The 113964-nt window shown below is 58.4% G+C and carries 109 protein-coding genes and 1 tRNA gene (1 of these 110 only partly in view); 46 read left to right on the forward strand and 64 right to left on the reverse strand.

All coding sequences use genetic code 11. The features are described 5' to 3' along the window. The first annotated feature begins 302 nt into the window (after nt 1–302). A complete protein-coding gene (locus IG617_RS06995) occupies nt 303–845 on the forward strand; it encodes a hypothetical protein (protein ID WP_192108537.1) in 543 nt (180 codons plus the stop codon). 1 nt (nt 846) lies between these two features. Continuing rightward, nucleotides 847–1602 carry a phosphoadenosine phosphosulfate reductase domain-containing protein gene (locus IG617_RS07000; protein WP_254170482.1) on the forward strand — a complete coding sequence of 252 codons (756 nt, stop codon included), beginning with the start codon at nt 847–849 and terminating at the stop codon, nt 1600–1602. 247 nt (nt 1603–1849) lie between these two features. Here the strand turns inward: IG617_RS07000 and IG617_RS07005 are convergent. Beyond that, nucleotides 1850–1926, reverse strand: a tRNA-Met gene (locus IG617_RS07005). 113 nt (nt 1927–2039) lie between these two features. Further along, a complete protein-coding gene (mnmA, locus tag IG617_RS07010; RefSeq protein ID WP_192108539.1) occupies nt 2040–3218 on the reverse strand; it encodes a tRNA 2-thiouridine(34) synthase MnmA in 1179 nt (392 codons plus the stop codon). A gap of 342 nt (nt 3219–3560) precedes the next feature. Here mnmA and IG617_RS07015 point away from each other — a divergent pair, with 342 nt between their 5' ends. From IG617_RS07015 to flhA, 9 genes are all read left to right on the forward strand, one after another. Further along, a complete protein-coding gene (locus IG617_RS07015) occupies nt 3561–5615 on the forward strand; it encodes a flagellar hook-length control protein FliK (protein WP_192108540.1) in 2055 nt (684 codons plus the stop codon). Between the two features lie 45 nt (nt 5616–5660). Further along, nucleotides 5661–6320, forward strand: coding sequence for a flagellar hook assembly protein FlgD (locus IG617_RS07020; RefSeq protein ID WP_192108541.1), 660 nt, complete (start codon nt 5661–5663; stop codon nt 6318–6320). A gap of 297 nt (nt 6321–6617) precedes the next feature. Beyond that, the gene (gene sciP, locus IG617_RS07025; protein ID WP_008194991.1) at nt 6618–6893 is read left to right on the forward strand and encodes a CtrA inhibitor SciP; all 276 of its coding nucleotides are present in this window, start codon (nt 6618–6620) and stop codon (nt 6891–6893) included. Between the two features lie 429 nt (nt 6894–7322). Next, nucleotides 7323–8885, forward strand: coding sequence for a flagellar basal-body MS-ring/collar protein FliF (gene fliF / locus IG617_RS07030; RefSeq protein ID WP_216859563.1), 1563 nt, complete (start codon nt 7323–7325; stop codon nt 8883–8885). Nucleotides 8886–8887: 2 nt separating this feature from the next. After that, nucleotides 8888–9937: a flagellar motor switch protein FliG gene (fliG, locus tag IG617_RS07035; protein WP_192108543.1), complete on the forward strand. Its 1050-nt coding sequence runs from the start codon at nt 8888–8890 to the stop codon at nt 9935–9937. 33 nt (nt 9938–9970) lie between these two features. Next, a complete protein-coding gene (locus tag IG617_RS07040; protein WP_209008338.1) occupies nt 9971–10669 on the forward strand; it encodes a FliH/SctL family protein in 699 nt (232 codons plus the stop codon). Further along, complete coding sequence (gene fliN / locus IG617_RS07045) at nt 10666–11004, forward strand: flagellar motor switch protein FliN (protein WP_192108545.1); 339 nt, start codon at nt 10666–10668, stop codon at nt 11002–11004. Before IG617_RS07040 ends, fliN begins: the two co-directional genes overlap by 4 nt. A 16-nt stretch (nt 11005–11020) precedes the next feature. After that, nucleotides 11021–12379 carry a sigma-54-dependent transcriptional regulator FlbD gene (gene flbD, locus IG617_RS07050; protein WP_192108546.1) on the forward strand — a complete coding sequence of 453 codons (1359 nt, stop codon included), beginning with the start codon at nt 11021–11023 and terminating at the stop codon, nt 12377–12379. Nucleotides 12380–12529: 150 nt separating this feature from the next. Further along, on the forward strand, nt 12530–14611 hold the full coding sequence (gene flhA / locus IG617_RS07055; protein WP_246542052.1) for a flagellar biosynthesis protein FlhA: 2082 nt from the start codon (nt 12530–12532) through the stop codon (nt 14609–14611). A gap of 34 nt (nt 14612–14645) precedes the next feature. On the opposite strand, the gene IG617_RS07060 is transcribed toward flhA, so the two are convergent. After that, entirely contained in the window at nt 14646–14915 is a 270-nt protein-coding gene (locus IG617_RS07060; RefSeq protein WP_192108548.1) for a flagellar biosynthesis protein, read from the reverse strand. A 143-nt stretch (nt 14916–15058) separates the two neighbouring features. Here IG617_RS07060 and IG617_RS07065 point away from each other — a divergent pair, with 143 nt between their 5' ends. Then, on the forward strand, nt 15059–15676 hold the full coding sequence (locus tag IG617_RS07065) for a GNAT family N-acetyltransferase (RefSeq protein WP_192108549.1): 618 nt from the start codon (nt 15059–15061) through the stop codon (nt 15674–15676). 26 nt (nt 15677–15702) lie between these two features. On the opposite strand, the gene mtnA is transcribed toward IG617_RS07065, so the two are convergent. Next, nucleotides 15703–16803 (reverse strand): S-methyl-5-thioribose-1-phosphate isomerase, encoded by a 1101-nt coding sequence (gene mtnA, locus IG617_RS07070; protein WP_192108550.1) that lies wholly within the window; start codon nt 16801–16803, stop codon nt 15703–15705. Nucleotides 16804–17052: 249 nt separating this feature from the next. Here mtnA and IG617_RS07075 point away from each other — a divergent pair, with 249 nt between their 5' ends. Next, the gene (locus IG617_RS07075; RefSeq protein WP_192108551.1) at nt 17053–17637 is read left to right on the forward strand and encodes a hypothetical protein; all 585 of its coding nucleotides are present in this window, start codon (nt 17053–17055) and stop codon (nt 17635–17637) included. A 34-nt stretch (nt 17638–17671) separates the two neighbouring features. Here IG617_RS07075 and IG617_RS07080 read toward each other — a convergent pair whose 3' ends face one another. Continuing rightward, nucleotides 17672–18592, reverse strand: coding sequence for a metallophosphoesterase family protein (locus tag IG617_RS07080; RefSeq protein WP_192108552.1), 921 nt, complete (start codon nt 18590–18592; stop codon nt 17672–17674). Nucleotides 18593–19017: 425 nt separating this feature from the next. On the opposite strand from IG617_RS07080, the gene IG617_RS07085 reads away from it, so the two are divergent. Beyond that, the gene (locus IG617_RS07085; RefSeq protein ID WP_192108553.1) at nt 19018–19509 is read left to right on the forward strand and encodes an NUDIX domain-containing protein; all 492 of its coding nucleotides are present in this window, start codon (nt 19018–19020) and stop codon (nt 19507–19509) included. A gap of 3 nt (nt 19510–19512) precedes the next feature. Here IG617_RS07085 and IG617_RS07090 read toward each other — a convergent pair whose 3' ends face one another. Further along, nucleotides 19513–20487 carry a glutathione S-transferase family protein gene (locus IG617_RS07090; RefSeq protein WP_192108554.1) on the reverse strand — a complete coding sequence of 325 codons (975 nt, stop codon included), beginning with the start codon at nt 20485–20487 and terminating at the stop codon, nt 19513–19515. A gap of 367 nt (nt 20488–20854) precedes the next feature. Between IG617_RS07090 and IG617_RS07095 the strand changes: the two genes are divergently transcribed. Continuing rightward, complete coding sequence (locus IG617_RS07095; RefSeq protein WP_192108555.1) at nt 20855–21352, forward strand: GNAT family N-acetyltransferase; 498 nt, start codon at nt 20855–20857, stop codon at nt 21350–21352. 27 nt (nt 21353–21379) lie between these two features. Here IG617_RS07095 and IG617_RS07100 read toward each other — a convergent pair whose 3' ends face one another. The 4 genes from IG617_RS07100 to IG617_RS07115 are packed head-to-tail and all read right to left on the reverse strand — an operon-like array spanning nt 21380 to nt 28280. Continuing rightward, nucleotides 21380–23455 carry a hypothetical protein gene (locus IG617_RS07100; protein WP_192108556.1) on the reverse strand — a complete coding sequence of 692 codons (2076 nt, stop codon included), beginning with the start codon at nt 23453–23455 and terminating at the stop codon, nt 21380–21382. Nucleotides 23456–23471: 16 nt separating this feature from the next. After that, nucleotides 23472–26294 carry a DUF4159 domain-containing protein gene (locus tag IG617_RS07105; RefSeq protein ID WP_192108557.1) on the reverse strand — a complete coding sequence of 941 codons (2823 nt, stop codon included), beginning with the start codon at nt 26292–26294 and terminating at the stop codon, nt 23472–23474. Nucleotides 26295–26296: 2 nt separating this feature from the next. Next, the gene (locus tag IG617_RS07110) at nt 26297–27232 is read right to left on the reverse strand and encodes a DUF58 domain-containing protein (RefSeq protein ID WP_192108558.1); all 936 of its coding nucleotides are present in this window, start codon (nt 27230–27232) and stop codon (nt 26297–26299) included. A gap of 22 nt (nt 27233–27254) precedes the next feature. Beyond that, on the reverse strand, nt 27255–28280 hold the full coding sequence (locus tag IG617_RS07115) for an AAA family ATPase (RefSeq protein ID WP_192108559.1): 1026 nt from the start codon (nt 28278–28280) through the stop codon (nt 27255–27257). A 266-nt stretch (nt 28281–28546) separates the two neighbouring features. On the opposite strand from IG617_RS07115, the gene IG617_RS07120 reads away from it, so the two are divergent. The 5 genes from IG617_RS07120 to IG617_RS07140 all read left to right on the forward strand — a co-directional run bounded on the left by IG617_RS07120 (nt 28547) and on the right by IG617_RS07140 (nt 32583). Further along, nucleotides 28547–29140, forward strand: a complete 594-nt coding sequence (locus IG617_RS07120) for a DUF1285 domain-containing protein (protein WP_420826141.1) — start codon at nt 28547–28549, stop codon at nt 29138–29140. Nucleotides 29141–29231: 91 nt separating this feature from the next. Beyond that, the gene (locus IG617_RS07125; RefSeq protein WP_254170489.1) at nt 29232–29813 is read left to right on the forward strand and encodes a CoA pyrophosphatase; all 582 of its coding nucleotides are present in this window, start codon (nt 29232–29234) and stop codon (nt 29811–29813) included. Beyond that, nucleotides 29813–30073, forward strand: a complete 261-nt coding sequence (locus IG617_RS07130) for a DUF6111 family protein (protein ID WP_153768035.1) — start codon at nt 29813–29815, stop codon at nt 30071–30073. The genes IG617_RS07125 and IG617_RS07130 overlap by 1 nt, the downstream gene beginning before the upstream one ends. Before the next feature lies 1 nt (nt 30074). Further along, complete coding sequence (locus tag IG617_RS07135; RefSeq protein ID WP_192108560.1) at nt 30075–31298, forward strand: CCA tRNA nucleotidyltransferase; 1224 nt, start codon at nt 30075–30077, stop codon at nt 31296–31298. A gap of 151 nt (nt 31299–31449) precedes the next feature. Then, a complete protein-coding gene (locus IG617_RS07140; RefSeq protein WP_192108561.1) occupies nt 31450–32583 on the forward strand; it encodes an HD-GYP domain-containing protein in 1134 nt (377 codons plus the stop codon). A 77-nt stretch (nt 32584–32660) separates the two neighbouring features. Here IG617_RS07140 and hemF read toward each other — a convergent pair whose 3' ends face one another. Continuing rightward, the gene (hemF, locus tag IG617_RS07145) at nt 32661–33587 is read right to left on the reverse strand and encodes an oxygen-dependent coproporphyrinogen oxidase (protein ID WP_192108562.1); all 927 of its coding nucleotides are present in this window, start codon (nt 33585–33587) and stop codon (nt 32661–32663) included. Between the two features lie 62 nt (nt 33588–33649). Continuing rightward, nucleotides 33650–34114, reverse strand: a complete 465-nt coding sequence (locus IG617_RS07150; RefSeq protein WP_192108563.1) for a tRNA (cytidine(34)-2'-O)-methyltransferase — start codon at nt 34112–34114, stop codon at nt 33650–33652. Between the two features lie 183 nt (nt 34115–34297). Between IG617_RS07150 and IG617_RS07155 the strand changes: the two genes are divergently transcribed. The 8 genes from IG617_RS07155 to IG617_RS07190 all read left to right on the forward strand — a co-directional run bounded on the left by IG617_RS07155 (nt 34298) and on the right by IG617_RS07190 (nt 43384). Then, nucleotides 34298–36178 carry an ABC transporter ATP-binding protein gene (locus tag IG617_RS07155; RefSeq protein WP_276529813.1) on the forward strand — a complete coding sequence of 627 codons (1881 nt, stop codon included), beginning with the start codon at nt 34298–34300 and terminating at the stop codon, nt 36176–36178. Nucleotides 36179–36270: 92 nt separating this feature from the next. Then, the gene (locus tag IG617_RS07160; RefSeq protein ID WP_192108564.1) at nt 36271–36684 is read left to right on the forward strand and encodes a DUF2177 family protein; all 414 of its coding nucleotides are present in this window, start codon (nt 36271–36273) and stop codon (nt 36682–36684) included. A gap of 382 nt (nt 36685–37066) precedes the next feature. Further along, nucleotides 37067–37507, forward strand: coding sequence for a hypothetical protein (locus IG617_RS07165; RefSeq protein ID WP_192108565.1), 441 nt, complete (start codon nt 37067–37069; stop codon nt 37505–37507). Then, nucleotides 37491–39329: an ABC transporter ATP-binding protein gene (locus IG617_RS07170; RefSeq protein ID WP_192108566.1), complete on the forward strand. Its 1839-nt coding sequence runs from the start codon at nt 37491–37493 to the stop codon at nt 39327–39329. Before IG617_RS07165 ends, IG617_RS07170 begins: the two co-directional genes overlap by 17 nt. 316 nt (nt 39330–39645) lie before the next feature. Next, nucleotides 39646–40206, forward strand: coding sequence for a ubiquinol-cytochrome c reductase iron-sulfur subunit (petA, locus tag IG617_RS07175; protein ID WP_153768044.1), 561 nt, complete (start codon nt 39646–39648; stop codon nt 40204–40206). 24 nt (nt 40207–40230) lie between these two features. Continuing rightward, the gene (locus tag IG617_RS07180; protein ID WP_192108568.1) at nt 40231–41496 is read left to right on the forward strand and encodes a cytochrome b; all 1266 of its coding nucleotides are present in this window, start codon (nt 40231–40233) and stop codon (nt 41494–41496) included. A gap of 29 nt (nt 41497–41525) precedes the next feature. Beyond that, complete coding sequence (locus tag IG617_RS07185; protein ID WP_192108569.1) at nt 41526–42365, forward strand: cytochrome c1; 840 nt, start codon at nt 41526–41528, stop codon at nt 42363–42365. Nucleotides 42366–42508: 143 nt separating this feature from the next. After that, entirely contained in the window at nt 42509–43384 is an 876-nt protein-coding gene (locus tag IG617_RS07190; protein WP_192108570.1) for an S-methyl-5'-thioadenosine phosphorylase, read from the forward strand. Between the two features lie 13 nt (nt 43385–43397). Here IG617_RS07190 and IG617_RS07195 read toward each other — a convergent pair whose 3' ends face one another. Beyond that, entirely contained in the window at nt 43398–43598 is a 201-nt protein-coding gene (locus IG617_RS07195; protein ID WP_192108571.1) for a hypothetical protein, read from the reverse strand. 97 nt (nt 43599–43695) lie between these two features. Here IG617_RS07195 and IG617_RS07200 point away from each other — a divergent pair, with 97 nt between their 5' ends. The 3 genes from IG617_RS07200 to IG617_RS07210 all read left to right on the forward strand — a co-directional run bounded on the left by IG617_RS07200 (nt 43696) and on the right by IG617_RS07210 (nt 45544). Next, nucleotides 43696–44244, forward strand: a complete 549-nt coding sequence (locus IG617_RS07200) for an adenine phosphoribosyltransferase (RefSeq protein WP_192108572.1) — start codon at nt 43696–43698, stop codon at nt 44242–44244. 3 nt (nt 44245–44247) lie between these two features. Continuing rightward, nucleotides 44248–44904, forward strand: coding sequence for a 5,6-dimethylbenzimidazole synthase (gene bluB, locus IG617_RS07205; protein ID WP_192108573.1), 657 nt, complete (start codon nt 44248–44250; stop codon nt 44902–44904). Between the two features lie 160 nt (nt 44905–45064). Then, the gene (locus IG617_RS07210; protein WP_192108574.1) at nt 45065–45544 is read left to right on the forward strand and encodes a GNAT family N-acetyltransferase; all 480 of its coding nucleotides are present in this window, start codon (nt 45065–45067) and stop codon (nt 45542–45544) included. Here the strand turns inward: IG617_RS07210 and IG617_RS07215 are convergent. Both IG617_RS07215 and IG617_RS07220 read right to left on the reverse strand, forming a co-directional pair. Continuing rightward, on the reverse strand, nt 45541–46023 hold the full coding sequence (locus IG617_RS07215; protein ID WP_192108575.1) for a MaoC family dehydratase: 483 nt from the start codon (nt 46021–46023) through the stop codon (nt 45541–45543). The genes IG617_RS07210 and IG617_RS07215 overlap by 4 nt on opposite strands. Continuing rightward, on the reverse strand, nt 46020–46478 hold the full coding sequence (locus tag IG617_RS07220) for a MaoC family dehydratase (protein WP_192108576.1): 459 nt from the start codon (nt 46476–46478) through the stop codon (nt 46020–46022). The genes IG617_RS07215 and IG617_RS07220 overlap by 4 nt, the downstream gene beginning before the upstream one ends. A 201-nt stretch (nt 46479–46679) precedes the next feature. On the opposite strand from IG617_RS07220, the gene IG617_RS07225 reads away from it, so the two are divergent. Next, nucleotides 46680–47702: a methyltransferase gene (locus IG617_RS07225; RefSeq protein ID WP_192108577.1), complete on the forward strand. Its 1023-nt coding sequence runs from the start codon at nt 46680–46682 to the stop codon at nt 47700–47702. 57 nt (nt 47703–47759) lie between these two features. Here IG617_RS07225 and IG617_RS07230 read toward each other — a convergent pair whose 3' ends face one another. Then, complete coding sequence (locus IG617_RS07230; RefSeq protein ID WP_192108578.1) at nt 47760–48674, reverse strand: NAD-dependent epimerase/dehydratase family protein; 915 nt, start codon at nt 48672–48674, stop codon at nt 47760–47762. A 232-nt stretch (nt 48675–48906) separates the two neighbouring features. Here IG617_RS07230 and IG617_RS07235 point away from each other — a divergent pair, with 232 nt between their 5' ends. Further along, nucleotides 48907–50883, forward strand: coding sequence for an alpha/beta fold hydrolase (locus tag IG617_RS07235; RefSeq protein ID WP_192108579.1), 1977 nt, complete (start codon nt 48907–48909; stop codon nt 50881–50883). A 17-nt stretch (nt 50884–50900) separates the two neighbouring features. Here the strand turns inward: IG617_RS07235 and IG617_RS07240 are convergent, their stop codons facing one another. After that, nucleotides 50901–52676 (reverse strand): SLC13 family permease, encoded by a 1776-nt coding sequence (locus tag IG617_RS07240; protein WP_192108580.1) that lies wholly within the window; start codon nt 52674–52676, stop codon nt 50901–50903. Nucleotides 52677–52908: 232 nt separating this feature from the next. Between IG617_RS07240 and IG617_RS07245 the strand changes: the two genes are divergently transcribed. Next, the gene (locus IG617_RS07245; protein WP_192108581.1) at nt 52909–53454 is read left to right on the forward strand and encodes a PilZ domain-containing protein; all 546 of its coding nucleotides are present in this window, start codon (nt 52909–52911) and stop codon (nt 53452–53454) included. Between the two features lie 46 nt (nt 53455–53500). Here IG617_RS07245 and ychF read toward each other — a convergent pair whose 3' ends face one another. The 12 genes from ychF to lgt form a co-directional block, all read right to left on the reverse strand. Further along, nucleotides 53501–54601, reverse strand: coding sequence for a redox-regulated ATPase YchF (ychF, locus tag IG617_RS07250; protein ID WP_192108582.1), 1101 nt, complete (start codon nt 54599–54601; stop codon nt 53501–53503). A gap of 136 nt (nt 54602–54737) precedes the next feature. Beyond that, the gene (locus tag IG617_RS07255) at nt 54738–55547 is read right to left on the reverse strand and encodes a mechanosensitive ion channel family protein (protein ID WP_192108583.1); all 810 of its coding nucleotides are present in this window, start codon (nt 55545–55547) and stop codon (nt 54738–54740) included. A 244-nt stretch (nt 55548–55791) separates the two neighbouring features. Continuing rightward, entirely contained in the window at nt 55792–56820 is a 1029-nt protein-coding gene (locus IG617_RS07260; protein WP_192108584.1) for a ribonuclease T2 family protein, read from the reverse strand. A gap of 136 nt (nt 56821–56956) precedes the next feature. After that, nucleotides 56957–58144 (reverse strand): serine hydrolase, encoded by a 1188-nt coding sequence (locus IG617_RS07265; protein ID WP_192108585.1) that lies wholly within the window; start codon nt 58142–58144, stop codon nt 56957–56959. Between the two features lie 24 nt (nt 58145–58168). Then, nucleotides 58169–58933 (reverse strand): aminoacyl-tRNA hydrolase, encoded by a 765-nt coding sequence (gene pth, locus IG617_RS07270; protein WP_192108586.1) that lies wholly within the window; start codon nt 58931–58933, stop codon nt 58169–58171. Nucleotides 58934–59109: 176 nt separating this feature from the next. Next, nucleotides 59110–59724 (reverse strand): 50S ribosomal protein L25/general stress protein Ctc, encoded by a 615-nt coding sequence (locus tag IG617_RS07275; protein ID WP_192108587.1) that lies wholly within the window; start codon nt 59722–59724, stop codon nt 59110–59112. Nucleotides 59725–59962: 238 nt separating this feature from the next. Continuing rightward, nucleotides 59963–60895: a ribose-phosphate pyrophosphokinase gene (locus IG617_RS07280; RefSeq protein ID WP_153768063.1), complete on the reverse strand. Its 933-nt coding sequence runs from the start codon at nt 60893–60895 to the stop codon at nt 59963–59965. A gap of 236 nt (nt 60896–61131) precedes the next feature. Continuing rightward, on the reverse strand, nt 61132–61644 hold the full coding sequence (locus tag IG617_RS07285; protein ID WP_192108588.1) for a hypothetical protein: 513 nt from the start codon (nt 61642–61644) through the stop codon (nt 61132–61134). Nucleotides 61645–61741: 97 nt separating this feature from the next. After that, nucleotides 61742–62899 carry a M24 family metallopeptidase gene (locus IG617_RS07290; protein ID WP_192108589.1) on the reverse strand — a complete coding sequence of 386 codons (1158 nt, stop codon included), beginning with the start codon at nt 62897–62899 and terminating at the stop codon, nt 61742–61744. Between the two features lie 2 nt (nt 62900–62901). Beyond that, nucleotides 62902–63669 (reverse strand): peptidoglycan editing factor PgeF, encoded by a 768-nt coding sequence (gene pgeF / locus IG617_RS07295; protein WP_192108590.1) that lies wholly within the window; start codon nt 63667–63669, stop codon nt 62902–62904. A gap of 3 nt (nt 63670–63672) precedes the next feature. After that, a complete protein-coding gene (locus IG617_RS07300) occupies nt 63673–64773 on the reverse strand; it encodes a class I SAM-dependent methyltransferase (protein WP_192108591.1) in 1101 nt (366 codons plus the stop codon). Beyond that, entirely contained in the window at nt 64770–65594 is an 825-nt protein-coding gene (gene lgt, locus IG617_RS07305; RefSeq protein ID WP_192108592.1) for a prolipoprotein diacylglyceryl transferase, read from the reverse strand. Before lgt ends, IG617_RS07300 begins: the two co-directional genes overlap by 4 nt. 243 nt (nt 65595–65837) lie before the next feature. Here lgt and IG617_RS07310 point away from each other — a divergent pair, with 243 nt between their 5' ends. The 5 genes from IG617_RS07310 (at nt 65838) to IG617_RS07330 (ending at nt 68974) form a co-directional block, all read left to right on the forward strand. After that, the gene (locus IG617_RS07310) at nt 65838–66134 is read left to right on the forward strand and encodes an accessory factor UbiK family protein (protein WP_192108593.1); all 297 of its coding nucleotides are present in this window, start codon (nt 65838–65840) and stop codon (nt 66132–66134) included. 280 nt (nt 66135–66414) lie between these two features. Next, nucleotides 66415–66915, forward strand: a complete 501-nt coding sequence (locus IG617_RS07315; protein WP_153768070.1) for a type III secretion system chaperone family protein — start codon at nt 66415–66417, stop codon at nt 66913–66915. Then, nucleotides 66912–67730 carry a pyrroline-5-carboxylate reductase gene (gene proC / locus IG617_RS07320; RefSeq protein ID WP_192108594.1) on the forward strand — a complete coding sequence of 273 codons (819 nt, stop codon included), beginning with the start codon at nt 66912–66914 and terminating at the stop codon, nt 67728–67730. The genes IG617_RS07315 and proC overlap by 4 nt, the downstream gene beginning before the upstream one ends. Before the next feature lie 113 nt (nt 67731–67843). After that, nucleotides 67844–68539, forward strand: coding sequence for a TetR/AcrR family transcriptional regulator (locus tag IG617_RS07325; RefSeq protein WP_192108595.1), 696 nt, complete (start codon nt 67844–67846; stop codon nt 68537–68539). Between the two features lie 84 nt (nt 68540–68623). Then, nucleotides 68624–68974, forward strand: coding sequence for a tRNA-binding protein (locus IG617_RS07330; RefSeq protein ID WP_209008339.1), 351 nt, complete (start codon nt 68624–68626; stop codon nt 68972–68974). A gap of 31 nt (nt 68975–69005) precedes the next feature. Here the strand turns inward: IG617_RS07330 and IG617_RS07335 are convergent, their stop codons facing one another. The 3 genes from IG617_RS07335 to IG617_RS07345 all read right to left on the reverse strand — a co-directional run bounded on the left by IG617_RS07335 (nt 69006) and on the right by IG617_RS07345 (nt 71739). Next, nucleotides 69006–70298 (reverse strand): ATP-binding protein, encoded by a 1293-nt coding sequence (locus IG617_RS07335; protein ID WP_254170491.1) that lies wholly within the window; start codon nt 70296–70298, stop codon nt 69006–69008. Between the two features lie 154 nt (nt 70299–70452). After that, nucleotides 70453–71145 (reverse strand): response regulator, encoded by a 693-nt coding sequence (locus tag IG617_RS07340; RefSeq protein ID WP_192108598.1) that lies wholly within the window; start codon nt 71143–71145, stop codon nt 70453–70455. Between the two features lie 12 nt (nt 71146–71157). Next, nucleotides 71158–71739, reverse strand: a complete 582-nt coding sequence (locus tag IG617_RS07345; protein WP_192108599.1) for a MarR family winged helix-turn-helix transcriptional regulator — start codon at nt 71737–71739, stop codon at nt 71158–71160. Between the two features lie 255 nt (nt 71740–71994). Here IG617_RS07345 and IG617_RS07350 point away from each other — a divergent pair, with 255 nt between their 5' ends. Next, entirely contained in the window at nt 71995–72897 is a 903-nt protein-coding gene (locus IG617_RS07350; protein ID WP_192108600.1) for a branched-chain amino acid aminotransferase, read from the forward strand. An 85-nt stretch (nt 72898–72982) separates the two neighbouring features. Here the strand turns inward: IG617_RS07350 and IG617_RS07355 are convergent, their stop codons facing one another. From IG617_RS07355 to IG617_RS07405, 11 genes are all read right to left on the reverse strand, one after another. Continuing rightward, nucleotides 72983–74230: a multidrug effflux MFS transporter gene (locus IG617_RS07355; RefSeq protein ID WP_246541893.1), complete on the reverse strand. Its 1248-nt coding sequence runs from the start codon at nt 74228–74230 to the stop codon at nt 72983–72985. Between the two features lie 177 nt (nt 74231–74407). Continuing rightward, the gene (locus IG617_RS07360) at nt 74408–74881 is read right to left on the reverse strand and encodes a molybdenum cofactor biosynthesis protein MoaE (RefSeq protein ID WP_192108601.1); all 474 of its coding nucleotides are present in this window, start codon (nt 74879–74881) and stop codon (nt 74408–74410) included. A 3-nt stretch (nt 74882–74884) separates the two neighbouring features. After that, entirely contained in the window at nt 74885–75145 is a 261-nt protein-coding gene (gene moaD / locus IG617_RS07365; RefSeq protein WP_338109952.1) for a molybdopterin converting factor subunit 1, read from the reverse strand. 25 nt (nt 75146–75170) lie between these two features. Next, nucleotides 75171–75743, reverse strand: a complete 573-nt coding sequence (gene pgsA, locus IG617_RS07370; RefSeq protein ID WP_192108603.1) for a CDP-diacylglycerol--glycerol-3-phosphate 3-phosphatidyltransferase — start codon at nt 75741–75743, stop codon at nt 75171–75173. Nucleotides 75744–75860: 117 nt separating this feature from the next. Continuing rightward, nucleotides 75861–76151 (reverse strand): HlyU family transcriptional regulator, encoded by a 291-nt coding sequence (locus IG617_RS07375; RefSeq protein WP_192108604.1) that lies wholly within the window; start codon nt 76149–76151, stop codon nt 75861–75863. An 89-nt stretch (nt 76152–76240) separates the two neighbouring features. Then, the gene (locus IG617_RS07380; RefSeq protein WP_192108605.1) at nt 76241–77917 is read right to left on the reverse strand and encodes a tetratricopeptide repeat-containing sulfotransferase family protein; all 1677 of its coding nucleotides are present in this window, start codon (nt 77915–77917) and stop codon (nt 76241–76243) included. Between the two features lie 284 nt (nt 77918–78201). Then, entirely contained in the window at nt 78202–78786 is a 585-nt protein-coding gene (locus IG617_RS07385) for a thymidine kinase (protein ID WP_192108606.1), read from the reverse strand. Between the two features lie 98 nt (nt 78787–78884). Next, complete coding sequence (locus IG617_RS07390; protein ID WP_192108607.1) at nt 78885–80027, reverse strand: endonuclease/exonuclease/phosphatase family protein; 1143 nt, start codon at nt 80025–80027, stop codon at nt 78885–78887. 77 nt (nt 80028–80104) lie between these two features. Continuing rightward, nucleotides 80105–82090: an excinuclease ABC subunit UvrC gene (uvrC, locus tag IG617_RS07395; RefSeq protein WP_192108608.1), complete on the reverse strand. Its 1986-nt coding sequence runs from the start codon at nt 82088–82090 to the stop codon at nt 80105–80107. A gap of 89 nt (nt 82091–82179) precedes the next feature. Further along, entirely contained in the window at nt 82180–82944 is a 765-nt protein-coding gene (locus IG617_RS07400; protein WP_192108609.1) for an SDR family oxidoreductase, read from the reverse strand. A 53-nt stretch (nt 82945–82997) separates the two neighbouring features. Beyond that, nucleotides 82998–84002 (reverse strand): calcium/sodium antiporter, encoded by a 1005-nt coding sequence (locus tag IG617_RS07405; protein ID WP_192108610.1) that lies wholly within the window; start codon nt 84000–84002, stop codon nt 82998–83000. A gap of 323 nt (nt 84003–84325) precedes the next feature. Here IG617_RS07405 and IG617_RS07410 point away from each other — a divergent pair, with 323 nt between their 5' ends. From IG617_RS07410 to IG617_RS07420, 3 genes are all read left to right on the forward strand, one after another. Further along, entirely contained in the window at nt 84326–84991 is a 666-nt protein-coding gene (locus IG617_RS07410; protein ID WP_192108611.1) for an outer membrane protein, read from the forward strand. Between the two features lie 231 nt (nt 84992–85222). Then, nucleotides 85223–86740 carry an efflux RND transporter periplasmic adaptor subunit gene (locus tag IG617_RS07415; protein WP_192108612.1) on the forward strand — a complete coding sequence of 506 codons (1518 nt, stop codon included), beginning with the start codon at nt 85223–85225 and terminating at the stop codon, nt 86738–86740. 2 nt (nt 86741–86742) lie between these two features. Continuing rightward, on the forward strand, nt 86743–89934 hold the full coding sequence (locus tag IG617_RS07420; protein WP_192108613.1) for an efflux RND transporter permease subunit: 3192 nt from the start codon (nt 86743–86745) through the stop codon (nt 89932–89934). Between the two features lie 85 nt (nt 89935–90019). Here the strand turns inward: IG617_RS07420 and IG617_RS07425 are convergent, their stop codons facing one another. The 7 genes from IG617_RS07425 to IG617_RS07455 all read right to left on the reverse strand — a co-directional run bounded on the left by IG617_RS07425 (nt 90020) and on the right by IG617_RS07455 (nt 95823). Then, entirely contained in the window at nt 90020–90667 is a 648-nt protein-coding gene (locus IG617_RS07425) for a glutathione S-transferase family protein (protein WP_192108614.1), read from the reverse strand. A gap of 130 nt (nt 90668–90797) precedes the next feature. Further along, nucleotides 90798–91481, reverse strand: coding sequence for a ribonuclease T2 family protein (locus tag IG617_RS07430; protein WP_192108615.1), 684 nt, complete (start codon nt 91479–91481; stop codon nt 90798–90800). A 23-nt stretch (nt 91482–91504) separates the two neighbouring features. Continuing rightward, on the reverse strand, nt 91505–91954 hold the full coding sequence (locus tag IG617_RS07435; protein ID WP_209008340.1) for a hypothetical protein: 450 nt from the start codon (nt 91952–91954) through the stop codon (nt 91505–91507). Nucleotides 91955–92040: 86 nt separating this feature from the next. Continuing rightward, the gene (locus IG617_RS07440) at nt 92041–92889 is read right to left on the reverse strand and encodes a 23S rRNA (adenine(2030)-N(6))-methyltransferase RlmJ (protein ID WP_192108616.1); all 849 of its coding nucleotides are present in this window, start codon (nt 92887–92889) and stop codon (nt 92041–92043) included. After that, entirely contained in the window at nt 92886–93413 is a 528-nt protein-coding gene (locus tag IG617_RS07445) for a GNAT family N-acetyltransferase (protein WP_192108617.1), read from the reverse strand. The genes IG617_RS07440 and IG617_RS07445 overlap by 4 nt, the downstream gene beginning before the upstream one ends. Nucleotides 93414–93657: 244 nt before the next feature. Continuing rightward, on the reverse strand, nt 93658–94506 hold the full coding sequence (locus IG617_RS21530; protein WP_192108618.1) for a cold-shock protein: 849 nt from the start codon (nt 94504–94506) through the stop codon (nt 93658–93660). A 222-nt stretch (nt 94507–94728) separates the two neighbouring features. Continuing rightward, a complete protein-coding gene (locus IG617_RS07455) occupies nt 94729–95823 on the reverse strand; it encodes a DUF1176 domain-containing protein (RefSeq protein WP_192108619.1) in 1095 nt (364 codons plus the stop codon). Nucleotides 95824–95990: 167 nt separating this feature from the next. Between IG617_RS07455 and IG617_RS07460 the strand changes: the two genes are divergently transcribed. Together IG617_RS07460 and IG617_RS07465 are read left to right on the forward strand one after the other, a co-directional pair. Further along, entirely contained in the window at nt 95991–96665 is a 675-nt protein-coding gene (locus IG617_RS07460; RefSeq protein WP_209008341.1) for an MBL fold metallo-hydrolase, read from the forward strand. Between the two features lie 114 nt (nt 96666–96779). Further along, complete coding sequence (locus IG617_RS07465; protein WP_192108620.1) at nt 96780–97073, forward strand: hypothetical protein; 294 nt, start codon at nt 96780–96782, stop codon at nt 97071–97073. 3 nt (nt 97074–97076) lie between these two features. Here the strand turns inward: IG617_RS07465 and IG617_RS07470 are convergent, their stop codons facing one another. The 6 genes from IG617_RS07470 to IG617_RS07495 form a co-directional block, all read right to left on the reverse strand. Beyond that, nucleotides 97077–98030 (reverse strand): DUF1402 family protein, encoded by a 954-nt coding sequence (locus IG617_RS07470; RefSeq protein WP_192109115.1) that lies wholly within the window; start codon nt 98028–98030, stop codon nt 97077–97079. 312 nt (nt 98031–98342) lie between these two features. Further along, complete coding sequence (locus IG617_RS07475) at nt 98343–98798, reverse strand: hypothetical protein (RefSeq protein WP_209008342.1); 456 nt, start codon at nt 98796–98798, stop codon at nt 98343–98345. 125 nt (nt 98799–98923) lie between these two features. Further along, a complete protein-coding gene (locus tag IG617_RS07480) occupies nt 98924–99286 on the reverse strand; it encodes a DUF6665 family protein (RefSeq protein WP_192108621.1) in 363 nt (120 codons plus the stop codon). A gap of 37 nt (nt 99287–99323) precedes the next feature. Beyond that, the gene (locus IG617_RS07485) at nt 99324–100616 is read right to left on the reverse strand and encodes an MFS transporter (protein ID WP_192108622.1); all 1293 of its coding nucleotides are present in this window, start codon (nt 100614–100616) and stop codon (nt 99324–99326) included. Between the two features lie 20 nt (nt 100617–100636). Beyond that, nucleotides 100637–101254: a chalcone isomerase family protein gene (locus tag IG617_RS07490; RefSeq protein WP_209008343.1), complete on the reverse strand. Its 618-nt coding sequence runs from the start codon at nt 101252–101254 to the stop codon at nt 100637–100639. A 155-nt stretch (nt 101255–101409) separates the two neighbouring features. Next, nucleotides 101410–102858: a coiled-coil domain-containing protein gene (locus IG617_RS07495; protein WP_192108623.1), complete on the reverse strand. Its 1449-nt coding sequence runs from the start codon at nt 102856–102858 to the stop codon at nt 101410–101412. A 1078-nt stretch (nt 102859–103936) separates the two neighbouring features. Here IG617_RS07495 and IG617_RS07500 point away from each other — a divergent pair. Next, complete coding sequence (locus tag IG617_RS07500) at nt 103937–104311, forward strand: GIY-YIG nuclease family protein (protein ID WP_420826142.1); 375 nt, start codon at nt 103937–103939, stop codon at nt 104309–104311. Between the two features lie 335 nt (nt 104312–104646). On the opposite strand, the gene IG617_RS07505 is transcribed toward IG617_RS07500, so the two are convergent. From IG617_RS07505 to IG617_RS07540, 8 genes are all read right to left on the reverse strand, one after another. Continuing rightward, nucleotides 104647–107187, reverse strand: coding sequence for a DEAD/DEAH box helicase family protein (locus tag IG617_RS07505; protein WP_192108624.1), 2541 nt, complete (start codon nt 107185–107187; stop codon nt 104647–104649). 98 nt (nt 107188–107285) lie between these two features. Then, nucleotides 107286–107468: a hypothetical protein gene (locus tag IG617_RS07510; protein ID WP_192108625.1), complete on the reverse strand. Its 183-nt coding sequence runs from the start codon at nt 107466–107468 to the stop codon at nt 107286–107288. Beyond that, complete coding sequence (locus IG617_RS07515) at nt 107465–107665, reverse strand: hypothetical protein (protein ID WP_192108626.1); 201 nt, start codon at nt 107663–107665, stop codon at nt 107465–107467. The genes IG617_RS07510 and IG617_RS07515 overlap by 4 nt, the downstream gene beginning before the upstream one ends. Further along, nucleotides 107665–111000: an excinuclease ABC subunit UvrB gene (gene uvrB / locus IG617_RS07520; RefSeq protein ID WP_192109119.1), complete on the reverse strand. Its 3336-nt coding sequence runs from the start codon at nt 110998–111000 to the stop codon at nt 107665–107667. The genes IG617_RS07515 and uvrB overlap by 1 nt, the downstream gene beginning before the upstream one ends. 97 nt (nt 111001–111097) lie before the next feature. Further along, complete coding sequence (locus tag IG617_RS07525; RefSeq protein WP_192108627.1) at nt 111098–112000, reverse strand: HNH endonuclease; 903 nt, start codon at nt 111998–112000, stop codon at nt 111098–111100. 187 nt (nt 112001–112187) lie between these two features. Further along, a complete protein-coding gene (locus IG617_RS07530; protein ID WP_192108628.1) occupies nt 112188–112472 on the reverse strand; it encodes a DUF1344 domain-containing protein in 285 nt (94 codons plus the stop codon). A gap of 109 nt (nt 112473–112581) precedes the next feature. Next, nucleotides 112582–112848, reverse strand: coding sequence for a hypothetical protein (locus IG617_RS07535; protein ID WP_192108629.1), 267 nt, complete (start codon nt 112846–112848; stop codon nt 112582–112584). 304 nt (nt 112849–113152) lie between these two features. Then, nucleotides 113153–113964, reverse strand: the final stretch of a protein-coding gene (locus IG617_RS07540; RefSeq protein WP_192108630.1) for a methyl-accepting chemotaxis protein. 1699 nt of this gene lie beyond the right edge of the window; the window shows 812 of its 2511 coding nt (coding positions 1700–2511); its start codon lies off the right edge, out of view — the gene reads right to left on this strand; the stop codon is at nt 113153–113155.

Below are 113964 nucleotides of genomic sequence, written 5' to 3' on the forward strand. Positions count from 1 at the left end.
ACCCGCCTCATGCTCGGCGAGGATCCCGATGATCTGCTCGTCCGTGAATCTTGTTCGCTTCATTGTCCGTCCTCAAATTGGGTCGGACTCTAATCGACAGTGGAGGAAAAATCCCGTGGCAGGTCAGTGGGGCAAGCCAATTCAATGTGCCTCAGCGCTTCCCATCCAAGTTCCCCAGCAAATGCGCGCCCCCTTGCAACCCAAGGCGTGCTAATCCTTGAGTGCGACCCCATTCTTGTGGAATGGACGCCGACCATTTAGCAGGAATACAGTGCTGAAATTATTGGGCTTGGGGTTACTTTGTGACTGATATCAAATTTGAAAAAGCGCGCGCCTGTTACGATCAAAACTTCGAACAGTTCCGTTCTCTAAATCAACAACTTATCAGAATACCACAAGTCTCCGTGACGGTTACGGGCGGCATCTGGTTCGTTGTAGGATCAGCGCAGACCCTATCAGAAACCGTTGCTTTTGTATTCCTGCTTTTTACTTGGATTGTGAATCTAGGGCTAGGCGCATCCTGCTTTCGCATCCGCGATGTGATGGAAAGCTACGCAGAGAAGATTGAACAATTTTCGCCGGAAAACTTTGTTAGCGGAACACCCAGGAAGCCCACTTTCCGCCTCTCACAGAAATACTCAATGATTAGGATCTACGTATTCTTGATGTTTATTGCAGGTTTGGCATCAGGGCTCATTGCAGTTCTAAGTTATTTTCCGATTAGTGAAAGTTGTATTTATGGGCCAACTCTTAGATGGATGGCTCTTTTGTCGTGCCTCACGATTTCAGGGTATGCCTTCTTTGAATTTTTTCTCAACACAAATACCAAAATGAGCCAAAAGTAACATGGCCCGATATGTTTCGTGGTTTTCATGTGGAGCCCCAAGCGCGGTGGCCACAAAGCTGGCTATAGCCTCAGGAATTAAACCTAAAATATTCTATTGTGAGGTAAAAGAGGAGCATCCAGATAATATTCGCTTCCTTAGAGATTGTGAAAACTGGTTTGGCGTAGATATAGAAATCATAGGAAAGGACGAGTACTCAAGGTCAGCTGATGTCGTGTTTCGCAATACGAAGTTTCTTGTGGGTCCGTCAGGTGCGAGATGCACGGCTGAGCTCAAGAAATCGCTTAGATGGAAGTACGGAAAGCCCGATGACATTCTAATTATGGGGTACACCCTCGATGAAGCAAAGCGAATTGAACGGCTTTTGGACGCAGAGCCGATTCTGAGGATTTTGCCTATATTAATTGAAAAGAAGCTCACAAAACGTGATTGCCTTAATATGGTTGAACGTGCAGGCATCAAGTTGCCAAAAATGTACGAACTTGGATATCGCAACAACAATTGTATCGGTTGCGTCAAGGGGCAAGCAGGTTATTGGAACAAGATCCGAATTGATTTTCCAGAACGATTCAAAGAGATGGCTAAAATTGAGAGAGAACTAAACCGAAAAATCTGTAAAATCGAATGGCGAACCAATGGTTCAAGGCACTTGCGTCGGGTTTTTTTAGACGAGCTCCCCGATGATGTTGGCTCATATAAATCTGAACCAGAGTCAGAATGCGGGATCTTCTGTCAGGCCGCTGAGGCAGAAATCTAGATCTGCACCCCACGTAAAACGATACCCTAACACGCAGAAATTACTGCCTCAATTTTGGCGTCATAAAACGACACCTGGCGTCAACAAGCGGTATGAGGTGCGCGACCAATTGCTGCCCGGTCTGCACCTGCATGTCTCGGGCACAGGTGAGAAGGTGTTTGGAGTTAGTATCGTATCAATAGGCTCTTCGCGCGCAGACGCACCCGCCGCGGGCGAGAGATAACTATTGAAAATTTATCGGGAAAAATGGTAGCGGGAGAGGGACTTGAACCCCCGACACGCGGATTATGATTCCGCTGCTCTAACCAGCTGAGCTACCCCGCCACGCACATTGCGCTTTCGCGAATGTGGGGTGCTTATAGTGACCGGGAGGGGGCGATGTCAAGCGCCGCAAAGGGCTTTTTCAAAAGCCAATGCGGCGCGCGAAATCCAGGCCCTCAAACAGCTGAAACCTGCGGTTCCTGCTGTGGAGAATCCACCTGCCAATCGCCGACGCGTTCTGTCCTTGCGATCCATCCGCCGCCCAGGACGCGGGCTTCTTCGGTGTCGCTATCGAAGAAGACACAGGCCTGCCCTGGCGCGACGCCGGCCTCGCCCGATGTAAGTTCAACGGTCGTGGTGCCATTCTCGACACGCACGATGGCAGGTGCGGGCGGCCGCGTCGAGCGGACCTTGGCGAATATTTCGAACTCTGCGCCTTCGTCGAGCAATGTATCGCCGATCCAGTTCACTTCACGCAGGAAAACCTTCCGGGTTGCCAACGCCTCGCGCGGCCCCACGATCACGCGCTTGGCGTCCGCGTCCAGGCGGACAACATAGAGCGGTTCTCCGGCGGCGACGCCAATGCCGCGGCGCTGGCCAATGGTGAAATGAATGATGCCTTCGTGTTTGCCCAGGACACGACCGTCAATGTGCACGATATCTCCAGGCTCAGCCGCGTTCGGGCGGAGCTTTCGGATCACTTCGGCATAGTCCCCGTTAGGCACGAAACAAATATCCTGACTGTCCGGCTTGTCCGCGATTGACAGCCCAAACTCATGAGCCAGTTCGCGGACTTTGGATTTCGGCATGCCGCCGAGCGGAAAGCGCAGGAAATCAAGTTGCTCCTGAGTGGTTGCAAAAAGGAAGTAGCTCTGGTCGCGGTCGAGATCTGTCGGCCGGTACATGGCGCGCTTATTGCCGGATGCCGACGAACGCACATAGTGACCGGTCGCTAGGACGTCGGCGCCCAGGTCCTTTGCGGTCTTCAGGAGGTCCTGGAACTTGACGGTCTGATTGCAGGAAACGCAGGGAATCGGTGTTTCTCCGGCGATATAGCTGTCGGCGAAACGATCCATGACGGCTTCCTTGAAGCGGCTTTCATAGTCGAGCACGTAGTGCGGGATGCCGATTTTTTCAGCTGCCCGGCGCGCATCATGGATGTCCTGTCCGGCGCAGCATGATTTCGCGCGGTTGACCGCGACGCCATGATCATAAAGCTGAAGCGTTACGCCGACGACATCGTAGCCCTGCTGCTTCATCAGCGCGGCTACAACAGAGCTGTCGACGCCGCCGGACATTGCCACCACAACGCGGGTGTCTTCAGGGCGTCCCGGAAGATCCAGACTGTTATGCATACAAATTCACCTAGGGTTCGCTCGTTGGCCGGATTTGACCGGCTTCTTGTCTGGATCAAATCCCCGAAGCAAGCCGTCTTCGCGCTTGCGCATGAGCGTGTTGTTCAAAGTTTCCGGCACTATACAGAAGTAGGTGCGTCAAGCCAATTGCGCCAGATGCATACCCGGCAAGCTTTGCCGTGTCGGTAAAGGATTCCGATGGCGCTGGCTATTGCGATGTTATTCAGTTTTTTAAGCCATTGGAAACAATGAGAAATTTATCTCTCATTATCTGGCGCGCGACTTGCTTTGAGGTGAGTGGTCTTTCAATGCCTTCAAAAAAGGCGAGTGTGTGGGGCGTAGATGCTGCCGATTGGGATGTTCACCGATGTTTCTGCTGGTGCGCTTGATAGCGCGGCCGGTGTCGTGCCGTTTTCAGGTGCCAAAGAGGTTGCCGGTGCGTTTCGGTCTTTTCTCGCCGAGGGCGAGGGCAATGCTTCTCCAGAGACCGCGTCGCTTGCTTCTTCTCTCGAAGGTCGGCCAGCCCCTGCAGATGGGCAGTCTGCAGGGGTGGTGGGAGGTAAGTCCTTCGGCGAACAGGCGTTGGGGCCGGAGCTTTCAGCTCTTCTCGGCGAAGGTGACGCGCCTGTTGCTGGCGAGATAGATTCTGCCGCAGTGCCTGAAGACGTTGCTCTTAACGAAGAAGAGCGCGCCGATATTGCGCCGGAAGACCCCGTCTTTTCGGCGGATGTGCCTCGGGTCGGTGAAGAGCTTTTGCAGGGACCGCCAGCTGCGGCACTAGGCGGAGCTGTTGTTCCGTCCAGCGTGTCAGTTGCGCGATCTGGAGATGCCGCTGATGGCAGGCGTGTTGGTCTGGTGGGAGCGGATGCCGCTGGTGCGGGTGCTCTCGGAACAAATCAATCCGCTTCCGGAGATGCGGGAGCCCAACGCCCAGGCTTGGCTTCGTCGGCCGGCCAGGTAAGCACTAGTACCTCGGGTGACTCTGGGAAGGGCTCCTCCCTGCCAGCGCAGGCGGAACGTGTTGCTGTCTCGCCGGACGGTCGACTGGTGAATGAGCGCGAGGGTCGCGTGGACAGCGTATCTTCGGCGACCGCGCTGAAAGATCAAATTGCCCGCCAAGGCAATGGAAGCACGCGATTCGAGGCTGGAAACGGCTCATTGTCTTCGGCGGAAGGCAAAAGTGATGTGCCGGCTGCAGCGCGGGCCTCGGCCTCTGCGGCAAGCGCGGCTGCAGGTGATGAGCCGCTGTCTGCGGGTAAGCCTGCAGAGCTCCAAACGGCTGCGGCGGTGGCGACGGAGCCTGTCGCGCGCCGTTGGAAAACAGATCTTCCTGAAATCTCGCGCGCAAGCAAAGCGTCTCAGGCCGTGGCTGGGGCTGTTTCGCCTCAGCCGAAATCTGCATCTTCTGCAGCTGCGTCTGATCCCGTCATTGTGCCCGCAGCACTGGTGGAGGATGGTGCGCTTGCCGAGGTTGATCTGCGCGCTTCGGGCGAGGTTTCGAAAGCAGCGGGCCAGACTAATGCAAACGTCAACGAGATGATTGCGGCAGGAAGTCCTGCACCGAAAGCCTTGGGAGCTGAGACAGCTGTTGCAGGCAATGGTTCTGCGTCGGCATCTGCTTCAGATGAAATGGCTCAGGTGTTCGATGTCGAGGCTGGGTTCGACGAGAGCGGGCGTGATCTTTCCGCACGGCAGCAGGTGGGCGAAACCCGAGCGGACAGCGCAACGCGTGCTAACGGCGCGCCGCCGCCGGCAGGCAACACTCCTGAGAGCGGTGTCTCGGGCGCCACGGCGCAGTCTTCCGCTGCACTCGCTACCGCTGCTGCCGGGACGCTTGGCCTGGAGCAAGAGGCTGGCGGTGATGAAGAGCTCGACCTTGCTTTCGATGTAAAGAGTTTCGCAAAGGGTGAGCTGACCGGGAGCACTCGCGCGGACAGCGCGCAGGCAACGAGCCGGATGACGAACAACCCGGTCGCCGCGCAGGTGGCGGGCGCTATTGCGCGTAACCTTCAGGATGGACATACGCGCTTTCAAATGCGCTTCGATCCACCGGAGCTTGGCCGCGTTGATGTGAACATGAAGATGGCCGCGGATGGCAGTGTCCAGGCTCATCTGATTGTCGAGCGTCCAGAGACGCTGGACATGTTCATGCGGGATCAACGTTCACTAGAACGCGCGCTTGAAGCTGCAGGGCTGAATGCCGACTCAGAGAGCCTTCAGTTCTCCTTGAAACAGGAGGGCGAGCAGGGCTTCGCATCCTCTCAGGGCGACGATGGCGGTTTTCCTGAGGGACGAGGCGACAACGAAGAGGCCGCGACTGCTGAGGATGCGGCAACTGAGCAGGTAACCCAGATTTACCTCGCGAACAACACGTCGGGACTCGACATCAGAATTTAGGCTGGTGGCGTCCTGAAGGCAGACAAGGTCAAGGAGTTTTAAGGTATGACTGAAGTTGGAAACACCACGTCGACGTCGAGCACATCTAGCTCCGCGACCTCGAGTACTGGGCTTACTGGTAACTACGAGCTTTTCTTATCGCTCCTGACGACCCAGATCCAGAACCAGGATCCTCTCGACCCTCTGGATTCTGCTGAATATACCAATCAGTTGGTTCAGTATTCCTCTGTCGAGCAATCGATCCAGACGAACGCAAATCTGGAAGAGATGCTGGCGACGTTGAAGTCCAATGAAGCGTCTTCTTACGTGAGTTATCTCGGCTCCGAGGTTACGGCGGCTGGCGGTACGACAATGTTGTCGGACGGAGAGGCCTCATGGTCCTATTCCATCAATGAAGCCGCAAGTGGAACGATCGAGGTCCGCAATGCGTCCGGGGCGGTTGTCTATTCGGAAGAGGTGTCCCTCGATGCGGGGGCAGGGACATTTGAGTGGGATGGTGTTGGCGACTCTGGTTCAGCTTCCCCGGAAGGGGCCTATACGATCGGCTTCAATCTGAAAGACAGTTCGGGCAATGCCGAGGCGGCATCGGTTGAAATCAGCGGCGTGGTCGATGGGGTCGACATGTCTACAGGGTCGACCTTCCTGAAGATTGGCGACGTGAGCGTGCCGGTTAGCGCTGTCAAAGAGGTCTATAGGGCAACTTAACGCTACAATTTATCGATGGCTCGCAAGCCATTGGCGCTTTTTGATAATTTGGCGCTAGAAAGCCTTATGGTAAGCAAATCGTTAATTTGTTGCAGCCTGCGAGCAAAGCGCCAGTTGGTTAATAGAATTACGTCTTTCGTTAAATTTTAATCTCGAATTCAAGAAATTGAATTAATACTCGTTTATGAATTCGCGTTTTTATAGTTAACAATACCTCTATGGCTGCTTAGGTAAATTTTAAACAGCTGTCTGTACTCTCAAACTCAGCCTTGGTCATGGTTTTAGTGTGAGAGTACAATGACCGAACAAATTCGTTCGCGTGTAAAATATGTCATCGGACCTGATGGCAGCCCTTTAACAATCGCGGATCTTCCGCCAACGTCGACAAAGCGTTGGGTGATCCGTCGAAAGGCCGAAGTGGTTGCAGCCGTTCGCGGTGGTCTCTTGTCCCTTGAGGAAGCCTGTCAGCGGTACACGCTGACTGTCGAAGAGTTCCTGTCCTGGCAGAGCTCGATCGAGAAGCATGGATTGGCGGGCCTACGTGCGACCCGGATCCAGCAGTATCGAAACTAGGCTTTCTTAACCAGCGGCAAATATCGGCCCCGAAAGGCGTTTGGGGCTGTCGGAGTGGGGTGGCCGCAGGCCGCCCTTTTTTCGTTTGCGAGTCGCGGCTCTAGCGCCAGCGTCGAATAAGACTTCGAGCTCCGAGCTTTCGAAGTTTGCCGTCCTTCTCAAAGTCTTAACGAGATAGGCAGTTTTTCCCCACCTCAGTTGCATATTGCATAAATGAGAATGGCGGAAATCTGCCGTGCCGTTCATGCTTGCTCTTGAATGTTAACGTCTTGTTAACCTTCTGAGCGGCAAATTTTGCCTATTGGTTAACAAGTGTGTTGCCAATGCGAATCCGAAAGGCGGATTCTTTGAGGGGCTATCAATGCGGGCGGCAACGTGAACGGGCTTATCGAATTTATCAGAACGCTTGGTCCAACCCGGATCGCGGCTATGGGTGCGGTCGCGGCAATTCTGGTCGGCGTCTTTGCTTTCATTATCTTCCGCGTCACGGCTCCCCAGATGACGCAGCTTTATTCCGATCTGACGCTCGAAGATTCCGGGGCAATCGTTAATCAGCTCGAATCTCTCGGTGTGCAGTACGAACTGAAGCGCGATGGCAGCACGATCCTGGTGCCTGGTGAGCAGGTGGCGCGGTTGCGGATGAGGCTCGCCGAGGATGGCCTGCCGACAGGCGGTTCGATCGGTTACGAGATTTTCGACAGGACGGACACGCTCGGGGCGACAAGCTTCGTTCAGAACATCAACAAGCTTCGGGCCATCGAGGGTGAGCTTTCACGTACCATTGCATCTATCGATCGGATCAATGCGGCTCGTGTGCACCTGGTTATTCCTGAGCGGCAACTGTTTCAACGGGATCGTCGTCCGCCTTCCGCATCGATCGTCTTGAATGTTCGCGGTTCTCTCGGAACGGGCGAGATCAGGGCTGTCCAGCATCTTGTCGCGACCGCTGTTGATGGTCTTAGCCCCGAGCGGGTTTCGATCGTTGATGAAACAGGGCGTCTGCTTGCCTCAGGGGCGGACAGCGATGAAGACGGGGTGGTCTCAACCTCGCTGCAGGAGCGTGTCGTGGCTGTGGAGTCCCGTCTGCGCAATCAGATCGAGGAAATTCTCAACAGTGTCGTCGGGCCAGGACGTGCTCGTGTGCGGGTTGCCGCTGACGTGGACTTCAATCGCACGACAGAGACCATCGAGACTTTCGATCCCGAGGGGCAGGTTGTTCGTTCCACGCAGACGAAGGAAGAAGCCACCAGCAGTGTTAGTGGTCAGGACGAGGTGACCGTCGGCAACCAGCTGCCGAATGGCGGCGAAGGCAACGGCGAAAACGGCGACCGGGATGACTCCAGTCTGACCGAAGAGATCGTCAACTACGAGATCTCGAAGTCGACCCGCACTGAAATCGTCGAAGCGGGTCGGATCAAGAGGCTGTCTGTGGCGGTGCTGGTCGATGGTCTCTACGAACCCAACGAAGACGGTGACGTCACCTATTCACCGCGCGCTCAGGAAACGCTCGACCGGATTGCGGTTCTTGTTCGCTCCGCCGTTGGTTTCGATGAGACACGTGGCGACGTGGTCGAAGTTGTCAATCTTCAGTTCGCGATGGCGCCCCAGGGCGATCTGATGGCTGAAGGCGATGGTCTCTTCGAATTCACCCGACAGGACATCATGCGGTTCGCGGAGCTCGGGGTCCTGCTGCTTATTTCTCTGCTGTTGCTGCTCTTCGTCGTACGCCCGCTGCTGCGCCGAATCGTGACGCCGGAGGAAAAGACCCCGCAGGAACTGGTTATTGGTCCGGACGGTATGTTGGTGGCGGAGACCGAAGTGCCTGCGGATGCGACTGATGAGGATGATGAGTTCAGGATCGAGTGGCTTGAGGAGGCAAAGGCTGAAGGAGCGCTCCAGGCGAGCTCCATCCAGAAAGTTGGCGAGATGATTGAAGAGTATCCAACCGAAGCGGTCACCATTGTTCGCGGTTGGCTGGATGAGGCAGCTTAAGAATGGCCGGTGACTCCCTCCAGCAACATCTGGCCGTCAGCGCGGATTCTGAAGATCGCGATCTTAAAGGGGCCGAGCGTGCCGCAGTTCTTCTGCTGGCACTGGGCGAGAAACATGGCAAGCCGATCTGGGACAAGCTGGACGAGATCGAAGTCCGTCAAGTGTCCGCCGCGATGGCAAATCTCGGGCCCGTTACGCCGAGTATGCTGGAGGCCCTGTTCGTCGATTTTGTTCGGAAGATCACATCCAAGGGCTCTTTGACGGGCAACGTCGATGCCACAGAGAGGCTTCTGGGCTCCTTCCTGTCTGGCGATCGTGTCGATATCATCATGGAAGAAATTCGCGGCCCTGCCGGCCGCAATATGTGGGAGAAACTGTCGAACGTTCAGGAGAACGTTCTGGCCAACTATCTCAAGAACGAATACCCTCAAACTGTTGCGGTCGTCTTGTCCAAGATTAATTCAGATCATGCTGCGCGTGTTCTGGGTATCTTGCCGGAAGAGCTGGCTCTTGAAGTTGTGAGCCGCATGCTCAGGATGGACGCGGTCCAGAAGGACGTTCTGGAGAAGGTCGAGCAGACGCTCCGTGTCGAGTTCATGTCCAACCTGACCAACACTTCGCGGCGAGACAGCCACGAGATGATGGCGGACATCTTCAACAACTTCGATCGGCAGACCGAGGCTCGCTTCCTGGCCGCGCTTGAGGAAGAAAACCGCGAAGCAGCGGATCGCATCAAGACCTTGATGTTCACCTTCGACGATCTGTTGAAGCTGGATGCCGCGAGTTGTCAGACGTTGCTGCGCAGTGTGGAAAAAGATCGCCTCGCGATTGCGCTCAAGGGTTCTACAGACGCGGCGAGGGAATTCTTCTTCGGCAATATGTCTTCGCGTGCGGCCAAGCTGCTGGAAGACGATATGGAGGCGCTTGGTCCGGTTCGCCTTCGTGATGTCGATGAAGCTCAAACCGGCATGGTGAATACGGCCAAGGATCTCGCGGCCAAGGGCGAGATCCTGATCTCCAAGTCGAAGAGCGATGACGAGATTATCTACTAACGCAGGAAAGCAACACTTCAGAGTATGGGTAGAATGACGAACCCGGCGAAATTCCTGTTTGATGTCGATTTTTCGGAACCGGAGGAGCCGATTGTGGAAGCTCCTGTGGAGCCCGAGATCCCGATGATGCCTGTGGCTGAGCACGAGACGTTGCTTGCGGCCGCGCGCAAGGCTGCGTTCGAAGACGGACGGACCGAGGCGCTCAAGGATCTGACCGGCACACAGGAGAAACTGCTGACGGACGAGGTACAGCGACTGGTGCAGGTCTGTACGAATGTGCTGGACCAGCTCGATGAGGAGCAGGCAAGTCAGGAAAAGGACGCTGTCAGCCTTGCGTTTCTTGTCGCAAGACGGCTTTGCGCCCACCTACTGGCGCGTCAGCCGCTGGCGGAAACAGTGGCGCTCGTTTCCGAGTGTCTCGGGCCGCTTCGCCGGGCACCTCATCTTGTGATCCGCGTCGCCGAGAAGGATGTCGAGGCGCTCAAGACGCGGGTTGATCCTATCGTTCATGAAAAAGGTTTTGACGGTCGTCTCGTCATTCTGGGCGAGGCTGACATGCCAAGGGGCGACTGCCATATCGAATGGGCTGACGGAGGCATCTTGAGAGATCGCAAGGCGCTCGAGAAGCAAATCGACGGCAGCATTCGCAACTATCTTCAGGCTCGTTCGAACAAGGCGAGCAAGACGCAGGAAGCCACCGGTGTGGCGGCTGCAAAGGAAGCTGACGCATGAGTGACGAACAAGATACCGGGATTCCGCTTGATGAACTCGAAGCTCCGGCTCGAGGCGAGACAGACGGCAGTGAAGGGCCCATTCCACAGTCCGCCGGTGATCTGGAGGCTGTGTTTGATGTTCCGGTTCGAATTTCGGCTGTTCTCGGCCATTCAAAAATGCATGTTTCCGACCTTCTCAAGCTGGCTTCGGGCACTGTACTGGAGCTCGACCGGAAGGTCGGTGAGGCGATTGATATCTATGTAAACGATCGGCTTGTTGCCCGTGGGGAGGTTGTGCTCGTGGAGGACAAGCTCGGCGTGACCATGACCGAAATCATCAAGACTGATCGCTAAGGAATAGGAACGGGTCATGAGACTGCTGATTGTTGGCACCCTTGGAGGTCAGCTTACCGTTGCGAGCCAGATTGCGATGCAACGCGGTGCGAAGGTCACGCAGGCTGACGACATCGAAAGCGCGATGAAGGTGCTCCGTTCCGGCCGAGGTGCCGATCTTCTTATGGTCGATGTCGGGCTCGACATCGCCGGCATGCTGGCCAAGCTTCAAAGCGAGCGGGTTCACGTGCCGATCGTTGCCTGCGGCGTGGAAACGGATGCACAGGCTGCTGTTTCTGCCATTCGGGCCGGCGCGAAAGAGTATATCCCGCTGCCGCCTGATCCGGAGATGATTGCTGCTGTTCTGGCCGCCGTCGCGCAGGAACGTGGAGATCTCATCTACCGGGATGACGCCATGGCGTCCGTGGTTCGTCTGGCAGAGCAGGTGGCTCCATCAGACGCATCTGTCCTGATCACCGGTGAGTCTGGTACCGGTAAGGAAGTCATCGCGCGTCACGTCCACAAATCGTCCAATCGTGCCAGCAAGCCGTTTATCTCGATCAACTGTGCTGCAATTCCGGAGCATCTGCTTGAGTCCGAGCTTTTCGGTCACGAGAAAGGCGCCTTTACCGGGGCCGTTGCGCGGCGGGTCGGCAAGTTCGAAGAAGCAGATGGCGGCACCCTTCTTCTGGACGAGATCTCCGAGATGGATGTTCGTCTTCAGGCGAAGCTCCTCCGTGCCATTCAGGAACGCGTCATTGATCGCGTTGGTGGCACACGGCCTGTGCCCGTGAATATTCGTATCCTTGCGACCTCCAACCGGGATCTTGCCGAGAGCGTCCGGCAGGGTACTTTTCGGGAGGATCTGCTGTTTCGATTGAATGTCGTGAACCTCAAGTTGCCGCCTTTGCGGGAACGTCCAGCAGACATATTTGAGTTGGCGAAATTCTTTGTCGATCACTATGCCCAGGCCAATGGGGTGCCTGCGAGGCCCTTGTCCGTAGAGGCCCGTCAGGCACTTTCGGCCAATCCCTGGCCTGGTAACGTGCGTGAGTTGGAAAACACCATGCACCGTGCAGTCCTGCTTGCGCAGGGCGAGGAAATCGGGGCGGAAGCGATCCGCATGCCGGACGGCAGTCCAATTGCGGTGAGCAAGGGACCTGCGGAGCGCGCTGCGCTGACGGCCGAGGCGGTTTCTCGAAACTTCGTCGGCCGGACCGTCGCTGATGTGGAACGGGATCTGATCCTCGACACGCTGGATCATTGTCTTGGCAACAGGACCCATGCTGCAAAGATCTTGGGAATATCGATCAGAACGCTGCGCAACAAGCTGAATCAATATACGGATGAGGGTGTACGCGTTCCCGGTCCGGGTGAAGCCCGTCCGGCAATGTGAAAGGCGCTAAGGCTGTTTGTGATACAAGACGCCGCAAATGAAAAACGCGGTCAGGGGCAATAGATGTCGGATACGACGGCGGGGAATAATCAGCAGGTGAGTGAAGTGCCTGCCACGGGCGTGCCCGCCCAGGCGAGCAGCGCGCCAGCCATGCCGTCGCTCACAGAAATCATCTCTGTTGTGAAACGGGGTGACACGGGTCTAGCCGTTGGCGTTCTCGTCATTCTGACCCTCATGATTTTGCCGATGCCGCCGGTCATGCTGGATCTTTTCCTGGCAATCTCGATTATCTTTGCTGTTCTGGTCCTGATGACCAGCCTGTTCATTCAAAAGCCGCTCGAGTTCTCATCCTTTCCGACGGTGCTTTTGATCGCGACCATGTTGCGGCTCGGCCTGAACATTTCTTCCACCCGCCTGATCCTTGCCAATGGACACGAGGGCACAGCCGCTGCCGGAAACGTCATCCAGTCCTTCGGTAACCTGGTCATGGGCGGCAACTTCGTCATCGGCATCATTGTATTTGCGATCCTTGTGATCGTGAATTTCGTCGTTATTACAAAAGGTTCCGGCCGTATCGCGGAAGTGGCAGCGCGTTTCACCCTTGATGCAATGCCCGGCAAGCAAATGGCAATCGATGCCGACTTGTCTGCGGGTCTGATCGATGAAACCGAAGCGCGGACACGCCGCCGGACACTTGAAGACGAAAGTTCGTTCTTCGGTGCCATGGATGGTGCTTCCAAGTTCGTTCGCGGCGATGCGATCGCGGGCCTTCTGATCACCTTTATCAATATTCTGGGCGGTATCTTCATCGGCGTTGCGCAGATGGAACTCTCGTTCTCAGAGGCCGCAAACAACTACACATTGCTGACCATCGGTGATGGACTGGTTTCTCAGATTCCGGCCCTGATCGTTTCCACGGCCGCCGGTTTGCTCGTGTCCAAAGCCGGTGTTCAGGGCGCTGCAGACAAGGCGCTGGCGAGCCAGTTCACCGGCTATCCCAAGGCGCTGGGCATGTCTGCCGCGGTCATGATCATTCTGTCTTTCATGCCGGGCATGCCGATGGTGCCATTTCTGGGACTTGCGGGGGTGGCGGGATGGCTGGCCTATAGCACCACGACGAAGAAGAAGGCTGCGGCCGCTGTCGTCGAGAAGAAGAAGGCCGTCGAGGCTGCTCCCAAGCCACCGCCCGAGCCGCCGATCACGGATGCGCTCAAGATGGACGAGCTGCGCATCGAGCTTGGCTATGCCTTGTTGCCATTGATCAATGGCAAGGATCAAAGTGGTGGCGACCAGCTGACGGAACAGATCAAGGCCTTGCGCCGCCAGATCGCAGGCGACATGGGCGTGATCATGCCGCCGGTTCGAATTCTGGACAATATCCAGCTTGGGGCCAACGACTACGTCATCAAGGTGAAGGAAGTCGAGGCCGGGCGTGGTCTCCTCTATCCCAACCATTTCATGGTCATGGACCCATCTGGCGGACAGGTTAAGTTGCCGGGCACGCATACAACCGAGCCGACCTTCGGCTTGCCGGCCACATGGGTGGAAAGCCAGTACCGAGAAGATGCTTCCTTGCGCGGGTATACCGTTGTTGATCCGGCGACGGTTCTTTCGACCCATTTGACAGAGACCATCAAGGGCAACGTCAGCGAGCTGCTCACCTATGGCGACGTCCAGAAGCTTCTCAAGGAGCTGCAGGGCGAGCAGGCCAAGCTTGTCGATGACCTCATTCCGTCACAGGTTACGGTTTCCGGTATCCAGCGCGTGCTTCAGACGCTGCTCGGCGAGCGCGTTTCCGTTCGCGACCTTGGGACAATTCTGGAAGGTGTTTCCGAAGCGACCGGCATGACGCGAAACACCAATACGATCGCAGAGCACGTGCGCAGCCGGTTGGGCCGGCAGATCTGTGCGGCGAATCTGGCGCCGGGCGGTTACCTGCCGCTCATCGCGCTTTCGCCCCAATGGGAGCAGGCTTTCATCGAGGCGATCGTTGGTGAAGGCGATGAACGGCAGCTCGCCATGCAGCCGAGCAAGCTGCAGGAGTTTGTCGGCAAGGTGCGTGATGCCTTTGAAGCTGCCGCCCAGCAGGGTGAAGTCCCTGTGCTTCTGACGTCACCGCAGACGCGTCCTTTCGTGCGATCCATTGTCGAGCGTTTCCGCGCTCATACGACTGTCATGAGCCAGAGTGAGGTTCACCCACGGGTCAAACTGAAGACGATCGGATCCATCTGATTTTCCAGGGTAGATCGACTACGAGCGCCCTTTTTCAGATCAGCATATTGATCCGCGACATCACGGTTGTCGTGCTGGCATATGGACCCGCGGCACCCTGATTTTGAAATGTGAGGGACGTGGCGGCTTGGGTCGCCTGGGAGTTGATTATGGTGAAGTTGTTGGCGACCGCGCGCAGCTGGCTGGCGCGCTCTTTAGCTGCGGCCCGTTTTTCCTTCCAGGACTCGTTGTAGTCGGACCAGGTCGATTTCCTGGTCGAACTGGAGTTGTAGTCACGCTGAACGTAGTTCCCAGTCTTGGGCATCGTTGCATCTCTCCTGGATACAATCGGAACCTTGACAAAACAGCGTTAACCAACCGTTAAGACGATGCTTTTTGCGAAAACGCTTGGTGCGACAAGGTCCAGCTGCTAAGGCCTCTTGGCAAGAGTGGAAATGGAGATTTGTCATGTCGGACTTGGTGCTTGACCTGAATGGGTACACGGATCTGCCTGCCGGGAAAATCGCCTATGTCGTGACCTTTCTCGAGATGACGCAACCGGCGTCTGTGAACCTGTCTCAGCCTGCTGCGCATCCCAACGTCGAGCTTGAACGCTGGACAGATCCCGACCCGCAAAGTTTCAGGGACCTGTTTAGGGAAATCGGTGAAGAGTGGCTGTGGTTTTCGCGGTTGGTCATCCCGGAGAGCCAGCTCAAGGGCATGCTGAATGACCCCTTGCGCGAGATTCATGTTCCAGTCGTTGATGGCAAGCGTTCCGGGCTGCTTGAGCTCAACTACCAGGATCCCGCAAATCCGGAAATTTCCTATTTCGGCCTTGTGCCGACGGCGACGGGCGGTGGCATGGGGCGATGGCTGATGGCAAATGCCGTCAGCATGGCCTGGGCCCGCCCGGAAACGACACGGCTATGGCTTCATACCTGCACCGGAGACAGCCCGCAGGCGATCCACTTCTACCAGGCCTGTGGCTTCAAGCCCTACAAGCGCGCGATCGAAGTCTGTGATGACCCGCGGCGCACAGGTCACCTGTCGCGCGAAAGTGCCCGGCACGTGCCTATTATCGAGTAGGCTGGGGGCGCTCTCGGTCGCTGCGTTTAGGCCGAAATCCTGTCCGGGAAGGCCGTCGCAATCGCCTTTCCATTTGCCTCAAGAACACCTCGTTCGGTGATGAGGCCGGTGATCAGCCGTGCGGGCGTGACATCGAAGGCCGGATTGGCCACGTCGGAACCACTGGCGACAATCTCGATGGTTTCGACGCTTCCAGCGGCTGTGCGGCCGGTCATCGCCCTGACCTCATCGCCGCTTCGCTCCTCGATCGGGATCTGTTGCAGTCCGTCCGACAGCGTGAAATCGATTGTTGGGGACGGGAGGGCGACATAGAATGGAACGCCGCAGTCCTTGGCCGCCAAGGCTTTCAGATAGGTTCCGATCTTGTTGCAGACGTCACCGGTTGCCGTGGTGCGGTCGGTTCCGACGATGACGAGATCGACCTCACCCTGCTGCATGAGGTGACCTCCGGCATTGTCGACGATGACCGTATGAGGAACACCGTGTTTGCCAAGCTCCCAAGCGGTGAGAAACGCGCCCTGGTTCCGTGGGCGGGTTTCGTCAACCCAGACATGAAGGGGCACGCCGCCGTCATGGGACATGTAGATCGGAGCGGTTGCCGTGCCCATGTCAACTGTGGCCAACCATCCTGCGTTGCAATGGGTCAGGATATTGACCCGTTCTCCGGCCTTTTTGGTTCGGGCGATGTTGGCAATGATTTCCGCGCCGTGAAGGCCGATGGCCATGTTGGTCGCGATATCTTCATCGCAGATCTGGTTGGCCAGGGTATAGGCGGCTGCCGCTCGCTCTTCAGGATGAAGGGGCAGAAGCGCCTTTCGCATCAGATCCAGCGCCCATCTGAGATTGACCGCTGTCGGACGGGTTTCAAGAAGGGTTGAACAGGCCTCCATCAGCGATACGTCGGACGCATCAGCACGGAGCGCAAGGCAGATGCCGTAGGCCGCAGTCGCACCGATCAGGGGCGCTCCGCGCACCTGCATGGAGCGAATGGCATGAGCTGCATCTTGCAGGTTTTCCAGTCTCGTGGTTTCGAATGAATGCGGAAAGCGCGTCTGGTCGATGATTTCAACCGCCCAGCCATCTTCGGCAAGCCAGATTGTTCGGTATTTCTGACCGTCTACATTCATTTCGTATGGCCTCCCGTCTGGCGCCGACTTGTCCGGAACTCTTCCTGACTAGCGGATCCCTTCCGCTGCGGCCAGTCTTGCATTGCTGGTATTAGAGACCAAAATAGCTTAATAATCGTTAACCATTTCCGCCGGAATGCCGGTGGATGAAGAAGGCGCGCCGACGCTGAGCGCTTTCGCCTTGGTAAGAATTGATTAAGAATGTTCTCGATTGCAAGATTTTAACGGGTAGATGGAGCCGGACGGCCGATGTCTGAAGTGCAGGATAATGTGGTGCCCCACACTCGGGTGCGGTCTCTTCGGGAGGCGATCCGCAAGGTTCAGCTTGGCGAAGTTGAGCGCTCTGATGTGGTGGTCGAGCTGCAGGACACCGAGCGCGCCCGGCTGGAGCTTCTTGCCGAGGAAATGAAAGACGTCTTCAAGGAAATTCCGGAAGACGACGATCAATTCTCCCTGCAAATCGTTGCAGGCTCAACACCACGCTTCTGGATCGATGTCACCAGTCACGTGGTTGTTGGTGCGGACCGCAAGACCTATCGCTTCTTGAAAGACACCCGGCTTGGGCGAGTGGTCGTGCTCGAAACGGCTGAAATTGACGATATGGCAGATTGTCTGACCGAATATATCGCCGAGCGGATCCTTGAGCGCGAGAAAGCTCTTGAAGGGGACTGGCTGAACAACCGCTTGCGCCAGGTCGCGGTCGAGGGAATGTCGGCGAAAAAGCCGCGGAAGGCTTGGCATCCGTTTCTGGTGTTTATCCTGGCATTTGCTATCGGCCTCTTGGCAGGGATCGGCAGCCTCGTGGCATACGCCTGGTTCGCAAACCCGCTCTAAAGAGTGCCTGATCGACAAGTCGCCTAACGCGCGCTCAGCAGGCCGGTATAGACAGGCTGCCTTGCACGATTGTGGAAATGGGCTCGTCCTTTTCGGTGAAGCCCCGTTCTTCCAAATCGCACTGCCAGTGCCCGTTCTGCCGTGAAATCGAAAAGAGATTGTAGCGGGCGCCGGGTTTCTTGCCGCCGGGCGCGCTCGTGGCGGATGGCACTCCGATAACCGGGACAGGGCCGCAGGGGCCGTCTATCTCAGCTCGGCTGTCGATATGTGTGTGGCCGTGGAGCACGAGTTCTGCGCCGGCCTGTTTGATCACGGCGCGAACACGCGAAGCATCCGAGAGACGTTTGTGCCAGTGGGTTGCCTTGTGGAAGGGCGGGTGATGAATCAAGATCACCCTGAACAACTCCCTGCGGCCCAGGTCCTCCAGGACCGAGCGCAGCCGTTTCGCCTGAGTGCTGCCTACGCGGCCTGTCGCGAACCAGGGGGCTGTCGCTCTGGCTGTCGAGACACCAACGAGTGCAACATTCTCCCGAATGCGGACGTAGGGAAAGCCGGCCTCACCATCTTTGCTCGAGGCAGCGTCGCTGCCATCGCTGACCATATAGTCAAGCCATTCGGAGCGCGCCTTCTTGAGCGCACCGGGAACATAGGCGTCATGGTTGCCTGGAACCACGGATACGTGTTCGCCATCTCCGAGCTCTTCAAGCCAGGTGCGTGCGCCAATGATTTCCAAGGGGAGGGCGATATTGACCAGATCGCCGGTAACCGCGATGTGGTCCGGGGCGTGGGCCTTCATATCGGAGACCAAGCGCTCCAGATGGTTTCCGGTCATGGAGCTGGAGCGATTCCGCTTCCAGTTCAGGTATCCGAGAATTCGCTTGGAAAAGAGCTGTAGCAGCTTTGGATCTGGCAGAGGCCCAAGATGGGGATCAGACAGATGGGAAAGTTTCAGCATCGCGGGGCATCTCCAAGACAAAAGGCGCGGCGTTAAGTGATAACGCTGCGCCCGTCAATTAGCGACACCCTGAGCACACGAATGTGCGGGGTAAATCAGTTGCCTGCGAAAGTCGTCAGAGCTGCGGCAATGCGCGGGTTGCTCAGATCAACTGCTGGCTTCCAATGGTAAGCGCGACGACGACGACGGTTTGAAAAATAGGCACGAAGCATGATCTCTACTCTCGGTTGGCTTCCGTCGGCCTGTGGCTGGCGGCAATGCTGTTGCATCATTTTTATTCACTGTGCGCAATACATATGCAGTTTTCGAAATTTGAGTAGCGCGATTTTCGCCAGTGCTGCCCTGCGTGCGCCGCATACCTCTTGAAACGCCTCGTTAAACTCTTGTCATCTTGATCAGGTCGCTTTCTGTCGCGATAAGGAGGAATGCTGAAATTTTTCTCTTATTTGCCCAAGGGGCTGACCAAGCGCCTCGTTCAGGGACAGGCCCTGCTGCGCAATCCTTACTGCCTTGGCGTCAGGGTGCTGGTCCGCAACGCCGACGGTGCGGTTCTGCTTGTGCGCCACAGTTACCTGCCGGGCTGGTATCTGCCCGGTGGCGGTGTCGACAAGGGCGAGACCATGGCGACGGCGGCTGCACGGGAGCTGGTGGAGGAAGTAGGAATTCGCTGTTCTTCACCACCAAAGCTGTTGGGTGTCTATCTCAACCGCGAAGCTTTTGGCCGTGATCACATCGGGTTCTATGAAGCCGTGAGTTGGACGGAGACCGATGATTTCATGCAGCCGAACGAAGAGATTCTGGAGGCAGGTTTCTTTGCTCTGGATCAGCTGCCCGAGGCGACTACGGCTGCCACTAGACGCCGCCTATCCGAACTGGCCAGGGGTGTGCTTGGCGCGACGGAAGACGGCATCTGGTAGCGCTCAGGCCGCCTCGAACAATTGGTTCCGGTTGTGCGCGCGGTCAAAGTCCAGGTCCGGTCCGACCGGCACGATGCGTGTCGGATTAATGGTCTCGTGAGAGCCGTAGTAGTGATTCTTGATCACATCCATCTTGACGGTCTCGGCAACGCCGGCGGTTTGATAAAGATCGCGCATGTAGTTGGATAGGGACGGATAGTCCTCGATACGGCGGATGTTGCATTTGAAGTGGCCGACATAGACCGCATCAAACCGAACGAGGGTGGTGAAGAGCCGCCAGTCCGCTTCGGTCGGCATGTCGTCAACCAGGTAACGCGACTGTTCAAGGCGCTGCTCGAGCAAATCAAGCGTTTCAAACAACGCATGAACAGCTTCCTCGTAAGCTTCCTGACTGGTCGCGAACCCGGCCTTGTAGACGCCGTTGTTCACGGTGTCGTAGATGCGGTCGTTGATCTCGTCGATTTCCGCGCGAAGGACCTGCGGATAGTAATCAGTCTGCGATCCGGTCAGCCCATCGAATGCGCTGTTGAACATGCGGATGATTTCGGAAGATTCGTTGGAAACGATGGTTTTCTTCTTCTTGTCCCACAAGATCGGCACTGTTGCTCGGCCGCTGTAGTTCGGGTCGGCCGCGGTGTAGATCTGCCAGGCGTAGCTGGCACCATTGAGTGGATCCGGTTCTGTAAAGGTCCAGCCGTTATCCAGCATCAGCGGTTCAACCGCTGTGACGCCGATCAGCTCTTCGAGCCCTTTCAGCTTCCGGAAAACGAGTGTCCGGTGCGCCCAGGGGCAAGCGTAGGATACATAGAGGTGATAGCGTCCAGCTTCCGCCGTGAAGCCCCCTTCGCCGCTCGGTCCTGGGCTGCCATCATCGGTGATCCAGTTGCGAAACGAAGACGCCTTGCGGACAAAACGGCCTCCGCTGGATTTGGTATCGTACCATTGATCCGTCCATTTGCCGTCGACCAAGAGACCCATGATTTTCTCCTTTGTGCTTCAACCTATCTAGGGTGCAATCGGTTCCGAAACAGCGATGTCGCGATAGATACACTGTTCACTGGCAATGGACGGCGATCATCGTGTGAAGAATGCGTTTTTCAAATATGGCGTAGAAAGTGGCTGGACCTTTCGCATCTTTGCGTGCTATCGGCTTTTCAGCGAGCTCAAAAGAGGCGCGCGATCAATGAGTAGCAGCTGATGCCAGCCGGTTTGACATTGCGACGACGAAGCATCCGACGAGAAATCTCTCGTCTGTTTTCGCGCGTCTGACCGGCCTTCCCATTGATTTTAAGGACCAGGGTGCCTGCGGACGCGAAGGTTCGTTCGCATATCAGGTACCATGGTCATGAAACCCTCCAATTGGTTTATTCGTCTCGAAGAAGCTGCTGACGCGGCTGACATCGAAAATCTGCAGGCCGAAGCTTTCGGTCCGGGTCGCTTCGCGCGGACGGCTTTCAAGATTCGCGAAGGCATAGCGAGCGATCCGCGGCTTTCTTTTGTCGGCATGAGCGGAGCCGATCTTGCGGGATCGGTGCGGCTTACCCCGATCATGATCGGCAATTCACGTGGCATGTTGCTGGGTCCGCTGACCGTTTCGCCCCGGTTCAAGAACAGGGGTCTTGGAAAAGAGCTCTTGAGAACGTGCTTGAGCGCAGCGGCGGATGCCGGCGAAACGGCAGTTCTTCTGGTCGGTGATGCGCCTTACTACGGTCCGCTGGGCTTTGAGCCGGTGCCAATGGGGCAGATTATCTTGCCCGGACCAGTCGATCCGGCGCGTCTTCTGGTGGCCTGCCTCAATGGGTCCGAGATGCCATCCGGCCTAGTGCGTGGCGGAACTGACTGAGAGCTTCCCGCAGCGCCGATTGTTCCCTTACCGTCCCTCGCGGAACCAGGTCAGGGACAGGAAGCCGAGAAGCAGCGACAGTCCAAGCAGGCCCATGAGCAGAGGGTATCTGTCGACGCCATTCAGAACGCTGGCATCGGTGGTTTTAAGCCCGATCCAGCCGCTTCCGGCATACTGAGCTGCGCGCCGCAACGGCACAACGCGCGGAACGGAAACCTCTCCGCCGACATCGGAGAGGCGTAGTGCTTGACCACCTGTTGCCGATGAAAGCCCCGCAAGCTTTTCCGGTGTCGACAAGACATCAGTGTACTCGCGCGGGTTTTGTGGGCCCACATGAACGAGGGCAGTCTTGTCGCTTTCCGTCACTGTGAAAAGGCCCGTCTCGGCGGTCGGCGAGGAGCCCTGCCACAAGCCCGGTTCCGATTCATTCATCGCGAGCCTCGACGTCTGGCCGGAAGGGGATGTCACGGTAACATCGCCAATCTCGTCAGCAAGTGTCTGCCGCTCGACCATCAGCTCTGGTCCGCGCAGGGAGACACGGAGCGCTTCCTCGTCCAGATCAGGTTCCTGCATCAACCAGTGACCGAGCCGTCTGAGCAGCGGTACATGCGGACCACCGCCTTCGAAGCCGCGGGCCCAAAGCCAAACGTGATCTGAAAGAAGCATGGCGACACGGCCTTCGCCCTCCCGGTTCAAAACCAGAAGGGGCTTGTCTTCCGGACCGGTCATCAGCGTCTGCCCCGCGTCCAGCTCTGTTTCAACCAGGCGGAACCAGCGGCTCCAGCCCGGAGGATCCAGACGTGCTCCCGGCAGGCCTCGCGTGACAGGATGGCGCTCACCGATGCTGGCGAGCGTGGCGTGGAAAGGCTGTTCGAGAATGGCACCTGTCGGGCGCGCCGGAAGGATCGGCGCCAATGGGGTGCGGAACAGGCTTCCAGCCTCCGCATAGTCCGGGCCGCCTGCGAGAAGGACGGCCCCGCCGGCGCGAACATACCTTGTGATGTTGTCGAAATAGAGCATGGGCAGAACGCCACGGCGCTCGTAGCGGTCGAAGATGATCAGGTCGAATTCGTCGATCTTTACCGAGAAGAGCTCACGGGTCGGAAAGGCGATCAAGGAGAGCTGGTTGATCGGTGTTCCGTCCTGTTTTTCCGGCGGACGCAGGATCGTGAAGTGGACCAGATCCACCGACGCGTCGGACTTGAGCAGATTGCGCCAGGTCCGCTCGCCTGCATGTGGAGAGCCCGACACCAACAGAACCCTCAGATTTTCGCGAATGCCGTCTATGGTCACCACGGCGCGGTTGTTGAGCGTGGTCAGCTCTCCATCGAGCGGAGCGGCTTCAAACTCAAAGATATTGTCGCCGCCGTGTGCGATTTCGACAGGGATGTCGATGGTCTCGCCAACGCTCGCCTGGCGCTCACTGATCAATGTGCCGTCGCGGCGAACACGAAGGGTGACACGGTTGCCAGGTCCCGTGCCGGGTCCCTGCTCGACGATGCGAACGGAAACAACCTGCTCGGAGCCCACAAGACCAAACCGCGGTGCCTTGTGTAGAACCAACCGGCGATCGCGTTCGTCCGGTTTGCCTGTGATCAATCCATGGACGGGCGCGTCGAAGCCAAGTGCGTCTGCCGTTTCCGGTATGTCGTGAATTTGGCCATCAGTGACGAGAATGGCTCCGCCGATGCGGTCCGGTGGCACGTCTGACAGGCCGTTGAGAAGGGTCTGGAACAGTTCGGTTCCGTCGCCTGTGCTGCTGCTGGTGTTCTCGAGGACGCGCACCTCAAAGCCCGGCAATGCAGCGAGGCGCTCGCTGAGTGTCGCAACCGCCTCGTCGGTGACAGCCGAGCGATCGGCGAGCAGCTGACTTTGGCTACGGTCCGCAACGACCGCGACGACGCTGCTGAGTTGTTCACGGTCCTCGCGTTCGATTGCGGGATTGGCAAGAGCCAGGGCGACCAGCGCCATGGTCAGGGCGCGAAGCACCCAGCCCCGAAGGCGCATGAAACCTGTCACAAGTGCGATGATGAGGATCGCAATGCCAAGAAGGCTGAGGGCCCATAGTGGAACGAGCGGATCGAATGAGAGGGACCAGATCATCGTCGGTTTTCTCTCCTCATTGCCCGAGCCGTTCCAGCAAGGCGGGAATGTGCACCTGGTCAGCCTTGTAGTTGCCGGTCAGGCTGTACATGACCATGTTGACGCCGGCGCGGAAGGCGTAGTCACGCTGCACCGGATCATCGGGTATCGTCGGGAAAAGAAAGCTGCCCGTGGAATCAATTGCCCAGGCAGCCGCAAAATCATTGGCCGTGATCATGACCGGCGATACGCCGTCGCCCGCACGAACCGGCCGTTCCGATGTTGCGACGCGCTGTTCCAGGCTCTCGACCCAGAGCGGGCTGGTGGCATAGCGGCCGGGGAACGTGTCGAGGATATAGAAGGCCTTCGTCAGGACATGATCGATCGGCACGGGCTCCAGCGGTGGAATATCCAGATCTTCGAGAATTTCCCTTAGCTTCAGGGTCGCCGGTGTGGTGCCAAAACCGGTTGTGGCGGCGGAGATGTGATCGCGCGTGTCAAAGAGAATCGTTCCGCCATTGCGCATGAATGTGTCTATGCGCGCCATTGTCCGGTCGTCGGGCTTGTCAGCGGTCGGCTCGATCGGCCAGTAGAGCAGCGAGAAAAACGCAAGCTCGTCACGCGCTATGTCGACGCCCATCGGTGCACCCGGTTCGAGAGCCGTTCGTTCGGCAAGGAACTGACTCAAGCCGAAGAGCCCTGCTGCACTCGTGTCGTCTACATCGGGGGTTCCGGTCAGGACGTATGCGAGATGGGTTTCCTGCGAGGCTTCCAGTGCTCTCAGATCATCAGAGTTTGACTGAGCTTTTGCGTCCGGCGCATGGAGCACGGAGCCCAAAATCAGAATGACTGCGGCGCCGGCTGTGACCTGGCGCATGCGCAAGCGGCTGAGGCCGCCTGCCAGAAGGATCACTGCGATTGCATCGAGGATGAGCAGGCCAAAGGCCAATGCAAAGAAGGCTGCTCTCAGATCCAATGTGTCGTTGGTTGGATAGGGCTGAAGTGTCGCGATGTCTTCAAGCGGAGAAAAATCCAGCTGTTCAAGCTCGTCATCAGGACGCATCAAGTTGAGTGCTCGAAACCCGTCATCATTGCCATAAAGCCCCGGTGGGCTCTTCCGACCGGCACTGGCTTCGCGGAAGGCAAGATCCGTCATTGGCGGCACATCTGCTGCTGGCGATCCGAAGCGTCCGTAGCCGTCGAGAAGCCGCAACGGTGGCAATATGCTCTGCGTGATCGCTCCCGTTTCCGCGTCAGTGCCTTGGGTCGCAGGTTCTGCCGTGTTGGAAACGGCGAGAATTCTTCGCAGCATATCGAGGAAAATCCCTGAAAGCGGAAGGTTCGACCACGCGGAGTCGGCCGTTACGTGAAAGAGGACAATCGTCCCGCGCCCGAGCCGGTCTGCTGTGACAAGGGGTGTCCCATCTTCGAGCATGGCCCATGTGCGGTCCGGAAGATCGGCGGTCGGGTCGGCGAGCACCTGCCGGTTGACCGTGACTTCTGGCGGAACCTTCAATCCGGCAAAAGGCGAGCTTGCGGAAAAGTCGGCGAGTTTTTGCGGTTGTTTCCACGAAAGGCTGCCGCCGAGAGACCGGTCTCCGGCTCTGAGCGTCACTGGTATCAGTTCATCCGTGCCGCCGGCGGTCCTCGGTCCTGCAAATCGCACCAACATGCCACCGCCCTCGATCCAGTCCGACAGGGCCGCGACAGCGCTGTCAGGAAGGCGGCCGACATCGGCCAGAACGAGAACGGAAAGACCCTGGTCCAGCAATTCAGGCACCGCAACACCCAGGTCGCCGTTGCGTGACAGGCGGATATCTGAGAAAGGGCCAAGGGCGCGTTGCAGATAATAAAGTGGTGACAGCAGCGGTTGTGCCAGGTCTCCGGATTGACCGGAGAGAAGCCCGACGCTCCGGCGGCGCCAACTGTCGTCGACCAGTTGGACAGCGCCTGCGGCGTTTTCACCGACCACTTCAACGCGGGCGATATCGTTGCGCAGCTCGCTCGGCATTTCGAAGCGTGCTTCTGCCAGATGACTGTCAGTGTCGAAGGAGACGTCCGTTTGTCCGAGCATCAAACCTCTTAGATCCAGCGCACGAACGGTGACAGCGTTCCGATCGCTGTCAGGATGACGGAGGACCGATACGGTAAGTGCGTCGGCATCGTTCGAAATCGCCTTCAACGCAAAGGGTGTTTCGATCCCGGAGTAGATCGTCACCGGCGCTCCGCCAGCGATGTTGGCCAGGTCCGTCTGAAAAGAGGCGCCTTCGGAAGATTGGGTTCCGTCTGAAAGCCAAACAACGGCACCAGGACGTACCGCGCTGGCACTCTTGCGTAGTGCCGTTGTCAATTCGCTGCGCTTCGAAGGCCACGCACGGGGTTCCAGCGCCCGCAAGCGTTCAAGAGCTGTCGTTGCATCCGTCGGTGTCAGGGGCTGACCCGGACCATCCGCAGTTGCCGCAAACAGCACCGGTTGGCCTGCAGCCTCAGCCAGGGAAAGTAATCGTTCTGCAGTCTCAACCTGGGTTGTCCAGTCACGTGCCGATGTCCAACCGTTGTCCATCAACATCCACATGGTGCCTTCGCCGGACGCAACCTCCTCCGCAGGCCGCCAGATGGGGCCAGCCAATGCCAGGATCAGAAGAGCGGCAAGCGTGAGCCTCAAAAGTGTCAACCACCAGGGGCTTCGCTGAGGTGTTTCCTCGTGCTTGTCGATGTCGAGAAGAAGCCGGGTCGGCGGGAAGTCGATTTCCTGAGGACGGGGGGGCGTCAGCCGCAGCAACCACCAGATGGCCGGGAGCAGCAGCAAGGCTCCAAGAAGCCATGGCGTTGCGAAGGCAAGAGGAAGAAAACCGGCCATGGTCAAATGCCTCCCGTTCCAAGTGTTTCGGCCGTGCCCGACAACGCGCTGTGCAGCACGAGCAACGGTTCGGCTGGCGATCTGTCCGTGTGATGGAGAGAATAGGTCCAGCCTGCGCGACGGCAGATGTCGCGAATTTCGGCCCGGTGACGCTCCATGCGCCTTTGATAGGCTTCGCGCCATGATTCCGCGCGGCCTGTGGTCAGGCGCGTGCCGCGTTCCGGATCATGAAATTCGACCCGGCCATCGAAAGGAAAGGTTTCCTCGATGGGATCCAGCACCTGAATGACGTGGCCTTTGGCGCCTGTTCCGGCGACCCTGGCAATCCAGTCGGCAATCTCGTCGACCGGGTCGAGCAGGTCCGAAATCAGAACCACGTCGGAAAAGCGCTGCACCGAGGCTGTGTCCGGCAAGGCGCGAGGCTTGGCCATATGAGTGAGCGCGTCTGCGATGCGCTCGGCTGCCTTTCTGTCCGAAAAAGGGCGTGTGACCCCCGGCAAACCGATACGCTCCCCCGTGTAGGCGAGCATGTCTGCCAGGGCGAGCATCAACACGATTGCCCTGTCTCTCTTGGAGGCGTTGCCAAGCCGCGATTGAAACACCATCGAGGGTGAGAGGTCCGCCCAGAGCCAGACCGTATGGGCTGCTTCCCATTCGCGTTCGCGAACATAAAGATGATCGTCGCGCGCAGAACGCCGCCAATCGATCCGCTTTGCAGGTTCACCCATGTTGAAGGGGCGGAACTGCCAGAAACTCTCGCCTGGCCCGGCGCGGCGTCTGCCATGCCAACCGGCGGTCACCGAACTTGCGACGTGACTGGCCTCGACCAGCAGATCCGGCAGGGCGTCGGCCACCGAGCGTGCTTCGCCAATGACATTCGGCCAGGTTTCCTGGTCGATGTGTTTGCTTTGGGAGGTAACGTTCGGCGTCAGAGCCATATACTATGCCTTTCCCTCAGCTTCAGCCGATCTTTTCCTTTACCTGCTGAATGATGCCACGGATTGTGTGGCCATCAGCCCGCGCTGCAAAGGTCAGCGCCATCCGGTGCTGCAGGATCGGTTCGGCAAGCGCCAGTACATCATCAACGGAAGGTGCAAGACGGCCTTCAACGAGCGCTCGGGCTCTCACGGTCAACATCAATGCCTGACTTGCGCGGGGGCCGGGGCCCCAGGCAATCAGCTTCTTGACGTCATCGCCGGACCCATCTTCTGCCGGGCGCGCTGCGCGGACGAGCTTCAAGATCGCGTCAACCACGGATTCTCCAACTGGCATGCGACGCACGAGCTGTTGGTATCCGGCGAGCTCTTCTGCCGACATGGCGGTCTGTGCGACAGCCTGCTCGGCGCCTGTTGTCTCAAGCAGAATGCGGCGTTCGGCGTCCATGTCAGGATAGTGGACGTCGATCTGCATCAAAAAGCGGTCAAGCTGTGCTTCGGGGAGGGGATATGTGCCCTCCTGCTCCAGCGGGTTCTGGGTTGCAAGCACATGGAAGGGGCGCGGCAAATCATGAGGCTGACCCGCGACAGTCACATGATATTCTTGCATCGCCTGAAGCAGTGCGGACTGTGTGCGCGGGCTCGCCCGGTTGATTTCATCGGCCATCAGAAGCTGGGAGAAGACCGGTCCGGGAATGAAGCGGAACGCTCTACTGCCATCGGCGGCCTGTTCCATCACCTCGGCTCCAAGAATGTCGGAGGGCATGAGGTCCGGTGTAAACTGGATGCGACGGGCGTTGAGGCCGAGAACCGTTCCAAGCGTCTCGACAAGCTTGGTCTTGGCCAGGCCGGGGACGCCAACGAGAAGTCCGTGGCCGCCGGCAAGAATGGTGACCAGCGATTGTTCGACAACATTTTCCTGGCCGAAGATGATCCGAGATATATCGGCTTTCGCTGCGGTGATCCGCTCAAGTGCCTTTTCGGCAACTTCCGCGATTGAATCCAGGTCCGTTTCGGCAGTGCCTCCGGGAGGCGGGCTGATTACGCTCATGTTTCACCTTCGCGGTCTCGGGCTCTGATCTGCAAAGCCAGTTGGCAGGTGCAGCGCGGACGGCATATTTTGACACGTCCGCGGCTGGTATTTGTCGCGACTCATTCAGTTTGGCACCATATTGCCGGTTAGATAAGTCGCAAATTCTGTCGAGACAGAGGTAAGCGACACTTTCTGTAAGGGCGGATTGGCCGTTTGGGGCTTTCTTTCGGGAAAACGGGACGCCATATCAAGAACATGGCTTTGGCCAAGTTTGGAGATAGAATTTGTCGCAAATAGACGCAAAGACCATGCCTTCGGGGCTTGCCGCCTTGATGGCGCGTGCTGGCGACCAGAAGCGGGGTAAACCCCCGGTAGAGAAGTGGAATCCGCCGTTCTGCGGGGATTTGGACATCCGGATCGCGAGCGACGGAAGCTGGTCCTACATGTCCAGTCCGATTGCACGGGAGGCCTTGGTCAAATTATTTGCCTCGGTTTTGCGCAAGGACGAAGATGGTCGTCACTATCTCGTGACACCTGTGGAAAAAATCGGCATTCAGGTCGAAGACGTTCCGTTTTTAGGTGTGGAACTCCACGTGGAAGGCTCCGGACAGCAGCAAAAACTGGTCGTTCGCACCAATGTTGGCGATGTAGTGACGGTCGACGAGGATCATCCCATCCGGTTTGATGCCGATCCGAAAAACGGGGGGCTCAAGCCCTATGTCCTGGTTCGTGGACGGCTTGAGGCGCGTTTGGCGCGACCACTGCTGTATGAACTTGCCGAGTTTTTTGACGAGAGCGACAGCGGCGAACTTGGGCTTTGGAGCTCAGGTGACTTCTTTCCCTTGGCTCCTGAGTTCCTATCTGAAACAACAACATGAAGAATCGCGCGACGTGGCGGTCTCAGGGATGGTGCAAGTGCTGAAAGCGGACGGCAGAGACAATCTATTCGACGATTTCAAGGATCGTGTCATGCGTCTGCCTGAGGACCGGCTTTCGCACGATACGGGTGATCACGTCCTCAATCCGGACCTTGGCCCCTATGCACGCTGGGAAGGTCCTCCACGTGACGCTGCCGTTCTCATTCCCGTTATTCCACGCGCCTTCGAGCCAAGTGTGATCCTGACGCTTCGAACACCGCATTTGTCTTCGCATGCGGGCCAGATCGCATTTCCAGGTGGCAAGATCGACCGCGAGGATGACGGCGCGGTGCAGGCTGCGCTGCGTGAGGCAGAAGAAGAGATCGGGCTTGCGCGTCATGCGGTGACGCCCTTTGCGGAGCTCGCTCCTTATCTGACAGGTTCTGGATATCGGGTCATACCTGTCATTGCCGAGGTCGATCCCGATGCAAAGCTTGTGGCGAATCCTGCAGAAGTGGCCGATGTCTTCGAGGTGCCACTGTCCTTTTTGATGGATCCGGCAAATCACAAGACGCAGAGCCGTGTCTGGGAAGGCAAGGCGCGCTATTTCTATGAAATGCCATTCGGGGAGCGTTACATCTGGGGCGTGACCGCTGGCATTGTTCGCTCCCTCTATGAAGCGGTGTATGGCTGATGTTTCGTGTTGTTCTGTCTCATATGATCTTGTTCCTGCTGCCATTCGTTGGCTATGCGGTGTGGCTCTGGATCAAGAAGAAATCTCAAACTTCAGAGAACTGGAAGAATGGTCCGATGGCGTGGTTGACCCTTGCCGGAGTTCTTCTGGTTCTGATCAGCCTGGTTATCTTTGCGACCTTCCAGAAGATGCCCGAAGGGACCGAGTATCGGCCATCGCGCATGGAAAACGGTGTCTTCATTCCGGGCGGATACGAGTAGAATGACCGATCGCCGAATAACGGCTGAATGGCTGCAAAATAATGCAATTCAGGCCGTTTTCGATGCGATCGAACGTCATGACGACGCTGCCCGTGTGGTTGGGGGCGCCGTCCGGAACAGCCTCCTGGACAAACCTGTCGCGGATATTGATATCGCCACCACTGCAGCACCGTCTGTGGTCGCTGAACGGACGGAGCGTGCGGGCCTGAAAGTCATTCCGACGGGGATCGACCACGGTACGGTGACCGTGATCAGCAGCGGTGTCGCATATGAGATCACAACGCTGCGCGAAGATATCGAGACCTTCGGGCGCCAGGCGAAGGTGCGCTTTGGGCGCGACTGGACGGAAGATGCACGCCGGCGTGACTTCACCATGAATGCCTTGTACTGCGACCGCTCTGGCGCCATCCATGATCCGCTTGGCGGTTTGACTGACTGCCTCGAGCGACGGGTTCGTTTCATCGGCAGTGCGCGTGACCGCATCCAGGAAGACTATCTTCGTATCCTGCGCTTTTTCCGGATTCATGCTGCTTACGGCAACGGCGAGCCTGACCCGGAGGGATTGACCGCATGCGTCCATGAGCGGGAAGGGCTCAGGAGCCTTTCAGCCGAGCGCATCGGCATGGAAATGAAGCGACTGGTTGTTGCGGCGCTGGCTCCGCAGTGCCTTTCGCTCATGGAAAACCATGGGCTGTTGGAGATTGTCACCGGCGGCGTTTCACGCATCGCAGACTTCACGGCCTTCAGAGGCCTTGCGCCGGATGTGCCCGAAGTGGACGAGCCGGCCCTCGCGCTTGCGGCTCTTGTCGGGTTCGTGGACGAAGACATGGACCGCCTTTCGGACCGCTTGAGATTGTCCAATTCAGAACGCAAACGCATGCATGGAGCGCTGGCCGCCGGTTCGGAACTGATCGCGAAGCCGGTCGACCCGGCCGCTGTTGATACGCGCAAGTTGCTCTATCGGCACGGACGGCAAACATCGGTCGATGGTGTTGTGCTGGCGTATTCGCGGCAGAGCGAGACGCCTCTGAAGCGGGATCTTCTGGAATTATTGGCACGGCTGCGACGCACTGAAATTCCACAATTTCCGCTCAAGGGGCGGGATCTGCTTGCCAACGGCATCGCGCCCGGTCCTGATGTCGGCCGTGTCCTCGAGCGTCTGGAAAGCTGTTGGATCGAGAGCGGCTTTGCACTAACGGCGAAAGAACTCATCGGCCGCATCTGATCCCGGCGGAGTGTCGTCAGCCTAGTTAAAAAGACTGATGCAATCGGCCCAAAATCTGCGTTTTATCCGAAAATATGGATTAGATCAGCAATTCTTCCTTTACGTTGTGCCGATAGGTTAGAGGCCTTGGGAGATCAAATCCGGCGCAGCAATGATGAAGAAAATTACACTCGTTGTAGGCAGCAAGGACGCTTGCCCAGACCTTTTTTCAAAGCTATCGCGGTTTTACGCGGCACAATTGCTCGAACTCGACGACGTATCGTCCGAGCTCATTCAGAACAGCTCACTTGTTCTTGTCGACTTTGCTGATGGGTCCGGCAAACAGCTTGGCCATCTGAAACGGGTCTTGGAAAAAGTACCTAGTGTACTGCGCATTGGTTGTATCTCCATGACCCGACGCCAGGAAGTGGTTCAGGCGAAAGCGCTGGGCCTTTCGGAGCTTTGGGATCGGGAGTGCGACGTCGAGGATGCCGTCACCACGATCAAGACCCTGATCGGCGATTATGCGATGCCGGCTCTCTCAGATGAGACCCCGGACGCGACCCGTGATGCTGTGAACGGTCTTTGCAGTACCATGGACGAGATGGCAATGGCTGTTGCCAAGAACCGCCCGCTTCCGATGAAAGCGGCTGCAGAATCCGTGCAAGGTGTTGTCACTGCTCTTCAAACAGATGGTCTGGATGCCTGGCTCGCTGCCGTGCAGAGCCATCACAGCCATACATTCTGCCATTCGATGATGGTGACCGGTTTTGCTGTAGCCTTCGCCAACGCCCTTGAACTTGATGCTCAGGACAGGGCGTTTTTGAGCGTTGGGGCGCTTGTTCATGATCTCGGTAAGGTCCGCATTCCTCTCTCCATTCTGGACAAGCCCGGCGAGCTGAGCAGGGAAGAGTATGCGCAGATCAAATTGCACCCGGTCTTTTCGAAGGAAATTCTGGACCGGCGACCGGAAATCGCGCCGCAGATCCGCGATATTGCCGTCCAACATCACGAGTATCTCGATGGGACGGGCTATCCGGACGGGTTGGATGCCGGCCAGATCTCCCGACTGGTCCGCGTCTTGACGATTTGCGATATCTACTCCGCATTGACGGAAAAGAGATCCTACAAGGAAAGCTATGGTCCGCGGCAGGCCTATTCGATCCTGCTGGATATGAAGGGCCGGATCGATCAGGACCTGCTGCGGCGCTTCCGGCCGATCGCGTTTCAGGCCGACGTCGGCATGCTGAAAAAGGGCGTGGACAGCATGCGCATGATCACCGGCGGACGCAGGGCTTCAGCGTAAGACTGAAACAAACTGCGCCGGGACTGGATTGAGTGTGCCAGAGCCCGGTTTTGCCGGTGTGCAACGGCCTCAGGCTGCTAAGGCCATTTCACCACGGGCGGCATTGAAGACAGAATGGAGGCGACATTGCCGCCTGTCTTGAGACCGAAGATCGTGCCGCGGTCATACAGCAGATTGTATTCCACATAGCGGCCACGGCGAACGAGCTGCTCTTCACGCTCGGCTTCACTCCAGGGCTTGCTGAAGTTCTTGCGCACCAGTGCCGGATAGATGTCCAGGAATGATCTGCCGACATCCTGTGTGAACGCGAAATCTGCGTCCCAGTCTCCGGAATGGAGATAATCGTAGAAGATGCCGCCGACGCCGCGCGGCTCGTTCCTGTGCTTCAGGAAGAAATAGTCCTCGCACCATTTCTTGTAGTGATCGTAGTCAGCGCAATCATGGCCGTCGCAGGCCTGTTTCATGGCGGCATGAAAAGACTGGGTGTCGGGATCTTCCTGGGTGCGTCTGGCGTCGAGAACGGGGGTGAGATCCGCGCCGCCGCCAAACCACTGGCGGGTTGTCACGACCATACGCGTGTTCATGTGAACGGCCGGCACATGAGGGTTTTGCGGATGCGCGATCAGGCTGATGCCGGATGCCCAAAAGCGTGGGTCCTGATCGGCGCCGGGAATCTGCCCGCGAAACTCTGGCGAGAATTCGCCATGAACGGTTGAGACATGCACGCCGACCTTCTCGAACACACGGCCATGCATCATCGACATGACGCCGCCGCCGCCCTTTGCGCCGGTGGAATCTGTCCGTTCCCAAGGGGTGCGTTCGAAGCGTCCTGCAGGTAGGTCCGCAAGCGGGCCATCCAGAGTGGCGATTTCATCTTCCAAAGCCTCGAGGCTTGCGCAGATCCTGTCTCTGAGTTCGGTGAACCAGGTGGGCGCGAGCGTCTTCTTCTCCTCGATCCCGTCCGGGTGCGGGCCACCGCGTTGTTCTGGGGAAGGGGCGTTCATGAGAAGATCCTCGGTGTTGTCGGTGCCGTTTTTGTGAGCGCGTCTGCAGCCATATGCCAGATCTACGGCTTAGGAAAGCCGTCGGTTTGCCGCAAGGCCTCGCCCAGAACCATGCCTGCCGAAACCGCGACATTGAGCGAGCGCATGCCTTCGGCCATGGGAATGGTCAATCGGGCGTCTGCGACGTCGTGAACCGTTTGAGGTGCGCCCGACGATTCCCTGCCAAGCAGCAGGATGTCATCGAGGCAGTAGTCAAAGGCGTGGTAAGGCTGCTGGGTCTTTGTGGTCAGCAGGAGAAGCCGTTTGTCAGCTTCTTGGCGCCAACTTTCAAATGCGGTCCAGTCGAGGTGCCGGGTCAGGGCAGCTCGTTCGAGGTAGTCCATGCCAGCGCGTTTGAGCGCGCTGTCAGACAGAGGAAAGCCAGCCGGTTCGATCAGATGAACCTTGACACCCATGCAGGCGGCAAGCCTCAATATCGTACCGGTGTTCTGGGGAATGTCCGGCTGGTAGAGAGCAATTTCTGGCATCGGACTCCGCTGTATCTAGACCGCCTCATGGATCGCACGCGCGCGCAAACGAGGCTTTCAAAGTCCGGCTGTTTATCATCCGCGTTACAAGATGTCATGCGCGAGGGGATTACAATTCTGAGCCACGGGCTCTAGTTTCTTGTACTCGCCCTGACCTGATTCCCATTGCAGCGGAGACGTTTGTTGGATCCGGTATTCCGACTGTTTGAAAAGTGGATCGATCCGTTCAAGCCGGGCCCCAGTGCGGGACCGCCGCCGCAGGGCGTGCTGGCCTTTCTGATGTATTTTGTCAGGCAGGCCCGCTGGCCGTTCATCGCCATGCTTGTTCTTGGCGGACTGACCGCGGGCATCGAGGCGTCAATCTACACCTTCATCGGCCAGATCGTTGACATCTTGCAGGCCGGAGAGAGGGAAAGCTTCTTCCAGACCCATGGCGCAACTCTTGTCGGGATGGCCTTTGTCGTGCTCGTGGTTCGGGCGCTGGTGGCGATCCTGACGGCGCTTGTTGAGGAGCAATCTATCGTGCCGGGGTTCTTCAACTTGGTGCGCTGGCAGTCACATCAGTGGGTGATGAGACAGAGCCTGTCCTATTTCCAGGAGGATTTTTCGGGACGTATCTCGGCAAAGGTGTGGCAGGCAGGCCAGGCGGCTGGCGACTTCATGAGTTCGCTGCTGCAGACGGTCTGGTACATCGCCGTCTACGCACTGACGACCCTTCTGCTGATTGGCGAACTCGATTGGCGTTTGGGGGCTGCGGTCGGCGTTTGGCTGATAGGGTTTTCCTTTGTCGCGCGCTATTTCATTCCCAAGGTGCGGGCCGAGGCGAAGCAGGTCGCAAATGCAGGATCCGGCGTATCTGGTCGCCTTGTCGATACCTACACCAATATCCAGACGGTTAAGCTCTTCGGCACCCGTGAAGGCGAAGAGCAGGGCGTTCTGCGAACCTATGACGGGTTTCTTTCGCGGCTTCGGGTCTTTACGCGCACTTTGACGTCGGTGCGATCCGTCATGGTCAGCTTCAGTGGCTTGATGATTGTGATCATCGCCGGGATGGCTCTGTCGTTCTGGCAGCAGGGCCTGGTGAGCACCGGAGACGTCGCCTTCTGCCTCGGGCTGGTCCTGCGGTTGAATTTGTTGCTCAACCGCTTGATGGGGCAGCTCAACGGTCTGTTCCGGAACATAGGCACGCTTCAGGACAGCATGGAGCTGATCGTCAAGCCCATCGATGTTCTTGATGCGGCAGATGCCCGGGAGCTTGAGGTGCCGAACGGGGCTGTTTCTTTCGAGAACATCCGTTTTCATTACGGCAAGGCCGAGGGTGTGATCGAACAACTGTCTCTCAAGATCAAACCGGGCGAGCGCATCGGCGTCGTCGGACCTTCCGGCGCGGGCAAGACGACCCTCGTGAACCTGCTGCTGCGGTTCTACGATCTCGAGGCCGGAAGGATATTGATCGATGGTCAGGACATCTCGCGGGTGAGCCAACAGTCCTTGCGCAGTTCCATCGGCCTCGTCACCCAGGACACTTCGCTGCTGCATCGCTCGATCGAGGAGAACATTCTCTACGGCCGGCCGGATGCCAGCGAAGAGGACATGCGGCAAGCAGCGGAGCGTGCCCACGCGATGACGTTCATCGAGGGGCTGGAGGACAAGAAGGGCCGGCGCGGGTTTGCGGCCCATGTGGGAGAGCGGGGTGTGAAACTCTCCGGCGGTCAACGCCAACGCATCGCAATTGCGCGGGTATTGCTGAAGGATGCGCCGGTCCTGGTGCTGGACGAAGCAACGTCAGCGCTCGATTCCGAGATTGAGGCTGCCATTCAGGAGAACCTTGCCGAGCTCATGAATGAAAAAACGGTCATTGCGATCGCGCATCGTCTGTCGACCATTGCGTCAATGGACCGGCTGATTGTCATGGACGCGGGCGAGATCGTTCAGCAGGGGACCCATGCCGAACTTCTGAACGAGGAAGAGGGACTTTATTTTCAGCTTTGGTCTCGCCAATCAGGGGGCTTTCTTCCAGACGTCGGTCCTGTCTCCGGGCAAGGCGCGCTTCATACTGCCTGAGGCCAGTCCGGCGTTACTTAGGGGGGTGGTGGCGGTTTTTGATCCGCTGCACGGCAGGCGGCGTAGACAGGCCGACAGATCAGGGAGCCATCATGCTGCAATACATCGTTGCCTATGCCACAACTGCGGTCGTTTTCCTGGCCATCGACTTTGTCTGGTTGTCTCAGATTGCCACGCGCTTCTATTTCGATCGGATCGGGCATCTGTTGATGGACAAGCCGAATTTGGCAGCGGCAGGTGGCTTCTACATCATGTATGTGGTCGGCATCGTGATTTTCGCCGTCGCCCCGGCCTTAAGGGTCGAAAGTGTTCTCACCGCAATTGGCTATGGCGCTCTTTTCGGCTTTTTCACATACGCGACCTACGACATGACCAACTACGCAACTCTGCGCGGGTGGCCTTTCCTGATTGTTTTCGTTGACGTTGCCTGGGGCACGATCTTGTCAGCCACAGCGGCAGCTTTCGGTTTTCATCTGACGCGTATGATCATGCGCACGCTGGCATAGTCCCAGTTGGTCGGCGGCGCCTGGTCTGCCGGGGTGTGACGCGTTTGCAACGCCTCGTCCTCAGCAAGGCAATTCATGTGTGCTTGTGATTGCAATTTTGTCGCAGGCGTGTAGCTTGCGATCGTTGCTTTCGGCAGCATTGTTTCGAACCCAGTAGAAGGAGGGCGTTGATGAGTATCATGTGCGATATGTCTAGAATTTGCGCTCGTCCGACCGTGGTGCACCTGCCGCATCTGGCCTAAGCGTTCGAACTCAGTTTTCCTTTTAGATCACAATCCTGCGTAAAGCCCTTTGCTTGAAGCAAACCGCTGTCTTGCGGCTGCGTAACCGTCCGGTTGCGTCTCGTCAGGGTGTTCGAAAGTTCCTTTTCGGAGACGATGCTATGTCGGCCCGTTATCCCTTCGATCCGTTCGCAGTGCCGAACGGTCCTGATATTGAATTCCCTGTTGCTCGACAGCGCAGGTCCTTCGCGCAAGTCCTTTTGCGTGCACTTTTGGCAATTGGCGGCTTTATCGCTGCCAGTTTTGTTCTGTCCGTGGTCTTGTTTGTTCCAATTCTCATCGGCGAGATCATTGCGATCGATGCTGTCGTCGTCAGTGGCCATCAAACTGAGGTTCCGGACTTTATGGCAAAGCTTGGCGCCTTGTTCCTGGGAACGCTGGTGGTCGCTGTTGCCCTTCTTTCCATCATAGCAAGCGCAGCGCTTGCTGCCGGCAGGGAAGGGCGCTGGGAACATCCTGTCAGCGACGAGGTCAGGCGTGAGCAGGAAGCTGCAAGATACGAACAACTGAAACTGGAGGCGGGTCATGTTCGAGCGCTTTGAGCGGCTGATCGATCCCTTTAAGGAAATGCCGCTTGATGTGCCGCCAAAGGGCTTTGCCGCCTTTTGTTGGTACTACACCAAGCCTGTCTGGCCGATTTTGATCTGGGTGTCGGCCCTCGGCGCGATGATTGCCATTCTGGAAGTGACGATCTTCACCTTCCTGGGCGATCTGGTGAACTGGCTTTCAGAAGAAGACCGCAGTGACTTCCTGCTGAACAATTGGCCATCCCTTCTCGGGATGGCCGTTGTCCTGCTTGTGGTGTATCCGATCGTCGAATCGGCATGGCAACTGTTGTTCCATCAGGGTCTGATGGCGACCTACCCGATGTCCGTGCGCTGGCGCGTGCATCGGTATCTGCTGCGGCAGAGCATCTCTTTCTATCAGGATGACTTCGCCGGGCGGATTGCCAACAAACTGATGCAGACAGCCCTGGCTGTTCGAGAAGTCGTGACGCGAATCGCCGACATCCTTGTCTACGTGGTGGTCTATTTCACCGCAGCGGTTTTTGTCGTGAGTTCGGCTAATCCCATTTTCGCGACGCCGTTCCTGGGCTGGTTGGTCGCCTATCTTGTCGTCTTGCGGTTCTTCATTCCCAAGCTGCGCGAGACGGCGAAAAACCAAGCCGATGCTAGGTCATTGATGACGGGGCATGTTGTCGACGCCTATACCAACATCGCGACGGTCAAGCTCTTCTCCCACGCGTCGCGGGAGGAGGACTACGCGCGCGGGTCGATGACGTCTTTCCTGGGAACCGTCTTCCGGCAAATGCGTCTCGTCACCATGCTGAACATAAGCCTGACGGCCATCAACATGCTGCTGCTGTTCTCGGTTGGCGGCCTGTCGATCGTGCTTTGGCAATATCGGGTGGTCTCGATTGGCGATGTGGCGATTGCGGTTGGACTGGTGCTGCGTCTTCAGGGGATGTCTCAGTGGATCTTGTGGGAAGTCTCTGGCCTGTTTGAAAACGTCGGAACGGTTCAGGATGGCATCGCGACGATCTCCCGTGAGCGAGACGTTACAGACCTTCCGGACGCTGTGGCGCTCGACGTGCCGCGTGGGGAGATCACTTTCGAGAAGGTCCGCTTCCACTATGGCAAGAAGAGCGGCGTGATCGACGACCTCAACCTCTCACTCAAACCGGGCGAGAAGATCGGCCTGATCGGACGCTCGGGTGCGGGCAAGTCCACGATGGTGAACCTGCTGTTGCGGTTTTACGATCTGGAAGGCGGTCGCATCCTGGTCGATGGTCAGGACATCGCCAAGGTTCGCCAGGACGACATCCGTGAGAACATCGGCGTGGTGAGCCAGGACACGTCTCTGTTGCACCGTTCGATCTTCGAGAACGTTTCCTATGGACGCCCGAATGTTGGCCAGGAGGAGGTCGAGACTGCGCTCAGGAAGGCGCACGCCTTCGATTTCGTCCAGGGCTTGTCGGATCCGTCGGGACGGCTTGGGCTTGAAGCCCACGTTGGCGAACGGGGTGTGAAGCTGTCGGGAGGTCAGAGGCAGCGTATTGCGATTGCCAGGGTTCTTCTGAAGAACGCTCCGATCCTGGTCCTGGATGAAGCGACGTCAGCACTTGATTCCGAAGTCGAAAGCGCAATTCAGGACAGTCTGTTCGACCTGATGGAAGGAAAGACAGTCATTGCAATCGCGCACCGTCTGTCAACGATTGCGGCCATGGACCGGTTGATCGTCATGGACAAGGGCCGAATCATCGAGGAAGGCAGCCATGACGAGTTGCTCGCCAGAAACGGGCTTTATGCCCAACTCTGGGCACATCAGTCCGGCGGATTTCTGGATCCGGTGAAAATCGCATAGGTCAGACTACGCAAAAAGACGGGGTGCGGGGGGTTTTCCTCAAAGGCGGGTTGCATCCTCCCTTAAAAAAAGGGCAGAAAAAGGACGTGGCTCGCTTTTTCCCTGCGACATATACGTTTTGCCGCGTTTGCCGATCTGGACAAGCCGTCGGAACGGTGCAAAAAGACGAGCCGCTTGGACTGGTGCGGGATCTTGCCGCACCCAGTCGCCGTTGAGCCCCGCCTCGATCTGCCTATCCTTCTGTTCAAGCAGAAGGTTCGCAGACGCGATGCGGGCTTTTCGGCACAGGTTGAACAGGTTTCGAGAGGACGCGACCTTGGCACATTCGGATACGGCGGAACCTACTCGCCGCGATTTCCTCTATATAGCGACCGGCGCCATGGGCGCGGTGGGCGCAGGCGCGCTGGCATGGCCGTTCATCGATCAGATGAACCCAGATGCCTCCGCTTTGGCTCTGGCCTCCATCGAGGTCGACGTTTCTGCCGTGGAAGAGGGGCAGTCGATCACAGTCAAGTGGCGCGGTAAGCCGGTTTTTATCCGCTACCGCACTGAGACCGAGATCAATGAGGCAACCAGCGTACCGATCGGCGATTTGCCGGATCAGCTGGCGCGAAACTCAAACCTGCCTGACGGCGCTGAAGCGACCGACGCGAACCGGGCGGCTGAGGGCATGGAACAGTGGCTGGTTCAGGTCGGCATCTGTACGCACCTCGGTTGTGTGCCGCTCGGCTCTTCTGGCGACTTCGGCGGATGGTTCTGCCCTTGCCACGGGTCGCACTATGATACCGCCGGCCGTATCCGCAAGGGACCGGCTCCCGAGAATTTGCTCATTCCGCCGTTTGAATTCGTGTCCGACACGACGATCAAGATCGGCTAACGGCAGGAATTTGAGGAGACAGCCATGGCTGGACATTCTAACTACGTACCGCAGAGCGCTGCCGCAAAATGGCTCGAAAGCCGCTTGCCGGTTATTTCGCTCGTGCGTGGATCCTTTGTCGACTTTCCGACACCCAAGAACCTGAACTACTGGTGGACCTTCGGCGGGATCCTGGCCATCATGCTGATGGCTCAGATCATCACAGGCATCGTGCTGGTCATGCATTACACGCCAAGCACCGGCGCGGCCTTCGACAGCGTCGAGCACATCATGCGCGATGTGAACTTCGGCTGGATGCTGCGTTACCTGCATACAAATGGCGCATCGATGTTCTTCATCGCCGTGTACATTCATATTTTCCGCGGTCTCTACTACGGATCATACAAGGCGCCGCGTGAGATCTCCTGGATCCTGGGTGTGATCATCTTCCTCATCATGATGGGCACCGCCTTCATGGGCTATGTTCTGCCCTGGGGTCAGATGTCTTTCTGGGGTGCAACGGTTATCACCAACCTGTTCTCGGCCATTCCGTTGGTCGGTGAAGCAATCCGCACCTGGCTGTGGGGTGGTTTCGCGGTCGACAATCCGACCCTGAACAGGTTCTTCTCCCTGCACTACCTGCTGCCGTTCATGATCCTGGGTGTTGTCATTCTGCACGTGTGGGCCTTCCACACCACGGGCAACAACAACCCGACGGGTGTTCAGCCGAAGTCCAAGAAGGACACGCTGCCGTTCCATCCGTACTACACGATCAAGGATCTGTTCGCGATTGTCGTGTTCCTGATCTTCTTCTCCTGGTTCGCATTCTATGTGCCGAACTACATGGGGCATCCGGACAACTACATCGAGGCAAACCCGCTGGTCACTCCGGCGCATATCGTTCCCGAATGGTACTTCCTGCCGTTCTACGCGATCCTGCGCGCGGTTCCGGACAAGCTTGGCGGCGTCTTGGCGATGTTTGGTGCTATTGCCATCCTCTTCGTCCTGCCCTGGCTGGATACGTCGAAGGTGCGCTCTGGATCCTATCGTCCGCTGTTCAAGCAGTTCTTCTGGATCTTCGCAGCCAACGCCGTTGCGCTGGGATATCTGGGTGCGATGCCGGCTGAGGGCGTCTACGTGATCCTTTCACAGATCTGTACGGTCTATTACTTCGCGCATTTCCTGCTCATCCTTCCGCTGCTTGGCTTTATGGAAAAGCCTCTGCCGCTGCCGGCTTCGATATCCGAAGCCGTTCTGAAGGGTGGCTCCGGATCACCGGCTGGTGCGGTTGCCGCACCGGACACCAAGTGAACGCGAACAGGATCGGGAGTTTTTCGAAAATGAGCACCATGATCAAAATGGTTCGTGCATTGACTGCTGCAGCGGCGATCGCCGTTGCCGCACCGGCCTTCGCGGCCGGTGACGGTCCGCATATCGAACGTCAGCAATGGTCCTTTGCAGGCCCATTCGGAACGTTCGAACGCGGTCAGTTGCAGCGCGGTTTCAAGGTCTATCAGGAGGTTTGCGCCGCCTGTCACGGTCTTCGTCAGGTTGCCTTCCGCAACCTTGCCGAGGAGGGCGGTCCGTCCTTCTCAGAAGAGCAGGCCAAGGTGATTGCGGCTGAGTACACGGTCGTCGATGGTCCTAACGACGAAGGCGACATGTACGACCGCCCGGCGATCCTGGCGGACAAGTTCCCGTCTCCGTTCCCGAACGAGCAGGCTGCTCGCGCGTCGAATGGTGGCGCTTATCCGCCTGACTTCTCGCTGCTGGCCAAGGCGCGTGCAGCGCACCGGGGTTTCCCCTGGTTCGTATTTGACGCCTTCACCCAGTATCAGGAACAGGGGCCGGATTATATCTACGCGCTCCTGACCGGGTACGAGGAAGACCCTGAAGGCGTGGAAGTGCCCGTGGGCCAGTACTACAACCACAGCTTCCTTGCAGGTCAGTTCATCGGCATGGCTCCGCCGCTTTCCGATGAACTCGTCGAGTACACCGATGATACGCCGATGACGACCGAGCAGTATGCTCGTGACGTGTCCGCTTTCATGATGTGGGCCGCTGAGCCGCACCTTGAAGCGCGCAAGAAGATGGGCTTCCGGGTCATGATCTTCCTGATCGTCTTCGCTGGGCTGCTGTACTTCACCAAGAAGCATCTGTGGCGCAACGTCGAGCACTAGGCTTGGCTGAATAAGTCTTGCAGAAAGGCCGCCGGGAAACCGGCGGCCTTTTTCGTTTTAAGTGGTGCTCAGGACCGGAAACCGGTTTGACAGAGCGGACAAAAATGCGACTAATTCTCGCGATGATCGACAAGGGGGAATAGATGGCGAAATCGGTGCTCGGTTTGGTCGGCGGCTCAGGGATCTATGACCTGCCCGGACTGGAAAACGCGGAATGGGTCGGCGTCGACAGCCCCTGGGGAGATCCCTCGGACAAGGTGCGCATCGGCTATATCGATGGTCTCAAGGTTGTCTTTCTGCCGCGTCATGGCCGAGGTCACATCTATGCGCCGTCCGACATCAACTACCGGGCCAACATCGATGTCCTGAAGCGCTGCGGCGTGACGGACCTCGTCTCCGTGTCGGCTTGCGGTTCCCTGAAAGAAGAGTTGGCTCCAGGCACCTTTGTGCTCGTCGATCAGTTCATCGACCGGACCTTTGCGCGCGCGAAGAGCTTCTTCGGTCAGGGTTGTGTTGCCCACGTGTCGATGGCCTATCCCGTGAGCCCGAAACTGGTGGATTGCGTTGAAATGGCGGCCCGTGCCGAGGACCTGAGCTATCGGCGTGGCGGAACCTATCTGGCGATGGAAGGCCCTCAGTTTTCGTCCCTGGCGGAGAGCCATCTCTATCGGTCCTGGGGCTGCGACGTGATCGGCATGACCAACATGCCGGAAGCCAAACTCGCCCGCGAGGCCGAGATTTGCTACACGACGGTTGCCATGATCACTGACTATGACAGCTGGCACCCCGATCATGGCGAAGTCGATATTCAGGCCATCCTGAAGGTCCTGCATGACAATGCCAGCAATGCGCAGCGACTTGTCGCGCGCATCGCAAGGGACCTGCCACGTGAGCACGAAGCCTGCCCGGTCGGATCGGACACGGCGTTGGAGTTTGCGATCATGACCGCGCCCGAAGCACGGGATCCGGAGCTTGTCTCCAAACTGGATGCCATTGCCGGCCGGGTCTTGAAGGGCTGATGCGGTCTTGCCGTCAGTAGGGGCGGCCGGAATGCATCCACATGAAGTTTCCGCTGCCGGTGAGACCACCTAGAGCCATCATCAGGACGGCTATGATCAGCGAGACGGCGATCATGGCCGGTATGGCTGCCAGCGCAAATTTTATCATGATCATCACGAGGCGGATGAACGGAATATTGATGTCGACGAGCACGATCTTGGTTGGTTGATCCATATGGGTTCTCCCTCAAAGCTTGCTATAAGCGCACAGGTGATTGCGCGACCGACCCCCAGCGTGACAGACAGAAATCAGATCTGAAAGAGACCATCCTATGAGCGACAAGAGTGTGCAGGACGAACTGAAGGATGCGATCCGGACCATTCCGGACTATCCCAAGGAAGGGATCATCTTTCGCGACATCACCACTCTTCTCGGCAACGCCCGTGCCTTTCGCCGTGCGGTCGACGCCCTAGTCCAGCCTTGGGCAGGCTCCAAGGTCGAACAGATTGCCGGCATTGAAGCACGTGGCTTCATTCTGGGCGGAGCTGTCGCGCATCAGCTCTCCGCAGGCTTTGTTCCAATCAGGAAGAAGGGCAAGTTGCCTCACGAAACGGTGGAGATTGCCTATTCGCTCGAATATGGCCTCGATGTCATGGAAATGCACAAGGACGCCATCAAGCCGGGCGACAAGGTCATCGTTGTTGACGACCTGATCGCAACCGGCGGCACGGCAGAAGCCGCCTGCAAGCTGCTGCAATCCATGGGCGCAGATATCGTTGCCGCCTGCTTCATCGTTGATCTGCCCGATCTTGGCGGGCGGGCTAAGCTCGAGGCACTGGATGTTCCTGTGCGGACGCTTGTCGACTTTCCCGGTCATTGACCGGTGACTGGCTTTTCGCCAGATCTGCCACCTGTCTTCGATGCGGCCTTTCAGGAGCGTTTCGAAGAACTGCTTGTGTGGCGGCGTGACGTCAGGCGTTTCCGGACGGAGCCGCTGCCCGAGGGGTTGATTGGCCACCTGTTGTCCCTTGCAGATCACGCTCCTTCTGTTGGCAACAGCCAGCCTTGGCGGATCGTCTCGGTGGAAAGTGATGCGGCGCGCGGTCGCGTACTCGACAATTTCAAGGCTGAGAACGCAAGAGCGCTTGATTCCTACGCGGACGAACAGGCCGAGATCTACGCCAAGCTCAAGCTGGCGGGCCTGCAGGAAGCTCCGGTTCATCTGGCCGTCTTTTGTGAGGTCGAGCCGCAACAGGGGCATGGGCTTGGCCGCGCCACCATGCCGGAGACCCTTGTCTATTCGGTCGTCGGCATGATCCAGACCCTGTGGCTGGCCGCCCGAGCTCATGGCATCGGGCTTGGCTGGGTGTCGATCCTCGATCCGTCGCGGATCTGCGAGGACCTGGAGGTGCCGGCCAACTGGACATTTGTCGGATACCTCTGTCTTGGTTTTCCCGAAGAGGAGCACCTGGATCCGGAGCTTTCCAGGGCTGGCTGGCAAGACAGGACGACGCTGGAAGAGCGCCTGTTTCACCGCTAGCTGCTTGTGATTGAGCAGGCTTGAGGCAGAGCCTTAATCAGGAAGCGGAAACCAGGTAGGTGACATTTGCGCTTTTGTAACGCCTGTCTGGCTGGCTATGCTCCGCCACTGTGCGTTGTGAAGTGTCGATTCTCTGGTTCGACTACAAAGGTGAACAGCTATGAGCGTGGAAATCAGACCCATTGAGGATGAAGACCATGATGCGGTCCGCAGGCTTCTGACCGATCGTTGGACGAGCCCTGACATCATGCTGGACGACCAGATGGTGGATGCCTCTAGACTGCCGGGATTCGTGGCAATTGCGGGCGAGGAGATGGCAGGGCTGGTGACTGTCATCAAGCGCGCGGAGGAATGGGAAATTCTGACGCTGGACTCCTTGAGCCGCTGGGCCGGCACCGGCACTTTGCTGCTGGATGCTGTCGTCAAGGATGCGCGGGAGGCTGGCATCAAGCGGCTCACTGTCCGCACGTCCAACGACAATCTCGACGCTTTCCGGTTCTATCAGCGCCGTGGTTTTCGTCTGGAGCGGATTGTACAGGGCGTTATTGATCGGGAACGCGATCAAAAGCCCGAAATCCCGACCCGCGGCGACTACGGCATTCCGATCCATGACGAGGTGTTGTTTGCGCGGGCGCTCTAGCCGCGGTCGCGGCGCTGCTGGAAGACGTTGCTTTTGAAGAAGAAGACCGGCTCGTCGTTCTGGTTGATGCCATGGTTCTCGCCATGGATCAGCCCCCATTCGGGCCGGCTCTTGCTTTCCGTCTTCCCTGACACGATCCGCTTGTAGGAGATGGTGTCGCCAACGAAAACGGGCTTGATCCATTTCAGATCTTCAAGCCCAGGAGATGGGCCGGTCAGGGCGACGGGCTCTCCCTTCGCTTTGGCCTCTGCTTCCAGCGCCTGCTTCTTTTGAACCAGCAAACGCATGAAGATGCCGGCCGTTTGCCACCCGGAGGCGCAAAGCTTGCCGAAGTGGGTCTGTGCGGCCGCCGCATCGCTCAGGTGATAGGGCTGCGGGTCGTATTTCTGGGCAAAGCGGATGATTTCCTCGCGGCCGAACGTGTGGCTGCCAAGTTCCATCTCATCGCCAATGGCAATATCTTCGAAGTAACGGATCATGTGTTGCTGCTCCGCATTCCGAACAGGGCGGGGTTCTCATAGGTCATGACCGATGCACCTGTCTGGTTCGTGGTTTCCAGGCGCATGGTGATCATGCCAAAGCCGGGCTTCGAGCGGAGCGCACGAACGGCCAGGATTTCCATTCGGGCGCTCAGGACGTCACCCGCATAGACCGGTTTGCGCCAAAGCAACTTCTCGATGCCCGGAGAGCCCTGACAGGTGCTCCTGTTGAGGACGCCAAGGGCGAGCAGGCGCATGGTGATCGACGCCGTGTGCCAGCCAGAAGCGGCAAGGCCGCCCAGGATGGAGGCAGCGCCGGCTTCCTCGTCCAGATGAAAGGGTTGAGGGTCGAATGCGCTCGCAAACTCGATGATCTCTTCGCGGCTGACTTCATAACTCCCGAGTTCGAAAACCTGGCCCGGTGTGAAGTCTTCAAAGGCAAGTGGTGCAGTCATGCGGGCCAACCTAATTGAGCCGCAGAATTGGCGCTAGCCCCGTCTTTCGGGTTTGAAACGACTGGCTCTATCGTCAGTGCTTCATGCCTTCATCCTGTCAATTTTGCACTGCGGCAAGGCACGGCCTATGATGGCGAGGTCTATGGTTCCGTTTTTCCAAACGGGATTTTCTTTCCAATCTTTTTCCGGGAGTTCTTTTTCATGTCAGCTGTTACGCCGCTCGAAACGGCGGAAGCCATCTCCGACATTGCCTTTGCCTTCATGGGGTCCAAAGCCCTGTTCGCGGCTCTCCATGTTGATCTTTTTTCGGCACTGTCGGAACAAACACTGACCGCTGAAGAGCTTGCGGTTCGAACCGGGCTGGAGGTCGATCGCATCACGACGCTTCTGACCGCCCTGACGGTTTTGGGGCTTGTCCGGCGCGATGGCGAGGGATTTGCCAATTCTCCTGCGGCCGAGGGCTTCCTCGTGAAGGGCCGCAAGTATGACTTCGGAGACTATCTCCGTTTTCAGATCGACAAGCAGATGTATCCGTTTCTGACCCAGCTGAATGATGCCCTGACCGGCTCGTTGAAGGAGGACCAGGTGTCTTCCTACGCCGAGTGGTTCGAAGACCCCGAGCAGGCCCAGCTGTATTCCAAGTCGCAGCATGCAGGGTCTCTGGGACCAGGACGTGCGCTTTCCAAGATCGTGGACCTTTCCGAGGCGAGATCATTGCTGGATGTCGGCGGCGGGACCGGCGCGTTTTCCATTTCGCTGTGCAAGGCTTATCCGGAGCTCAAGTCAACCATTCTTGATTTCCCCAATGTGGCTGCGGTTGGGGAAGGCTTCATTGCAGAAGCGGGCCTTGCCGAGCGCATCACCTATCAGCCGGGAAATGCCCTGGAAGATCAATGGCCCGAGCAGGCCGACGTGGTGTTGATGTCTTATCTCTTTTCCGGCGTTCCTGGTGACGCGATCGCCGGTCTGGTCCGCAAGGCCAAGGAAACGCTAACGCCTGGCGGCCGGTTCGTCGTCCATGACTTCATGGTGGATGAAGACAGGGAAGGGCCCAAGCTGGCCGCTCTTTGGCAGCTTCAGCACACGGCGTTCAACCCAAAGGCGCGCTCGATCACATCGACCTATGTGAAGGATCTCATGGAGGCCGCTGGTTTCGAGGGCGTTGAGGTGAGCGTGATGATCCCCGGCATGACCATGCTGGTCCACGGGGTCAAACCAGCCTGATTCAACTTGAGCATATAGCGGTTCGGCCGGGCCTCTGCCCTGCCGCACTGCGTTTCCTCACGCCTTGACGTGTTTGCGCCAGTTGTGGTTTTCGCTGAAGCCAAGCACTTCCCTGATCTTCCGATTTGAAAACAGCGCTTCGTTCTCGCCGAGTTCACGGCTGACAGGCACGCCGGGGAAGAAGCGTGACAGGATTTCAGTGTTGGGAATGTCGACGGAATTTGTGTCGTTGCCGGCATTGAATATCTGATAGCCGAGGCCGTCCCTGGCAAGGCATAGGTCAACGATCTGACCCAGGTCCCGCGCGTCGATGTAGCAAAAGATGTTGCGGCGGCGCTGTGCCGGGTTTGCGAAGAAATCGGGGAAGCGGTCGTACTCATGTGGTTCGATCACATTGCCGATGCGAAGGGCATAGATGTCGAATCCCGACCGCCGCTGGAAGGCGCGCGCCGTCTGTTCGTTGACCACTTTCGACAGGCCGTAACTGTCCATCGGGTTGACGTCATAGTCTTCCTCGACGGGTAGAACTTCCGGATCGATCACCCCATCGGCGAAGCAGACGCCATAGGTGGTCTCCGAAGAGGCGATGATGATCTTGCGGATGCCAAGCTTCACGGCAGCCTCAATGACATTGTAGGTGCCGACCGTGTTGACTGCGAAGGTCTTGTTGTCCGGATGGATCAAGATGCGCGGCACGGCTGCGAAATGCACGACAGCGTCAAAGGCCGGCACCCCATGTCCCGGTTCCAGTTCGTCGAAATTGGCGTAACTGGTCATGACGTTGAACATCTCGCCCGACTGGGTGATGTCGGCTGTAAGGTTGTCGACGCCCGGATGATCCAGCGGAGTGAGGTCGACGTTCACGACCCTGTGGCCCGCGTCGAGGAGATAGGGCACGACGTGTCGTCCGGCCTTGCCCGAGCCGCCGGTAAAGAGGATGCGCTTTGCTTTGTTCTTGTGTTCGGTCGCCATTGTTCGTCTCCTCGTTCTGACCCTCGCGCATCATCACCAAATTGAACCGGGATGCCAGAGGCGCTGGGAGGATGGGCGTAAAAACAGCTGTGCTGTCAGGTAGACGGTCCATCTCCCTGAAGCGGAAGACCGGTTGCCACTGATGGCTTGCGCCGGGAGATGAGCAGCAACAGCCTCGCTTGCAAGTTTTCTCCATGCTAATATTGGTTGTGTCTATGCATGGGGGTGCAGCATGGTTGAGGAAGTCGATGGCGCGGGGGAGCGCGCAGAAGGTCCGGGACAAAGGCAACGCCTTGTCGTCATCTATCACGGCTATTCGAGCGGCAGGGCGTCAATCGACGGCATTTGCGAGGTGGTCGAAAAGGCCTATCCAGGCGCGATCATTCATGCTCCGTCGATGCCCTATGCCAACGTCTTCTGCCGTGTCGGAGCAGCGCAGATCGTGGCCGACCAAATTGCCGAGATTTCGGCGCTTTACGACACGCATGGCTTTGATGACATCGTCATCATCGGACACTCAATGGGGGCCGTCATTGGCCGGCGCGTTTTCATTGAAGCGTCGGATCTGGAACGGGATTGGCCATCTCATGCCTCTGACACGGTTCTGTCCCGTGTCGAGCCGCCGCTCGCTGACCTGAAACCGTGTGTCTGGGCCAAAAAGGTCAGCCGCCTTGTGCTGGTGGCCGGGATGAGCCGTGGCTGGAGCATCGATGGCGCCAAATCCGGCGTTCAAGAACTGCTCTGGCGCCTTGGTGCAACCTATGGCCATCTCATGCCGGGGCGCAAACCCACCATCTTCGACATTCGCAAGGGAGCGCCTTTCATCGTTCAAACGCGCCTGCGCTGGCTGCAGTTCCTGGAAAGCGCGCTGCCGAAGCCGAAGGTGATGCAGTTGCTTGGAACCGTTGACGACATGGTGTCGCCGGATGACAGCGTCGACTATGCAGATGCCAACAGCGGCGATCACTTCAGGCTGATCGAGGTGCCGGCAAGCGGCCACGCGAGTATTGCGGTTGTGGGCGAAGATGCGAAGGCGAGCGCCGGGGAAAACGAGATCCGCCGAAAACGCGCCGAGATCCTACACGCGGTTCTGACTGACCATACCGAAGTTCTCGACAATCGCAGGATCGAGCGGGGCTATCTCAACGACGAGCTGCCCCCGCCGCGGGATGAACGGGTCAAGGATCTGCTTTTCATCATTCACGGCATCCGCGACCGCGGCTATTGGACCAAGAAGATTGCGGCCCGGGTCAAGCGGCAGGTGGCGGCTGAAGCGCAGAAGTCCCTGCAGAAGATGGAGGCGCTGTCGCGCGCCGCAGCGGGGCCTTCGGCCGAGACAGATGTGGCGGCGGCAAGAGAAGCCTGTGAGGTCGCGTCCGAAGGCCGCTCAGTGGTGACGCGAACGCCCAGCTACGGCTACTTCCCAATCCTTCCCTTCGTGCTGCCCTGGTATCGGCGGCAGAAGGTGGAATGGCTCATGGACCAGTATGTGGAGGCACGCACGTCCTATCCTACCGCCGATTTCCACTACATGGGACATTCAAACGGCACCTATCTTTGCGCCAGGGCGTTGCAGGACTATCCGGCTTCGAGCTTTCGCCGGATCATGTTCGCAGGCAGCGTCGTGCGCACGGACTATGACTGGAAGCGGCTGGTCGACGGTGGACGGGTCGAGAAGATCTTGAACCTGCGGGCAACCTTCGATTGGGTCGTCGCCCTGTTTCCCAATGGCCTGCGCTGGTTTCGGAACTTCTTCGACCTTGGCGGTGCAGGGCACACGGGTTTCATCACGCAACTGGACGATGACGTGCTCTATCAGCTGGATGAACGTGGTGTCAGCAAATTCGTGCGCGGGGCTCATTCTGCCGGAAAGCGTGAAAGCCTTTGGGACGAGATTTGCGACTTCATTGTCATCGGCAAGGGGCCAGCGGCCAATGATCAGGACTTTGTCGAGGGGCAGCCGTGGTACAGCCGCCTGCTGGGCTGGGGCGCTCCTGTCTTCCTGCTTCTGATCGCTGCGGTTGTCTTTTCGATCGGTGGCTTCCTGCTCTACACTCTTGGCGTTGACTTTGTGACCTGGCTGTCTGGCGGATCAGGCGGCGCAAAACTAAGTCTCTGGCAGCTTTGGCTCGCGCAGGGAGGGCTCATTCACATGCTGTGCCTGCTGATCTTTCTCGGGATCTTGCGCTTCATGTCCCTCAGGTTTTGAGGCGCGGCAGGTGCCGCTTAGAGCGGCCAGAAGATCAGGATGGCAGGCACCGAGACCAGCAGGACAAGCACTTCCAAGGGCAGGCCCATGCGCCAGTAGTCGCCGAAGCGATAGCCGCCGGGACCCATGATGATCGTGTTGTTCTTGTGGCCAATGGGCGTCAGGAACGCGCATGATCCGGCAACGGCAACACCCATGAGGAATGGGTCCGGGCTGACCTCGAGCGTCCTGGCGATCTGAAGACCGATGGGTGCCGCAATCAGGCATGTTGCGACGTTGTTCAGGAAATCGGACAGGGTCATGGTGACGGCCATGAGCACGGCAAGGGCGACCCAGACGGGATATCCTTCTGTCAGGACCACGATGCTTGAGGCGATCAGCTGTGCGCTGCCCGAAGCTTCAAAGGCCTGTCCGAGGGGAATGAGAGATCCGAGCAGCACAATGACTTTCCATTCCACCGCTTCATAAACTTCCGTGCCGCTGATCAGGCCTGCGACGCCATAGACAATGACACAGGCGGCCAGGGCGACCGGGAGGTAGACAAGACCTGATACGGCAGCCGCAATGGCGAGCGCGAATGCGCCAATGGCCAGCGCGGCCTTGTTGCGTTGAACCACATCGGTCTTTTTGCCTTCGAGCGGCAGGACACCAAGCCAGTTGATCGCAGCCTCAAGACGTTCGCTCGACCCCAGCAGGAGAAGCACATCGCCTGGCTCCACCTTCAGGTGGCGTACCCGGGCATGGACACGGCGGCCCTGGCGGGACAGGCCCAGAAGCGTGACGCCGTGGCGGTGGAGCAGGCTGAGGTTGAAGGCACTTTGTTGGGCAATGCGGGCATTGTCCGGAACGATCGCTTCGCGCAGTGAAAGGCTGCCGCCGGTAATACCTGGCTTGTGTTTTTCCGAACCGGCAAAATCCAGTTTGGCAGCTCCCATGAAAGCTTCGATGCCCTTCGGCTCACCTTCCACCACCAGGAAGTCGCCGGGCATGATTTTCTCACGGCGGGCGAAACCGCGCAGCCGCCGCCCGTGGCGGATCAGCCCCAGAATGTTGATGTCCTTCTCGTCCGCCATTGGATAGAGGTCGTTGACGGTGACTTCGCTGTCCTTTGCCATTTCGCCGACCCGCAGTTCGGCAATGTAAAGGCTGGATGCCGGATCATCGTCTTCCGGCATCTGCGCGACACGTGAGGGCAAAAGCCGCCAGCCAATAAGCGTGACGAAGAGAACGCCGGTGACGGCGACCGCCAGGCCAACCGGCGCAAAGGAAAACATCGAGAAGGCTTCGCCAAGCGCGTCCTGACGGTACTGGGCAACGACGATGTTCGGCGGAGTTCCGATCAATGTGATCATGCCGCCCAGGATGGTGGCAAAGGAGAGGGGCATGAGGGACAGGCCGACAGCCCTGCCGGCCTTTCGGGCCGCTTCAATATCGAGCGGCATCAAGAGCGCCAGGGCAGCGACATTGTTGATGATCGCCGAGAGGCCAGCGCCAATGACCGACATGACGCCGATGTGCCGGGACAGGCCAGCCGAGTTCGACAGGAGATATCCGGCGACGAGCTCGACAGCACCGGAATTCATCAGCCCGCGCGAGACAATCAAAACCAATGCGATGATCACGACAGCGGGGTGACCGAAACCGGAAAAGACACTGTCGGTGGGGACCAGGCCGAGTACGGTCGCGATGACGAGAGCGGAAAAGGCGAGAAGATCGTACCGGATGCGGCCCCAGATCAGGAGGGTGAAGAGCAACGCGAAAAGAGTGAAAAGCGCAATTTGATCAAATGTCACCTGCGAAGTCTCCAGTCGGCCGAAACGTGTTTCCTCATTGGCTGCGACAATAGGCGGGTTTGGATGACGGCGCTGCTATTGTTTCCTGCCTTTCCCTCTGAAAAGCGTGAACTGCTCACCGTGCTTTGAGATGTCAGTTCGAAGTGCCGCAAGGTTAGAGAGAAATAAGCATTTTTTCACAAAAGCCAGATAATATTTACATGGATTATTTTTGCTATTTGACGAGGTTTCCATGTTTACCGAGCAATTGACTGCGCGTCGAACAAGTGCCGAAGAGCTGGAAAATGCAATTCCAGTTCTCGCACTGGATCTGGACAGCCTCAAATGCGTGGAAACGAAAGCTGTCAACTTCAGCGACTGGGGCTGCAAGCTCGTCGGCGAGGGACTTGGCATTCTGAACAAGAACATCGCCCTGAAACTCGAAGAAGAAGACGAGTTTCAACGGGGCAAGGTGACCGGCCACAAGGCGGACTATGTGACCGTCCTCTTCCAGCGGGAGGTGACACCCTCCATGGAGAAGCGGGGCGAGCCGCGCTATCCCGTGACCGTGGCGGCCAGGATCAGGGATCTGGCACGGAAGATCGAAATCTCCTGCATGATCACGGATGCGAGCCGTTCAGGCTGCCGCGTCGAGGGAGCGGACTTGAGCCACCTTCCGGACGACCTTCTTGTCTATGTCGAAGGTTTCGAGCGTCCCGTGCGCGGACAGGTTGCCTGGAAAGAAGACCTGACGGCGGGTCTGCGCCTCAACTGGGAAGGCGCAAGCGCCCTCAAATAGCTTCGGGGAACCGCGGGCCTCATCAGAAGCCCGCAGCATCCAGGTTCTAGGTGTTGAACTTGAAGAGCAGGATGTCGCCGTCCTTGACGATGTATTCCTTGCCTTCGTCACGCGCCTTGCCGGCTTCCTTTGCAGCCGTTTCACCACCAAGAGAGACGTAGTCGTCATAGGCGATGGTCTGCGCGCGGATGAAGCCACGTTCAAAATCCGTATGGATCACGCCGGCAGCTCCCGGAGCCTTGGTGCCTTCGGTGATCGTCCAGGCACGGGTTTCCTTCGGACCAGCCGTGAAATAGGTGATCAGGCCAAGCAGTTCGTAGCCGGTGCGGATCAACCGGTCGAGGCCAGGCTCTTCAAGCCCGATGGTCTCCAGGAACTCTTCCTGCTCTTCCTTGTCCAGCTGAGAGATTTCAGCTTCGATGGCCGCTGAAATCACGACGGACGCTGCGCCTTCGGCCTTGGCTTTTTCTTCAACCTTGGCGGACAGGGCGTTGCCGGTCCCGGCCGATGCTTCTTCGACGTTACAGACGTAAAGAACAGGCTTGGATGTCAGAAGGTTGAGACCCTCCAGGATCTTCTTTTCTTCCGGATCGTCCAGCTTCATCGTGCGGACGGGCTTGCCTTCCTGAAGCAGAGCGAGGGCCGCTTCCATGATCGGCACGGTCGCCTTCGCTTCCTTATCGCCGGAGTTCGCCTTTTTCTGTAGTGGCGCAATCCGGCGCTCGAGGCTTTCCATGTCCGCGACCATCAGCTCTGTCTCGACGGTGTCGGCATCGGCGATCGGATCAATGGTGCCCTCGACATGGGTGATGTCGTCGTCTTCAAAGCAGCGCAGAACGTGTGCGATGGCGTCGACTTCACGGATGTTGGCCAGGAACTGGTTGCCCAGACCTTCTCCCTTGGACGCACCGCGGACAAGACCGGCGATGTCGACGAAGGTGATCCGGGTCGGGATCACTTCCTTGGAACCTGCGACGGAGCGGATTGCATCGAGGCGCGGATCAGGAACGGCCACTTCACCGGTGTTCGGCTCGATCGTGCAGAAGGGATAGTTTGCCGCCTGTGCAGCTGCGGTCTTTGTGAGCGCGTTGAAGAGTGTGGACTTGCCGACATTGGGCAGTCCGACAATGCCGCACTGGAAACCCATGAGAGATCGCTTTCGGTTGTGGAGCTTGTAACGTTGCCGCTATGTGCCGGATGGGCGTGGCAAGGTCAAGAGATGCAGAGCCCGAAAGCAAGAAGACTGCCCTGAGGCAGCCTTCCAAACTTGATCAAAAGGCGCGTCAGTCCGCCTTTTTCTGAATTTCCACCTGATGCGGGTAGGGGATCGAGACCCCGCCGGCGTCGAAGGCTTCCTTGACCTTTTTGGTCATGTCGAACTTCAGGTCCCAGTAGTCGGCGGCCGTGCACCACAGGCGTACGCCAAGATCGACGGAGCTGTCGCCGAGATTGGTCACCTTGACCCATGGCTTCGGGTCGGCATGAACGCGCTCGTCGGCCTCGGCCAGTTTCAAGATGATGCCCATCGCCTTGTCGATGTCATCGGAATAGTCGATGCCGAACGTGAAATCGACGCGGCGTGTCGGGTGGGTCGAGTAGTTCGAGATGATCGCACCCCAGGCCTTGCCGTTGGGCAGGATGATCTGGACGTTGTCCGGGGTCGACAGTTCGGTCACGAAGAGATTGATGTCCTTGACCGTTCCCGAGGTGCCGTCGATGTCGACATATTGACCCAGCTTGTAGGGGCGGAACAGGATCAGCATGACGCCAGCGGCCAGATTGCTCAATGTTCCCTGGAGGGCGAGGCCGATGGCCAGGGAGGCGGCACCCAGGATTGCGACAAGGCTGGTTGCCTGAATGCCGAACAGCTGAAGAACCGCGATGAGGGTGATCAGCAGGATCAGCCATTTGACGATTGAGGCAGCGAATGAACCGAGCGTGTCGTCGATACGCGGGCTTGCGTTGACCCGCTTGCGGATCATCGAGCTGACGAAACCGGAGACGATCCAGCCTATGATCAGGACGACAAGCGCCTTGGCGACGTTGATGAGGAGAGGGGTGTAGACCCCGATCTGATCGATTGTGCTGTCCATGAGACTTCCTTCGTGCACTCAACGAGCCGATATTGACCTGTCGAAACCTAATTGTGTTGCCATCATTTCTTGAGCTGACGCAGAGAATAGTTCTGGCGGTGGTTATCGCAAGCAATAGAACCGCGCAAGCGGAGGCGGTTTCTCAGATCTTCTCATCCCCTGCGAAATTTATGTCTGTAGTTGAACTGATCCGCCGGCGGCATATCGAGCTGTGGCCGGCGGATCATTCGCTGGTCGTCTAAGTCTACTGATCGCCGGCCGGATCTATGATGCCCCGGCTGCATCCCATGCTGGTTGGTGCGGCGGCAAGCATCAACTCTCCCAGATCTGCGCTCGGGGAAATTTCGCCTTTCAGGCTGATCCAGAGCTCGTTGATCAGAACCCGGCCCTGGTCCGATGTGCATTTGATCAAGACACGCTCTCCCGTTCCAGCACCGAAGGCCTGATCGAAAGCCGCGCGGATGTCGCTGCCTTCAATCTGTTCGCCGACATTTGCCGCGAGCAAATCCGCAACGCCGGAGGCATTGACGAGATCGGTCAGAAGCAGCGTATCGTCATAGTATTCGTCTGCTCCGCCCGCGCCGAAGAAGCAGGTGCCGTGTTTGATCCACTCGTGATGGTGCAGATGGCTGGCAAAGCCCGGCATGGCGACCGCGAGATCCTCTGCGGTGTCGGCGTCAATCTCCGGCGCTGGCAGCAGATGCCAGGTGTCGGGGTTGTCGAGACGCTTCACGCTGGCGGGCACGCCGCAATAGTCATTGCCCTTTGGCTGCGGCCATAGGCCATGGATCGAGAGCTGACGGGATGTGTGGGGCAAAAGACCGTTGTTCAGGTCCACGCACTCGGATTTGCCCGGGCGGATTTCGCAAAAGGCGGGCTGCCAGCTGAGCGTCAGCAGGTTGTCGAGAGATTCCTCGCCTGCCGGCGGTGTGAAAGGTCCGGTCGGGTCGGTCGGTTCAACGGTGATTGTGCCGGCGCGGATCACGTGGACACCGCAAGTGGTGCTGACCCAGCGGGCTTCGGTTACGGGAGCGTCGTCAATTCGGACCTGAAAGTAGTCGCCTCCGGCCTTGTTGATGCCGATCATTTCATAAGCCATGGATGGCGTGGTCTTCAGGTTTCCAGGATTGGTCTGCTTGTTCTTGGATTGATAGGCCTCGCAAGCCTTCTGCGCGATGAAGTAGCCCTCGAGCTTCTCAAAGGCATTGGCTCCCGTGGGCAAAGCCGCAAGCAGCGATGCCAGCACAGCCGTAAAGATGGACGTTGAGCGCATTTGAAATCCTCCCCGATCTTGTCAAAACACCGAGGGAAAGGATGAAGCAAGCCCGTGTCGAACTTGTGACGCGCGTTCGCGCCCGTTGCGCCTTTGGGTTGTGCAGCGCGTTTCGCTGTGTCGTCGAAGAGCTTCGTCACTCTGCAAGTTCTGGAAGGCGCGCAAGCAGGGTGCCCAAAGCTGCATGAATGGCTGTTTCATCCAGAGGTTCTGTCTGGTTCCACGTGGCCGAGAAACACCACCGGGTCCCGTCCGCTTCGTCCAGAACATAGGTGTGATTGAGAACGCCGATCTCGCTTCCGCCCTTGAACGCGGCACTGTGCCAGTCGTCTTCCAGGGCAAAACCGGGATTGGCAGTCACGGCGGGAAGGTGGGCGATGCGATCGAGGGCCGCGCACAAATCTTCCGCGCTGGCATACCATTCGATGCCCGGCTGATAGGGACGCGAGACGGCGTCAACGGAAGGAAGCTCAGCCTTGCTAAGGCGTTCTAGCAACTCACGGCGCGTCTCTTCGCTTGCGCTTGAGAACTCGGCGGCAAGGATCGGATCGGCTTTCAACTGGAAGAACTGGCGTGTGGTCAGAAGCGCCTTGTTGTCGCCTGGCCGGTGCGAGGGCAGCTCCGCCAGGTGATCCATGATAAGATCTGTCGCGGTGTTGTCCGATTGTGAGATCATCAAAAGGGCGGCGGTCTCAACGGTAAGCCGGTGTCCGTCCGGCCAGTTCTGAAGCGTTCCGCTTGGGAGAGATTTGTGCCGCGGCTCCAGGATCAGGATGGTTTCCCATCCCGTCAGGCCGGCATTGATGGCGTCTTCCAGTTGCTGGAGGACAAAAATCTTGAAACCCGAACCGATCGCCAAGTCTGCCGTTGGCGAGGCTTGTGAGATCACCCTGCCGTTTCGAAGCAGCAAGTGGCCATGGTCATGACCAAAATCCGGCAGCCTGGCCAGCAGTTCCTTAGGGGAGGCGCGCACTTGGATCTGTTTGACGAGAAGACTTGTGATCGTGCCATCGTCGCCTCGGCCCAACGTAATCAGGACGTCGTGGGTTGCCGTGCGCAGGTTGAACTCACCAGCAGTTGCTCCAGGGACCACGGAGGTGGCCTCGCCATAATCTGCCTTGAACTGCCGTGAGAGCTCTTGAAGCTCTTCAAGCGGTACGGCCTTGAGAAACAGCGGGGACAGGTCGTTGGCTGTGACGGCCTGTTCGTTCCAAAGGTTGCGGAGGAACGTGGCATCGGACATTGACGAAGTGGCTCCAACGGAAAGTGCCGACAGGGCGTATATCAGGAGGGTGACGGGCAGAACGAGACAGCGTTTCATCATCTTCTGCTCAGCGCCTTTCAAAGGTCAGCTCTTGTCACCGCCACCAAGAAGCTTTTTCAGCATGTCGGCCATCGGGCCGGACTTTGGGATGTCGGGTGTCTTTGCCTTGCGGGCCTGACGAATGTGGCTCTGCGCCTTCGGCTTCGGACTGCTTTGCGGTATGCCGGGTTTGCGGGCCGGCGCTTTTTTGCCGGCATCGTCGGCGCGGCGGGCCTTTTCCGGCTCCAGGGCAAGGGTCAACTTGTTGGCGAACTGGCTGTCCTTGCCTTCTGCCAGCAACGCGCAGTGATCGGCGATCTCGCGCAGGAGCGGCTCAAGCCAGTCATTGTCGGCTTTCGAGAAGTCGCCGAGCACGTAGTTCGAGACGAGTTTCTTGTCGCCGGGGTGACCGATCCCGAGCCTGAGGCGACGATAGTCCTGGCCGATGTGGGCGGAAATGGATCGCAGACCATTGTGGCCGCCGTGACCGCCGCCGGTCTTCATGCGGAACTTTGCCGGAGGCAGATCCAGCTCGTCGTAGATCACCACAATGTCCTGCGGCTCGATCTTGAAGAAACGGATGGCCTCTCCGACTGCGCGGCCGGATTCGTTCATATAGGTGGACGGCTTGAGCAGCAGGACCTTTTCCGAGCCGAGGCGTCCCTCGGAGGCCTGGCCCTGAAAGCGGGAGCGCCATGGGCTGAAAGACGAGTTCTGGCGATGGATTTCGTCCAGAGCCATGAAGCCGATGTTGTGCCGGTTGTGATTGTATTTCGCGCCCGGGTTTCCGAGGCCCACGATCAGCCGCATGGGAGTGTCCTAGCGTTGAATTTGGAGGCCAGTTGTTGCCGAGGTGGCGCTTGCCGTCAAGGGCCCTGGCGCGGGGCATCACGTCCGAGGCTAACACGTCTGGGCGCAACAGTTGAACGCCTGTTGCGGCGTGGTGCTCGAGGGGCGAATGGGGGGCGCCCCTCGAGACCGGAAGATTACTCTTCGGTTGCTTCTTCTTCGGACGATTCTTCTTCGTCCTGAGCACCGCCCGGTGCTGCGATCGTGGCAACCGTGAAGTCACGGTCGGTGATCGTCGGCTGTGCGCCCTTCGGCAGGGTCGTTGCCGAAATATGCAGTGCGTCGCCGAGATCCGCTTCGGCCAGATCGAAGACCAGGGATTCCGGGATGGCGTTGGCAGGAACGATCATTTCCACAGTGTGGCGAACAACGTTCAGCATGCCGCCGCGCTTCAGGCCCGGACAGGTTTCTTCGTTGATGAAGACAACCGGGATATCAACGGTCAGCGAGGTGTTTGCGGATACGCGCAGGAAATCGACATGCATCAGTTCGTCGCGAACCGGATGCAGCTGATAGTCCTTGGCAATAACCTGATGCTTCTTGCCGTCAACTTCGACGGAACCGATGTGTGTCAGGAAGCCGCCCTTGTGCAGGGTCAGAGTGGTTTCCTTCACCGGAATGGTGATCGGCAGGGCAGGTTGTTTGTCACCGTAGATTACGGCAGGTAGAAGGCCTTCGCGACGCAGTGACCGTGCAGCCCCCTTGCCCACCCGGTCCCGTGCCGACGCCTTCAGCTCATAGCTGGCAGCCATGGCAAAACTCCTTCGGATGTATAGAAAAGGGCCGGCGTATCGTCCGCGAGGTGCTTCAAATCCGGGATCAGCCCAAATGCGCCTCCTCCAGGGGTGAGGCGCGCCGTTGCTATAGTCGAAACCCGGGCAAGGTGCAAGCGAGTGCGCGGTCTCAGGCGATATTCATTTGTCGGGGAACGGCTAAAACCCAAAAAAGCCGGCTTGATGGCCGGCTTTTCGGGTCAAATTGCAGGCCAGTTTAGACAAACAGGCTTGAAACGGACTTTTCGAGTGCGGTGCGATTGATCGCTTCGCCAAGAAGCGGTGCAATCGAGATGGCGCGGATGTTCGATGCTGCGGTGATTGCCGCAGTGGGCTCGATGGAGTTGGTGATCACCAGTTCCTTGAGCCGGGAAGATGAGACGCGCGCAACGGCGCCCCCGGACAAAACGCCGTGTGTTATGTAGGCGGTGACGGACTTGGCGCCCTGCGCCAGAAGAGCGTCGGCCGCATTGCAAAGCGTGCCGCCACTGTCGACGATGTCATCCACCAGGATGCAGTCGAAGCCATCGACATCACCGATGATGTTCATGACTTCGGATTCTCCAGGCTTGTCACGACGCTTGTCGACGATGGAGAGCGGCGCTTCGATGCGCTTGGCAAGCGCACGGGCACGGACCACGCCGCCGACATCGGGCGAGACAACCATGACATTGTCGGTCGCGTAGCGTTCCTTGATGTCGCGGGTCATCACCGGCGCGGCAAAAAGGTTGTCGGTGGGGATGTCGAAGAAGCCCTGGATCTGACCGGCGTGAAGATCAAGGGTCAGAATACGGTCGGCGCCAGCTTCGGTGATCAAATTGGCGACGAGCTTGGCTGAGATGGGCGTACGGCCCGATGCCCGGCGATCCTGGCGGGCGTAGCCGAAGTAAGGTAGCACCGCCGTGATGCGGCGGGCCGAGGATCTGCGCAACGCATCAATGATGATGAGAAGTTCCATCAGATGGTCGTTGGCTGGGTAGCTGGTCGGCTGAACGATGAAGACGTCTTCACCGCGTACGTTTTCCTGGATCTCGACGAAGATTTCCTGATCTGCAAACCGGCGTACCAGGCATTTTGCCAAGGGGACGTCCAGATATTTCGAGATCTCTTCTGCGAGGGCGCGATTGGAATTGCCCGCGACGATTTTCATTGGCCGCCAGTCCTTCTGGTGCGACACCGGTGCCGTCCTTGCAGTCCTGCAGCTGCTCAAACGTTCCGGAATAGGGTCCTGTATCGAATGGTGCCGACGATCTGCGCGCCCGGCAGCCCTTAGCAGGCGGCGGCGTTGTAACAATCGCTCGGGCATCCGACAACCGGACGTATATGCAGTTTTTGCCCTTTTTTGAATTTAATTAACGGCCAAACGCTATTTCGCTGGCGAAGAGGTCACTGACGGTTGAGCCAAGCCACCATTTCTACCACTGAGCGGTTGGCAATCCGCTCCAGCGTGTCCGAATTGACAGCCTCCCAGGGGTCTCCGCTGGTGCCGGAAATAGTTTCAGTGCCTGAGATTCTTTTCAGCCGGCGCCCGCCGTTGTCGACGATGTCAAAGACGTAAAAGACGGTGGCTGTCGAGGTCTGACCTGTCGCTGACAGGTATCCGTTCACCCGATAGGTGGCTGGCGCGCCGACACGGCGCACAAGAACGAGTCCCTGCTGGCTCGCCTCGGTTCCGATGGACTTCGACAGGTCGTCGGCGATGTTGCCCGGTGCGCCGGTGAAAGGCTCAAAGGCGAAGGTGGTCTTGCCTGCCTCGGTTGTGGGCGTGATTCCCGGTGCCTGCGCGATCGGGGCGGGGATCCCGACAGATCCTCTGGGCTCAGGAGTTGCCTGGCAGGCTGCAAGGCCAAGTGCAACGACAGCGGCGAGGGACCATCGGCAGAAATTTACTATCGGCATATGCATCGGCTCATGATTGGCATGCTTCGGGTTGTTTGAACGGACCATTCGTTTTGACGATCAGAATCGACTGTTCAGGCAACTGTTTGGAAAAGGTTTAGCCCGACTTGACCGGAAGGTCGAGTGGCAGGCTGGAAAGGCTTTCCGGCTCGCCCTCAGTGGTCAGGTAGGTGCGCCCGAGCGTCATTGCCGTTTCGGTCACCGAATCCATCAGGATCATGTGCTGGAAGATGACCATGTTGGGCTCGATGATCGCGGGATTGTCCTTGAACGCCATGGGTGGATCCATCCAGCTCGGGGTGAATCTTGCGCCAAGGGAATAGCCGCAGGCGTTGAGGCGGTGGGCCATCATGTCGTGGCGGTCCATGGCAGAGGAATGGGCCTCAAAGAGATCGCCGAAGGTGCAGCCGGGCCGCAGCTTTTCCTCCACGGCCGCCAGTGCGTCGCGGGTGGCGGCATACATCTCTTCGTGGCGGCTGGTTGGTCTGCCGACGATGACCGTGCGCATGAGCGCAGCATGGTAGTGCCGATAGCTGCCCGCCCATTCGAGTGTGATCTGATCGTCGGCGTCGAGTGTCCTGCGTCCGGACTTGTAACGGCACAAAAGGGCATCGCGGCCCGAGCCGATGACGAACTCGTTGCCGGGATAATCGCCGCCACCTTCGAAGATCGCGCCCTGCATGGCCGCAAGAATTCGGCCTTCATCTGCACCCGGGCGTATGTCCTCCATGGCGGCGTCAAAAGCGCGGTCGGCCAAAGCTGCCGCCTGGCGCACATAGGCAATCTCCTCGGCGCTCTTTACCGCTCGCAACATCGGAATGAGAGACGAGCTGTCCTTCAGATCGGCGAAGCTTGTGAGCTGCTCGTTCAGTTCGAGGCCAATGGCGCCGGTCATCCCCTGGGTGTCATACTCAACACCGATCCTGGCACCCAGCAGATCCATCTCGAACAGAAGTTCCTTCAGCTGGCTGACCGGGTTGGCCTCGCCCCTGTCCATCCAGATGCGAATGTCGGAAAGGTTCGACGTATGGCGGGCCTGACGCTGGTCGGCGGACCGGGTCAGAAGCAGCTTCCGGCCATCGGCGGTGACGACCAAACACTGAAAGAAGCAAAAGCCGAAGGTGTCGTAACCGGTCAGCCAGTACATGCTCTCTTGCGCAAACAGCAGCATGGCGTCGAGTTTTTCCTCTGCCATGCGCGCCGTTAGTCTGTTCATGCGCGCGGCATATTCGTCCGATGTGAAATGCAGGGCCATTTTCAGTTTCCCGTCAGAACGATTGCAGAGATCAGTCGGCCATAGTCCGGCTCGCCGCGATGGGTCGTGCGCCGGTAGGAATAGAACTTGTCTTCGTCCGCGTAGGTGCACAGGCCGAGATCTTGAACAGCGCCGACGCCGGCATCGCTCAGCCGGTCAATGATAAAGCCAGGCAAATCGAACATATGGTGGTCAGGCTTTTCGGACGGAATGAAATAGCGGGCGCTGGTTGCCTTCTCGGCGATAAACCTGTCGCGGAATTCCGGCCCGACTTCATAGGCCTTTTGGGAAATCGTCGGTCCGAGCACCGCGATGACGTTCGAGCGCGCGGAGCCGAGCTGCTCCATGGCCGCGAGGGTGTTTTCAAGAATGCCGCCGACGGCGCCCTTCCAACCTGAATGGGCCGCGCCGATGACACCTGCCTCCGTATCGGCAAAGAGCACCGGACCGCAATCTGCCGTCGCGATGCCGATGGCAAGGCCGTGCTGGGTCGTGACCAATGCGTCGGCTTTCCGATCTGTGTCCGCCGCCCAGGGCCCTTCAACCTTTATGACGTTTGGGGAGTGTATTTGATGCGGTGTCACCAGCCGGTCCGCCTCGACATCCAGTCTGGAAGCGACCCGCTTGCGATTTTCGAGCACCTTTTCGCGATCGTCGTCCGAGCCAAGACCGATGTTGAGGCTACCATAGATGCCGGAAGACACGCCGCCGTTGCGGGTGAAAAACCCGTGCCGGATGCCTGCGCTGCTCAGATCGTCAGACTGGATCACTGCTTATCTCCCTGAAGGCTCATCAAACGGTGACAGTGGTGCCGGTGTGTTGCTGAGGGCCAGAACCTTGAAAAGTTGACCCATCTGGTTCGGAGCTGCAAGGCGTTCGACCGCATCGCGAATGCCCTCCTGCTGAAGATGGGATTTTCCTGTTCCTAGAGCGCCCGCGCGTTCGAGAAGGCCAAGACGGAGCAGGAACTCGCCTTGCTCCAGCGGCGGAAATGCGATGGCACCGGCTCTGGTGGCTGCAGCTGCGAGCGCTTCGAAGTTCACATGGGCCGTCAGATCCGCTTCGCCCGGGCGCGCAAAAACATCGTCATAGCTGTGTTTGTACAAGGCCTGAAGCGTGTCGCCGGGTGCCGGCTGAAGATAGCCGTAGTCGACAAACAGGGCGCAGCCACCATCCTTCGCGATGCGCGCGCCGATCTCCTCAGCAATGGCATTGGCAGCGGGCTGGGTTTCCAGGATCGAGCCGTCCGGCGCGAGGGCTGCCGGCTTCGGCAGGTCATGGTCGGCAAGGCGTGCTGTTCCTAGGCCAAAGCCCAGTTTCCCTGCATCATCCAATCCCACCAGCCGTTCCAGCCAGCCGCTGGCTGTCTTGACGAACTGATGAATTGGCAGGGCGTCGAAAAACTCATTGGCAACGACAACCAGCGGGCCGCTTTCGATTTGGTCCAGGCCTTCTGCGAAACGTGGCTGGAGACCGCTTTTTTCAAGCTTCTTCGCCTGCTGCTTGCGCAGTTTCTGGCTCATCTCGACGAGGGTCAGCTCTGCAGCTTCAAGAAACGCCGGCCGCAGGGCTGCGGTTCGCAGCAGATCGGACATCAAGGTGCCCCGGCCCGGGCCAAGCTCCACCAGCTGGAACGATTTGGGCGACCCCATGCGTTCCCATGCCTGAAGGCAGAATGCGCCGATCAGTTCGCCAAACATCTGGCTGACTTCGGGTGCGGTGGTGAAATCACCCTCACGTCCGAACACCTGCCGGGTGGTGTAGTAGCCTGCTTGCGGATCGCCGAGGCAGGTCGCCATGTAGTCTGCGACTGTTATCGGCCCCTGGGCGGCGATGCGCTGTTTGATCCGGGTTTTCAGGTCACCTGTCGTCATGCGGTCACGGAGGCCTTGCGCAAGGACCAGATCATCACGGCGGCACCGGTCAGGATCATCGGCAAAGACAGGATCATGCCCATTGTGACAAAGCTGGAGAGGTAGCCAATATGCGCGTCGGGCACACGGTAGAGTTCAGCGATGCAACGGGCGATGCCGTACCCAAATGCGAAGGCACCGGCAACAAACCCCGGGCGCTGAAGCATCTGATAGCGATGGGTGAGAATGCGGATCACGATGAACAGGACGATGCCCTCAAGGGCGGCTTCATAAAGCTGGCTTGGGTGCCGTGGTTCAGGTCCTGCACCGGGGAAGACGAAGGCCCAGGGCACGTCGGCCGGCCTGCCCCAGAGCTCGGCATTGATGAAATTGGCGATCCGCCCAAAGAAAAGCCCTATCGGAGCTGCCGTCCCGGCGAGATCGAACAAGCGCCAGATCGACAGATTTCTGCGCCAGGCGAAAAGGATCATGGCGATCACCGTGCCAGCAAAGCCGCCGTGGAACGACATGCCGCCGGTCCAGACAGCCAGGGCTTCGGCGGGATTGGCGAGGTAATAGGCGGGATTATAGAACAGCACATAGCCAAGACGACCGCCCAGGATGATGCCGAGCGTTCCCCAAACGACGAAGTCATCCAGATCCAGCGGTGTGGGGCGTGGGCTGTTGCCCCAGAGCCTGTCGTTCAGAACTAGCTGTCGCATGTAGCGCCATGCCAGAACGATGCCGACAATATAGGCCAGAGCATACCAGCGCAGCGCGAAGGGCCCGATCTGGAACAGGACCGGGTCGATGGCCGGAAAGGGCAGGACAAGAAGTGGCATTGGCCAAATGTCTCCGGGCGGCTGCACTTTTCGGCAGCTTTGAGTGCAGGGTTCCAGCGCCGTAAAATTCGATCCGGCGCGTCGGCGCCACGCTGTCCCATTCGCACGGTCCGCGTCAAGTCGATCCGGGCTCACAGCGCAGGTCCCTGTCTGCCTTCCAAGTTTGACGAAGAAGTGTCCTTGAAGTTCGGGTCAATCCCTCATAGGTGTGTGGGAGGATCTTTGGTACTTCAGGAGTTCGCCATGACCCAGGGCCCCAATCGCATGTTTGACGATTTTGCCAAGTTGATGACCGATGCTGCAGGCGTCGCCCAGGGCGCACGCCGCGAGGTCGAAACGGCCTTCCGGGCGCAGGCGGAGCGGTTTTTGTCCGATATGGACCTCGTTTCCCGTGACGAACATGAGGCCGTCAAGGAAATTGCCGTTCGTGCGCTCGACAAGGTCGAGGAACTCGAAGCGCGCCTAGAGGCTCTTGAGAAAAAGCCTGCTTCGAGGGCCAAAACAGCCGCGAAGTCGGCACCTAAGGCAAGCGACGCCTAACTAAATTTTGCAGAGCACAAAGACATCGGCCCGCAGTTTTCTGCGGGCTTTTTGCGTTTTGAAGCTCCACCATCCACAAGTTTCGGTGACGTCACGACAATCTGACTGTATCTCTTAAGTCCTTCTTGATTCTATACTGAATCCTAACAGGGATTCGTCGGAACGGTATGTAGCCTGCCCAACGCGGCAGCCGTTTCGAAAAAGCTTGGGACAAGCCCGGCGGCTGGGATATTACGCACCTGCGGTATCATTCGCTCCGGGACCGAGAAGGGAGACGACGATGAGCCTCATCGAGTTCGAATTCGAGCGACCTGACAATCCCGTCGACACCATCGAAACCGTTGCCGCCCTGAACGACTGGATGTTCGAGCGGTCTGCCGAAGATGAGATCACCATCTCGGTGGGCGGGACGTGGTGCGACTATCACATTTCCTTCTCCTGGATGGAGGAGGTCGAGGCCCTGCATTTGGCATGCGCCTTCGATCTCAAGGTCACCGAGCCAAGAAAAACCGAAGTTGTCAGACTTCTGGCACTTGCGAACGAGCAGCTCTGGATGGGGCATTTCGACCTGTGGAACCAGGAAGGCGTGGTGATGTTCCGGCAATCACTGCTGCTGGCCGGTGGTGCGGATGCCACTCCGCCTCAGATCGAAGCCATGCTGGCAAATGCGCTCGACAGCTGTGAGCGGTATTATCAGGCCTTTCAGTTCGTGGTCTGGGCAGGTAAAAGCGCCACGGAAGCCGTCGCGACGGCCTTGTTTGAAACCGCAGGCGAAGCATGATTTTCAGTAAAGAGCGTCCCTTCCTTCTCGTTGGTGCGGGTCGGATGGGGGGCGCAATGTTGTCCGGCTGGATGGCAGATGGTGTCGATCCTTCCGCCATCGTTGTGTGTGACCCGGGACCGGCTCCCGAAATGCTGTCTCTGCTCGAGACGCATGGCATTCGGCACGTCACGGAGACTCCCGCAGATCTCAATCCGTCGATTGTGCTCATCGCTGTCAAGCCGCAGATGATGGATGTGGTCTTGCCGGGCGTGGCTCCCGCGGTCCGTCCTGACACGCTGATCCTCTCGGTTGCCGCCGGCACGCCGATTGCCAGGTTCGAGACCGCATTTGGCCAGGTGCCTGTCGCACGGGCCATGCCGAACACGCCGGCGATGGTCGGACGCGGCATCACGGCCGTCTATCCGAACGCGGGCGTGTCCTCAGTCCAGAAAGAGACAATTGAATCGCTGCTCGGTGCGGTCGGCAAGGTGGTCTGGCTTGATAACGAGGACCAGATCGATCAGGTGACGGCCGTCAGCGGATCCGGGCCGGCCTATGTGTTCTGGCTTGCCGAGTGTCTGGCTGAGGCCGGGCGCGAGTTGGGACTGCCCGAAGAGCTGGCGAGAGAACTGGCCGATGCGACGGTCACCGGCGCCGGGGAGCTGATGCACCAGTCGGATGATGTGCCGTCAACTTTGCGCAAGAATGTGACCTCCCCGAACGGAACCACTGCCGCAGCACTCGATGTGCTTATGGCGCCAGATGGGTTGCAGCCGTTGATGACGCGGGCCGTGGCAGCCGCCGCCCGCAGGGCCACAGAATTGGCCAGCTAACGCGCCTTCTCACGGTGGCCTTCCAGACTGTGTCGGAAGGTCACCCTTTCCCCTGAGCATTGATCTGCCTATCTTCCTTCTGCGTAACGACTTCCGAAGTTTGGAGATCCCTCATGGCAAACGCGAGGACGCAGCAGAAAATTCTCAAGACGTTTCTGAAGTTGTTGGCCTCTCACCCTTACGAGGATGTCAGCCTGCCACTGCTGGCCCGGGAAGCCGACGTGAAGCTTTCGGATCTTCGGGCGTGTTTTTCTTCCAAGCGCGCTCTTGTCGAAGCCTTTGCGGAGCTGATCGACAAGGCCGTTCTGGATGACCGGGATGACGACATGGCCGATCAACCGGCCAGAGACCGTCTCTTCGATGTGCTGATGATCCGCATTGATCAGCTTGCGCCCTACAAGGATGCCATGCGTGCGCTTCATCAGGCCGTGCGCAAGGATCCGGGCTTGGCACTGGAGTTCAATTCCATCGCGGTCCGGTCTCAAAAGTGGATGCTGGTTGCCGCCGGTATCGAAATTCCTGCATTGAAGGGCCGTTTCGTCACTCAGGGTCTCGCCGTTGCCTTTGCGCGTGTCGTTGACACCTGGCTCGATGAGGATGATGAGGGCATGCCGCGCACCATGTCCCGGCTCGACAAGGAACTCGATCGGGGTGAAGGCTGGCTGCAACGTCTGGACAAGGCTGACAAGATTGCCAGCTCCCTGAGGCGAATGGCAGGCGGTGCACGGCGACGCAGGCGCAAGGCAGAGCCGGATGACTGGGCGTCGGAGCAGGACGACCTCGGCGAACAGGGCAGTGCAGCTCCTTAAGGCAAAAGAGGGCTCCAGCGTGGTCTGTTGCGCTTGTCTATGATGGTCGCGGACGGCAAACTCTCCTGATTCTAGACGAGACGGATGAGTGCTGTGAGCGATACGATTTCAATTGATGACTTCATGAAAGTGGATGTGCGGGTTGGCCGCGTGGTCGAGGCAGAGGTTTTTGCCGAAGCCCGCAAGCCCGCCTACAAGATGAAGATCGACTTTGGGCCAGAGATCGGCATCAAAAAAACGTCGGCCCAGATCACCAAGCACTATCAGCCCGAAGAGCTTGTTGGCCGTCTCGTCATGGCTGTCGTCAATTTCCCACCGCGCCAGATTGGGCCAATGCGGTCCGAGGTGCTGACGCTCGGTGTGCCTGACGAGAGTGGCGAGGTGGTCTTGATCTCCCCCGACAGAGATGTGCCGATCGGCGGGCGGCTTTATTAGCGCCAGTTTTCCGTCCCTACCGTGCCTGCCCCTAGACGGGGAGGCGCACGCGGGCCCGCAAACCGCCAAGCGGGCTGTCTTCCAGATACAGGTCGCCGCCATGGCTTCGGGCGATGTCCCTGGCAATGGCCAGGCCGAGGCCACTGCCAGGCTCATCCTGATTGCGCGCACTGTCGAGACGATGGAACGCACGGAAGGCGCTTTCGCGCTCGTTCGCTGGTATCCCAGGGCCATCGTCATCGACGCAGATTGTCAGCCAGCGGTCTTCAAGGCGGCCTGATATCTCGACCTGGTTGCCGAATTTTGCCCCGTTGGTGACAAGGTTGGAGAGGCAGCGCTTCATGGCCAGCCGGCGCAGGGAAACATCGGGCGGGCCCTCGAAGGAAGCGCTGACGTTAAGCCCTGAAATTTCGGCTTCTTCTTCCAGTTCCTCCAGCATCAGGGCCACGTCCGTGTCCTGCACGGCCTCGTCGCCGTCTCCGCGTGCGAAGGCGAGATAGTCCTCAAGCATGTGCGTCATCTCATCGACGTCCTTGCGCATGGCATCACTCTCGGGACTGTCTCCGAAGAGGGCCAATTGCAGCTTGAAGCGAGTGAGAATTGTGCGCAGGTCATGACTGACGCCGGCAAGCATGGTCGTGCGCTGTTCGATTTGCCGCTCGATGCGCCGCCGCATCTCGATGAAGGCCTGTGCCGCACGGCGGACTTCCCGGGCACCGCTGGGGCGGAATGTTTCCACCGGGCGCCCCTTGCCGAAGCTCTCGGCAGCGTCGGCCAGCCGTATGACCGGCCTGACCTGATTGCGGAGGAAAAGCATCGCGATGATGATCAGGACCAGGGACGTTGAGAACATCCAGACCAGGAAGAAGTGGGAGTTGGACGCAAAGGTCTGGCTGCGCCTTGCAAACACCCGAAGGATGGAGTCCTCCAGCTGGATCCGGATTTCCACAAAACGCGAACGGCCAACCGTGTCGATCCAGAAGGGCTTCTTGATGGATTGGCTGATCGCGCGGCTGAGCGCTTGGTCGATGATGTCAAAATAGGGTTTGGGGGCCGGAGGCGGCAGAGGCTCCAGCGGCATCACCGTCACCGACATGCCCAGAACGTCCGTCGCCAGGGCCTCGACCTTTTCGTAGCCTTCCTCGCTAGGGTAGTTTTCAAGTACATAGACCAGCGCCGCGATCTCTCGCACGACGGCTTCCGACATGCGGCGGGAGACCAGATCGTAGTGCCGCTCCATGAAGACAAAGACGAGCACCGACTGCAAGATGACGATCGGCATGACGATGATCAAAAGGGCGCGTGTATAGAGCCCCTTCGGCATGACCCGATAGGCGAGACGGCTGATACGCCGATAGGCGATAAAGAGCGGCTTCAACGGAAAGGGGAGCCGGAGCGCGTCCAGGTAACGATTCAGATTGGCCATTTAGGTCCCATGTCTGAGGGCTTCACGTTTCGGCGTTCCTGTGAAGCAAGGCTCAGTCGCAGGCCAGACGATAGCCGATGCCGCGAACCGTTTGAAGGTAGGCGGGATTTCCCGGGTCCGTTTCGATCTTGCGGCGCAGGCGATTGATTTGGACATCCACCGTGCGTTCACCCAGACCGCTGTCGTCTCCGACGATCTTGTGGCGGGGAACCGTTGCGCCGGGCTGTTCGGCGAAGATACCGAGGATCTGCTTTTCCCGATCTGTCAGCCGGACGAGAGCATCGCCTTCCTTCAGCTCACCGCGCGCAGCGTTGAATGTGAAAGGACCAAAGCGGATCTCCGGCGAGGCCTCGGCACGCTTTGGACCGCCGCGACGCAGGATCGCCGAGATCCGCAGCATGAGTTCGCGCGGCTCAAAGGGCTTGGCCAGATAGTCGTCCGCACCTGCTTCCAGTCCTGCGATCCTGTCTGGCGCTTCTGATCGGGCCGTGAGCATCAGGATCGGCACAGTCGATTGCTCTCTTAGCCAGGCCGCAAGCTCCAGGCCGGTTTCCCCAGGCATCATGATGTCCAGGATCAGGAGATCGAAGGAAAGACCGGACAGGAATTTGCGTGCGTCGCTGGCATTGGCCGCCGACGTGACCCGGAAACCGTTGTCGATGAGAACGCGGCTCAACAGTTCGCGGATGCGGTTGTCGTCATCGACAAGGAGAATGTGGCTGGCGTTGTCGTCTGGAGTGGTCACATTGCTTTCCCGTCACCGAACCGGAGGCACGCTCGGTTGTGGTGCTCCCGGTTTGTATTTCTTGTTCACCAGTTTGGCGACATCAGCCCGCATGTCCTCGTCGATCATCTGGAAGAGGAATTGGCGAATTGTGTCAGCGCCGCTATCTGGCAGACCGTTTATGGCGCGTTCAAGGCGCTGGGCCTGCAGGGCGGCCAGCCGGATCGCCAGATCGTGACCTTTTGTCGTGGTGTGAAGGAGCCGCTGACGCCGGTCGATCGGTCCGGCTCGCTGCTCTATGAAATCCTGATCGACAAGCTGCTTCAGGACACGCCCGAGACTTTGCTTGGTAATGCGCAAAATGCTGAGCAGATCCGTCACCATGATGCCGGGGTTGCGATCCACGAAGTGAAGCACCCGGTGATGCGCCCGCCCAAAACCGAATTCGGCCAATTGGTCATCCGGATCGGCCGTAAAATCGCGATAAGCGAAAAAAAGCAGTTCGATCAGGTCATATGGAAGGGTTTCCTCCACACTTGGGGCGCCCTGATCCACCGTGGTGCCATCTGGACTGATCACGTCATCTGTAAGCTTTTTGAAATTTACGTCAGTCATATTGACTTATTTCGTGCCGATTGTTACCTAACGAGCGTTCTGAACGAAATCTTTGACCGGTTTGGCGATGTTTTGAGCATGGTTTCAAAACGAATCCGCCCACCTCGATTTCCTTCAGACAACGATACCGATAGTTTCGGCGGGGTGCAAAACACGGGTGAACGGGTGGGCGCAAGTTCGATCCCCGTCGCACCAGCCGATGATAGAAAACGAACAAAACAAACAGGCCTGAAACAGGGTCTCGGGAGCAAAACCATGGCGGGACTGCCTTTTGATCAGCGCGACGGTGAAATCTGGTATGACGGCGCGTTCGTGCCCTGGGCGGATGCCAAGTTGCATGTGCTCAGCCACGGTCTCCACTATGCCAGTTGCGTGTTCGAAGGCGAGCGGGCCTATGGCGGGCAGATCTTCAAGTCCGGTGAACATACCGCGCGTCTGCATGCTTCCGCCGAGGTGATGGGTTTCGAAATTCCGTGGTCCGAGGACGTGATCAACGCCGCCAAGGAAGAGCTTCTGACCCGTATGAACCTCGTCGACGCCTATTTGCGGCCGGTTGCCTGGCGCGGCAGCGAGATGATGGGTGTGTCGGCTCAGGACAACACCATTCACCTTGCGATCGCAGCCTGGGAGTGGCCAAGCTACTTCAAGCCGGAAGAGCGCCTCAAGGGTATCCGGCTGGACATGGCCAAGTATCGCCGTCCCGATCCGCTGACCGCGCCGTACAAGTCCAAGGCCGCCGGTCTCTACATGATCTGCACGCTCTCCAAGCATGAAGCCGAGCGCAAAGGCTATGCCGATGCCATGATGCTGGACTGGCGCGGCCAGGTGGCCGAAGCCACCGGTGCGAATGTGTTCTTCATCAAGGACGGCAAGATCCACACACCGACCCCGGATTGCTTCCTGAATGGCATCACGCGTCGGACTGTCATCGGTCTGGCCAAGGATCGCGGCATTGAAGTCGTCGAGCGCGTCATCATGCCGGAAGAGATGGAAGGCTTTGAACAGTGCTTCCTGACAGGAACGGCTGCTGAAGTGACGCCTGTGTCCGAGATCGGCCCTTACAGTTTCGAAGTAGGCGAGATCACCAAGACGCTCATGGAAGACTATGATGCGGCGGTACGTCCTTCGGCTCCGACCCTGAAGGTCGCGAACGCCTAACCGCTTTCAGCATTTAGAGCTTCGGTTGAAAAAAAAGCGTGTTGCTGTGGCGGCACGCTTTTTTTGTTGCTGATGCGAGGTGGCCTCAGTTGCTGTGCAGCGCGCGGAACATGTTGCCTTTTTCAGCGATCAGGATGCTTGCAAGAGCACCAAGCCCATAGATCGCGAAGGCAAAGCCAAGCGGCTGGGTCGTGCCGTTGAAGTACTGGCCCATGATGTAGCCGAGGATCGCGCCGCCAAGGGTCGTCACAAATCCGATCACCGATGAAGCCGTTCCCGCGATGTCCCCGAGCGGTTCCATCGCCATGGAGTTGAAGTTTGCGCCGATGAAGCCGAAGCAGGCCATGAGCGTGGCGGACAGGATGGTGAAGACGATCAGGTTTTCAATCCCGGCGCTGGACAGGGCAAAGAGCAGAATGCCGCTTCCCGTATAGACCAGCGTTGCGGTGTGAGACAGGCGCCGCATGCCGACGGCCTCGACCAGGCGCGAGTTCAGGAAAGAGGCGAGGGACATGGCGACGGCGATGCCCGCAAAAACGATCGGGAAATAGACTCCGAGCCCATAGATATCGACGAATATCTGCTGCGACATCGTTATGAAAGAGAACAGGCCGCCGAAGACGCAGGTGATGGCGAGCATGTAGCCGAGGCTGACGCGGGTCTTGACCGTCGTAATATAGGCCCTGAGGATCGTTTCCACGTTCAGGGGCTGGCGGTACTCTTTCGGCAAGGTTTCAGGCAGGCGGATCCAGCACCAGATCAGCATGACAATGCCGGCGAAAAGCAGCAGCGAGAAAATCCAGTGCCAGTTCGACATGAGAAGGACGGCCTGGCCGATTGAGGGGGCGATGATCGGCACGGCCATGAAAATCATCATGACGAGAGACATCACCTTGCCCATCTGACGTCCGGTGTAGCAATCACGTACGACCGACACCGCAATCACGCGGGTCGCGGCGCATCCAACGCCCTGGACGAAACGGGCAAGAAGCAGTTGGTCAAGCGTGTTCGACATGAGCGAAGCAACGCTCGCGACTGCATAGAGCGCGAGGCCGCCCAGCAGAATCGCACGCCGGCCATAAGAATCTGAAATCGGACCATAAAAGAGCTGGGCGCCGCCAAAGCCGATGAGATAGGCGATGAGCACTTGCTGCCGGTCGTTTTCATTCTCGATGCCCAGGGCGTTGCCGATGTCGGGCAGAGCCGGCAGCATTACATCCATCGCCAGGGCGTTCAGCGCCATGAGAGCCGCGATCATCACCACAAATTCGATGAAAGGCATACCGGGACTGGAATGAGTACCGCTCGGCGACTTTGGCGTATGATCGGGCATCAGCCCTCCTTGAAAGCGGAACTGCCGGCAGTCAGGGTGCAGCAGGACGGGTAGGTTATTGTTTTGCAGTCAGATTGACCCGATCTTCGACCGGGTGGTCAAGTTAAATCTGCGTTCCAGCAAGGGTATCTGAAAAATAGTGGCGCTTTTGGATTGAGGCAACTTCAGGTTTAGTTGTCACGTCCAGCGTTTGGCGTCTTCGTCGTCTACATCCCTGGCCTCGACCCAGCCCTGGCTTTCTCCCGAGAGGAGGTGCTCTTTTTTCCAAAAGGGCGCGCGGGTCTTCAGAAAGTCCATCATAAAGTCGGCGGCTTCGAAAGCTGCGCGCCTATGGGAAGACGCGGCCACAACGAGCACGATGTTGCGGCCCGGAGCGATCTTGCCGAAACGGTGGATGACGGTGAGGCCGGTGAGTGGCCACCTGCTGCAGGCCTGTTCGGCGATCCGTGCGATTTCAGCTTCTGCCATGCCCGGGTAATGCTCGAGTTCCAGCGCCGAAAGACGCCCTCCCTCGTCCCGGCAGAGGCCTGTGAAGGTCACAAGTGCACCAACGTCCTTGCGGCCTTGCGCCAGGAGGTTGGCTTCATGGGCTGCGTCGAAATCTTCTGACTGCACGCGGATCGTTGCAAGGACAGGCGCCGGATCTGCCATCGGTCAGCCGCCTGTCATTGGCGGGAAAAAGGCAACTTCCTGAGTGACGCCCAGTGGTTCGTCGTGTTCGACGTGCATCTGATCCAGGGCAACGCGAATGGCGTCCTGCTCTTCAAAAGCCATGGCGTAGCGCTCGTCGCTAGCTTTCAGGAATGAGATGAGGTGAGCAACCGTTGTGACGCTCTCGGGCAGATCGAGCGTCTCCTCGTCGACCCCGACTTTCTCACGAACCCAGGCAAAATAGCGGATCTTCACAGAAGCCACTCCTTCGAGAAATGGGAATTCGGTCTCATTCTTCTATCAGATGGCCGATGCCGGCGCGGAAATAATCGTAACCGGTGTAAAGCGTCAGCAGGGCGGCAAGCCAAAGGGCGATCAGTCCGGCAAGAACTGTTCCCGGCAGAAAGATTTCTCCAGCCGGACCCACGAGCAGCAGCGCGATTGCGACCATTTGAACCGTTGTTTTCCACTTGGCCAACTGAGTCACAGGCACGCTGACCTGTAGCTCTGCGAGGAACTCGCGCAGACCCGAGACCAGGATTTCGCGGCACAGGATGATGAGCGCAGCAATCAACGACCATTCGCCGATGGTTCCCACATAGACCAGGACCATGAGCGAAACGGAGACGAGCAGCTTGTCGGCAATCGGGTCCAGCATGCGGCCAAGCGCGGACTGCTGCTGCCAGGCGCGGGCGAGGTAACCGTCGAAGAAGTCAGTGATCGCGGCGACGATGAAGATGCCAAGCGCAATCCAGCGCGGTGTGTTGCCTTCGAAGTAAAAGCAGGCAGCCACGGCTGGAACTGCCGCAATACGTCCATAGGTCAGGATGTTGGGCAGGCTGAGGGCGACATTGCGTTTCATGGGGCTTTCAAGCTCTGCGGCATCAGGGCAACTTTGGGCGGACACAAGCATGGCGTTGTTGGGGTGTCAACGTGGCCATAAGCCGGGTTCGAGGATGGTATCTTTCTCGGCAGCGGCCTAGCCGAAGAGGGCAGGGCCTTGCTGATCGATCAGAAGCTTTGCCTTGCGCACGGTATGCTCCGCAGCTTCGTCAGATGTTGGCATGGTGTCCGCGCGCACAAAGACATGGACCTTGCGTTCGCCATCGATGTCTTTTTCGATATGACCGGCGACTTGCCACTGGCCACCGGCTGGCCGCGGTTCAGCAATGATTTCGAAACCGTCGTACAGGACAGGAGGTGAGGCCTTCGTCTTTGGTTCCGAAGCGGACGAGGAGCCGAACAGGCCCTTGATAACTTTGCCGAACATGTTGCTATCCCTTAGCTGCGACCAGCGCGATCCATCTGTCTTAGGGTGTATCGCGTCAGGGTCCCTGTCTTCAAGCCGCGGCAGTGGGGTTAGACTGTTTTTCCGCTTTGCAGAGCCTCGCCAAGATGATGATCGTTGTCGGGCCGGCCGATCGCAACGCTTTCAACCGGTTCCAGGAGCTTGGGCTGCTTGCGTACTTCCTCCGGCGCCAGCGGTCCGAGCGCTTCAAAGAGATCCGGCAAGAGATCCTTGTGCCGTTTCCAGCGTCCGATGGAGGAGCGGAAAATCGGGCGTCTGACCTGCAGGTCCGAAAAGGTCGTGACCGGGCTGTCGCCGTTGTAGAATTCCATGCAGACAGCCTGCCAGTCGAGGCCTGCCGCTTCGACCAGGGCTTTGCTCTGGCCTTCCTGATCATAGACCAGGTCTTCATAGGTGAGCGTGTGAATATTCACCGGAAGAACCTTTTTCCAATGGTCCATCAGGCTTGCATAGGACTGGAAATATGTGCCGACGCTCTCCTGGGTGCGGCAATAGTTGTGTGCCGGGGAAAGTGCATGCGACAGCAATGAGACGCAGGTGTCGGCGGGCGAGCGAACGCAATGCACGAAGGTCGCTTTCGGATAGAGGAGCGACATTAGCCACAGCATTTCGAAATTGTGAGGCATCTTGTCCGTCACCCGCAAGGCCCGCTTGTCGACGGCGTCAAGCTCCTTCAGGTATGCCCTTGCGATGCGTGCATATTCTGAGGGGCCGAGTGACCTGATGCGGCTTTCCAGAGCCGGGCTGGGCGGTCCCATCAGACCAAGTTCCTGCTGCGTTTGACGGAAAAAACCCAATTCTCCGCCACTGGCAACGGCTGAGTGACGTGCAACGATCTGTTCGGCGAGGGTCGTTCCGGAGCGCGGCATGCCGAAGATGAAAAGTGGCTTTTCAGACTCGCTTGCAGCTTCGCTTCTCTCGGCGAAAAAACCTTCCGTGAAAAGGTCCTTCATGAACGCCAGACGCTCGTCATAGGCCTTTTGATCAAACGGATCATATCGGATGCGCCGCGCGGTGCGATAGTGTTCCGCGGCATGCGGCGTGTCGCCAAGGTCGAAATAGACTTTGCCCGCCGCCCAGTGCAGCTCCGATTTTTCAGGTTTGGCGAGAGGTGCGTCGTCGGAAACAAGTTGTTCGATTTTGTCCAGAAAATCCGGGCGTTCCGTGTGAGTACGCGTAGACGCAAGGCGATGCAGTGCCGTGGGTAGCTCCTTGCCGAGGGCTATGGCCTTTTCAAACCAGCCTTCTGCTTCTTCGACGTTGCCAAGCGAAACTTCCAGTTGCCCCAGACCTACCAGGGCGTAGCCGTTTTCAGGATCCAGTTTCAGTGCACGCTCAAAGCATTGACGCGCGAGCACCGGTTTGCGCTGCAGGCGGTAAAGATCTCCAAGTTGGGCGTGAAGGTCGGCGTTCTTCGAGGCAAGTGAAACGGCTTTTTGCAGAGAAACGCGCGCGCTGATCAGGTCTCCGGAATTCATGAGAGCCAGACCCAGCAGCTGGTGCACTTGCGGGTGCTTGCGGACCTTGCTTGCAGCAGCCTTCAAATGGACAATAGCGGCGTCGATGTTGCCGGCCTGATAGGCTCCGATACCAAGCGAGAAATGGGCCTGAGGATTGCGCGGGTCGTGACGCAGAACTTCTGAAAACATCGCCAATGCCGTTTCAATGCGGCCAGCGTGCTGATGCGCAAGCGCATCCTGCGCGAGGCGGGTCACGTTCGGTGTCATCTTATAGCCATTTAACGATGGGCGCCGAGGGAGGAGGCGGCCGCCCGGAAGAACAATGAGTAAACTATGTAGTTTTCAATGTGGTCGAAATTCGTTAGAAATAAGGCGAAAACATGTCTAGTTGTAACCAACCTGTACACGTCAGCGTTATTTGCTGGCTAAGATATTGTTTTTTAATCTTAATCCGATTTTCTTAGCCATCTGGCATGCGACAATTTTGGGCGGTGCACAATTTTGTGATCTACCATGCCGAAGCCGCAGCGTCAGTTCGTGCCGATGGCGTGTCAGTCGGCCTTTAACTGGCGCTCAGACCAGTGATTCCGGCAGAGGGAAACATAGGTTTCATCGCCGCCAATCACCACCTGATCGCCTTCTTCGACCACTTGGCCGGAGGCATCCATGCGGGCCACCATGGTCGCCTTGCGGCCGCACCAGCAGATGGTCTTGATCTCTCTGAGATTGTCGGCAAGGGCGAGCAGAGCGGCCGAACCTGGAAAGAGCTTGCCCTGAAAGTCCGTGCGCAATCCGAAGCACATGACCGGGATACGCATGGTGTCGGCCACGCGGGCCAGCTGCCAAACCTGTGCTTCGCTCAGAAACTGGGCCTCGTCGACGAAGATGGCGTGAATGTCCCGCTCGGATCGTGCTTGCTCGACATGAGCGAACAGATCGTCGTCGTTGGAAAAGATATCCGCGTCAGCGCCGAGTCCGATGCGTGATGCGATTTTGCCCTTGCCTGCGCGGTCATCGAGCGCTGCGATCAGCAGCAGGGTGTTCATACCCCGTTCTTCGTAGTTGTAGGAGGCTTGGAGCAGCACGGTCGACTTGCCGGCGTTCATCGAGGAGTAGTTGAAATAGAGCTTTGCCATCGTCTTCTTTTTGCCAATCGGGAATCGCCGCAAGCGTTGCTGCGATTGTTCATGGCGGAAAGGACCGGCTCAATCGATAATCGGCACTTATGCAGCGGTTAATGGGCGTTGGCCCGATTCTGAATCGCGACGTCCACGATCAGCGGAAGGTGATCGGATCCGATGTCCGGCCCCAGTTCCACCCTCTGGATCTCAATATCCGGCGTGACCGCAAAATGGTCGACGACGGCCCCAAGCAACCAGTGGAGACGGTAGTCGAAGAAAAAGCGGGTGGTCTGCGGTATGCCACCAGGGAACGCGGTCCTGAGGTTGTTGTCGGTCAACATTTTCAGGAAATGACCGGACCAGGGTGACAGGTTCCAGTCTCCGATGACAAGCGTTGGTTCAGTCGTGTCTGCAGTGCTGTTCTGAATCTGGTTGTTCAACGTTGCCAGATAAGCTTGGCGATCCAGCCACCTCGGCTTTGTTCTCGGGCTCGCAGGATGGAGCGCCAGCAGTTTGAGACCTGCGCCATCCACATCGAGCGTTAGAGAGAGGATCTCTCGATCGGCTTCATCGTGGGTTTCAGCATTGCCAATGACGTCGATTGTCTTGCTGGCGCTGATCGGAAAGCGGGAAAAGAACACAAGGTCTCCAAGACGTCCGGCAAAGAGGTGATCCGGCAGCGCGCCATGGCCGGCAATCGGGGTCGCACCAATGCGTCTTTGCCATCGGTGGCGTTGCCACCCCCAGGCGGTTTCCTCCAGGACGAGAACATCCGGTTTGGTCTGCTGCAGGAATGCCGAGAGGGTTTCGTCGGCGAGAAACAGCCTCTCCAGATTGATCGAGACCACGCGTAGGGATGAAGACGTCGTCGTCGGTGCATTGACCGTGGAGGAGGTGACCGCATCGATCCTGGCGGCCATCAAGCCAAATACCGTGATCAGCAGCACGGCAAGCACGAGAACAGCCTTGCCGTAAAGGCGTGGCTGACGGTGGGCGACCGTGAGGCCGGATGCGCCTGCCAGAAAACCGCAAAGTCCGGCGCCGAAGAACTGGCGCAGGAAAAAGCTCATGTTGTCGGTGAACCAGTATCCCGGTGCTATGAAGGCTGAAATCGACAGCAGGCACACCGCGATGCCACCTGCTATGCCCATCCAGCCAACCAGAGACGTCCAACGGGACAAAAAACTGCGCCCAACGGCCCCTGAGGGCGGAGGCAGGTCGTTGTTGTCCTGCTGTTTGTCGGCTTTGGTCAGCATGAATGAACGGGTCCGAGGGATCTAACGGCTATTGTGCTCTGCAGCACTGACTAGCAGTTCATGGCCGGACTGTCTGCCTACTCGTGAAAATGATCGTAAACGAGCTTTGCGATGGCCTCGGAGATGCCAGGGACGGAGGAGAGGTCGTCCATGCCGGCCTTGGAGACGGCCTTGGCTGTGCCGAAGTGGCGGAGTAGGGCACGTTTGCGTGTCGGTCCGACGCCTGCAATGTCATCCAGCGGGTTCTTGGTGATGTCTCTTTTGCGACGGGCCCTGTGAGAGCCGATGGCGAACCGGTGGGCTTCGTCGCGAAGACGCTGAACGAAATAGAGCACCGGGTCGCGTTCGGGCAGCATGAAGGACGGTTTCCCGGTCACGAAGAATTTTTCCCGTCCCGCATCCCGGTCCGGTCCCTTGGCAATGCCGACGAGAGGCACATCGGTCAGTCCTAACTCTTCAAGGGTTTCACGCGCGGTTGTCAGCTGCCCCTGGCCGCCATCGATCAGGACAAGGTCGGGCCATGCGGGCATGTCAGCGGACGAAGCCGTCGTTTCGTCCGGAGTGTCTTGCGCGGTGCCCTCCGTTCCCTCAGCCGACAGGGTCGCCGTTGCGTCATCGCGCTGGTGTTCCTTGATCAACCTTGAAAAGCGACGTGTCAGAACCTCGCGCATCATGCCGTAGTCATCGCCCGGGACCAGGTCTTCCGACTTGATGTTGAATTTGCGGTACTGACCTTTGGCAAACCCCTCTTCACCCGCGACAATCATGCCGCCGACGGCATTGGTGCCCATGATGTGGGAGTTGTCGTAGACTTCTATGCGCCGCGGGGGAGCGGACAATTCGAAGGCTTCGGCAACGCCCTTTAGCAAACGTGCCTGGCTGGAGCTTTCAGCCAGTCTGCGGCCAAGCGCTTCACGCGCATTCGTCAGCGCATGATCGGTCAGTTCCTTCTTCTCTCCGCGCTTGGGCGTCAACACCTCGACCTTGCGTTCGGCCCGCTCGCTCAAGGCTTCCGCAAGCAGTGACTGCTCCGGAATTTCATGGGACAGCAGGATCAGCCTGGGGGCGGGCTTGTCGTCGTAGAACTGCGCCAGAAAGCTCTCCAGGATCGATGGCTCATCGAGTGTCTTGTCGGCCTTGGGGAAATAGGCACGGTTGCCCCAGTTCTGTCCGGTCCGGAAGAAGAAGACCTGCACGCAGGTCTGCCCGCCCTCCTGATGGATGGCGAAAACATCGGCTTCCTCAACCGTCTGCGGGTTGATGCCCTGATGCGCCTGTGTATGCGACAAGGCGGCAAGACGGTCGCGGCAGATGGCGGCACGTTCAAAGTCCAGCGCCTCGGAAGCGGTTTCCATCTGCTGGGCGAGTTCTTTTTTCACCAACTGGCTTCGGCCGGACAGGAAGGCCTTGGCCTCGGCGACAAGGCCGGCATAGTCCTCATGATCGATTTCACCGGTGCAGGGGCCGGAGCAGCGCTTGATCTGGAAAAGCAGGCACGGCCGCGACCTGTTTTCGTAATAACTGTCTGAGCAATTCCGGATCAAAAAGGCTTTCTGAAGGGCGTTGATGGTCCGATCGACCGCTCCGGCCGAGGCGAAAGGCCCGAAATAGTCGCCCTTTCGCTTGCGTGCGCCGCGGTGCTTGGTGATCGCCGGAGAGTCGTGGTCTCCGGTGATCAGAATGTATGGAAAGGATTTGTCGTCGCGCAAAAGCACGTTGAAGCGCGGGCGCAGGCGCTTGATCAGATTGGCTTCCAGCAGGAGCGCTTCGGCCTCGGTGTTGGTGACCACGAATTCCATGGACGCCGTCAACATGATCATGCGCATGATCCGGTTCGACTGACCTTGAAGCCGCGTGTAGCTCGTCACCCGCTTTTTCAGACTGCGCGCCTTGCCGACATAAAGCACGTCGCCATTCTCGTCGAACATACGATAGACGCCCGGCCCCATGGGCAGGCGCTTGACCTGATCGGCGATGACCTCAACGCCCTTTCGGACCTCGGGCTTCGCCGCTGCGTCGTCATTTTCCCCGGAGGTGGTCTCTGTTGTGGAGCTGTCTTGCATGCGTCATACCGGCTGGCGGCCGTGCTTTTCCTTTGGGCCAGGTCGAGTGCTGCCAACCTAACAGATTCTTTGCTTCGTCACCTGCGAGGTCACTCGCCGACGTCGACCACATCGGGTGTCTGCCAGGCCAGGTGCTGTCCGCCGTCAAGGGCGATCATTTGCCCGGTGATGGAGGGGCTGTCCCACAGGAACCGCACGGTTCTCCCGAAGGCTTCTGCGTCGGGTCCCCGCTTCAGGAGAACGGCTCCCGCTTGCTTGTCGAACTCGGCCTGGCTCTGACGTTCATTCTTGAAACTCGGGCCGGGTCCGATCGCATTGACGCGGATGTTGGGCGCGAGCGCCTGGGCCAGAACCTGCGTTGCAGTCCAGAGAGCCGATTTCGACAGGGAGTAACTAAGCGCTTGCGGCGTGAGTTTCCAGACCCTCTGGTCGATCATACTGACAATGAGCCCCTTCCGGTCCTTCGGGAGGCGCGCCGCGAAGGCATCGGCGAGGAACAAAGGAGCCTTGGTGTGGATCGCAAAGTGCTGATCAAAGAGGTCAGGGTCGAGACGGCCGATGCCGTCATCTTCGAAGATCGAGGCGTTGTTGATCAGGACATCGGGCAACCCGAAGGGCTCTGACGCCTTGTCCATGAAGGTCGTAAGCTCTGTCGCCTCCGTAAGGTCCGCGGTGAAGACGTGAGGCCGACCGGTCGCGTCTTCGAGCTCTTGTGCCAGGCTCTCCGCCTTGTGGGCGTTGGCATTTGCATGCAGGACGAGACGCCAGCCGTGATTGGCAAGATCCCTTGCAACAGCGCCGCCAATTCTGCTTGAAGCGCCGGTAATCAGGGCCGTCGGGATTTCGCCTGTCATCTCACCATCCTGTCTCACTCAAAAGATGACAGCAATACGCTTGGCGAAGCCGCTCAGATCGTCGCGCTGAGATAATAAACGACAGTGATATAAAGAACGTACGCCGCAGTCAGAACGAAGCCTGACATCCGGCCAAGGCAGATCTTCTTGGCCGCCAGCACGAGAAGCAACACGGCACAGGCGAGCATCACCCAGATGTCGAGCTTGAGGATCTCTGCAGGCACCTCAACGGGCACAATCGCGGTGGTGATGCCGATGATCGCGAGAAGGTTGAAGACGTTGGACCCTATCACGTTGCCAATGGCGACGGCGCCATGCTGGCGGATGGCGGCCATGACCGTTGTCGCAAGTTCCGGCAGGGATGTGCCCAAGGCAATCACCGTCAAGGCAATCACGGCGTCACTCACACCCCAGTCCTGGGCCACCGAAGTCGCGCCGTTGATTGTAAAGTGCGCGCCCAGTGGCAGACCGATCAGGCCGAGAACAATGTAGACGCCGGCGACAGCGACAGCGTCCGGAACGCCCTCGACATCTTCCAATTCATCATCATCATCGTTGTCTTCCTGCGCTTCGGCAGCCGTTGCGGCGGCGGCCTTGCGCTCCTTGCGGTGCTGGAGTGCGGCTCTTGCGGAATCGCCCAGGAAAACGGCGAGAAGCGCCAGAAGGATGAGGCTGCCCATCAGGCCAATGGGAGAAAAGAAGCAGAGGATCGTAAAGACGACCGAGATTGCCACCATGAAAATCGCATTCTTGGTGGCGCCGTCTTCGCCGCAGGGTGTTGCGGCGATCAGTGCCGGCATGCCCAGCACGAGCAGGACGTTTGCGATATTGGAGCCCACCACGTTGCCGATGGCGATGCCGCCTGACCCTGACAGAGCTGCCTTGAGTGAAATCACAAGCTCGGGCGCCGAGGTTCCGAAAGCGACGATGGTCAGACCGATGACCAGATTTGGAATGCCGAGACGCTGTGCAATACCGACAGAGCCTCTGACCAGTATGTCGCCGGCAATAATCAGCACGACGAGGCCGCCTGCGAGGCTTACATAGTCAAACAGCATCTATGGGTTCCGGTCGGGGTCAGGTTTAATGGGGCGATGGCACTTTGATCGTTCGCGCCATTTTGTCTGGCGCGTTATACGCAATAGATTGGTGCGGGGAAAGCATGCTGCAAGCTTTGATTTTGTCGCATCCTTGCAAAATGCGGTTTGTTTACCCTTCATTCACGCTGCCGAAGAATGACCTTAATTCGCCTAGAAAACTCCTAAATTGCCCTCCTGAACCGCCACAAACGATCCCCATATCTTTAGCTGGGTGAGGATGGGGACCGGCGGGATGGCCGTCCACATTTCATTCTGGACAAGTTCATCTGGAGTAACATGATATGAAGCGTCTTGCATTTGCAGGTTTGACAGCGGCCGCCTTTGCCGGCCTGGCAACGCCCGTGCTTGCGGCTGACCTTCCGCAGCCGGTGGACCCGGCACCGGCTTTCTATGACGACCAGGTTCCGGCCGCCCGCTTTGACTGGGGCGGTGCCTATGTCGGTGGTAACCTCGGCTGGGGCTGGGGCAATTTCGACAATCGGAACGCGCCCGACACGGATGGTGATGGTATTCAGGGCGGCATTCATGCCGGCTACAACTACATCATCTCTCCGAACGTGCTGATCGGTGCGGAAGCCGATTTCCAGTTTTCCGATCTGGAAGACACGGCGACGGCTGGCGGCGTAACCGCCGAAACAGGTTCATCCTGGAACTCCAGCATTCGCGGCCGGTTGGGCTACACCTTTGACCGTTTCCTCGTTTACGGAACCGGTGGTCTTGCCATTGCCGATCTCGACTTCAAGGCGAATGGCGCCAAGGACAGCACGACGGCAGTCGGCTGGACGGCAGGTGCCGGTGTTGAAGGTGCGGTGACACAGAACGTCACAGCGCGTCTGGAGTACATCCATCAGGACTTCGGATCCGAGAGCTTCACGGTCGGCGGAAACAGCTACAAGTCCGATCTGGATAACAATCTTGTGCGGTTCGGCTTGAGCTACAAGTTCTAAGCTGGCGGGAAATGCCTGCAGAAACAAAGAGCCCGGTGCATAGCGCCGGGTTTTTTCGTTACAGGTCGATACATGTTTTTCAGCACTTTTTCGCATTGCAATGATAGAAATTTACAGACGCGTTTCGCGTACGCAGGATCAAGGTCTGCAAATTGCCAGGTGATGCGGCATTCCGCACCCGATGCAGGCGTCCTGGATTTTATTGAGTGGTCGGTTTTGAGGGAGAGTTGAATGCGGTTCCTGACAAGGGGTCTGATCGGTCTTGTGCTGTTGGCGATCATGGCGTCGACGATCGGTTATGGCGTCTACCGCGTCTCCACCGCGATGAACCAGGAAGAAGCCAGGCGGCGTCCCCCGGTTCAAGAGCGCACCTATGCGGTGAATGTTTCCTCTCTCACATCTGAAACTGTCGCGCCCATCACGACCGCTTACGGGCAGGTCGAGAGCTGGCGTAGTCTTGAGATCCGCGCAAGCTCGGAAGGCCAGCTTGTCGGAGTTGCCTCCAAGTTCCGAGATGGCGCCGCGGTGAAGGGCGGCGAGCTTCTGGTGCGGATCGACCCGGCAGATGCTCAATCCGAACTTCTTGATGCCCAGGCGGCCCAGGCGGATGCGGAGGCCCACAAGGCAGAGGCGGAAGAGGCCATCGTCGTTGCCGAACAGGAACTTGTCGCAGCCGAGAAACAGCTGGAGCTTCGGCGCCAAGCGCTCGATCGCCAAACCCAGCTGCGGGAAAAGGGCTATTCCACCATGGTGCAGGTCGAGCAGGAACAGCTTTCGGTGGCTGCCCTCGAGCAGGCCCTGTCGAACCGTCTGCAGTCGGTCATCACCTCGCGCAAGAATGTCGAGCGCATGGAGTTGGGTGTCGCAAGGGCGCGGATCGCGGTTCAGGACGCTGAACGGACCCTCGAGGAAACGACGATCACCGCGCCTTTCTCCGGTACGCTTGACCAGGTCAATGCCACGCTCGGGCGTCGTGTGAGTTCGAGTGAGACCCTGGCTGTCCTGATCGATCCAACAGCGCTCGAAGTGAAATTTTCCGTCTCGACCCAGCAGTTCTCGCGTTTCCTCGATGATGCTGGTCGTTTGATCCAGGTGCCTGTGGAAGCGCAGCTTGATCTGGGCGACCGCGTCGTTTCAGTACCGGGAACACTGGACCGGGCGGCGGCGGTGGTCGCAACCGGCGAGGCGGGTCGCACGCTTTTTGCCTCGCTCGATGTCGATGCGGACACGCCGCTCCGTCCGGGTGATTTCCTTACCGTCAAGCTTGAAGAACCTGCCCTTGAGAATGTGGCCGTGATCCCGGCCTCTGCCGCCAGTGAGGATGGCCGCATTCTTGTTGTCGACGAAGAACGGCGGCTTGGCGCGGCGCAGGCGCGGGTCTTGCGCCGGATGGGCGACCAGCTTGTGGTGACCGATGTGCCGTTCGGACAGCTTTATGTGCGCGAGCGCCTGCCGCATTTGAGTGCCGGACTGAAGGTCACGCCGCGGGTTGTCGGAACGCCAGGCGAAGCGCCCGAAGCAGCGGAAACGTCTCAGGGAGGCCCGAAACCGGCCTCGGGACCTGCCGCGCCAGAGGATCTGGTGACCCTGGAGCCGGAACGCCGGGATGCGCTGATCGCCAGATTGAGCGAAAGCCGGATGCCGGAAGAGCGCAAGGCGCGCCTGATCAACATTCTGAATCAGCCAAAGGTGCCGAGCGAGGTGCTGGAGCGGATTGAAAACGGCCGTGGCCGAGGTGAACGGAGCTAGTCATGAAGTCATCGATCAGGTCCGAATTTTCGTCTTTCTTCGACTATATGGTCCGTCACAAGACGGCCGCCAACCTGATCCTTGCGTTCATGCTGCTTGGCGGCATCGCGGCGGGTCTCAAGATCCGCACTCAGTATTTCCCGGACATCATCAACGAACGCGTGACGGTCACGGTCGAGTGGTCGGGCGCTGGTCCCGAAGACATGGACCGAGCTGTGGTCGAGCTTCTGGGGCCCCAGCTTCTGGCGATTGAAGGCGTCGAGGAGGCGTCCTCGGTGGCCCGCGAGGGCCGCGCCACGATGACGCTGGAGTTCGAGACCGGCTGGGACATGGGCCAGGCAGTCGACGACGCCAAGGCGGCCGTTGACCAGGCGCGCTCGAGTCTTCCTGAGGACGTCGAAGAACCGACGGTCGTGCGCAGCGCGTTTCGCGACCGTGTGACCAATGTCGTGATTTACGGCCCGATCAACGCGGACCAGTTGTCGCGCTACGCCGAAGATCTCCAGACAGCCCTGTTTCGTGAGGGTGTGACGCGTGTCAGCATCGACGGCGTGTCCAACCCCGTGATCCGGATCAATACGTCCGAGGCCATGCTGATCCGCCATGACCTGTCTCTTGAAGAGATCGCGGATGTGGTCGCCACCGAAATGGAGACCACGCCGGCCGGCGATGTTGCAAGTGGGACTGCGCGTCTGCGAACGGGACAAACCCGGCGATCGGAGAAAGAGCTGGGCGAAATTGTCCTGCGCTCGCCTGCTGACGGTGAAAAGCTCCAGCTCAGGTCTGTGGCGGAAATCGTCACGGAGGGGCCAGAAAGCGGCAAGGCCTATTCGCACAAGGGACTGCCGGCGGTGGTTCTGAGGGTCGACCGGGATGCGATCGGCGACACCATCAAGATCCAGCGGCAGGTCGAGCAGATCGTTGCGGACTTCCAGGATGGGCTGCCGCGCGGCGTCGTTGCCCAGCTGACGGAAACCCGTGCGCAAAACATCGTCGACCGGCTGAACATCCTGGTCGAGAACGGCTTGTTCGGCCTTGTTCTTGTTGTCGGCTTTCTGTTCCTCTTCCTGTCATCGCGAACAGCCTTCTGGGTGGCGGCCGGTATTCCGGCGGCCATGGCCGCGACCATCGCCATGATGTTTGCCTTCGGTGTCACCTTGAACATGTTCTCGGTGTTCGCCCTGATCATCTGCCTGGGCATTGTGGTGGATGATGCCATCGTGGTCGGAGAGCACGCAGACTTTCTGGCGCGCAAGGGTCATAGCCCTGCCGAAGCGGCGGTTCTGGCGGCCAAACGCATGGCTGCACCGGTGTTTTCCGCCTCGATCACGACGATCATCGCCTTCGCGGGTCTGCTCGCCATTGGCGGCCGCTTCGGGGAGCTGATTGCCGATATTCCACTTACCGTGGGGATCGTGCTGATCGCGAGCCTGGTTGAATCCTTCCTCATTCTGCCGGCCCATATGCGCCATGCCCTGTCGGCCAGCGGCAAGGATCATTGGTATGACTGGCCGAACCGGACCTTCAACAAGGGCTTCAATGCCTTTCGGAGGAAGGCGTTTGAACCCCTGATGAGAGCGGTGATTGTCTTCCGCTATCCGGTCATGGGTCTTGCCGTCATGACGCTGTTGATCGCATCGAGCATGTATTTCGACGGCACGGTGCGCTGGCGGTTCTTCAATGCGCCCGAACGCAACGTGATCAATGCTAATATCGCGATGATGCCGGGAGCCGACCGGGACGACACAAAGGCGATGCTGGCCGAAATGGACCGTGCTCTCGATGTGGTCGATCAGCGCTACGCCGAGGAATACGGCCGCGCGCCGGTTTCCTTTGCGCTTGCGACTGTTGGCGCGAATGCAGGCCGAAGGGCCCTGAATGGTGCGGATACGAAAGATGAGGATTTGCTCGGCGGTCTTGCGATCGAGCTGATTGATCCGGATCTGCGGCCCTATTCGGCCTTCAGCTTCATCGGTGACTGGCGCAAGGAAATCCGCAAGGGGCCGCTGCTAGAGACGTTGGCCGTTCGTGGAGAGCGTTCAGGCCCGGGCGGCGATGCCATCGATGTGCGGCTCTATGGACCCTCGACGGAGATCCTGAAGGAAGCAGCCGAGTATCTGAAGCAGGCGCTGGGCGCCATGCCCGGCGTGAGTGCGCTGGAAGATACGCTGTCTTTCGACAAGGCGGAACTGGCCCTGAACCTGACGCCGAAAGGCGAGGCGCTTGGCTTTACCACCGACAGCGTCGCCAATGTTCTGCGCGATCGCCTGGAGGGCATCAAGGTCGCAGAATTTCCCGTCGGCCGACGGACCGCGACAGTGCGTGTCAGCCTGCCTGACGAGGAAACCGGCGCTGCGTTTGTCTATGAGACACAGCTGAAGTCGCCTGCGGGTCCTTATGTTGCCTTGAGCGAAATTGTCGAGGTGGAAAGCACCTTCGGATTTGCGTCTGTCAGGCGTGAGAACGGGCTGCAAACACTTCGGGTCAGCGGCGATATTTCCGAGGATGATCCGGAAGCGGCGGTGGCTGTCATGGCCATGCTGAGCGACACTTTGCTGCCGGAGCTGGCGGCCCGATATGATGTGCAAAGCGAATTGTCCGGGCTGGCAGAGCAAGAGAAAGAGTTCCTGTCCGACGCGGTGCTTGCGCTCGGGTTCTGTCTGTCGGGGATCTACCTGACCCTGTGCTGGATTTTCGCGTCCTGGACCCGGCCGCTGGTGATCATGCTGGTCATCCCCTTCGGCTGTATCGGCATGATCTGGGGGCACTACTGGCATCATCTTCCGCTGAGCATGTTCTCCCTCATCGGCTTTATCGGCATGGCCGGGATCATCATCAACGACAGCATCGTGCTGGTCACGACGATTGATGAATATGCGCGCGACCGGCCTTTCCGGCAGGCCTTGATCGAGGGTGTCTCCGATCGTTTGCGCCCAGTTGTCCTCACCAGTGCGACCACTGTTTTCGGCCTTGCACCACTGTTGTTCGAGACCAGCCGTCAGGCGCAATTCCTGATGCCGACGGTGATCACGCTGGCTTATGGCCTGGGCTTTGGTTTGTTTGTGGTCATTCTGGTGACGCCGGCAATGCTGGCCATTCAGAGCGACTTTGGCCGGTTCCTGAAGTCCGGTCACCGGCTGGCGCGTCATGGCGCGAAGCCCCGCAAGGCCCTGGGCGGTGCCCGCGCTCGTTAGAGACCGGTAGGTGTCCAGCCGGCAGATATGAAAAAGGCGGGGCCGTGAGGCTCCGCCTTTTTGCATTCATCTTCGCTCGGTCAGATCAGCGGAGAGGTTCTTCCTTTGCAGGAATGGGCGCCGGGCCAACCCTGGTTGCGGCAAAGCTGGGCACGGCGGCCTCGAAGCTGTCGAGCCAGGCCACGAGCTTTGGATAGCTCTTGCGCCATTCGCCGGCGAAGCGGACATCCTGATAGCCAAGGGCACAGGCGAGCGTGATTGTTCCGGCATCCGCATCGCTGAGCTGTGTCAGATGGGCCGGGCAGGCGGCTTCGAGACTGTCCAGTGCGCGGGTGACCTTGGCAGCTTGATAGGTTTTCCAGTCCTCGAAGCGATATTCGGCGGGGCGGAAGCGGTTTTCGTAAACCTGGAGGATGCCGGCATCCATGATGCCGTCGGCCAGAGCCTGCAGGCGCAGGACGGGAAACCTTGCTTCGCCGATCGGGAGGATCTTGCCGCCACCCGCAAGGTGGTCGAGATATTCGACGATGACCCGGCTGTCGTAGAGGACATTGCCATCTTCCAGGATCAGCGCGGGGATTTTTCCGAGCGGATTTTGCTGGCGAATGCTGTCATCCGGATTGGTTGTCTGGGTTTCCTGCAGATTGATCAGGCTTTTGAGGTCCAAGACCTCGGCTGCGATCTTGACCTTGCGGCCGAAGGGCGAGGCGGGCGATGAGCGGAGAACGAGCATGTCGGAAACCTTTGCCATTTGGGGAGCGCGGACAGTCGAACGCCTGTACGCAAACGTTGCCCGCAAATGTGCATGACAGGCGCAGGAGGACAAGGCCTGCTGTGGCAAAAGTCGTTCGCCAGCGGCGGAACTATCTGCGAAGCGGCGGAGAGACCGAAATCTTGCTGGCCCGGCAACCGGAGCGATCAACGGCACGGCAGCTTCGGAACTCAAGATCCTTGGTCAGGCAGATCTTGACCTCCTGCAACGCGCCTTTGGAGCAGGTTACGGCCATGGCAGCGTCACCCAAGCCCGGGTTTGCAAGGCGAAATGCCTTTTCCACGCCATCAGGTGCAATTCGTCCGGTGCGTTCCAGGGTGCGGAAGGTGGCTGGGATTCGGATCTTGTCGTATGCTGCGCGAATGGTGTCGAAATACGCCTCCGGATCCAGGCCGGAGCATGTACCGTGCTTGCGCCACTGATGAGAGACGAGCCCACGGCTTGGCATGATGTCCAGGATTTCGGAGACGGTATGGCGGCTCGGACGATCGTTCCGGGTGCGGCAGAAATCCGGCCAGCCGCGCTCATATTGCGGCCAGAGACCATGGACAATGAAGCGATGCGGCTTGGACGCCTGACACTGAAGCGGTTCCGCATTGCGGCCCTGGCGAGCGCAATAGGTCGGGGACCAGGACAGGGCAAGGACGTAATAGTCGAAGTCGCCCGACGAGCCTTCTGCCTGAGCGCCCTGGACCGGGCCGCCGACCAGCAGCAGAACGGCAAGAACCAGACGTGCAAGACGTTTTTCAGGCGGCCCGCTGAAGCGCCGGGTCATGGCCGGGTGCTGGTCTTCGACAATCAACGCGGGCGGGTGGTGCTGCAATGCGCGCCGTAGACATGCCACTTGTCGAGAGCGCTCATGCAGGCCTCAACTTTCCAGCCGAGACCGACGAAACCGCCGTGTTCGACGAGCTTGTAGTGGACCTGCCGCGTCGACCCATCCGTCAGGGTTGCCGTGCCGCTGCAAAAACGGCGCGCCAGAGGGCTGACGTCATGGTCGCGGTAGGCGACTTCACGGATCTGGTCGATGCCGGTGATGGCGCGGCCGTCCGCATAGGAAGTCTGTGCCCGCGCCACACTGCCGGCAACAGCCGAGCGGACCGAGGCAGAGGTGCAATCGGGCAGCCTTGGGTCGCCGTTCAAGGAGAAATAGGCGCGATGCTCATCGGCGAGAGCGGAGCCGGACAAGACCGTGGTCGCGGCGACGACGATTGAAAAGGCAAGATTTACAAAGCGGAACTGGGTCACGGCGGCACTTCTCCGGGCCATTTACTCAATGGCCAGACGATGGGGGAGTGCGCCCGCCACGTCAAGCCAACAAAGGGGCGTTTCGTCTATTCGGCGATGAGTTGATCGACGGACCAACTGGCCTCGGATCCCTTGCGCAGGCAATCACGCAGCCACGGCAGGACGGTGCGCATTTCCTCGGCGAGGGTGTAGGGCGGGTTGATGATTGTCATTCCGGACCCAAGCATGGCCGTATCCGGGCCGCTCTTCCCCAAGCTGAGTTCCAGGGTCAGGACATCTTTGACGCCTGCATCCTTCAAGGCTTCGTCGAAGCGGCGAAGACCATACCGGTCCTTGAGCGGATACCAGCAGGCGTAGGTGCCTGTCGAGAATTTCCGCCATCCCTTGATCACGGCACTTGCCATGCGATCGAACTCGTCAATTTCCTCAAACGCGGGGTCTATGATGATGAGACCACGCTTTTCCTTCGGCGGCAGAAAGCTGCCGAGTGCAAGCCAGCCATCAAGGTGGATGGTCTTGACCTGATGGTCGCCTGCAAAGCGCTTGGACAGCGTGTCGAAGTCGGCCGGGTGCAGCTCTGTCAGCGTCAGTCGGTCGACCGGCCGCATCAGTTTGCGGGCCAGGGCGGGCGACCCGGGATAGAGCTTCAGATCCTTGCCGGGATTGTTGGCGCGCACGACATCGAGCCAGGGCGCGAGCAATGCGGCGACATCATCCGGCATGGGCGTGGAGATGACCTTTGCGATGCCATCCAGCCATTCGCCGGTCTTTTGTGTTTCTTCGGAGGTCAGGTCATAGGCACCGATGCCCGCATGGGTGTCGATGATCCGGAACGCCTTGTCCTTGCGCTGAAGATAGACAATCAGGCGCGCGAGGACGGCGTGCTTCAGCACGTCACCAATGTTGCCGGCGTGGTACGCGTGACGATAGTTCATGCGCTTTTCACATCGCTGGCAGGATCGCGTTTCAGATAGACGACTGCTTTTTCGCCGTGGTCCTGTGTGCCGATCTCGGCGAAGCCCAGGCGCTTGTGGAAGCGCAATGAACCTGGGTTTTCCGGCCGGGTGTTGACCTCGCAGACGAGGGGGCGGTTGCCGACGTCTGGCACCTTGCCCAGAGCTTCATAAAGTGCTTCGCCGATGCGTTGCCCGCGCGCGGTCTCGGCGACGCAGATGCGGTCTGTGTAAGCAAAACGGCCCACATGCTCGCTGAGCCATGCGTAGTTGCGGCTGTCATAGTCGAGGCCCTCGGTCAGGCACAAAAGCATGCCCGCTGGCTGACCGTCCAGTTCTGCCACCAGACAGACGAGAGCTTCTGCAACGAGGTCGGAGAGTTCAGACAGGGTGAGTTCATTCACCGCCGGGACAGCGGCATTGTTCATTTCCAGAAGCTGCGGGAGGTCAGCCTTCTGAGCCGGGCGAACAAGAGCGGATGGGGACGTGTCGGCTGTGCTTGTCATGTTTTTCAGCGTCTTTGATTTTTGGTGTGTTTGAAGTTTGGAAATGCGGGAGAAGCGCGAAGTATCTTCGCTCAAACATCCAGATCGGAGTGCTTTTGCGATGGCCCGATCCGGGTGCGCGGGCGATCGCGCGTCAGAATGAAGAAGCAGCTGCGAAAGATAAAACGACGGCCAGATGGCCGCCGTTTCAAAAGATCTTCGCGTGAAAGCGTCAGCAGTAAACACCCGGATGGCGTTCGCTGGCTTAGTCTTCCGCTGGCGCGTCAGCGCCGCCTTCAGCAAGTTCCTGAAGATCGACTGCTTTCGGGCCCTTGCCACGACGATCGGGCTCGGTCTCGAAAGAAATACGCTGACCACTGTCGAGCGTTGTCATGCCGGAGCGTTCAACTGCGGAGATGTGCACGAATACATCAGCTTCGCCGTTGTCCGGAGTGATGAAGCCAAAGCCCTTGTCACTCTTGAAGAACTTGACGGTGCCTTCCTGGCGCGGACCGCGCTCGGCCGGGCCATCGAATTCCGGACGCGGAGGGCGTGGTTGCCGGAAGCCTTCGCCGCCTTCGCGGTTGCCGCCGCCATAACCGCCGCGACCACCGCCGCCGCCGCCATAACCGCCACCGCCTTCACGGTTGCCGCCGCCATAGCCACCGCGGCCACCACCGCCGCCGCCATAACCGCCGCCACCTTCGCGGTTGCCGCCGCCATAACCGCCGCGACCACCGCCGCCGCCGCCATAACCGCCACCGCCTTCACGGTTGCCGCCACCATAACCACCGCCGCCTTCACGATTGCCGCCGCCGTAGCCGCCGCCACCTTCGCGATTGCCGCCACCGTAGCCACCGCCGCCTTCGCGGTTGCCGTATCCGCCATCGCGCCCGCCGCCATAGCCGCCGCGACCACCACCGTCGCGTCCGCCATCACGATTGCCGCCATAACCGCCGTCCCGGCCGCCGCCATAGCCGCCGTCGCGACCGCCGTCGAAGCCGCCCCCAAAATCACCGCCGCCGAAATCGCTGCCGAAGTCCTGCGGACCGCCGAACTCGCGCTTGCCGCCGCGACGTCCACGCTTGTGCCGGTCCGAATCGCCATCGTGCATTACTTAATCACCTTAATTGTGTGCCGGCCTCAGGCAGCACATAACCCACTAAATTCACTCGCAAAAATATCGCGAGATGCTCCCGTGAGGCGCAAAGAATTACGCCCATCAACACTTTCAGGATTGGGTTGAAACAAGGATGCCGCATCCCCATCCAGTCCGCTGCACAATCATCATAAGGCTGTGACCAGGAAAATCGCAAGTAAATCCTTGGCGAAAGCGCTATTTGCTTGTTGCGGGAACTGTCCAGGTGGTGGGCCAATCTGAGATTGGGACTTCCTGTCCGTCACACGTCTGGCGGGTAGCTTCCTCCTGCAGGACGAAGGTCGTGCCGGTCCAAAGCCAGCGGCTCCAGGTGCCGCAATCGCCGACCCCGGATCCCTTGAAAAGGCCATCCAGTTCAAGGTCTCGTGCGTTCCAGCGGGCATTGTAAACCAGGTCCGTGGCCAGCGGCCCAAGCTCCGACATCCTGGCGACATGGAGCTGGCGGACCTTGCCGTCATCTTGGGCCCGGATGAGAACATAGGGCGTGTTGTAGGCACTGGGAGCGCCGCATGGGAGCAAATAAAGCGTTGCCTTGTCGTCCCCGGCGGGGATGGCGACAGCGTTCAGACTGGCAAAGATCGCAGGGTCGATGTCGGAGCAAAAGCGATTGGCGTCCCATGTTGCGAGCACGGCCGGGGGCAGGGTTTCGGGCGACAGGATCGGCTTTGCAGAGGGGGCGTCTTCGGCCGGTTCCGTACCGATCGCTGCAATTGCTGAGACTGTTCCGCGCCGGTTCTGCCGGTCGTCCAGCCAGCTGACGGCCGACGCGAGGCCGTTCAGTGGCAGCTTCATCTCGATGGTCTGATCTCCGATCGGCAGCGACACGGTCAGAGCCTTGCCGGACGCCATCGCCTTGAGGATTGCGCTGGTCGCGGGGCCGGTCGGGTACCAAAAGCCCTCGCCGCCAAGGGGGCGGAAGCCAGCCGGCGTTGCGACCGAAGCCTGAATTTCCCGCAGTTGCGCCACGGGCAGGGTTTCGATGGAAGTGCCATCGACGTCAAAACGGATCGTGCCCTCGTTGTTGAGGGCAGCGTTGGCCGTGATCCGAAGCAGCGGAGCGGCGTTCGCAGGCGTATCCCTGACAATTCGCAGATCAAGCCAGGTCGATTGCTCGCGGATGAACGTCGATGTGAAGCACAGGCCGGAGTTGCCGCAGCCGACAGACCATTTGTCCCAAACCGGATCGGTCCTGGGCTGTTTTGCAGACGCGCCAGCGGGCAGCGCGCAGCAGAGCGCGACCAAGGTCAGTGTCTGGAGCAGTGTCTGCTTCATGCGTGTCGACAACCTGTTTGTCCCTGCCACTGTTCAGCAGGTGCATCTTCTTGTACGAAAAGCAGAACGGAAGGTGAAGCGGTCCAATGCGATAAAGCGCGCGGCAAACCGACTTTGCCCAGCATTTGTCTCTTCCCCGGCTTATCGGGGCAACCTGGAGCCCATTCTTGTCCGATCCCAATGCCCCCCAGAGCCAGGACGCGCTGCCGCCCATTCAGATCCTGATTATTCCGGTCACGTCGTTCCAGCAAAATTGCTCGCTGGTGTGGAGCCCGGAAACGAAAAAAGGCGCCGTCGTGGACCCTGGCGGCGATGTGCCGTTGATCCTCAAGGCGATTGAAGAGCATGGCGTCGATGTCGAGAAAATCGTTCTGACGCATGGTCATATCGATCATGTCGGCGGAGCGGCGGATCTGGCCGAGGCGCTCAAGGTTCCTGTTGAGGGGCCCCATGAGGCCGATCGCGTCCTGATCGAGCGGGTCAAGGATCAGGCTCGGCAGTTCGGCCTAAGCGACGTCAAGCCGGTCGAGCCCGACCGCTGGCTCGTTGAGGGCGACACGATGGAGATGGCCGGCCGCAGTTTTGAGGTGTTTCATTGCCCTGGCCATGCGCCCGGCCATGTGGTCTTCTTCGATCGGGAGTTGCGCCTGGCAATCTCCGGCGATGTTCTCTTCGCCGGATCTGTCGGACGAACCGACCTGCCGGGCGGCGACCACGATACGTTGATTGCCTCGATCAAGACCAAGCTCTTGCCACTTGGGGATGATGTTTCGTTTTTGCCCGGTCACGGGCCTGCCTCGACGATCGGTCGCGAGCGCGAGAACAATCCGTTCTTGCGGTAGCTACGAAGGTCGATGCCGTTCAAGAGGCTGTGAGCGGCCTTTCCGAAGCGGTAATGGGTGCCATATTCGATGTGGTGGGCCGAGGAACCGTTGTCGGAAAAGAGGAGTTACGGCATGGGACGAATTTCAGGACGTATTTTTGGCGTTGCAGCCCTGTCAGGATTTTCTGCCCTTGGCCTGATGGCCAGCGCGTCGGTCCAGCAGGCTGGCGCAAGCGACTTTTTCGATCGGCTGTCGCGGTCAGAACAAATTCGTGAAAACGAAGCTGCGGGTGGCCCGAAGGTGAAGGGAGCGAACTCTCTCTACATGGAGCGGGTGCAGGTCTGCAAATCCCTGCCGACCCAGATCAGGGACAAGGCAACGGGCCAGGTCCACATCGAAATGCGCGAGAGATGCTGGTTCGAATAGGCGTTAGAGGACGGACTTGATGTCCTCGATCCGGTCGTTGACCAGCCAGCCGTAGTAGTTCTCTCTGGGCCAGGTTGCGCCGCTGCGGCGGAATTTCGCCGCCCGGCCCCAGGGGTCTCCCAGATTGTAGAGGGTTGCCGTCAGGCCGGGGTTCTTCGAAATGTCGACCTTGCCGACGTTCTTGTAAGCCTCGATAGCATCCTGAATGACGGCCGCCATATAGTGCAGCGAGATATTCGGATCCATGGTCGCCTGATAGACCTTCTCGGCGTTCTTGGGATCAAGCTTGCGATTGCCGCTCTGGCGGGCGACGCGGTCCGTCATTTTCAGGACGGTCAGAGGGCTGAGCTGGCCGAGGCCAAAGCTCTGGCCGGAAAAAAGCGGCTGAAAGAACGTCTCGTTGAAATTCGTCTTCGGAAAGCGCGTGCCGTCAACTCTCTTGCCGCGGAACGAGCTGTTCCAGACGCGTTCGTAACAGGACCAGAGGCTGTCGCTGTTATTGGCCTTTTTGCCTTTCCGGCACCGATCGAACTGTGGGCGCTCGACAAAGGTCTCAACATGCTCGCCATCGTACTTGAAGCTGATGTCGATCCCGGCGTAGGCCAGTGCCTTGATATAGTAAGACTGGGCACTGTCCAGCGTGTCGTAATTGTAGGTGTGCTCGCCAATGATGGCGCCAAGCATGTGGATCGGATCAATGTTGTATCGGCCAGCGACGCGCTTGATCGAGGAAATCAGCCGGCGGTCACGCTTGAGGACCGCCAGGACCCTTTCGAATTTGGCATCATAGCTGGACTTGGACGCAGCGGTTCTGCGGGCCGACGCATAGGGGATCCGGGGCTGGCTGCGATAGCGGTTTCCCTCGGGAACGGCGCGGACGCCGGCAGCTAAGGCCTGCCCGGAAACGTGAACTTCAAAGGCCCCGTCAATCGTGGGGACAGACGGCACCGTGCACATGAGCGCAAAAAGCGCACAGACTGATTTTTTGTATATTGATTTTGCCAGCATTTATCCGAACTCCACGCCTGCCTTCTTATCACGCGGGCTGCAGGTCTAACGATCAAATTATCTTAATCAGCCAAGGCCGTAAGCATGGTTCGGCCAGCATCGGAGTGATCACGCGCCAAATGGGCCGAATCCTTTGCCAAATGCGTCGCTAAAAGAACATCCCCCAACGGTACATGCAAGGCAGCGTTTGCCGTTGCCTGGCATTGTTCAAAAGCACTTGGGGATTTCAATCAGCAGGCCGAAACGAGATGCTCTCGGGTCCTAGCACTGATGCGAGTAGGTGAAGACCAGTGTATCGGTCTTGTAACGACCGGTTGGCTGGCACTGGCGAAAGACCTGCCGGGTGCCGCGAACGGTCACCTGCAGCTGATCGCCGCGAACGGGACCTTCCACCGCATATGCGAGCGGGTTGCCGGGACAGTATTTGGAGAAGACGCGTGCGGTGCCGCTGTACCAGTCGCCGGTCTTGAAACCATCGAACAAAAGCGTGCCGCGACGGACGCCGGCAGCGTGAAGCTGTTGACGTGGCCGCTCGTAGCTCAGCCAGCGCTGATTGCCCTGGGCCTGGAGCCGCATGAGCGAGCCGTTGTGCGTCCAGCAGCTGTCGGCCAGGGCCGGTCCGGGCACTGCCATGGTCGACATGAGGGTCGCTGCGGCCATCACGAACTTGAAAAATCCGCGTTTGCGCAGTCTGAAAAATGCTGCCTTGGTGTTCATCAGTTTCTGCCCCCTGAAAGACATTCAAGCTAACTATGACATGCACTTAACATCAAGCACCGCGTCGTGGTCTGTGATGTGCAGCACGGTTTTTGCGGTCGCTGCCTGGCATGTGGATTGTTGGCTCACTTGCCCCTTTTGCGCGCTTTCAGATGTTCTGGAACGGGACCTGCGCTGAGACGGACAGCGGCGGGAACACCCATGTGATCAAAGAACGCCTTGTGCCGGAGGAAGCCACAGAGTTCGCGCTGGATGGTGACATGCCACAGAGCTTCTCCTGCTTCGGCGATCCTGAGGGCGCGTTTGCGCAGCTCGTCTTCGCCGGCGTTCTCGATTGCATCGGGAATACGGGCGAGGGCCTGCTCCAGCTTCGTGTTCAGCCTGGCGAGCGTTCCGGCCTTTTCCGCCAGAACTTCCTGCTCCAGCGCTGCAGTAACTGGATCATCTGCGATCTGCTTTCGGTAGGCTTGCGGCGGGCGGACGGTCATGTGGTCGATCAGTCTTGTTGATGTCAGCGATGCCCGATCATGCCTTCAAAGAGGTGGCCTGGGCAATATGGTTTGCCTGGCTCAAGAGCCAGACCAGTGTGATCGTCTTCAGAATGCAGGGCAGGGCCGCATAGGACAGGCTGAGGGTCAGGTTGAGCTCTGTGGTCATGGCGATGCCCGGCTGATATCCGGCAAGCCCCAACAGAGGCAGGGCGAGACCCGTTGCCAACGCCAGGGACGCCTTCGACAGCAGCGTCATCAAGGAAAACATGCGGCTGGCTTCAGCCTGGCTTTTCTCTGCAACAATGTGATCGGCAAGGATTGATGGCGGCAGCGCAAGATCCGCTCCGAGGGCGAGGCCGGAGAGGGCGCAGACGAGGGCATATGCCTCGACCTGTCCGTCCTGGAGAAAGATGGCCCAGAGGAAGGTGATGATCGACAGCGCCATCGAAACGGCCCAGGCCTGGATCTTGCCGACGCGTTTTGACAGCCACTGCCAAAGCGGCATCGCAAGCGCCCCGAAGAGGAAATAGACGAGCAGAAATAGGCCGGAATATTCGGCTGCGCCCAATCGGTCCCTGATGAAGAAAAGCACAAGGACAGCCGGGATTGCACTCGCCAGCGTGTTGAGCGCGAAGAGTGCGAAGAACCTGCTGCGCCACGGGTTGCTGATGAGGGCGCGCCAACTTCCACGTGTTTCGCCAGAAGGTTTGAATGCCTCCTGTGGCCGTGTCAAAGGGGCGGTCTTCATCCAGGCCAGAAGCGCCCATGTGGCAACGGCCAACAGCGGCAGATAGGCAATCGTCAGCCGATGGAATGCGGTGCTCGCATCGGAGTTCGCGCCGAGAAGGGCCGGCCCCATGGCCGCTGTCAGCAGTCCGAGAAGCCCCAGGGCCTCGCGCCAGCTGGTGATGCGCGTGCGTTGATGCTCGCTGACCTGCCAAATACCGCCAAGGGTCTGCAGGTTGATCGAAACAATGGAAAATCCGGTTGTGCAGATGAACACGGCCACGGCAAACCAGGTGAGCGGTGCCGACAGGTATGGATGAAACAGCATCCAGAAGCCGCCGCCCAGCATCATGACGCCGAGGACAAGAATCAGAGCCCGATGCTGATGATAGCGGTCACTCAGGCTGCCGATCAGCGGATCCTGAATGGCATCCACCGCACGCAGTGCCAAGAGAAGAAGACCGAGTGACGTCAGCGATTGTCCCAGCGTTCCGGCATAAAAGTCGGGCGCATGGAGATAAATCGGCAGCCCGGCAAAGGCGAGCGGTAGTGCCATCAGCCCATAGCTGAGGAGGTCCTTGCGTTTGAGCTGCGTGTTCATGTGGGCGTTCTGGACGGACGCTATGAGCTGGCGCCGATCAGGCGGCTGCGAAGAGCTGGATCATTCGTGTTGCTGCCGAGCCAGATCGCGAAGAAACGCTTGGTGAAGCCCTTGTCCTTGATGCTGCCTATGCGCCGTCCGCCGGAGTAAAACAGCGTGTGTCCCTTGTTGTCGCGCGCGCCGATGATGGATTGGCCGGGGCTGACATTGGGGAAAATGCGCGCCATGTCCCGGGTCCATCCGTTGAGGGTCGCACCTTTGGGCATGCCCTGACGGAGCATCTCTTTTTCCGTCCGCTTGGCGATCGCCTCGCCTTTGAACGATCTCAGATAGGTCAACTTCAGGGCGAAGGGTTTGGCCGGGTCATAGGTTCCGGACGGAGCGTAAAGTTCAGCGTCGAAAATGCGGAAGCCGAGGAAGGTCAACCGGCCTTCGCCGACCAGACTGGCGGCGGGCACGACCTTTGCGGCAGCGCCAATGTCGGCGCGTGACGTCGTCGGCATGAGCGCGATAAGAGAGACTAGCGCCAGAATTGCCAGTCCCAGGCGCAAGATGCGGTTGCGGCCGTCCGGCAAGGGGCGCGCTTGCGCAGTGCTGTGAGACCTATCTGTCCGCGATGGGTGAGGGGGCGTCGCCATGCTGTCCTCCATGTCCGTGATCGACAGGAGGGATACGCAGTGCAAAGCGCGGCGGATCTTCAAACAAGCCGGAGAAACAAACAGCTCTCAAAGAAAAAGCACAGGACCGGGGCGTGCCGATCCTGTGCTCTTGTTGGGTCCGGTGGTGTTCCGGATCAGTCGTGCAGGCGAACGATGGTTGCGTCTGTCTCGCCGGAAGTTCCGTTGACGGTCTCGGTGGCGACCACCTCTTCGATCAGACCAACTTCCTCGGCCGGATCATAATTGCGGGTGAGGCCAAGATCTTCGGCCGGGCCGCGACCTTCCATGGCACGCTGGTAGTTGTTGATCACGCCCTTGAGCTGGGCGATCTGCTCATTGCTGGTGTCGACCTGGATGCGGTACTTCTGCAGCTTCTTGTTTTCCTCGATCACCTCTTCCAGACGCTCAGCATATTTCTGGTTCTGGTTGCGCTCGTGGTTGAGGTCGGTGAGCGTGGAATTGTAACGCAGGTTCAATTCGCGCAGCTTGCCGTTGGTCGTGACCAGTTCGTTGCGGTCGCGCTCGTGGCTCTTCTGGGCGTTTTCCAGCAGGTGCTCGATTTCCTGCATCCGCTGGACCAGATCGCGCTTGCGTTCCTTCATGATCTGGTTGTCGCGGGTCATTTCCTGCAGGGACTGGGCACCGATCCGGCGCTGGGACGAGAGGTTTTCGATCTCGGCGTTGAGCGCATAGACCTCGTTGTCGTGCTTGCGCTGTTCTTCTTCCATGCGGGACTTGGAATAGGCCAGCTCCTGGTTGACGACGTCGATCTGGGACTTCAGATCGATGTTGTCATTGCGGAAGTCGATCATCTGGCGCTTGGTGGCTTCGAGCTCACCGGTCGCCACATTGTTCTTGCGGATCTCTTCCTCAAGCAGGGCGGCGCTTTCGGACAGGTTCTGCTGCAGTTCCTTCTCGCGCTTGCTGACTTCGTCCAGATTGGACTGTAGCGCGTCCGAGTGATCCTCGAGGGTGCGGAATTTCGCCTTCAGGTCGTTGAGTTCGCCGTCCAGTTCGGTGACGCGGGTGTTGGCCAGGACCAGCTCGCCGCTCTGGCCGCGGAAATCCTCGTTGATCTTCTTGTTGTTGTCGCGGATCGAGATCAGCTCGTTGCGCGCGGTTTCCAGCGCCGTGCGGGTCTCGGTCAGGCGCTTGCGCAGGGAATGGGTCTCAGCCTGGCTTTCCTCCAGCTGGCTGCTCATGTTGCCCAGCTTGTGATTGGAGTCCAGAAGATCGGTGGAGATCTTGGCGTTTTCCGACTTCAGCCGGATCTCGGCTTCGACCTGAACTCGCGAGGCCTCAACGAATTCCTGCATCAGCTGCAGGGAATTGCGCGATTCCGTCGCCATGGCCTGCATCTGCTCGAAGCCCTGGCCGAGGCCACCGAGGCGGGTCTTCAGCCCATCGAGCTGATGCATTTTTTCCTGCATCTGCAGGGCGAAGGGAGACAGATGTTTGACGTTGGACGTCTCGGCCGGAGTCGCCTCAACGGAGAGGGTCGGGTCGGCGTTTGTCATTTCGGAGGCCTCCGGTGCGGCGGCCTGTTCGATTCCGGACCGCGATGTCTTCGAAAAAAGTCCCATTACCCAGCTCCTGCCTTACTCTACTTCGGCCGCTCTTCTCGACCGCTAACCCGGAGGTTAATACATTTTTAACGTTTTGCGGACGGCTTGCGAAAAAAAGAAATCATTCAAGGGGGAAATTCACAGAAAATCCGCTGAAATCGGTCACTCTGCTTGGATCTACGCATGCATTGCCGGATCTTCTGTGCTGCGTCAGCAGGCGATGGCAAGGTCTCGCGATTTGCGTGTGGCAGGTTGCGGGGCGCCACTCCTGCGAGTGCGGGCTGTATCTGAGCAGTTCTCATCAGGAAAATTGACGCAAGACCAGCAGCAGGAGCGCCGCAAGGCATGTGCCTTCGGCGTGTTGGGGCGTTTGTGTTTTCCTGCTGTCTCGATCGCTTGAAAGAGACGGGATGGCAGGCGCAGCGGCCTTGCCGCGCGCGTGGGGTTTTAGGTGTTGGGTTTGACAAGACGTTGCGCCTGCCCGGGGTTCCTGCTCCTGGTGTCGGGGCGATGGACCTGCGTCTGGCCGTCCGCCTTTTCTGCGCCCCGGAGGTGGTGTGAGGCCTCCGGCTTGCCAGTTGTGACGACCCTCCGAAACGTGCCCGGCGCCTGAACCCGCCGGCCGCTCCGCTTCTGCAGCTCACCGGTCAGATCCTTTCGGCCTGACCTGGAACTCCAGTCTCCCGCCCCAGGTTCGGCCTTTCCATGGTGTCGGCCGAGCTCGGTCCCGTTCGCAGGAGACGCTTTCATTCTACGCCAGCCCCGGCGGGCGGGGATAACAAACGGTGGCTTTCCGGTTTGGCTAATCGGATCAAGGCCTTGGGTGGGGCCTGTTTTGCGGATTTGAGGGATAGGGTGGGTTTGCGCCGCGTTGCCAGACCACTGCTCTCATCCCCGCCCCACGAAGGGGGCATGTGCGGGGACCCACTGGCAGTGGGCGTTCGAGTATGAGCCGTAAGGCTGCGGCGTACTGGATCCCGGATCTCCGCTTGCGTTCCGTCCGGGAAGGCCGTCGAGGGTGTGGCAGGGCGCTGCCACACCCCTGGCCGAAGCGGCTATGTGGATTGGATCCCCGCACAAGGCGGGGATGACCGCCGTGTTTTTGGCAAAGACTATCCTCCCCCCTGTCGTCATCCTTGGGCTTGACCCGAGGATCCATACCGTTTCCTATCCCAAGATGCAGAAGCGCTTCTGGGTCTACTTCCTGACGACGCGCAGGGGCGGCACGCTTTATACGGGCGTGACGAACAATCTTCCCAGACGGCTGCTTGAACATACTTCCGGCACCGGATCGCAGTTCACCAGGCGCTATTCGGTCAAACGCCTGGTCTGGTACGAGGTACATCCATCCGCGCCTCAAGCCATTGCCCGCGAAAAGGCCATCAAACACTGGCCACGCGCATGGAAAGTCGAGCTGATCGAGGCCATGAACCCGAACTGGTTCGATCTCGGCAGGAATCTGAACTGCTGACTTCCGTTTCTTGACTTTGAAGCTTTCCCAAGCGGAGACGTCACGGAGTGGATCCTCGGGCTTGTCCCGAGGACGTAGTCCGTTACCGCGCCGCAAACCGGAGTAATGCTCTTTCGAGAGGTCGCGGCATGGATTGCCCCAAGGGGGAATGGTCGAGCCCCGTCATTCCGGACCGCGTGGCACACGGTGCCACCGCGTGATCCGGAACATGTCCCCGTTCAAGCCGGGGACATGTTCCGGATCTGTCGGCCCGCCTCCGGCGTGCTTGGTCCGGAATGATGGAGGGGAAGCTGCCCGATCCGGTATCCAGATGTGAGACCTGAGCCCGCACGATATTAAAGATCTTTCATTTTTTTTCCAGCGAAAGAACTAAATAAACCTCGTATTTGCCATTCTGGGAGTTTTCCTAACTCATCAACAAGCGCCCATTTTTCAATAGCAGTTCTTCCTTTGATGTCATCAATTCTCGCCGATAGTTTTGAAATTGCAGAATTGAATTTATCGGTTGTGCACAAATACATGTCATCGTTTGGATTTGCTTTTGTAGAACAGCTGCCATCAGGTCCAAGAAATAAAAAACCAACTATTTTGTGCTCTGGATAGTTATCCCTGACCCATTCAAGATGATCTAATCCCTGCCCAATATCATCTTTTTTGTATGTGGCCGGAGTTTTCTTATCTGTTTTGAGCTCAAACGGTATCAGTGTCTTTGATCTCGCATCCTCCCACAGCACATCGGGTCCTGTACCATATTCGTTATCAGGCCGTGTTGAGCGGTAGCCCAGTAATTCTCCGACATATCTTACTGTTTCTTCGGCGGCATTGCTCGATAACTCGCTATAATTTGCTTTTGCTCGCGCCTTTAAAAATGCGGCGTAGTCGTTGAAACTTCGGATACCAGCCTGTAGCTCATGTAGCAGCTTTTCATGAAATGGGTTCTCCGGTTCAGTTTTGAAATTAACCTCTTGAAACAATCTTTTGTGCGTAAGGTTCAAATGCGCGGAGAATCTCGCACTTGCTCGTAGATATAGAGCTGCGGCTTCATTGTCGTCCCCCTCCATATGATATGTAAGTCCAACCCAAAGACATAACCATCCTGACAGCTTAGGATCTACTGGTGCAGTTTTATCCAGTTGCTCGATCAGGCAATCGCGCGCATCCACAATTCTATTCTGCCAAAGCATTGACATAAATTTAGTTTCAGCCAGCGCGGAGTTTGCGAGTTTATTTTCTCTTTCTGCTATCTCAGTAAAGGTTTCTTTATCTATCTCAAGATTATCACGGTTTGCTGTATAGTAGTCAATCCAGCCTTGATCTCGATCTAGTACTTGAGAAATCGACTGAGTAATATCTGATTTTTTCAATTTGCTTCCAGTTTGTTCAAAAATAGATAAACTTAGGAGCACTTGCTTCTGAAGCGTGCCTGGAAGTAGGGCTATGTTTTTGGGTCTTTTAAGCCAATTGTTCATATCTGAACCAAGAGCAAAAAAGACCCCATAGTCTGACCGTCCTCGGTTAATTCGCCCAAATAACTGTGTTACGCGTGTTGCCATCTTTGCAGCGTACATGTTAGCCATTCCGAGAGACTTATGTTGAAATGTCTCTAGCAGAGAAGAGCCAGTTGGAAGTCCGTCAATAAACATTATTCTGCAAGTGTTGTCGGGCAAGTCTATGCCGTCCACTCGCGATACCATAATAAAAGCGCCTGAAGCTTTATTTCTAAATTCTTCCAATTTCTTAGAAAAATCATCAGTGCTGGGCGGAGTTGCTATTCCTTTCCACCTGAGAGCATAAAAATAACTAGGAACTGAAATTAGTGCCTTCTTTTTCTTACTGATTGACTTGCATAGCTCTACAGTATCCACTTCTTTTTCGAACTCAGATTCAAATAAAATAAGTCGCTCGCCGTTACCCGCGTCGTTGTTCGGATCTGGCTTGATTTCTATCGCTGGTATTCTGCCAAATGCTCTTGCGAAATCTGTTTGATGTTGAATTGTTGCAGAAAGATAAATCCTACGAACATTCTCCTCTTTAAAGAATGGGATGGAAAATACTGGGATAAATGGAGGTGTTATTTCTATGCTTTTTTGGCTAATTAAAATACAGCAATGCTTAACGTTGTCGTAGATTTTGAGGAATGGGAAAAATAGATCTTGATGCTTTCGGAAATTATTCTGTTTAAACACATCAATTATCTGATTTTCACATTCAAACGCGGTCTCTGGTGGGCAGAGTGTACATGAATTTATTCCCTCATCCTCGATCGTAAAATTTAAGTGTTGAAGTTTTCCAATGCTCTCGAACTTCGGCTTTATTATATCAATAATGTCTCTATACAGCTTTTCGTGTTTTGTTCTGTCTACAGTAACCGTAAAGCTATCTCTTATGAGTTTTTCTCCTACGTGTGCATCGTCAAAAATAATTGCCGTAGGAAAGAGCTCGTTTTTAAACTTTGTGGTTGAAGTGAAAAGTGCCTGGTAAGTAGTTATGCAAAGCCCACGACCTGTCTCATAATAATCATTATTGAATTCTTGTTTTGCGCGAATTGAATGTTTTATACCCATTCTATTACATTCACGACTAGTTTGATTCACTAAATCTATGGTCGCGCAAACGTAAACGACATTTTGGTGCTTTTCATTAACAATACTTTGTGCGATTAATATGCCAACAATAGACTTGCCGGCACCAGTGTTTAGGGAGACTAAAATATCTTTCTTGTCTCTATTTTCATGCCAGCCTTTTAAAGCTTCTGCCTGCCCATCCCACAAATCGTTTGGAGCATTTTTTAGATTTGGAGTCTTTTTGAAGATTTCAACGGGATTGAGAGTCGGTTTGGAACCTTCGGGACGTTTAAGTGAACTAAAATCAACCATGAAAATTATAGCCCTGCATCAGCTTGGTATTGTCGCAATAATAGCGATTCTGCTTTATGCTATCTAGGGTCGTTTTATTTGGTTCTGACAATTGAATTTCACCGCCCCGGCCTACCTGATTTCTTCGGCCGGCCTCTTCTCCGTTTTTCGTCTGTCGGGTCCTCGTAAGAGCCTGCGCCGATCTTGCCGCGGATAACAGGCTTGGCATCGTCGGCCGGATCGAGGGGCTTGGTCGGCAGCGGGCCCTTGGCCAGCGGCACTTCCGTGCGGCCGACGGTCATTTCAGCACGGTGAGATAGATCACCCAAGCAGCTGCGCAAAGCACGAAGCCTGCGCCGGCTCCGATGAGGGCACCCGGCAGCCGACGGGGGAACAGATACGCCCCAATGACACCGCCTAGAACAAGGCCGGGGGAGGCTGCAACAAGGAGCATCACCGCCAGGTCAAGGGGTGTGAAAATGCCGCCGATATCCGACATTACTGTCCTGGACGCCCGCTCTTCTTCGGTCGTCCGCGCCGGCGTTTTTCATCGGTCGGGTCCTCATAAGACCCCGCGCCGATCTTGCCGCGGATGAGGGGTTTGGCATCATCCGCAGGATCGAAGGGCTTCACGGGAAGCGGGCCCTTGGCCAACGGCACTTCCGTGCGGCCGACGGTCATTTCGTCCAGGGTGTTCTTGCGGACCTTGCTTGAAGCGCTCACGGAGCTTTGGGTATCGCTCACGGCTGAGCGCGCTGACGCGCTAGCCTCCGCGGGTGCGCCCTGACCGGGCGACGGGCGCTTGCCCTTGCCGGCTGCGCCGGTCGTCTCGCTCACGGACGAGCGGTCGCTTTCGCTCCCTGTCCTCCGCGAGGGCGCGCCATCAGGCGCGGTGGCCGTTCGGCCTTGCGAGCCTTTGGCTCGGGGCGCTGTTTCCCCGGACAGGTTTGCGCTGGCTCCGCCCTTGGTCTTGGCCGCTTTCGCCCGGTCCTTGGCCGTTTCCTTTTTCTTGCCACTGGCGCCGTCGAGGGAACCGCCGGCGCCGAATTTCTTGGCGCCGCGGTAGCCGCCGGACTTGTCTTCCACCGCTTCCTGACGGGCGAGCGGATCGTCGGCGACGGCCAGTTCGGTTTCCCTGAGGCGTTTGACCTCGTCGCGCAGGCGGGCAGCGGTCTCGAAGTCGAGATCGGCGGCGGCTTCGCGCATCTTCTTTTCCAGGTCGTCGATGTGGCCCTTGAGATTGTGGCCGACCAGGTTGCCCTCTTCGGCAAAGCCCGCCTCGACGGTGACATGGTCCTGCTCGTAGACGCTTTCCAGAATGTCACCGATGGAGCGCTTGACGCTTTCGGGCGTGATGCCGTGCTCGGCGTTGTAGGCCAGCTGCTTTTCCCGGCGGCGGTTGGTCTCGGCAATCGCCCGCTCCATGGATCCGGTCATGCGGTCCGCATAGAGCACGACCTTGCCGTCGACGTTCCGCGCCGCACGGCCGATGGTCTGGATCAGGGAGGTTTCGGAGCGCAGGAAGCCCTCCTTGTCCGCATCCAGAATGGCGACAAGGGCACATTCGGGAATGTCGAGGCCCTCGCGCAGCAGGTTGATGCCGATCAGCACGTCGAACGCGCCCAGGCGCAGATCGCGCAGGATCTCAATACGTTCCAACGTGTCGATGTCCGAATGCATGTAGCGCACGCGCACGCCGTTTTCGTGGAGATATTCGGTCAGATCCTCGGCCATGCGCTTGGTCAGGGTGGTGACCAGGGTGCGGTAGCCTTTCTGGGCGGTCTCGCGCACTTCGCCCAGCAGGTCGTCGACCTGGGACGTGGCTGGGCGGATCTCCACTGGCGGATCGATCAGGCCAGTCGGGCGGATGACCTGTTCGGCAAAGACGCCGCCGGCTTCCTCCATTTCCCACTTGCCCGGTGTCGCCGAGACGCAGATGGACTGGGGCCTCATGGCGTTCCATTCCTCAAAGCGAAGCGGCCGGTTGTCCATGCAGGACGGCAGGCGGAAGCCGTATTCGGCCAGTGTCGCCTTGCGGCGGAAATCGCCCCGGTACATGGCGCCGATCTGCGGAACGGTGACATGGCTCTCGTCGGCAAAGACAAGGGCGTTGTCGGGCAGATATTCAAACAGCGTGGGCGGCGGTTCGCCCGGCGCGCGGCCGGTGAGATAGCGCGAGTAGTTCTCGATCCCGGCGCAGGAGCCGGTGGCCTCCAGCATTTCCAGATCGAACATGGTGCGCTGTTCCAGCCGCTGGGCTTCCAGCAGGCGGCCGTGGGCATTCAGCTCCTCCAGCCGCTGCTTCAGCTCCGCCTTGATCGACTTGGTGGCCTGGTTCAGGGTCGGCTTCGGCGTGACATAGTGGGAGTTGGCGTAGATCTTGACCGACTTCAGGTCGCCCGACTTCTTGCCGGTCAGTGGGTCGAACTCGGTGATCTGCTCGATCTCGTCGCCGAAGAGGGAAATGCGCCAGGCGGTGTCCTCATAGTGGGCCGGGAACAGCTCTATGGTGTCGCCGCGCACCCGGAAGGTGCCGCGCTGGAAGGCGGCATCGTTGCGCTTGTATTGCAGGGCTACCAGATCGGCGATCAGCTGGCGCTGGTCGATGCGTTCTCCAACCTCGATGGCGAAAGTCATGGCGGTGTAGGTCTCGACCGAGCCGATACCGTAGATGCAGGACACGGACGCGACGATGATGCAGTCGTCGCGCTCCAGCAGGGAGCGGGTGGCCGAGTGGCGCATCCGGTCGATCTGTTCGTTGATCGAGGATTCCTTCTCGATGTAGGTGTCGGTCCGCGGAACGTAGGCTTCGGGCTGGTAGTAATCGTAGTAGGAGACGAAATACTCGACGGCGTTGTCCGGGAAGAACGATTTGAACTCGCCATAGAGCTGGGCCGCCAGGGTCTTGTTCGGCGCGAGGATCAAGGCCGGGCGCTGCGTGCGCTGGATCACCTGGGCCATGGTGTAGGTCTTGCCCGATCCGGTGACGCCGAGCAGGACCTGGGTCTGGTCTTCGGTGTCGATGCCGCTGACCAGATCGGCGATGGCAGTGGGCTGGTCGCCGGCCGGTTCATAGTCCGACACCAGGGTGATCGGCACGCCGCCTTCGGATTTCGCCGGCCGTTCAGGGCGGTGCGGCACCCATTCCTCGCCATGCTTGATCAGCGGGTCGCCGCTTTCGATCAGGGCGGCCAGCGCCTCGACGGTGGCCGTCGCGCCCTGGTTGCCGCCCAGGTCTCCGTAGCGGCCGTCGGCAGCGGATTTCTTCTTGTTGTCCTTCTTGTGCTGCTTGAGTTTTTCCTCAAGCCGCTCGGCCTCCTCCAGGGACATGTCCAGCCCGGCCACAGGGTTGAGACCGCCGGCAGCGCGTTCGCGCGCATTGTCGGCCTTGCCCATTGACGTGCCGCGGGCGGATTTCGCGGGCTTGGGGGAGGGGGGCTGTTTGCCGCTCGCAGACGGTTGCTTTGCGCCTGACTTGTCTACGCTCACGGTCGTACCGGCCTTGCGGCCTGACCTCCGCGCGGGCGACGCATCATTCCCGTTTGCGGACTTGCCAGAGGCGAGGTCCATGGCGGCGTCGCCGGCGGTTCGGCTTGCGGACCCTTGGTCCGGGTTCGTTTCCCCTGCAGCTGTTGTCGGAGATTTCCCGGGTGCTTTTTTGGGGGCCGGCTTTTCCGCCTCCTCGGCAATTTCCTTCGCCCAGTCGGAGATGCCGCCGGACAGGGGCGCGCCTTCGAAGGCGGCTTGCGGCGCTTCACCGAAGCCGTCGCTTGCCGGTGTGTCGTCGGATTTATTGCCGGAGGTGTTGTCGGGGGAGGCGGTCTTCTTGCTCATGCCTGCAATATGGGCCGAGTCAGGATCCGAGAAAAGGGGCCGGACCGCATTGGCAACGCAGATATGCACCTTCCTGACAGAAGGGTGTCAGGAGAAGTCAGTCTTTAAAGACATTCTCCCGATGCCAGGCCATGTAGTCCGGGTGCGGGCGTAAGTTTGGGTTTGTTGGGACCAGCGCCTTCATGTCTTTGTTGAGCAGATGGGAGATGTCGTAGTTCAGATGACGTGATGGCAAGATCTCATGGCCGTCAGAAAGTGAAAGTAGTCCTCGATCAAACATCCAATGAACGGTGCCTGAGAGAGCGATGCCGTTTCGGACCGAGTCGTTGCCGCCTTTTTCGACTGGAACGATGTGTGCCGCCTCCACCTCCGGTCGCCCGCCGCCGTTGATCAACCGTAGCCCGGTGAATGCACAGGTGCGATCGTAGATTTGCCGAATGTGCTGTCTGAATTTTGCATCACGAAAGGGCCGGTTCACCAGTTGGCTTATGATCGGCCGAGGCCTGGGTGCACCATGGATGGCAGCTTGGGGCGGATGTCCAAAACCATCGATATTTTCTGGATGTTTTGGAGGGTCGATGCGGTCTGGCCATTCATCCTCTTCTGATAGTCCAGCTTCGACGATTCGAGCAAAAACGTCGCGTTCAATGACGCGAACAGCTTGGACCCGGTAGCCCGCATTGATTTCGCCTGTCTCAGTTATGAACCCCGGCTCAAAACCACCGTTCGCGGCACTGTCGACAGGATGATCAAAATTGATAAATTCGGCAATATCAGCATAGAAGTGGTCTGGCTTATCCGCATTCGGACGGACGCCATTTACAAGTCCGACGCTTGAATAGTGACGCCCTTTTCGGCCCAATACTGGACCATCATAAATAATCCAATCACCAATCGTTTGCTTCACCCGGGATAGGTATTGTTTCGGGAAATGGTATCTCTGAGCCGGGTCGTCATCATAGATGCTGTCAGGTCGGTGATAAAAAACGGCGTTGGCCATGAGATATTACTCAAAGAAATAAACAAATGTGCGAGGCGAGCGAAGCGGGAAATTGAACTGAGCTTAGCTTCCAATCGATATCAACGGCAACGTTTTCGCTTCTATTTTATTTGGCGTTTCTTTTGGCAAAGGGATTGAGCCGTTGGCGGGCGCGTTCAAACGACGGCCAACGGTCAGATTGTTCGGGTTACTCGGTGATCTCGATGGCGGTTACGATCAAGGAGCCGTTGTCGCCTTCATCGTAGGTCAGCAGGACCTCGTTGCCGACTTCGAGGCCTTCAGGGTCTAGGTCGGGGCCGAGCACGAAGACCGTGTCGTCATCAAGGGTGATCGTCGCGCTTTCCACGTCGACGGCGATGATGCTGCCGGCGGTTTCGTCGGCTGAGGCCGTGCTTAAGGACATTGGAACGATGAAGGACAGGGCGAGAAGACAGGCGGCGGCGACGCGTGCAGCCCGGGCAGAAGCGTTCATGGGATACTCCGATTGTATTTAGGAAGATTGGGGTGCCGGTTCGCAAGTGACGAACCGGCCGGGGATTGGTAGTGGCAGGGCGCTGGACGCCCGCCTTTCGCTTACGTTGTTACGGTTTGACCTCCACAGACAGGATCTCCTGAATGCCGTCTTCGCTGCCGATGTAGTTGATGGTCACAGTCTGGCCGATACTGAGGTTGTCGGGCAGAGCGATTTCGGCCGGAATGTCGTGAAACTCTGTTCTGTCGTCGAGAACCAGAGTGCGGCTGGCGGGGTTCCAACTGGCAATCTTGGCTGTAACGAAGTCGGCTGCATGTGCTGCACCGATGCCGGTAAGCAGCAGGCAGCCAGCAAGTAGAAGTGTACGAGCGTACATGTCCCAAAACCCTTTCATGGATTACAGGCTATAGGTTGTTTCTGGTGGTGCGGTTTGGCGCGGCTGTCACATCTCCCAGGCTGAGAGCGTGACAGCGGCTTGGGTCCTCGACGGGGCCGAAATTGGCTTGCCTTGGAAGGGCTTACGCTGGGCGCGTGTCATCCCGCTAGAATGGATTCAGCGCTTGGATTGCGGCGGAATTTGGACTTTGCATCACGGCGATGAAAAAATAATTCTGACGCTACTGGAACGCAAAAAGGGCTCCGGTTGGAGCCCTTTTCGATGGTCTTGCGCCCGAGTGCAATTATGCCGCTGCGACGTCGTTCAGGAAGGTTTCGATCCTGTTGGTCAGTTCATCAAGCTGCTGGGTTGCGTCTTCGGTGACTTGTTCGACCTGAACCGCCGACTGGTTGGTCTCGCTGGACTGCTGGGAGACCTGACGCATGTTGGTGGTGACGTTGGAGGTGCGTTCCGCCGCCTGTCCGATGCTGGTGGAAATTTCGGCGGTTGCCGAGCTTTGCTGCTCCACGGAACCGGCCATGGCCGAGGCGGTTTCGTTCACCCGTGTCATCATGGACATGATGCCGGTGATGGCGTCCGCCGCGCTTTGGGTCGAGTCCTGGATTTCGGAGATATGCGACGAGATCTCGTCGGTGGCACTGGCCGTCTGTTCGGCCAGCTGCTTCACTTCCGAGGCAACAACCGCAAAGCCCTTGCCGGCTTCGCCTGCCCGTGCGGCCTCAATGGTCGCATTCAGGGCGAGGAGGTTGGTCTGCTTGGCGATTTCCTGGATCAGCGAGACAACGTCGCCGATGCGCTGGGCCGCTTCTGAGAGGCCGAGCACCTGTTCGGTGGAGGTGCGTGTCGCGGCTGTTGCTTCCTCGACCTGCTCCAGCGTGTCATTGACCTGACGGCCGACCTCGCCGACAGACGCAGTCAGTTCCTCGGTGGCGGCGGCCACGGTCTGGACGTTGTCCGTGGCCTCGCGGGAGGCCTGGGAGACTTCCTCGCTGCGAGTGCTGGTGTTGCCGGCAATGCTGGTCAGGAGTTCAGCGGTGTCTTCCAGCTGCTTCATGTTACTGGAGACGCTGGACAGGCCCAGTTCGATGTCCTGGC

It is taken from the genome of Roseibium polysiphoniae (assembly GCF_014842925.1).
Classification (GTDB): domain Bacteria; phylum Pseudomonadota; class Alphaproteobacteria; order Rhizobiales; family Stappiaceae; genus Roseibium; species Roseibium polysiphoniae.

Bases quoted from the DNA above. Each gene is read 5' to 3' on its own strand.
- IG617_RS07165 (WP_192108565.1), top strand. From the start codon at position 37,067: ATGTCGGCCCGTTATCCCTTCGATCCGTTCGCAGTGCCGAACGGTCCT.
- IG617_RS07090 (WP_192108554.1), bottom strand. From the start codon at position 20,487: ATGGGTCTCTTGGTCGACGGCAAATGGACGGATCAATGGTACGATACC.
- IG617_RS07125 (WP_254170489.1), top strand. From the start codon at position 29,232: ATGCGTCTGCCTGAGGACCGGCTTTCGCACGATACGGGTGATCACGTC.
- IG617_RS07480 (WP_192108621.1), bottom strand. From the start codon at position 99,286: ATGACCGTCCGCCCGCCGCAAGCCTACCGAAAGCAGATCGCAGATGAT.
- IG617_RS07495 (WP_192108623.1), bottom strand. From the start codon at position 102,858: ATGGGACTTTTTTCGAAGACATCGCGGTCCGGAATCGAACAGGCCGCC.
- IG617_RS07525 (WP_192108627.1), bottom strand. From the start codon at position 112,000: ATGGCCAACGCCGTTTTTTATCACCGACCTGACAGCATCTATGATGAC.
- IG617_RS07180 (WP_192108568.1), top strand. From the start codon at position 40,231: ATGGCTGGACATTCTAACTACGTACCGCAGAGCGCTGCCGCAAAATGG.
- mtnA (WP_192108550.1), bottom strand. From the start codon at position 16,803: ATGAATGTAGACGGTCAGAAATACCGAACAATCTGGCTTGCCGAAGAT.
- IG617_RS07130 (WP_153768035.1), top strand. From the start codon at position 29,813: ATGTTTCGTGTTGTTCTGTCTCATATGATCTTGTTCCTGCTGCCATTC.
- IG617_RS07260 (WP_192108584.1), bottom strand. From the start codon at position 56,820: ATGCGCTCAACGTCCATCTTTACGGCTGTGCTGGCATCGCTGCTTGCG.
- IG617_RS07410 (WP_192108611.1), top strand. From the start codon at position 84,326: ATGAAGCGTCTTGCATTTGCAGGTTTGACAGCGGCCGCCTTTGCCGGC.
- IG617_RS07150 (WP_192108563.1), bottom strand. From the start codon at position 34,114: ATGCCAGAAATTGCTCTCTACCAGCCGGACATTCCCCAGAACACCGGT.
- IG617_RS07485 (WP_192108622.1), bottom strand. From the start codon at position 100,616: ATGAACACGCAGCTCAAACGCAAGGACCTCCTCAGCTATGGGCTGATG.
- IG617_RS07115 (WP_192108559.1), bottom strand. From the start codon at position 28,280: ATGAGCGTAATCAGCCCGCCTCCCGGAGGCACTGCCGAAACGGACCTG.
- IG617_RS07265 (WP_192108585.1), bottom strand. From the start codon at position 58,144: ATGATGAAACGCTGTCTCGTTCTGCCCGTCACCCTCCTGATATACGCC.
- IG617_RS07505 (WP_192108624.1), bottom strand. From the start codon at position 107,187: ATGGTTGATTTTAGTTCACTTAAACGTCCCGAAGGTTCCAAACCGACT.
- IG617_RS07360 (WP_192108601.1), bottom strand. From the start codon at position 74,881: ATGGCAGATCCGGCGCCTGTCCTTGCAACGATCCGCGTGCAGTCAGAA.
- IG617_RS07190 (WP_192108570.1), top strand. From the start codon at position 42,509: ATGGCGAAATCGGTGCTCGGTTTGGTCGGCGGCTCAGGGATCTATGAC.
- IG617_RS07425 (WP_192108614.1), bottom strand. From the start codon at position 90,667: ATGCTCGTTCTCCGCTCATCGCCCGCCTCGCCCTTCGGCCGCAAGGTC.
- IG617_RS07075 (WP_192108551.1), top strand. From the start codon at position 17,053: ATGTCTGAAGTGCAGGATAATGTGGTGCCCCACACTCGGGTGCGGTCT.
- IG617_RS07135 (WP_192108560.1), top strand. From the start codon at position 30,075: ATGACCGATCGCCGAATAACGGCTGAATGGCTGCAAAATAATGCAATT.
- IG617_RS07515 (WP_192108626.1), bottom strand. From the start codon at position 107,665: ATGTCGGATATCGGCGGCATTTTCACACCCCTTGACCTGGCGGTGATG.
- IG617_RS07285 (WP_192108588.1), bottom strand. From the start codon at position 61,644: ATGCCGATAGTAAATTTCTGCCGATGGTCCCTCGCCGCTGTCGTTGCA.
- IG617_RS07000 (WP_254170482.1), top strand. From the start codon at position 847: ATGGCCCGATATGTTTCGTGGTTTTCATGTGGAGCCCCAAGCGCGGTG.
- IG617_RS07385 (WP_192108606.1), bottom strand. From the start codon at position 78,786: ATGGCAAAGCTCTATTTCAACTACTCCTCGATGAACGCCGGCAAGTCG.
- IG617_RS07420 (WP_192108613.1), top strand. From the start codon at position 86,743: ATGAAGTCATCGATCAGGTCCGAATTTTCGTCTTTCTTCGACTATATG.
- IG617_RS07255 (WP_192108583.1), bottom strand. From the start codon at position 55,547: ATGGACAGCACAATCGATCAGATCGGGGTCTACACCCCTCTCCTCATC.
- IG617_RS07355 (WP_246541893.1), bottom strand. From the start codon at position 74,230: ATGCCCGATCATACGCCAAAGTCGCCGAGCGGTACTCATTCCAGTCCC.
- IG617_RS07300 (WP_192108591.1), bottom strand. From the start codon at position 64,773: ATGACGACAGGTGACCTGAAAACCCGGATCAAACAGCGCATCGCCGCC.
- sciP (WP_008194991.1), top strand. From the start codon at position 6,618: ATGACCGAACAAATTCGTTCGCGTGTAAAATATGTCATCGGACCTGAT.
- IG617_RS07510 (WP_192108625.1), bottom strand. From the start codon at position 107,468: ATGACCGTCGGCCGCACGGAAGTGCCGCTGGCCAAGGGCCCGCTGCCG.
- IG617_RS07080 (WP_192108552.1), bottom strand. From the start codon at position 18,592: ATGCTGAAACTTTCCCATCTGTCTGATCCCCATCTTGGGCCTCTGCCA.
- IG617_RS07390 (WP_192108607.1), bottom strand. From the start codon at position 80,027: ATGCTGACCAAAGCCGACAAACAGCAGGACAACAACGACCTGCCTCCG.
- flhA (WP_246542052.1), top strand. From the start codon at position 12,530: ATGCCGTCGCTCACAGAAATCATCTCTGTTGTGAAACGGGGTGACACG.
- mnmA (WP_192108539.1), bottom strand. From the start codon at position 3,218: ATGCATAACAGTCTGGATCTTCCGGGACGCCCTGAAGACACCCGCGTT.
- IG617_RS07455 (WP_192108619.1), bottom strand. From the start codon at position 95,823: ATGAAGCAGACACTGCTCCAGACACTGACCTTGGTCGCGCTCTGCTGC.
- IG617_RS07375 (WP_192108604.1), bottom strand. From the start codon at position 76,151: ATGTTCGGCAAAGTTATCAAGGGCCTGTTCGGCTCCTCGTCCGCTTCG.
- IG617_RS07085 (WP_192108553.1), top strand. From the start codon at position 19,018: ATGCTGAAATTTTTCTCTTATTTGCCCAAGGGGCTGACCAAGCGCCTC.
- IG617_RS07325 (WP_192108595.1), top strand. From the start codon at position 67,844: ATGGCAAACGCGAGGACGCAGCAGAAAATTCTCAAGACGTTTCTGAAG.
- IG617_RS07430 (WP_192108615.1), bottom strand. From the start codon at position 91,481: ATGACCCGGCGCTTCAGCGGGCCGCCTGAAAAACGTCTTGCACGTCTG.
- IG617_RS07230 (WP_192108578.1), bottom strand. From the start codon at position 48,674: ATGGCGACCGAACACAAGAACAAAGCAAAGCGCATCCTCTTTACCGGC.
- IG617_RS07220 (WP_192108576.1), bottom strand. From the start codon at position 46,478: ATGACTGCACCACTTGCCTTTGAAGACTTCACACCGGGCCAGGTTTTC.
- IG617_RS07490 (WP_209008343.1), bottom strand. From the start codon at position 101,254: ATGGCGACGCCCCCTCACCCATCGCGGACAGATAGGTCTCACAGCACT.
- IG617_RS07275 (WP_192108587.1), bottom strand. From the start codon at position 59,724: ATGGCTGCCAGCTATGAGCTGAAGGCGTCGGCACGGGACCGGGTGGGC.
- IG617_RS07245 (WP_192108581.1), top strand. From the start codon at position 52,909: ATGTTTACCGAGCAATTGACTGCGCGTCGAACAAGTGCCGAAGAGCTG.
- IG617_RS07060 (WP_192108548.1), bottom strand. From the start codon at position 14,915: ATGCCCAAGACTGGGAACTACGTTCAGCGTGACTACAACTCCAGTTCG.
- IG617_RS07535 (WP_192108629.1), bottom strand. From the start codon at position 112,848: ATGTACGCTCGTACACTTCTACTTGCTGGCTGCCTGCTGCTTACCGGC.
- IG617_RS07470 (WP_192109115.1), bottom strand. From the start codon at position 98,030: ATGTGCACGGTGCCGTCTGTCCCCACGATTGACGGGGCCTTTGAAGTT.
- pgsA (WP_192108603.1), bottom strand. From the start codon at position 75,743: ATGAAACGCAATGTCGCCCTCAGCCTGCCCAACATCCTGACCTATGGA.
- fliN (WP_192108545.1), top strand. From the start codon at position 10,666: ATGAGTGACGAACAAGATACCGGGATTCCGCTTGATGAACTCGAAGCT.
- IG617_RS07140 (WP_192108561.1), top strand. From the start codon at position 31,450: ATGATGAAGAAAATTACACTCGTTGTAGGCAGCAAGGACGCTTGCCCA.
- IG617_RS07310 (WP_192108593.1), top strand. From the start codon at position 65,838: ATGACCCAGGGCCCCAATCGCATGTTTGACGATTTTGCCAAGTTGATG.
- pth (WP_192108586.1), bottom strand. From the start codon at position 58,933: ATGCGGCTGATCGTGGGCCTCGGAAACCCGGGCGCGAAATACAATCAC.
- IG617_RS07445 (WP_192108617.1), bottom strand. From the start codon at position 93,413: ATGACAAGCACAGCCGACACGTCCCCATCCGCTCTTGTTCGCCCGGCT.
- IG617_RS07475 (WP_209008342.1), bottom strand. From the start codon at position 98,798: ATGAACACCAAGGCAGCATTTTTCAGACTGCGCAAACGCGGATTTTTC.
- fliG (WP_192108543.1), top strand. From the start codon at position 8,888: ATGGCCGGTGACTCCCTCCAGCAACATCTGGCCGTCAGCGCGGATTCT.
- IG617_RS07065 (WP_192108549.1), top strand. From the start codon at position 15,059: ATGTCGGACTTGGTGCTTGACCTGAATGGGTACACGGATCTGCCTGCC.
- IG617_RS07530 (WP_192108628.1), bottom strand. From the start codon at position 112,472: ATGAACGCTTCTGCCCGGGCTGCACGCGTCGCCGCCGCCTGTCTTCTC.
- IG617_RS07330 (WP_209008339.1), top strand. From the start codon at position 68,624: ATGAGTGCTGTGAGCGATACGATTTCAATTGATGACTTCATGAAAGTG.
- uvrC (WP_192108608.1), bottom strand. From the start codon at position 82,090: ATGCAAGACAGCTCCACAACAGAGACCACCTCCGGGGAAAATGACGAC.
- IG617_RS07105 (WP_192108557.1), bottom strand. From the start codon at position 26,294: ATGGCCGGTTTTCTTCCTCTTGCCTTCGCAACGCCATGGCTTCTTGGA.
- uvrB (WP_192109119.1), bottom strand. From the start codon at position 111,000: ATGAGCAAGAAGACCGCCTCCCCCGACAACACCTCCGGCAATAAATCC.
- IG617_RS07095 (WP_192108555.1), top strand. From the start codon at position 20,855: ATGAAACCCTCCAATTGGTTTATTCGTCTCGAAGAAGCTGCTGACGCG.
- IG617_RS07235 (WP_192108579.1), top strand. From the start codon at position 48,907: ATGGTTGAGGAAGTCGATGGCGCGGGGGAGCGCGCAGAAGGTCCGGGA.
- IG617_RS07200 (WP_192108572.1), top strand. From the start codon at position 43,696: ATGAGCGACAAGAGTGTGCAGGACGAACTGAAGGATGCGATCCGGACC.
- IG617_RS07465 (WP_192108620.1), top strand. From the start codon at position 96,780: ATGGGACGAATTTCAGGACGTATTTTTGGCGTTGCAGCCCTGTCAGGA.
- IG617_RS07160 (WP_192108564.1), top strand. From the start codon at position 36,271: ATGCTGCAATACATCGTTGCCTATGCCACAACTGCGGTCGTTTTCCTG.
- IG617_RS07225 (WP_192108577.1), top strand. From the start codon at position 46,680: ATGTCAGCTGTTACGCCGCTCGAAACGGCGGAAGCCATCTCCGACATT.
- IG617_RS07020 (WP_192108541.1), top strand. From the start codon at position 5,661: ATGACTGAAGTTGGAAACACCACGTCGACGTCGAGCACATCTAGCTCC.
- IG617_RS07315 (WP_153768070.1), top strand. From the start codon at position 66,415: ATGAGCCTCATCGAGTTCGAATTCGAGCGACCTGACAATCCCGTCGAC.
- proC (WP_192108594.1), top strand. From the start codon at position 66,912: ATGATTTTCAGTAAAGAGCGTCCCTTCCTTCTCGTTGGTGCGGGTCGG.
- IG617_RS07215 (WP_192108575.1), bottom strand. From the start codon at position 46,023: ATGATCCGTTACTTCGAAGATATTGCCATTGGCGATGAGATGGAACTT.
- IG617_RS07280 (WP_153768063.1), bottom strand. From the start codon at position 60,895: ATGAAAATCGTCGCGGGCAATTCCAATCGCGCCCTCGCAGAAGAGATC.
- IG617_RS07415 (WP_192108612.1), top strand. From the start codon at position 85,223: ATGCGGTTCCTGACAAGGGGTCTGATCGGTCTTGTGCTGTTGGCGATC.
- fliF (WP_216859563.1), top strand. From the start codon at position 7,323: ATGGGTGCGGTCGCGGCAATTCTGGTCGGCGTCTTTGCTTTCATTATC.
- hemF (WP_192108562.1), bottom strand. From the start codon at position 33,587: ATGAACGCCCCTTCCCCAGAACAACGCGGTGGCCCGCACCCGGACGGG.
- lgt (WP_192108592.1), bottom strand. From the start codon at position 65,594: ATGCCACTTCTTGTCCTGCCCTTTCCGGCCATCGACCCGGTCCTGTTC.
- IG617_RS07040 (WP_209008338.1), top strand. From the start codon at position 9,971: ATGACGAACCCGGCGAAATTCCTGTTTGATGTCGATTTTTCGGAACCG.
- IG617_RS07335 (WP_254170491.1), bottom strand. From the start codon at position 70,298: ATGCCGAAGGGGCTCTATACACGCGCCCTTTTGATCATCGTCATGCCG.
- flbD (WP_192108546.1), top strand. From the start codon at position 11,021: ATGAGACTGCTGATTGTTGGCACCCTTGGAGGTCAGCTTACCGTTGCG.
- IG617_RS07350 (WP_192108600.1), top strand. From the start codon at position 71,995: ATGGCGGGACTGCCTTTTGATCAGCGCGACGGTGAAATCTGGTATGAC.
- IG617_RS07380 (WP_192108605.1), bottom strand. From the start codon at position 77,917: ATGACACCGAACGTGACCCGCCTCGCGCAGGATGCGCTTGCGCATCAG.
- IG617_RS07170 (WP_192108566.1), top strand. From the start codon at position 37,491: ATGTTCGAGCGCTTTGAGCGGCTGATCGATCCCTTTAAGGAAATGCCG.
- IG617_RS07440 (WP_192108616.1), bottom strand. From the start codon at position 92,889: ATGAACTATCGTCACGCGTACCACGCCGGCAACATTGGTGACGTGCTG.
- IG617_RS21530 (WP_192108618.1), bottom strand. From the start codon at position 94,506: ATGCACGATGGCGATTCGGACCGGCACAAGCGTGGACGTCGCGGCGGC.
- IG617_RS07400 (WP_192108609.1), bottom strand. From the start codon at position 82,944: ATGACAGGCGAAATCCCGACGGCCCTGATTACCGGCGCTTCAAGCAGA.
- IG617_RS07405 (WP_192108610.1), bottom strand. From the start codon at position 84,002: ATGCTGTTTGACTATGTAAGCCTCGCAGGCGGCCTCGTCGTGCTGATT.
- IG617_RS07185 (WP_192108569.1), top strand. From the start codon at position 41,526: ATGAGCACCATGATCAAAATGGTTCGTGCATTGACTGCTGCAGCGGCG.
- IG617_RS07290 (WP_192108589.1), bottom strand. From the start codon at position 62,899: ATGGCCCTGCATTTCACATCGGACGAATATGCCGCGCGCATGAACAGA.
- IG617_RS07110 (WP_192108558.1), bottom strand. From the start codon at position 27,232: ATGGCTCTGACGCCGAACGTTACCTCCCAAAGCAAACACATCGACCAG.
- IG617_RS07210 (WP_192108574.1), top strand. From the start codon at position 45,065: ATGAGCGTGGAAATCAGACCCATTGAGGATGAAGACCATGATGCGGTC.
- IG617_RS07015 (WP_192108540.1), top strand. From the start codon at position 3,561: ATGCTGCCGATTGGGATGTTCACCGATGTTTCTGCTGGTGCGCTTGAT.
- ychF (WP_192108582.1), bottom strand. From the start codon at position 54,601: ATGGGTTTCCAGTGCGGCATTGTCGGACTGCCCAATGTCGGCAAGTCC.
- IG617_RS07100 (WP_192108556.1), bottom strand. From the start codon at position 23,455: ATGATCTGGTCCCTCTCATTCGATCCGCTCGTTCCACTATGGGCCCTC.
- IG617_RS07345 (WP_192108599.1), bottom strand. From the start codon at position 71,739: ATGACTGACGTAAATTTCAAAAAGCTTACAGATGACGTGATCAGTCCA.
- IG617_RS07195 (WP_192108571.1), bottom strand. From the start codon at position 43,598: ATGGATCAACCAACCAAGATCGTGCTCGTCGACATCAATATTCCGTTC.